Below are 90,752 nucleotides of genomic sequence, written 5' to 3'. Positions count from 1 at the left end.
GGGGACCCTGTGGGAGAGTAGGACGCCGCCGAACTCATTGTAGAGAAAACCCCCGCACCGTATGGTGCGGGGGTTTTCTGCGTTCTGAGGCCTTTTGGGAACGCTTAGGGTCGGGATATGCGATACGACCTGGTCATCTTCGACAATGACGGCGTTCTGGTGGACAGCGAGCCGATCTCCAACACGATCCTGGCCGGTTATCTGACCGAGCTCGGGCACCCCACCTCGTACGAGGACTCCCTGCGCGACTACATGGGGGCCGCCATTCACCGCGTACACGATGTGATTCTTGAGCGGAGCGGGCAGCGGCTTCCCGAGGACTTCGACGACGTCTTTCACGGACGGGTGTTCGCCGCCTTCGAGCGGGAGCTGCAGCCCGTGGACGGAGCCGTGGAAGTGCTGGAGAAGCTGGCCGGTGACGGCGTGGCCTACTGTCTGGCCTCGTCCGGGAGCCATGAGCGGATTCGGGTCGGGCATCGGAAGACCGGGCTTGACGAGTGGTTCGGGGAGGAGCGGGTCTTCAGCTCGCAGGATGTCGGGCGGGGCAAGCCTGCGCCCGATCTCTTCCTGTACGCCGCCGAGCGCATGGGCGTGGCGCCCGAGAAGTGTGTCGTGGTGGAGGACAGTCCGCTCGGTGTGCAGGCCGCGGTCGCCGCCGGGATGGATGTCCTCGGGTTCACCGCCATGACGCCCGCCGAGCGGCTCGTGGGGGCCAATGAACTCTTCGGTGATCTGCGGGACTTGGTTGACCTGCTCGTATGACGTCGACCGGGTGGTCGGGCTGACATTTGTCATGGCCAGGTGCGGACGATCGTTTCTGTCGGCGGGTGGGCCCCGGGGGCGAAGCTGAGGTTGTCGCGGAGGAAGTGAAGCCGGACGTACGCAGCCCGACGGAGGAAACCGATCATGAGTCAGCTCGCCACCGACGCCCTCGTAGAGGTCCGCCCCGTCGCCGTCACCACGGCCGACGCCCCCGACGACGCACGCAAGGCGCGTGTCGAGTCCCTGAAGCCGCTGGTGCTGGACGCGCTGGTGCCGACCGCCTCGTACTACCTGCTCAGCAAGGGGTTCGGGATGGGCACCATGGCCGCGCTGGCCTGGAGCAGTGTGGTGCCGGCCGCGCGGACGCTGTGGAGCCTGGTCAAGGAGCGGCGGGTCAACGGGCTCGCGGCGCTCATCCTGACCGCCAACGTCGTCGGGCTGCTGGTGAGCCTCGTCGCCGGGGATCCGCGGCTGATGCTCGCCAAGGACAGCGCCATCACCGCCACCGTGGGGATCGCGATCCTGCTGTCGGTGGTGGCCGGGCGGCCGCTGATGACCGCCGGTCTCAAGCCCTGGGTGACCAAGGGGAACGCGGCGAGGACCGCGGCCTGGGACCGTTTGAGCGCCGAGCGCGGGCGGTTCGCGCGGCTGGAGCGGATGTTCTCGGTCGTATGGGGTCTGGCGCTCTTCGGGGAGGCGCTGCTGCGGGTCGTGGGGGCCTACACGCTGCCCGTCGACACCATGGTGTGGCTGGGCGGGGCGATCGCGGCCGGCACGATCACGCTGACCATGTTCGTCAGTGGCGGCCTGGTCGTCGGGCCGATGGAGAAGATGGTCGAGGCGGACGTGGCGGGTGTGGCTGATGGGGCGGACGTGGCCGGGCGCTGAAGGCGCCGAAATTGGTTGAGTGATCCATCTACCCACTGGTAGCCGTGGGCCCTACGCTCTGCAGCCATGACCGAAGTGCTGCGGCGCGGCAGGGCCTCGCTGGCGTTCGCCTTCCTGGTGCAGGGAGTGACCTTCGCCCTGCTCGTGACGCGGATCCCGGCGATCCAGGACCGGTACGGGATATCCGACGGGCTGCTGCCCGTCTTCCTCGCTGCGGTGCCGATCCTGGCGGGAGTCGGGAGCGTGGGCACCGAGCAGCTCGTCAAGAAGGTGCCGCCGAGCGCGGTGCTGAGGTGGTCGCAGCCCGCCGTGCTGCTGGCGCTGCTGGGGGTGGGCGCGGGCGACGAGCTGTGGCAGGTCGCCGTGGCGCTCGGCGGGTTCGGGCTCGCGGTGGGTGCGCTCGACGCGTCCATGAACATGCTCGGGGTCAGTCTTCAACGGGCGTACGGGCGCAGCATCATGCTCGGTTTTCACGCCGCGTACAGCCTGGGCGGGATCGTGGGGGCGTCGCTGGCCTGGGCCGGGGCGCACTGGGATCTGTCGCTCTTCGTCTCCTATCTGCCGGTCGTGGCCGTGCTGTTGCCTGCCGCGTTGGTCGGGAGCCGGTGGTACGTCGATGCCGCGAAGGCCGAGAGCGGGGGTGCGGAGGACGGCGGGGGTGCCGTCGTCTTCAAGGTGCTGCTGCCGCTCTGTCTGGTGATGACGTTCGCGTACATCGGCGACTCGACCGTCTCCAACTGGAGCGCCAAGTACCTGCAGGACGTGCTGGGGAGTTCGGAGGAGGTCTCGACCGTCCCGTACAACGTCTACATGGTCATGACGCTGGTGGGGCGCGGGCTCGGGGATCTGGGGGTGCGGCGGTTCGGGGCCGTGGCGGTGGTGCGGGCCGGGTCGGTGGTGGCGGCGCTGGGGTTCGCGGTCGTGGCGGTGGCGCCGGGGGCGTGGGTCGGGATCGCCGGATTCACGGTGCTCGGGCTGGGGTTGTGCGTGATTGTTCCGCAGACGTTCGCCGCGGCGGGGAGGTTGTTCCCGGGGGCTTCGGATGCGGCCGTGGCGCGACTGAACATCTTCAACTATGTGGGGTTCCTGATCGGTTCGCCGCTGGTGGGCGGGCTCGGGGATGCCTGGAACTACCGGGGGGCGATGGTCGTTCCCATGGTGTTGGTGCTCTTGACCCTGCTGTACGCCCGTTCCTTCGCCCCAGGACCGGACCGGTACGGTGACGGGCATGAGCGGCCGCGCACAGCTGATGTGGGACGAGGCAGTAACGGGCTATGACTTCGGCCCGGGTCACCCGATGGACCCGGTCAGGCTCGGGCTGACCCGAAGTCTGGTCGACGCCTTCGGGCTCGACCGGGAGCTGGACGTGGTCGCGGCCAAGCGTGCCGGTGATTCGACGCTGCGTCTCGTGCACCGCGGGGACTACGTGGACGCGGTGAAGGCCGCCTCCCTCGACCCCGCGTCCGCCCGGGGGGAGTACGGCCTCGGCACGGAGGACGACCCGGCCTTCGCCGGGATGCACGACGCCTCGGCGCTGATCGCCGGTCAGTCCGTCGGCGCGGCCGAGGCCGTGTGGCGCGGGGACGCGCTGCACGCGGTGAACTTCGCGGGCGGGCTGCACCACGCGATGCCCGGGGGCGCCTCCGGGTTCTGTATCTACAACGACGCCGCGCTGGCCATCGCCCGGCTCCTGGAGCTGGGCGCGGAGCGCGTGGCGTACGTGGATGTGGACGTGCACCACGGCGACGGCGTCCAGGCCGCCTTCTGGGAGGACCCGCGGGTCCTCACGATCTCGCTCCACGAACATCCGCGGACGCTGTTCCCGCAGACCGGCTGGCCCGAGGAGACGGGTGCGGACGGTGCCGCGGAGGGGACCGCGGCGAACATCGCGCTACCCGCGGGGACCGGGGACGCCGGGTGGCTGCGGGCCTTCCACGCCGTGGTGCCCGAGCTGCTCGCCGAGTTCCGGCCGCAGGTCCTCGTGACGCAGCACGGCGCGGACACGCACTTCGAGGATCCGCTGGCGCACCTCGCCGTTTCGCTGGACGCCCAGCGGTCCGTGCAGGTCGCCTGCCACGACCTTGCCCATGAGTACGCCGACGGGCGGTGGGTCTCACTGGGCGGTGGGGGATATGCGGTGGTGGACGTGGTGCCGCGGTCCTGGACGCATCTCGTCGCCATCGCCGCGGGGCGGCCGGTCGAGCCCACGGCGCAGATCCCCGAAGCCTGGCGGCAGGAAGTCTTCGCGCGGACCCGGCAGTTGGCGCCCGGGCGGATGACGGACGGACGGTGGCCGGTGGAGTGGAAGGGCTGGGAGTCGGGATACGACCCCGCCGACCGGCTCGACCAGGCCGTGCTCGCGGCCCGGCGGGCGGTGTTTCCGCTGCGGGGGCTGCTCGCGTAGCGGTACCGAGGGGCTCGGGAGCCTCGGGTCGGCCGATCGGATCGGATAGCGGATCGGATAGCGGATTGGATTATGCCCGCGTTAGCCCAACTGTGCGTGGTTTCCGGGGTTTTGTGGTCCGGGCGTGCGCGGATGCGCCAGCATCGGCAGCGTGTTGAGCACCGGCGCCCTGCGTGCGCATCTGTTGGCGGCTCGGTTGGCCGGGCCCGTGGCCACCTCACGGGAAGAGAGCCTGCGGAGCTATCGGCTCTTCGCGGCCCGGGATCCGCGGATACTTCTCGGGCTCGACCCCGAATGGAGCTGGGGCTCCGGTGATCTGCTGCGCCTGATGTCCGACAAGTGCGGAGTGTCCGCAGACCCGGGGCACACTTCGGGGGTCGACGTCATCGATCCGGAGCGGACGCTGGCGGCGCTCGACGCGTTCGCGGAACGGCTCGCGGCCGCGGCCCGGTGGCGGGTCCCCGTGCTCTTCGGGACCGGTCATCCGCACCGGCTGCTCGGCTTCTACGCCGCGTTGGCGGACGCCTTGTCGGCGGCCGGATGCACCGTCCTCACCCCCGCGCAGGGCAACAGTGTCGACATAACGACCCGGTTTGGCCTACGTACGTACAACCTTGACTACGTACAAGGAGTCGCGCTGGTGCGCGAACCCGGCGCGCGTCCCACCGGGAGTGAGACCGGCGCACACACCCACTCACCCCTCCCGGTTCGAGCCGCTCTGGATGCCGCAGCGGAGGCCGGTGGGCCGCTTCCAGGGTTGGTCATCGGGGACCACGGATGGGTCTGCGGAGCAGGTCAGCTGGGGTTTGAGGCGATCGGTCTGGCGGATACGGACGATCCGGCGCTGTTCGTCGGGGAGGCCGAGGGGCAGGTGTCCGTCGTCGTTCCGCTTGATGACGCTGTGCGGTCTGATTACTACCGACCGCTTACTCGCTATGTACTCAATCGAGCGTGTCTGTCACAGTAGGCGGCCGATGGCTGCTCCTCTTCCCCACTCGCATCATCCGCCCCTAGTCTGGGGAGTGAGCGCGCAGCGACGAAGAGTCACCGGAAGGGGAAGCCGGTGCCCGTCATGTGCGGAAGGTTCAGGTGGGGTGTCATGGCTGCAGACCAGAGGCCGCTGAACGAGGTTCAGTTTCTGACCGTGGCGGAAGTCGCCTCGGTGATGCGAGTGTCCAAGATGACCGTGTACCGGCTGGTGCACAGCGGTCATCTGCCCGCCATCCGGGTCGGAAGGTCCTTCCGGGTTCCGGAGCAGGCGGTTCACGAGTACCTCCGCGAGTCCTATGTGGGGGTCGAAGCAGGTTGAGCGAGGGGTCCCCCGGGGCCCTTCGGGCAGGGGTCATTGCCCCTCGATTACGTCCCTCACGCGGGGACGGGTAGGCTAGGGCCGACGTAGGTCGTGTGGGCCCAGACAGCTGCCCCGCACCGAGTGATGAGAAGTGAGCGAGGGTAGTCGTGGGCTCTGTTATCAAGAAGCGGCGTAAGCGGATGGCCAAGAAGAAGCACCGCAAGCTGCTGAAGCGCACTCGCGTTCAGCGTCGCAACAAGAAGTAAGCGACCGCTGTAACAGCGTGTTCCGAAGCCCTCCCGTCATCCGACGGGAGGGCTTCGGTGTTTTCGGCCGTCTCTGGGCTCACGGACATCACACCGCAACGTCCACCAGATAGCGTGGTCCGGGACACCGCCGACGGTGGCGCGGCGAGGGGTTTGGGGAAAGGCAGGCGCTGATCTTGGGCAAGGTCGTGCTCGTGACCGGAGTGGCCCGACAGTTGGGCGGACGGTTCGTCCGGCGCATCCAGCGTGACCCCGACGTCGACCGGGTGGTCGCCGTCGACGCGGTCCCACCGGAGCACCATCTGGGCGGCGCCGACTTCGTCAGGGCCGACATCCGGCAGCCCACCATCGCCCGGGTGCTCGCCGAGCACAGCGTGGACACGGTCGTGCACATGGACGTCACGGCGACCGCGCTCGGGGGCAGGGGCGGCCGGGGCGGCCGGGGCTCGGTCAAGGAGACCAACGTCATCGGCACCATGCAGCTGCTCGGCGCCTGCCAGAAGTCGCCGACGGTCCAGCGGCTCGTGGTGAAGTCGAGCACCAGCGTGTACGGGTCGGCGCCCAAGGACCCCGCGGTCTTCACGGAGACGACGCCGCCCAAATCACTGCCCAGTGGTGGCTTCGCCAAGGACGCCGTCGAGGTCGAGGGCTATGTGCGCGGCTTCGCGCGGCGCCGCCCGGACGTCGCGGTGTGCGTGCTGCGCTTCGCGAACATCCTCGGGCCCGCCGCGGACTCCCCGCTCGCCGAGTACTTCTCGCTGCCGGTCCTGCCGACCGTGTTCGGCTACGACCCGCGCCTGCAGTTCGTCCACGAGGACGACGCGGTCGAGGTGCTGCGGCTCGCCTCGCACGACCCGCAGCGCGGCACGCTCAACAGCGGCACGTTCAACATCGCAGGCGACGGCCAGCTGCTCCTGTCCCAGTGCTCGCGGCGGCTCGGCCGCCCCACCGTGCCGGTGCTGCTGCCTGCCGTCACCTGGGTCGGCTCGGCGCTGCGCACGGTCGGCATGTCGGACTTCTCGCCCGAGCAGATCAGGCTGCTCACCCACGGCCGGGTCGTGGCCACCCGGCAGATGCGCGAGACACTGGGGTTCAGGCCGAAGTACACGACCGCGGAGACCTTCGCGGACTTCGTACGCAGCCGGGGCCCCGGGCTGCTGCCACCAGGTGCCCTCGCGGGGGCAGTCGACCGGATCGCCGCGCTGCCCCTCGCGGGTGGCCACCAGAGCGCCAACTGAGGAGAGCGTCAACGATGGCGGACGCCAAGGTCATTCCGTTCGACGACGACCGGTCGCGCGGGAGCGCGCAGCGCACCTCGCGCCGCAGGTCCGCGCCCCGGCGCAAGGGCGACCCCGTGGCCGGGGTCAAGGCGCTGCCCGGGCAGCAGGAGGGGCAGCAGGACGTGCAGCAGCTCGCGGCTCCGCAGCCGGCGCCCGCGGAGCCGCAGGGGAAGGTGCCGGAGCCGCGGGGCGGTGGCGGCTGGGACCGGCGCATCGCTGGCGGCCTCTCGTTCCTGCGGCGGCGGCTCACGGGTGAGTACGAGGTCGACGACTTCGGCTACGACGAGGAGCTCACCGACCAGGTCCTGATGTCGATGCTCCGGCCGTTCTACGACAAGTACTTCCGGGTGGAGGTGAAGGGCATCGAGAACATCCCCGCCGACGGCGGGGCGCTGATCGTCGCCAACCACTCCGGGACGCTGCCGCTGGACGGCCTGATGATGCAGGTCGCGGTGCACGACAACCATCCCCAGGGCCGCCATCTCCGGCTGCTCGCCGCCGATCTCGTCTTCATGCTGCCGGTGATCAACGAACTGGCCCGCAAGGCCGGGCACACGCTGGCCTGTGCGGAGGACGCCGAGCGGCTCCTTGAGCGGGGCGAGCTGGTGGGCGTGATGCCGGAGGGCTTCAAGGGCATCGGGAAGCCGTTCAGCGACCGCTACAAGCTGCAGCGGTTCGGCCGCGGCGGCTTCGTCTCGACGGCGCTGCGCACGGGCTCACCGATCGTGCCGTGCTCGATCGTCGGGGCGGAGGAGATCTACCCCATGATCGGCAACGCCAAGACCCTGGCGCGGGTCCTCGGCATTCCGTACTTCCCGATCACGCCCACGTTCCCGTGGCTCGGTCCGCTGGGCGCGGTGCCGTTGCCGACGAAGTGGACGATCCAGTTCGGCGAGCCGATCCCGACGGACGGGTACCCGCCGGAGGCGGCGGAGGACCCGATGCTGATGTTCAACCTGACGGATCAGGTGCGGGAACAGATCCAGCATTCGCTGTACAAGCTGCTGGTGCAGCGGCGGTCGGTGTTCTTCTAGGGGCGTGTACGCAGTCGGGGGCGCCCTCCTGGTGAGGAGGGCGCCCCCGACTGCGTACGGACAGGGACTAGTTCGCGTCCTCGCCCTTGATGCCGAGCTCCGGGAGTTGCAGGCCGGGCAGGAGCGGGGGCAGCGTGACGTCCGGGTCGACCGGGGAGCTGTGCTGACCGGGTTTGCTCTTGCCGTCCGAGGGCTGCGGGCTGGTCTCCTTCTCGTCCGGTGGGTCGAGCAGGCCGCCGGTGGTGCCACCGAGGAGGCCGTCGTCGTGGCGGTCCGACGTGGAGGGCTTCGGCTTGCTGTCGCTGCCCGTCCCGCCGCCGTGCGAGCTGCCGCCGCCCGAGGGATGGGAGGGGCGACCGTCGGAGCTGTCGGAGCCGCTGGGGCTCTGGGACGTCCGACCGGTGGAGCCGCCCTTCTCCGGTGCGCGGGGCAGCAGGGAGCGCAGCGGGTCGACCTCTTCGTCTATGGCGTCGAAGACGGAGTTCACCTGCTCTCCCACGTCGCCCAGCTGGACGGGGAGGCGGCCCTGGAGGTCGCTCCACGCTTCCCGGTGCGACTGGGAGAACGCGGACAGCGCCTGGATGGGGCCCAGGGAGCCGTCGCGCTCGTACGCCTCGAGGAGCAGGCGGTGGCCCTCCGTGGCGTCGTGCCGCATGCCGGAGAGGGCTCGCCTGACCTCGCCGAGCGACTCGTGGTCCAGGGCGCCGGAGCGGCCCCGCTCCATGAGCCTGCGGGCCTCGTTCAGCCGCGTCGAGGCATGGTCGAGATAGATCTGGCCACGATCGGTGTCGCCGTCGGCCAGGCCCAGCTTGAAGTCCTCCATGCCGCGCTTGAGGCCGTACAACGAATCGCCGGGCAGTGCGTCGGAGCTGGCCGCGGCCACTCCGCCGAACGCGCCCGCGGCGACGCCGACGGTGAGGCCGCCCGCCGCGATGCCCTTGGACAGACGGGAACGCGGCCGCAACTTCCCCAGGGCACCCGCGCGGTGGGCACCCTTGCGGGACCGCTGCTCGGGCACCGAGGGACTGCCGCCCTCGAGGAACATGGCTTCCATCGCGGCCACGAGCTGGGCGCGCTGGACGACCTTGACCTCGGGGTCCAGGACGGGCTTGGGCAGCGCGTCGAGACCGTCCGTCAGGGCCAGCATGTGGCTCTGCTCGGTCGGTTCGGCGCGGCCGGTGGTTTCGGGGGACTCCACGGATGCGGCCGCTGGCACGGGCGCTGAGTCCTCGGACTGCTCGGCCGCCGGACCCTGGTCGGAATACTCCTCCAGGGCCTGGGCGAAGGCGTTCGCCCGCCGGTGGGCCGATACGTTCGCGATCACTGGCGGCACCTCCTCTCGTCAAGACGGTCGACTCCCCAGGGGGTCCTGAGGGTTGCATGTCCTGACCATTTCCACACGATCGAGTGAGCGGAGCCAGCCAGGTAGCGACCACAGGGAGCCTGCATCCCGCACAACGAGCGTCGCGGCACTTGGGTTACGGACGAAAGATGATCGGACCGCGACAATTCCGTGGCACCCATCCACCGGCCACGGAAGGTGAGTTGGGCACCACGAAGCGCTATCGGACGTCGTCGGGCAGGAGCCGTGCGAGCGTGCGCACCGCGCGGTACTGGAGGGTCTTGATCGCGCCCTCGTTCTTTCCCATGACCCGCGCGGTCTCGGCGACGGAGAGCCCCTGGAGGAAGCGCAGGGTCACGCACTCCTGCTGCTGGGGGTTGAGGCGGCGGACGGCTTCGAGGAGGGCCGCGTTCGAGAGGGACTCCAGGACGGAGTCCTCGGGGCTGCGCTCGACCTCATTGGCGTCGAGCATCTCGCCGGTGGTCACTTCGAGGCGGAATCGGCTTGATTTGAAGTGGTCGGCGACCAGGTTGCGCGCGATCGTGACCAGCCAGGCGCCGAAGTCACGGCCCTGCCAGGTGAACGTGCCGATGCGGCGGAGGGCGCGCAGAAAGGTCTCACTGGTGAGATCCTCGGCGGTCGCCTTGCCGCCCACGCGGTAGTAGATGTAGCGGTAGACCGTGTCGCTGTACTGGTCGTAGAGGCGTCCGAAGGCGTCGGACTCACCGGCCTGAGCGCGTTCGACGAGATCCATCATGCGCGCGCTGTCGCTGTCCGCTGCGGGACGGCGAGGGGTGGGGGCCGAGGTGGCGGCAGCGGAGCCGGAACGGGCCCGTCTGCTGACAGCCGCCCCGCTGTTGGCCAGGGCATAGCAGGGCCCGGCGGGTGCGGGGACGGCGAGTGCGGGGACGGCGGGGACGGCGTACGCGGTGGGGACGAAGCCGCGCAAGCGGTCGATGACCGTTGCGCGCAGCGTAGCCAGGCCCGAGGCGTCAACCCCGACGTGTGGGTACACGGGACTCCCAGAGGCAGAGCTTCCATCACGTGCAGTGCGGGACCGTTCACCCGTCGTAGCGACGTGCGGGGTCCTTTATGCGTCTGAGGAGAATAACGCTTCGTACAGGCAGCGCTACACCCAGTTGCTCAAATCATCGATTACGTCGCTTCTGTAACCGATTGCCGCCCGTTCAAGCACCGGAGAGTGAGCACTTGTTGATCGAATCAGTTCACATTCCGTGTCGGCCTGAGGCGTGTTGTGGCCGAGTGCTACCGGCGTGACTGGCGGGAGGCGTGGCGGGGTAGGACCGACGGAATGCTCGGGGCGGGGCGCACGGGCAGGGCCGGAACGTGCCTTCAGTGACGGCGGCGGTGCAGGGCCACGGCCGCGGCGGCGCCGCCCGCGAGCGCGCCGACACCGGCGGCGGCCGGGATGCCGACCTTCGCGGCCTTGCGGCCCGTGCGGTAGTCCCGCAGCCGCCAGTCCCGCTCGCGCGCGTGCTTGCGCAGCTTGGCGTCGGGGTTGATCGCGTACGGATGCCCGACGAGGGAGAGCATCGGGATGTCGTTGTGCGAGTCGCTGTACGCGGCGCAGCGGCCCAGGTCCAGGCCCTCGGCGGCGGCCAGGGCGCGGACGGCCTCGGCCTTCGCGGGGCCGTGCAGGGGTTCGCCGACGAGCTTGCCGGTGTAGACGCCGCCGATGGACTCGGCGACGGTGCCCAGGGCCCCGGTCAGGCCGAGGCGGCGGGTGATCACCGTGGCGATCTCCACCGGGGCGGCCGTGACCAGCCAGACCTTCTGGCCCGCGTCGAGGTGGGCCTGGGCGAGGGCGCGGGTGCCCGGCCAGATGCGCTCGGCCATGTACTCGTCGTAGATCTCCTCGCCGATGGACATCAGCTCGGCGACCCGGTGGCCCTTGACGATGGACAGGGCGCTGTCGCGGGCGTCCTGCATGTGCTCGGGGTCCTCGACGCCCGCGAGCCTGAACCAGGCCTGCTGCCAGGCGAATCGGAACAGTTCCTGGCGCTCGAAGAACTTCCGCTTGTAGAGCCCGCGGCCGAAGTGGAAGATCGCGGCGCCCTGCATCACGGTGTTGTCGAGGTCGAAGAAGGCGGCGGCCTTGTCGTCGCCGACGACGGGGAACTCCGGTTCCTGCGGTCCTTCGTCGGGCGTGGTCTGCGCGGCGAGGGCGTCGAGTTCCTCCAGCTCCTGGGAGGACTTGCGCGCTGCCTCAGCCGAGGCCTCGCCTGCCAACACGCTCCGCGCCGTGGCGGAGCGCCTACGGGGGGTGAGCCATCCGAGAGCGGCCATGTCGTGAGCATAGCCAGTTTGTTCGGAGGTTCCGGAGTCGGGAGGATTCGGGCCTGTGAACTCTCCGTGTCCTGGCGGTTGGGCGACCGGGCGAGAATGACGGTATGAGCCCGATTTTTCGACGTACGAAGCGGAAACCGCAGGAGCGGCTGGTCACCCTGATCGGGAAGCCGGGGTGCCATTTGTGCGATGACGCACAGTCGGTGATCGAGAAGGTCTGCGGGGAGCTCGGCACTCCCTGGGAGAAGAAGGACATCACCCAGGACGAGGAGCTGCACCGGGCCTACTGGGAACAGATCCCGGTCGTTCTGGTGGACGGGGAGCAGCACACCTTCTGGCGCGTGGACGAGGCGCGGCTGCGGCGCGAGCTCGACGGGTAGGGCCATCCGGCACTGACCGGTCAGTCCAAAGTGCCCGCAAAGTCGATTACGCTTTGGGGCGGTTTTGGTCTCGGGGGCGACGATCGTGAGGAGAGTGTGCGGTTTTGCCCCCATCAAATGAGCGACGATGTCGTCCGTGCGCCGGTTCCACGGTCGTGCGCCGGGAGTGCGTGACCCCGGTCACGTTGGCCGGGCAAATCGGACACCATCTTTGTGCACGCGTTCACAAAGACATAGCCTGCATTCGACGGGGCGGTCTGGGGACGAGTGACCGCCTGCAGCCCCGCTCTACCCGCAGGAGCACCGTGGCAACTGGCCGAACTCACCGACCGGCGACCCGCAGCCGAGGAATTCCCGAGGCCACCGTCGCCAGGCTTCCGCTGTACCTCCGAGCCCTCACCGCACTGTCGGAGCGCTCGGTACCCACGGTCTCCTCCGAGGAGCTCGCGGCCGCCGCGGGGGTCAACTCCGCGAAGCTGCGCAAGGACTTCTCGTATCTGGGCTCCTACGGGACGCGCGGCGTGGGCTACGACGTCGAGTATCTCGTCTACCAGATCTCCCGTGAACTCGGGCTGACCCAGGACTGGCCGGTTGTCATCGTCGGCATCGGTAACCTCGGCGCCGCGCTCGCCAATTACGGCGGGTTCGCCTCGCGCGGGTTCCGGGTCGCCGCACTGATCGACGCCGATCCCGCGATGGCGGGCACCCCCGTCGCGGGCATGCCGGTGCAGCACACCGACGAGCTCGAAAAGATCATCAGCGACAACGGCGTCTCCATCGGCGTGATCTCGACCCCCGCCGGGGCGGCCCAGCAGGTCTGCGAGCGGCTCGTCGCCGCCGGTGTGACCTCCATCCTGAACTTCGCGCCGACGGTCCTCTCCGTGCCGGAGGGTGTCGACGTGCGCAAGGTCGACCTCTCCATCGAGCTGCAGATCCTCGCCTTCCACGAGCAGCGCAAGGCCGGCGAGGACGCCGCCCACGAGGGCCCCGTCCCGCCCGTCTCCGCCAAGCAGCAGCGCAAGGGACCCGACGGGGACGTCCCCGCCGTGATGCCGGCATGAGTCTCCTGGTCGTGGGGCTGAGTCACCGCAGCGCCCCGGTGAGCGTCCTGGAGCGCGCCGCGCTGTCCGTGGACGCGCAGGCCAAGCTCCTGCAGGACACCCTGGCCGCCGAGCCCGCCGCCGAGGCGGCCGTGCTCGCCACCTGCAACCGCATCGAGCTCTACGCCGACGTGGACAAGTTCCACGCGGGCGTGGCCGAGCTGTCCACGCTGCTCGCGCAGCACAGCGGCGTCGGCCTGGAGGAGCTCACTCCTTATCTGTACGTCCACTACGAGGACCGCGCCGTCCACCACTTCTTCTCGGTGGCGTGCGGGCTCGACTCGATGGTCGTCGGCGAGGGGCAGATCCTCGGGCAGATCAAGGACGCCCTGGCGCGCTCGCAGGAGCTGCACACCGCGGGCAAGCTCCTCAACGACCTGTTCCAGCAGGCCCTGCGGGTCGGCAAGCGCGCGCACTCCGAGACCGGCATCGACCGGGCCGGGCAGTCGCTCGTGACCTTCGGCCTCGAACAGCTCGCCGCGGGCGGGTCCGTGGAGACCTGGGCCGAGGGCAAGCGCGCCCTGGTGATCGGCGCGGGCTCGATGTCCTCGCTGGCCGCGGCGACGCTCGCGCGCGCCGGTGTCCGGGAGCTCGTCGTCGCCAACCGCACGCTGGAGCGGGCCCGGCGCCTCGCGGAGATCCTCGCGGACTCCGGCACCGAAGCGACCGCGCGCGCCGTCCCCATGGCCGACGTGGCCGACGAACTGACACGTGCCGACGTGGTGGTCTCCTGCACCGGTGCGACCGGTCTGGTCCTGACGGCCGAGGCCGTCGCCGCCGCCGTGGGCCGCACGACCCCGCCGCCCGCCGTGCGTGACACCCTCGCGCCGTCCGCGGACCCGGCCGGGACCGACGGGACCACCGGAGGCGACGCCACCGGCTTCGAACAGCACGCCGCATGGCTGGAGAAGGCACAGGGCGAAGGCCCGGCACTGGTGGCCGCGCGGGACGGCGACGCCTCCGACGGGCGTACGACGTCGCTCGCACTCCTCGACCTCGCCATGCCGCGCGACATCGACGCGGCCGTGCACCGCATCGACGGGGTGCGCCTCGTCGACATCGAGTCGCTCGCCGAGGCGTCCGCGGACGCCCCGATGGCCGACGACGTGGAGAAGGTCCGCGGCATCGTCTCCGACGAGGTCGCCGCCTTCGGCGCCGCCCAGCGGGCCGCGCACATCACGCCGACCGTGGTCGCCCTGCGCACCATGGCCGCCGACGTGGTGGCCGGTGAAATGGCCCGCCTCGAAGGACGTCTGCCGGGCCTGGAGGACAAGCAACGCGCGGAGATCACACAGACCGTGCGCCGCGTCGTCGACAAGCTGCTGCACGCGCCCACGGTGCGGATCAAGCAGCTGGCGAGCGAGCCCGGCGGCGCCGGATACGCGGACGCGCTGCGCACGCTCTTCGACCTCGACCCGCAGACGGTCGCGGCGGTCAGCAGGGCTGACCACATGAACAACGAGAACGACGACCCGAATAGAGGCCGGGCATGACGGAGAGGGCTCTCAGGCTCGGGACCAGGCGCAGCAGGCTGGCCATGGCCCAGTCCGGCCAAGTGGCCGAGGCAGTCAAGGAGTTGACGGGGCGTCCCGTCGAGCTGGTGGAGATCACGACGTACGGCGACACCTCGCGCGAGCACCTTGCGCAGATCGGTGGCACCGGCGTCTTCGTCGCCGCGCTGCGCGAGGCGCTGGCCCGCGACGAGGTCGACTTCGCCGTGCACTCGCTCAAGGACCTGCCCACCGCACAGCCCGCCGAGCTCACCCTCGCCGCCGTGCCGGTGCGCGAGGACCCGCGCGACGCCCTGGTGGCGCGCGACGGCCTGACCTTCGCGGAGCTGGTTGCGCAGTCCCCTGACGGGGGAGCCCGCGTGGGCACCGGTTCGCCGCGCCGCATGGCGCAGCTGAACGCCTACGCGCGCAGCCACGGCATGACCATCCGGACCGTGCCGATCCGCGGGAACGTCGACACCCGCATCGGATACGTGCACAAGGGGGAGCTCGACGCCGTCGTGCTCGCCGCCGCCGGACTCAACCGCGTCGGCAGGGCCGACGAGGTGACCGACCTCCTGTCGGTCGACACGATTCTGCCCGCCCCCGGCCAGGGGGCACTGGCGATCGAGTGTGCCGCGCACAACGCGTCACTCGCCGCCGCGCTCGCCGAGCTCGACGACCCGCACACCCGGGCCGCCGTGACCGCCGAGCGATCCCTGCTCGCCGCCCTGGAAGCCGGTTGTAGCGCCCCCGTGGGTGCGCTGGCCGACTTTCCCCAAGCTCTCGACTTCGCTCGAGCAGGGGAGACCCCCATGGCCGACGGGCAGATTGTCAAGGAGATGCGCCTGCGCGGCGTCGTCGGTACGACCGACGGCTCGTCGCTGGTGCAGCTGTCCACCACCGGTCCCGTGCCCGAGACGGAGACCCAGGCCATGGCGCTGGGCCGCGAACTCGCAGCCGAGATGCTCGCCAAGGGCGCGGCCGGTCTGATGGGGGAGCGAGCACTTTGAGCCCCACCTCGAACCTTCCCGGCATTCCCGCACACGGGCACGTCACCTTTCTCGGTGCCGGTCCCGGAGATCCGGGACTGCTGACCCTGCGCGCCGTCGAGGCGCTGGCCCGAGCGGATGTGCTGATCGCCGAGCCTGATGTGCTCGACGTCGTCCGCGTGCATGCCAGGGGAGGTGTGGACACACCCCAGCCGACAGCTGACGACACGTCAATGACCGCCGACGCGACGCCGTTCCGAGCTGCCGCCAATCTTGTCATGGAGGCGGCCAAGGGCGGCAGGCGGGTCGTGCGTGCGGTGAGCGGCGACCCGGGCCTCGACACCAACGCGGCCGACGAGATGCTGGCCTGCGCCGCCGCGGGCATCCCCTTCGAAGTGGTGCCCGGCATCGCGGCCGCCGTCGGTGTGCCCGCGTACGCGGGTGTGCCGCTGCGGGACGCACAGGGTGCGGACGTCCGCTTCGTCGACGCCCGTACCGCGTCCGACCGCTGCTGGAGCGAGGTCGGCGCGTCCGACGGGACCGTCGTCGTCTCGACGGCCCTCGACTCGGTGGCCGCGGCCGCCGGTGAGCTGGTGGCCGCGGGCCGCAAGCCCGACACCCCGATGACCGTGACCGTCGCCGGTACGACGACGCGCCAGCGCACCTGGACCGCGACGCTCGGCACCGTCGCGCAGGTACTCAAGCAGGCGAAGGTGCTGCCCTCGCCCGACGGTGGTCGGCCCGTCATAGCCGTGGTCGGCGAGTGTTCGGCCCCCGCCCAGCGCGACCAGTTGTCGTGGTTCGAGTCGAAGCCGCTCTTCGGGTGGCGCGTCCTCGTGCCGCGCACGAAGGAGCAGGCGGCCTCGCTCTCCGACCAGCTGCGTTCCTACGGCGCCGTGCCGCACGAGGTCCCGACCATCGCGGTCGAGCCGCCGCGCACGCCCCAGCAGATGGAGCGCGCGGTCAAGGGCCTGGTCACAGGACGGTACGAGTGGATCGCCTTCACCTCGGTCAACGCCGTCAAGGCGGTGCGGGAGAAGTTCGAGGAGTACGGGCTCGACGCGCGTGCCTTCGCCGGGATCAAGGTCGCGGCCGTCGGCGAGCAGACCGCCGCCGCGCTGGTCGCCTTCGGCGTCAAGCCGGACCTGGTGCCGAGCGGTGAGCAGTCGGCCGCCGGTCTCCTGGAGGACTGGCCGCCGTACGACCCGGTCTTCGACCCGATCGACCGGGTGTTCCTGCCGCGCGCGGACATCGCCACGGAGACGCTGGTCGCCGGGCTCATCGACCTCGGGTGGGAGGTCGACGACGTCACCGCCTACCGGACGGTGCGCGCGTCGCCGCCCCCGGCGGACACCCGCGAGGCGATCAAGGGCGGCGGCTTCGACGCGGTCCTCTTCACCTCGTCGTCCACGGTGCGCAACCTCGTCGGCATCGCGGGCAAGCCGCACAACGTGACCGTGATCGCGTGCATCGGCCCGGCCACCGCGAAGACCGCGGAGGAGCACGGGCTGCGGGTGGACGTGATGGCTCCGGAGCCGTCGGTGCACAAGCTCGCCGAGGCGTTGGCGGAGTTCGGTGCGGCTCGGCGTGCCGCCGCGCTGGACGCGGGGGATCCCGTTACGCGGCCCAGTGAACGTCGGCCGGGGTCCCGTCGGCGGCGTACGGCACCCTGAGAGTCCGGCACCGTTGATCACCGGCTTCGCCGAGTTCGTCCTCGAACGCCGGACGGGCTGAATATTTTCCCGGCCCCGGCTGAGTTCCTTCGCCGGGGCCGGAACATTTCGTGAGGTGAGAGAGACAGTGACCAAGTACGGATCCTTTCCCGGAGCGCGGCCGCGGCGGCTGCGGACCACTCCCGCGATGCGGCGCATGGTCGCCGAGACGCGGCTGCATCCGGCCGATCTGATCCTGCCCGCGTTCGTGCGCGAGGGGATCAGTGACCCCGTGGAGATCGGGGCCATGCCCGGCGTCTTCCAGCACACCCGCGACAGCCTGAAGAAGGCGGCCGTCGAGGCGATGGAGGCCGGGGTCGCCGGGATCATGCTCTTCGGAGTTCCCGAGGAGTCGAAGAAGGACGCAGTCGGCACGGCGGGCACGGACCCGGACGGGATCCTCCAGGTCGCGCTCCGCGACGTGCGCGCCGAGGTCGGCGACGACCTCATCGTCATGTCGGACCTGTGCCTCGACGAGACCACCGACCACGGGCACTGCGGTGTGCTGGACGCCCAGGGCCGGGTCGACAACGACGCGACGCTTGAGCGGTACGCCGAGATGGCGCAGGTCCAGGCCGACGCGGGCGCCCACGTGGTGGGCCCGAGCGGCATGATGGACGGTCAGATCGGCGTCATCCGCGACGCGTTGGACCAGGTCGGCCACGAGGACGTGTCCATCCTCGCGTACTCCGTGAAGTATTCGTCGGCGTTCTTCGGCCCGTTCCGCGAGGCCGTCGGCTCGTCGCTCAAGGGCGACCGCAAGACGTACCAGCAGGACCCGGCCAACAGCCGTGAGTCCCTGCGGGAGCTCGCCCTGGACCTGGAGGAGGGCGCCGACATGGTCATGGTCAAGCCCGCGGGTCCCTACCTCGACATCCTGGCGAAGGTCGCCGACGCGGTGGACGTGCCGGTGGCGGCGTACCAGATCAGTGGCGAGTACTCGATGATCGAGGCCGCCGCCGCGCGGGGCTGGATCGACCGGGACGCGGCGATCATGGAGTCCCTGACGGGGATCAGGCGCGCGGGCGCGAACATGATCCTGACGTACTGGGCGACCGAGGTCGCGCGGCAGCTCTGAAGCCCCTCGCGGGCGGCCCTTGACCTCAACCTTGGTTGAGGTCGGAGGGTGGTGTGCATCGACGTTCGTTCCCACGTTCCGAGGAGCACACCATGCGCGCTGTCGTCCTGCACGAGTTCGGTCCCGCCGAGAACCTCCGCAACGAGACCCTGCCCGACCCCGTCGCGGGGCCGGGCCAGGTGCGGATCGCCGTACGGGCGGCGGGAGTTCACTTCGTGGAGACCGTGATGCGCCGGGGCGAGGCGTCCGACATGGCGCCACCCCTGCCCGAACTGCCCGCGGTCTTCGGCGGTGAGGTCGCGGGGACCGTGGAGGCCGTGGGCCCCGGTGTCGACGCCGCGTGGCTCGGGCGTTCCGTGGTGGTCCCGCGCTCGGTCCCCGGCGGGTACGCCGAACTGGCGGTCGCCGAAATCGCGGAGGCGCACGTCGTCCCTGACGGCCTCGGCTTCGAGGCCGCGGTGACCATGGTGATGACCGGGGCCACCACCATGGGGCTGCTCGGTGCGGCCCAACTCCGGTCCGACGACGTGGTGTTGGTGACCTCCGCCGCGGGTGGCGTGGGGCGGCTCGTCGTCCAGTACGCACACGCCCTCGGGGCGACGGTGATCGGCGCGGCGGGCGGGCCCGCCAAGGTCGACGCCGTGCGTGCGCTCGGCGCCGACATCGCCGTCGACTACAACCGGCCCGGCTGGGAGCGCGAGGTCGCCGAGCAACTCGGCGGCGGGCGGCGCGTCACCGCCGTACTCGACGGGGTGAGCGGCGAGAAGGGCGCGGCGGCCTTCGAACTGCTCGCCGACGGCGGACGGTACGTCGTGATCGGCTGGTCGTCGCAGGACGCCTTCGAGCCCCGCCCCGAGGTGCTCGCGGAGCGGGACATCACCTTCACCAACGCGCTGCTGCGGCTGATCGAGAACCCCGGCGACGGCCCCGCGCGCGAACGCGAGGCCCTGGAGGCCGCTGCCAAGGGGCAGTTGGTGCCCGCGGTCCAGACGTTCCCGCTGGAGCGGGCGGCCGAGGCGCACGCCGCCATCGAGCGGCGGGAGACCACCGGGAAGGTCGTGCTGGTCCCGTAGTCAGTCCTTCCTGAGCAGCAGCGCCAGGCGGGAGAAGCCGTCGGCGCCGTGGCCCTCATCGACCGCGCGGTCCAGGAGGTCCTGGAAGGGGTCGAACAGGTCGGTGCGCAGGCCCTGTTCGGTGAACGCGCTGGTGAAGTTGGGGAACGCCGCGCGGTTCATGGCGAGGTTCGAGACGTCCGTGAGGTGCTGGTCGGTGGCGAGGCCCTCGGCCATGCCGGGGATGGTTCCGTGCGCCATCGCGACCACCCAGTCCCTGAGCAGCGGAGCGAAGTCGCGGGCCGGAATGGACTCGCTGCCGATCAGCGCGAACGCCTGGGCGACGCCCGCCGCCATGCCGTACATGCCGGTGAGCAGGGAGAGGTCGTAGAGCGCCGCGAGGCCCGGGTCGGTGCCGACCCACTTCGTGTCGGCGAGCGCGGCCAGGGTCGGCCGGTGCGTCTCGAAGGCCGCCTCGTCGGTGCCGCTGTAGAGGATGTACGCGCCCGGGGTCGCGATCATCTGCGGGACGGCCATGATGCCGCCGTCGATGTACGTGATGCCGTGGGCCGCCGCCCAGTCAGCCAGCTCCCGCGCCTGGCCCGGCGTGCCGTTGGTGAGGTTGACGACGGTGCGTCCCGCGAGGGCCTCGGCCTCCGGCTCCAGGAGGGCGCGTACGTTGTCGTTGGTCGTGAGGCAGACGATGACCGGGCCGCCCGCGGTGACGGCGTCCCGCGCGGTGGCGGCGGGGATGGCGCCCTGGGCCACCAGCGGGCCGGTCTTCGACTCCGTCCTGTTCCATACGGTCGTCCGGTGCCCGGCCTTGATCAAGGCGGCGGCGAGGGCGCTGCCCATCAGGCCGAGACCGAGGACGGAGACAGGGGTGTTGGGCACGGGGAACTCCTTCGAGGCGTCCCGTCGGACCGTTCCTTCGGGTACGTGTTCGATCCTCGTGGGGCTCCGTGGGGCGGACAAGTACCGACTTTTTTGTGCGGTACTCACCAAAAGGTGCGTGAGCCGGTCGGAGCTCCCCGTGCCGGGCCGGGTCAGCCGAACTGGCCGGGCTGGTAGTCGCCCGCGGGCTGCTGCAGGATCACGTTCAGGCGGTTGTAGCTGTTGATGAGGGCGATCAGCATCGTCAGGCCGGTGAGCTGCTCCTCGTCGAAGTGCTTGGCGGCGTTGCCCCAGACCTCGTCCGACACCCCGCCCGCCGCGTCGGCGATGCGAGTGCCCTCCTCCGTCAGCTCCAGGGCGGCACGCTCCGCGTCGGTGAAGACCGTGGCCTCGCGCCACGCGGCGACCAGGTGGAGGCGCGTGCTGTTCTCACCGGCGGCGATCGCTTCCTTGGTGTGCATGTCGAGGCAGAAGCCGCAGCCGTTGATCTGGCTCGCGCGGATCTTCACCAGTTCCTGCGTGGCGGCGGGCAGCCCCGTGTCCGAGACGACCTTGCCGACCGCGGTCAGGTGCTTCATGGCCTTGCCTGCGGACGGGCTTGCGAAGACGTTCAAACGGGCTTCCATGGTGTGCTCCTGTGCCGTTGGCTGGTGGTTCACAGTTAGGACGGACGGACCTCGCGAGATGTGACACCAACGGATGTGACCTGCGTCTCCTGGATATCGCGTCACCGGATGAGGGCGTCCCGCGGCGACTGCTGCCAGTACGTGGTGCGCGCCGAGCCGTCCGTATGCATGCCGTTCGCGCCGCTCGAAGGCAGCGGGACGGTCGCCTCCGGGCCGACGCCGCCGTCCATGGACCGGTTGGCGAACAGGACGCCCAGGCGGTGGGCGGTGTGGCCGTCCTTCCCTTCACCCTCCGCGCCGTCCGTCGCCGAAAGCACCACGCCCGCGTACGCCGACTCGCCGGGCTCCAGGGTGACGACCGCCTGCGGTACGGAGTCCGGGTCGGTGTCTGCGGAGGCCTGGGCGTCGTCGAAGCGGAGATAGGGGGCGTTGTACGCGTCACATGGCCTGGTGCCGATGTTCGTGGCGGTGATGAGGAGGTGGTGCACGGGGCGGGAGACCTCGGTGACGGCCACCTCGGTGTTCGCGCCGGTGCAGGGGACCGGCTTCCGTGCGGTGCGCCGGTTGGAAGCGGGTTGCGGAACCGTGCTGTGCTTGTCCGTCGCCTGTGCCACGAGCGTCGCCGCGCCCTCGTCCCGAGTGCCGGTTCCGCTGGCGCAGCCCGTCAGGGAGAGGGTGCCGAGTGCGATGGCGGTGGCCGCAGAGATACGGACTGCGGCGGTCGTCCGGGAACCGGTGCGGGGCATGGCTGGTCCTTAATGTGTGCCGGAGGCGGCGTGCTTGGATGGCCTGGATGGGCACAGCTTGTGCCGTGACGGGTCCCAGTCGCCACGGGTGCCGGGGAGTTGGGGACGCTGGAATGGTCGCACCGGCTCTGAACTGGGGGAATGATCTCCCCTTGGAACGCGTGAATGGAATGGTGGAGGGTGGAGATGGCGACTCTCGCGGAGCTGCTGCGGGAGCTCAAGGAGCGGTCGGGACTCAGTTACGGAGTGCTGGCCAAGAGGCTCCACATGAGCACGTCGACGTTGCACCGGTACTGCAACGGGGACGCGGTTCCCACCGAGTTCGCTCCAGTGGAGCGGTTCGCCCGCCTCTGCAAGGCGTCGCCGGAGGAGCTCGTCGAAGTCCACCGGCGGTGGATCCTGGCGGACGCGACGCGGGGCAGGAAGGCGGATTCGGAACGCGCCGCCGCTGAACCGGAACGCCCCGCCCCGGCCCCCGAACGCCCCGCCCCCGCCGCGGAACAGGCCGCCCCCGAACCGGCACGCTCCGGCGCCGGGCCGGAAAACCCCGACTCCGAGCCCGAGTTGGTCACCAACCGCCCGCAGCGCACCCTGTCGCGCAAGAGGCGCCCCCTCATCCTCGCGGCCGCCGTCGTCGCCGCGGTCGTCGGGATCGGTTCCGTCGCCCTCGCCATGAACGGCAACGGCAGCGACGGCCACAAGAAGGACACGGGCGCGGTATCCTCGCCCCGCCCCGGCGACTCGCCGGACGACGCCCCCACAGGCAAGGGCAAGGCCAAGAGCGACGACGCCAAGAAGAAGGCCGACGGCAAGAAGAAGGACGGCGCCTCCGCGTCGCCCTCCGAGAGCGACGGTCCCGGATCCAAGGCCTCCCGAGGCCCCGGCAAGGGCCCGGCCTCCGCAGGCGGCAACGGTGGCGGCACCTTCGACGTACCGGTGACGGTGCGCACCAGGCCGTACGCCATGGACGACCCCTGCTTGCAGGACTTCCTGGTGAACCGCAAGGCCTCCGAGGTGCCGGAGCAGCCCGCGGCGCAGGACGCGGCGGGCTGGGTCGGCGACCTCGGCGCCGTCCCCGCGGGCCGACAGCTCATCGAGGTCACCGTGCAGGGCACGGGCGACGAAACCGTCGTCCTGCAGGACATGAACGTCCGGGTGCAGAGCACCAGTGCGCCGCTGGCCTGGAACAACTTCCAGATGGCGACCGGCTGCGGCGGCGACGTCGACCCCAAGTCCTTCTCCATCGATCTCGACGGCGGGTCGCCCCAGGTCAAACCCCAGTCGGGCCAGCGCGACTTCCCGTACAAGGTCAGCGAGAACGACCCCGAGGTCTTCTTCATCATCGCCAACACCGATCTGCACGACGTGCGGTGGTACCTGGAGCTGGAGTGGTCCAGCGGCAAGCGGCACGACGCCCTGCGCATCGACGACCAGGGCAAGCCGTTCCGCACCAGCGGCAAGAAGGGGCGGCCCACGTACGGCTGGCCGCCCGGCTACGACAAGTGGATCAAGCAGCCGCAGAACGGCTGACCCGGTACCTCCGCGTCCGCATCCCGGAACGGCGTGTGGGGCCCGCACCTGCGTGCTTAGGGTGCGGGCACAGCCGCCAGCGCCGAAGGAGCCGTCGCCGTGACCGTCACCGAGCCCTCCCCAGCAGCCGCCCCCCTGCCGCCGCTCGCCGCGCGCGCCACGGCCGTCGGGGGCTCGCCGGTACGGGACATCCTCGCGGTCACCGCGCGGCCCGAGGTCATCAACTTCGCGGGCGGGCTGCCCGCCCCCGGCCTCTTCGACGGCGACGGCATCGCGGCCGCCTTCCGCGCGGTGCTCGAAGAGACGCCCGAGCGTGCCCTGCAGTACTCGACGACCGAGGGCGAGCCCGCGCTGCGTACCGCGATAGCGGCCCGCGCGACCGTCCGCGGACTGCCGACCGACCCCGACGACGTGCTCGTCACCACCGGCTCGCAGCAGGCCCTCTCGCTCCTCGCCACCGCGCTCATCGAGCCCGGCGACACCGTCCTCGTCGAGAACCCCTGCTACCTCGCGGCCCTCCAGGCCTTCGCCTTCGCGGGCGCCCGCGTGGTGCCCGTGCCCTGCGACGAGTCCGGCATCGACCCGGCGGCCCTCGACACCCTCGTCGCCCTGCACCGCCCCAAGCTGCTGTACACCGTCCCCACCTTCCAGAACCCGACCGGACGCACCCTGCCCGCCGACCGGCGCGCGGCGATCGCCCGGGTCGCCCAGCGGCTCGGACTGTGGATCATCGAGGACGACCCGTACGGCGAACTGCGCTTCGAGGGCGAGCGCGCGCCCTGGATCGCCACGTACCCCGGAGCCGAGGACCGGACCGTCCTCCTCTCCAGCTTCTCCAAGGTCATGGCGCCCGGCCTGCGCCTCGGCTGGCTGCGCGCGCCCGCCGCGCTGCTGCGCGCCTGCGCCGTCGCCAAGCAAGCCGCTGACCTGCACACGCCCACCGTCAACCAGCTGGCCGCGGCACGCTACTTGGCCGACAGGGACCTGGACGCGCACGTCGCCCATGTCGCGGGCGTCTACCGCGAGCGGCGGGACGCGATGCTCGCGGGCCTCCCGGACGCCCTCCCCGAAGGCTCCGCCTGGATCCGTCCGGAGGGCGGCATGTTCGTGTGGGCCAGGCTCCCCGAAGGACACGACACGACAGAGCTGCTGCGGACCGTCATCGCGCACCAGGTGGCGTACGTCCCCGGGGCCCCGTTCTTCGCGGGCGAGCCGGACCGGGCGACCCTGCGGATGTGCTTCGTGACGCAGACGCCGGAGGAGATCGCGGAAGGGCTGCGGCGGCTCGGCCGGGCGTTCGCGGTTGCTTCCGGTGAAAGCTGAGCGAACTCGCTTTATTTCGGAGGTAGTTGTCAGTACCTGCGCCTAGGGTGACCGCTGTTGAGAGTTCATCCGCCTGGGGAGTGCGGATGCTTCACACAGAGGGGATCATCCATGCGCAGTACAGCTCTGCCTGCCAATCGGCCTGCCAAGAGATTCGGACAGGCCCTCGTCGGCGTCGCGGTGGCCGGCGGCCTGATCACCGTCGCCGCGCCCGCGCGGGCCGCCGCGGGCGACCCGGTCGCCGTCAGCTCGTACGCGTACACGAGCGCCGAGGGCGACTACATCGGCCAGGGCAAGTCCGGCACGTACAAGGACCCGCAGAGCCCGATGCGGATCAGCGGCACCGCGGAGTCCCTGACGGTGTCGCTGCCCGACGCGGAGTGGAGCATCGACATCGCGGCGCCCAGGGGCGAAAAGCTGCGCCCCGGCGTCTACCGCGGCGCCGAGCGCGCGGCCTTCCGCACCGGCCGCTCGCCCGGCCTCGACGTCAGCGGCGGCAGCCGCGGCTGCAACGAGGTGTACGGATCGTTCGCGGTCAACCAGATCGAGACGGACGCGGACGGCAACGTCACCCTCCTGGACGCGTCGTTCACCCAGAACTGCGAGAGCGCCACGGCCCCCGCACTCAAGGGCGCCGTCAAATTCCACGCCTACCCGCTCTCGTACCGCTTCCAGAGCGACCCCGAGGACTACATCGGCGCTGGACGCACCGTCGGCTACACCGGCTCCACCAGCACCTTCAAGGCGTCCGGCGACGCGTCCCGGGTGCACTACTCGGCCTCAGGGAAGCGCGACGACTGGTCCGCCGACATCGGCGCGCCCAAGGGGCAGACCCTGGAGGTCGGCAAGACCTACCAGGCCAACCGGTTCGGCGACGACGGCCTCGGAGAGCTCGACGTCTACGGCAACGGCCGCGGCTGCAACACCACGTCCGGAGAGTTCAAGGTGACCAAGCTCGCCCTGGACGAAGCCGGTGAACTGAAGGCGTTCGCCGCGACGTTCAAGCAGATCTGCGGCAGTGGTGGCACCGCCGCGCTGAACGGCACCATCCACTACTACGCCTGACCCACTGTCAGGACCGCCCGGGCGTCAGAGGCGCTCGGGCGTCCTGATGCCGAGCAGCGCCATGCCCTTGTGCAGCGTCCGCGCCGTGATGTCGCACAGGAACAGACGGTTCTCGACCTGGGCCGGGCTTTCGGCCTTCAGGACCGGGCACTGGTCGTAGAACGTCGTGTACAGCGACGCCAGCTGGTACAGGTACGCGGCCAGCTTGTGCGGCGCGTACTCCGCCGTCGCGTCCGCGATCAGCTCGCCGAACGCGTCCAGGTGCAGGCCGAGGGCCCGCTCCGCCGGGGCGAGATCGAGCTCCGGGTGCGCGGTGGGGCGCGCGCTGTCGCCCGCCCTGCGCAGGATCGACTTGATGCGCGCGTACGCGTACTGGAGGTAGACCGACGTGTCGCCGTTCAGGGAGACCATCTGGTCGAGGTCGAACTTGTAGTCACGGTTCGCCGACGTCGACAGGTCCGCGTACTTCACGGCGCCGATGCCCACGTACCGCCCGTTCTCGACGATCTCGTCTTCCGTCAGGCCGATCTTCTCGGCCTTCTCACGGACGACCGCCGTGGCCCGCTCGACGGCCTCGTCGAGGAGGTCCTCCAGCTTCACCGTCTCGCCCTCACGCGTCTTGAACGGCTTGCCGTCCGCGCCGAGCACCGTGCCGTAGCCCATGTTGTGCGCGGTGACGTCGTCGCTCAGCCAGCCCATCCTGCGGGCCGCCTCGAAGACCATCTTGAAGTGCAGCGACTGCCGCACGTCCACCACGTACAGCAGCGTCGAGGCGTGCAGGTCCAGGACGCGGTCGCGGATCGCGGAGAGGTCGGACGCCGCGTACCCGAAGCCGCCGTCCGCCTTCTGCACGATCAGCGGGACCGGCTGGTCGTCCTTGCCGCGGATCTCGTCGAAGAAGACGACGAGGGCCCCCTCGGAGCGGACGGCCACGCCCGACTCCTCAAGCAGACGGGCGGTCTCCGGCATCATGTCGTTGTACGCGGACTCGCCGACGATCTCGTCGTCGCGGACCTCCATGTCCAGCTTCTCGAAGACCGAGTAGAAGTAGACCTTCGACTCGTCGACGAAGCGCTGCCACAGGTCGAGCGTCTCCTTGTCGCCGGACTGCAGGGCGACGACCCGCTTGCGCGCCCGCTCCTTGAAGCCCTCGTCCGTGTCGAAGACGGCACGCGACGCCTTGTAGACACGGTTCAGATTGCTCATCGCCTGCTCGCCGTCGACGTCCGCGGCCGGGGCCAGCTGGTCGGGGTTCTCGATCAGGTACTGGATGAGCATGCCGAACTGCGTGCCCCAGTCGCCGATGTGGTGGCGGCCGATCGTCTTCTCGCCGGTGAAGTCCAGCATGTGGCGCAGCGCGTCGCCGATGACGGCGGAGCGCAGGTGGCCCACGTGCATTTCCTTCGCCACGTTCGGCTGCGCGTAGTCGATGACCGTCGTGCCCGCGGCCGGGTTCAACGGCACGCCGAGCCGGTCGCCGTCGGCCGCCCGGGCCTCCAGCGTCTCGATGATCGCCTTGTCGGTGACCGTGACGTTCAGGAACCCGGGGCCCGACACCTCCACATCGGCCAGCAGATCGCCCTTGGTGATCCGCTCGACGACCTGGGTGGCCAGCTCGCGCGGGTTGGCCTTGGCCTTCTTCGCGAGCGCCAGGATGCCGTTGGCCTGGAAATCGGCCCGGTCGCTACGTCGCAGCAGCGGGTCCGCGGAACCGGCCTCCGGCAGGGCAGCCGAGAGGGCGTCCGCGAGGCGCTGGTGGACGGAGGCGGTGAGGGACGTGACCGAGGCCATGAATGGGTGCCGTTCTGCTCGGGTGCCTGGGTTTGCTGCAGCTACAGAAACCGAGTATCCCACGCGGTGAAAAGCGGTTTTCGCGGTTAGGGGGCGACCTGGGAGAATGGCTCCGTCAAGCCGTACTCACGTAGAGAAGAAAGGCGTGTCGATCGTGGCTCAGAGCACCGATACCACCGACTGGGTCTCCCGCTATGCGGACGAGGTCATCGCCGAGTCGGAGCGTCGTGCCCCGGGCAAACCGGTCGTCGTCGCCTCCGGACTCTCGCCCTCGGGCCCGATCCACCTGGGCAACCTCCGCGAGGTCATGACCCCGCACCTGGTCGCGGACGAGGTCCGCCGCCGTGGTTACGAGGTCCGCCACCTGATCTCCTGGGACGACTACGACCGGTACCGCAAGGTCCCGGCCGGTGTCCCCGGCATCGACGAGTCCTGGGCCGAGCACATCGGCAAGCCGCTGACCTCCGTCCCGGCCCCGGCCGGTTCCGCGTACGCGAACTGGGCCGAGCACTTCAAGGCCGCGATGACCGCGTCCCTGGACGAGCTCGGCGTCGAGTACGACGGGATCAGCCAGACCGAGCAGTACACCTCCGGTGTCTACCGCGAGCAGGTCCTGCACGCGATGAAGCACCGCGGCGACATCGACGCGATCCTCGACCAGTACCGCACCAAGAAGGACCCGGCCAAGGGCGGCAAGGGCGGCAAGCAGCAGAAGCCCGTCGACGAGGCCGAGCTGGAGGCCGCCGAAGGATCGGGCGCGGCCGCCGAGGACGACGGCAGCGGCGGCACCGGCGGGTACTTCCCGTACAAGCCGTACTGCGGGCAGTGCGAGAAGGACCTGACGACCGTCGTCTCCTACGACGACGAGACCACCGAGCTCGTCTACACCTGCACGGCGTGCGGCTTCGGCGAGACCGTCCGGCTCAGCGAGTTCAACCGCGGCAAGCTGGTCTGGAAGGTCGACTGGCCGATGCGCTGGGCGTACGAGGGCGTCATCTTCGAGCCGTCCGGCGTCGACCACTCCTCGCCCGGCTCGTCCTTCGTCGTCGGCGGCCAGATCGTGCGCCAGATCTTCGACGGCGTACAGCCGATCGGCCCGATGTACGCCTTCGTGGGCATCTCCGGCATGGCGAAGATGTCGTCCTCCAAGGGCGGCGTGCCCACTCCGGCCGACGCCCTGAAGATCATGGAGGCGCCGCTCCTGCGCTGGCTGTACGCGCGCCGCAGGCCCAACCAGTCCTTCAAGATCGCCTTCGACCAGGAGATCCAGCGGCTCTACGACGAGTGGGACAAGCTGGAGTCCAAGGTCGCCGACGGGTCTGCGCTGCCCGCGGACGTCGCCGCCCACTCCCGGGCGGTCCGCACGGCGGCGGGTGAGCTGCCGCGCACCCCGCGTCCGCTGCCGTACCGCACGCTGGCCTCCGTCGCCGACATCACCGCGGGCGCCGAGGACCAGACGCTGCGGATCCTGCGCGACCTGGACCCGTCCGACCCGATCACGTCCCTCGACGAGACCCGTCCGCGCCTCGACCGCGCCGAGAACTGGATCACCACCCAGGTCCCGGCCGAGGCCCGCACCATCGTCCGCTCCGAGCCCGACACGGAACTCCTGTCCACGCTGGACGACGCGGGCCGCGAGTCGCTGCGACTGCTCCTGGAGGGCCTCGACTCGCACTGGTCCCTGGACGGCCTCACCCACCTCGTCTACGGCGTGCCGAAGGTGCAGGCGGGCTTCTCCGCGGACGCGACGGCGAAGGAACTGCCCGCGGAGATCAAGGTGGCCCAGCGCTCGTTCTTCGCGCTGCTCTACCGCCTCCTGGTCACCCGGGAGACCGGCCCGCGACTGCCCACGCTGCTCCTCGCGGTCGGCGCGGACCGGGTGCGCAAGCTCCTGGCGGCCTAGTACCCCGGATGCACACGGGCCGGCCCGGCCCGTGTGCATCCTTCGGACTACCGCTGATTCGGCCGGAGGCAGGACGAGACCGGCCGATCCGGGGCCGATGGTGGACGTATGAAAGAAATCATCGGCATCGTCGGTTGGATCGTCGGCATTCAGGGCGCGCTCGGCATCGTCGGACGCATGTCCGGCGACGAGCCCTGGGGCGCACTGAAGATCTGGTGGGACGTGCCCACGCCCCTCTACGCCGCGCTCGCCGTGGTGGGCGCGGCGCTCGCGGCCTATGGCGAGGCCGCGAAGAAGCGCCGGAAGGAACACGCCTGACCCCGCAAGCCGCGGGGGTGGCTACGCGATGTGGTCTTCCATGAGCTCGTTGTCCAGGCGGGCCGTGAACCGGTCCATGTAGTTGTTCAGCTCGCGGGACTGGAGGCGCAGCCCGAAGGCCGCCTCCGCGTTCGCCGCGAACGCACCCGGGGTCGGCATGCCCTCACCCTCTATCGAGTGCCGGAACACCTGGTACAGGTCCTCGTCGGAGGGGGCGGGGGCGTGTGCGGGGCCCGGAACGGGGGCGGACTCCTGCTGAGGGGTGCCCTCTATGCCGTCGCCGAGCGGGCGGGTGCCGCCTGCGCCGTTCGGGACGGGGAACTGCTCGTGCTGTTGCTGTTGCGGCTGCGGCTGCTGTTGCGCGTACGCCTGCTGCTCCTGTTCCGCGTACCACTCGTCGTACGGGGCCACGGGCTCGTACGACGCGTTGTGCGCCGAGAACCAGGGGCTCGCGTGGTTGTCCACCGGGAGGGTCCCTTCCGGCGTCGGGGCGGGGGCCGGGGCCGGAGCAGGCGCCGCGGCTGTGGGGGCCGGGTCCTGGACGGGGGCGGGCTCGGGTGCAGGCTCGGGCTCAGGCTCGGGACCCGCCGTCAGCTGCGGCTGGGGCGGCTGGGACGGCTGGTCGACCGTCTTCGTCATCGGGATCGCCGGGGCGGGCGGAAGCAGCACCGGCTCGATGCCCGCGGCCGCGAGGCCCGCCGGGGCCGTCTCGGCGAGCGGGACGCCGAAGCGGGCCAGGCGCAGCGGCATCAGCGACTCCACCGGTGCCTTGCGGCGCCAGCCGCGGCCGAACCGGGCCTGCAGGCGGGCCTGGTAGACGAGACGTTCCTGTTCGAGCTTGATGACCTGCTCGTAGGAGCGCAGCTCCCACAGCTTCATGCGGCGCCACAGCTTGAACGTCGGGATGGGGGAGAGCAGCCAGCGGGTGAGGCGCACGCCCTCCATGTGCTTGTCGGCGGTGATGTCCGCGATGCGGCCCACCGCGTGCCGTGCCGCCTCGACGGCGACGACGAAGAGCACCGGGATCACCGCGTGCATGCCCACGCCCAGCGGGTCGGGCCAGGCCGCCGCGGCGTTGAACGCGATGGTCGCCGCCGTGAGCAGCCACGCCGTCTGGCGCAGCAGCGGGAAGGGGATGCGGAGCCAGGTCAGCAGGAGGTCCAGGGCGAGCAGTACGCAGATGCCCGCGTCGACGCCGATGGGGAAGACCACCGAGAAGCCGCCGAACCCCTTCTCCTCGGCGAGTTCACGCACGGCCGCGTAGGACCCGGCGAAGCCGATCCCGGCGATGACGACCGCTCCGGCGACGACCACTCCGATGAGTATCCGGTGCGTGCGTGTCAGCTGCATCGCGGCCACCCGCGAACCCCTCCCTGTGCAAGGCCTGTGTCGGCTTGTAGCGGCTTGTGGCGACTTGCGGTGGCTGTGATGCCGACCTGACGCCGTATTGCGAGCGACAGCCTGGCACATGCGTGCGGAAGGCTGTGTGCCGGTACGCCAGGAGCCCGGCCCGTGAGGGGCCGGGCTCCTTCAACTTGCCTGGTGAGGGCGCGAGTTGACCGACGAGCGTCAGGACTTGCTGCTGTCGCTCTTCTTCTTGTCGTCGGCCTTGGCGTCGTCCGACTTGGTGTCAGCCGCCTTCTTGTCCTCGGACTTGGCGCCGTCGGACTTCTTGTCCTCGGCCTTGTCGTCGGACTTCGGCTTGTCGCTCGCGTCGGACGGTGCCTTGCCGCCGCCCTTGTTGGCCGCGACGACCGCGTCGGCGGCCTCCTTCGCGGCCTTCTGGGCGTCCTTGCCCAGCTTGCCCGCGTCCGGGGCCTTGTCGCCCGCGAGGCCCGCGCCGTTGAGGTCGACGGTGATGACCGCGTTCTCCACGCGCGTCACGAACGTCTGCTGCTTGAAGGTGTCCTTGTCCTTCTTCAGGTCGTACCGCACAAGCGTCGCCTGCTGGCCGACGCCCTGCACCGGCTCCACCTTGACGCTCTTCGCGTCCTTCGTCGCCTGGGCGTCGGCGACCTGCTTGGCGAAGCTGTCCTGTGCGCGCTTGGCACCGCTGCCGAGCGAGGCGTCCGACTCGAAGCGCATCAGCGAGACGCGCAGCCAGCGGAACTGCGAGCCGTCCACGCCGTTGTTGTCGAGGCTGTCCCAGGAGCAGCTGCCGCGCAGCGTCGTGTCGCTGGACGTGCCGGCCTTGCCGGACTTGTCCTTCGCCTTCGGCACGAGCTCCTCGAGCGTCTTCTTCGACAGGACGTCGCAGGGCTCGGGAAGCTTGGCGTACGCGGCCTTCTCCACGCTCGCGGCCTTGTCGCCGGACTTGGCCGACGCGGAGGCCTTGGCGCCCGAGTCCTTCTTCGCGCCGTCGGATCCGGAGTCGGAGGAGCAGCCGGCGACGAGGATCACCGGTACGGCGGCCGCGCAGACGAGGAGGCGGCTGCGGAGCTGTCGCTTTCGCTGTGCAGGTCGGTGCATGGTTCCTTCACTCACTCTGTTCGTCTCGTGACGTCCAGTACGTCTCGTGACGTCGTCGGGTCCGGGGGGCCACGGTACGCGCATGGGACGGCGGGCGACTCCGCTTCATGGCACCGGGGCCCCCGCCCCGGCCCGCTCAGGCCACCCGCTACTCGTTGAACTCCCCGGCCAGCATGTCGGCCAGTTCCTGCGCTTTGTCCTGCATTTCCTTGCTGTCGGGGACGTCCGTGCGACGGCCGGGCTGCTCGTCGTACTCGATGGTCACGATGACGTTCGACGTGCGGAACACCACAGTCACGGTGCGGTGACGGGAGGCCGATGCGGCGGTGGTGAGGGCGTCGTCGAGGAAGGCCTCGTCGCCGAGGTCGGGGAGGGTGCGGGGCTCCAGGCCGGGGGGCGGGGTGACGGGCTCGTCGTCGGCGCCGTCCGGCTCCGCCCCGGCGTCCTTCGTCCCTTCCTCCGCCCTCCCCTTCTCGTCCTTGTCGCTGCCCTTGCGGCTGCCCTTGTCGTCGTCGGCCCTGGCGTTCTTGCCGCCCTGAGGCTTGTCCCCGGCCGGGGAGGCACCGCCCTTGCCGTCGCTGCCCTTGTCCGTGCCCTCTTCCTCACCCTTGTCCCCGCCCTTGTCCTCGCCCCCGTCCTCGCTCTCCGTGGGCGAGCCGGACGGGCGGGAGAGGCCCGCTTCCCGCAGCTTCGTCGCGTAGACCTCGGCGGCGCGGGCGTCGTCGCTGACCGTGCCGTCGTACGACACGACGCGCTCGAAGTCGACGAGCAGGTGGTGGGAGGCGCCGGTCGACTCGACCTTCCAGTTGCAGCCCACGCGGCGGTCGGTGTCGTAGGTCACCGTAGGCGTGCCCTCGTACGCCTTCTCGCGCTGCTCGACGTCCTCCATCTCCGGGATGCCGGGCAGCATGGCGTCGAGGGTGTCCTCGTCGACCTCGCCGCAGGGCTCCGGGAGCGTGCGGTACTTGCCGGGCTCCGCGGGAGCGTTCGAACTGCCGCTGCCGCCCGGCTTGGAGTCGTCGCTCTCGTCGCCGATGCCCGACGCGCCGGAGCAGCCGGTCAGCAGCGCCGCGAGGAGTGCGGCGACGCCCGGTACGCAGGCCTTGGCCCTCAGCTGCACCGTGATGGCTCCTCTCGCCTGGCTCTGCCTGGATATTGGGTTGCCGCTGGTGGGCGGCCGGTGGAGACAATGTGTATCGCACGCGCTGCCGTGGACGCCGGTCCGTCACCCCTTTCGTTGACCTTGGCGCCGGTATTTGCGCTTCTAGGCTTGTAGTTGATTACGGGGGAATGAGGACGATATGTCGTATATAGAGGTTCCCGGTGCAAAGGTACCGATCCGGATGTGGGCGGACCCTGCCTCGGTCGAGGAAGCGGCGATGCGCCAGCTCCAGAACGTGGCGACGCTGCCGTGGGTGGAGGGCCTGGCCGTCATGCCGGACGTCCACTTCGGCAAGGGCGCGACGGTCGGCTCGGTGATCGCCATGCGCGGCGCGGTCTGCCCGGCGGCGGTCGGTGTCGACATCGGCTGCGGCATGTCGGCGGTCAAGACGTCACTGACCGCGAATGACCTTCCGGGTGACCTCTCCCGGCTGCGGTCGCGGATCGAGCAGGTGATTCCGGTGGGGCGGGGCATGCATGACGACCCCGTCGAGCCGGGGCGCTTCCACGGGATGGCGACGGCGGGGTGGGACGACTTCTGGGGGCGGTTCGAGGGGATCGCTGAAACGGTCAAGTTCCGTCATGAACGCGCCTCAAAGCAGATGGGAACGCTCGGCGGGGGCAACCACTTCGTCGAGTTCTGTCTCGATGAGTCAGGTTCGGTCTGGCTGATGCTGCACTCCGGCTCCCGCAACATCGGCAAGGAGCTGGCCGACCACCACATGGGCGTGGCCCAGCAGCTCGCGCACAACCAGGGCCTGGTCGATCGCGACCTCGCCGTCTTCATCGCGGACACCCCGCAGATGGCGGCGTACCGGAACGACCTCTTCTGGGCCCAGGAGTACGCGAAGAAGAACCGCGCGATCATGATGGCGCTCTTCAAGGACGTGGTCCGCAAGGAGTTCAAGAAGGCCAAGCCGACGTTCGAGCAGGAGATCTCCTGCCACCACAACTACGTCAGCGAGGAGCGTTACGACGGGGTGGACCTGCTGGTCACCCGGAAGGGCGCGATCCGGGCCGGTAGTGGCGACTACGGCATCATCCCGGGCTCGATGGGCACGGGGTCGTACATAGTGAAGGGCCTCGGCAACGAGGCGTCCTTCAACTCGGCCTCCCACGGCGCCGGTCGGCGGATGAGCCGGGGCGCGGCGAAGCGTCGCTTCTCGACGAAGGACCTGGAGGAGCAGACGCGGGGCGTCGAGTGCCGCAAGGACTCGGGCGTCGTGGACGAGATCCCCGGCGCGTACAAGCCGATCGAGCAGGTCATCGACCAGCAGCGGGACCTCGTCCAGGTAGTGGCGAAGCTGAAGCAGGTCGTCTGCGTGAAGGGCTGAGGGGCCCAGCCGCTGAAGGGCTGAGCCCGTCCTCACTTCGCGTGCTTCACCGCGTAGATCATGATGAACGCGACGATGTGGATGCCGAAGAGGAAGTACGCCAGGTACCACCACACCAGGCGTTCGTTCTTCGCCTCTTCGGCCAGGGCGCGGGCCTCGTGTTCGTGGGTGAGGCGCTCCAGGGGGTCGGGGGAGTCGGCGGAGTACGCGGGGCGGCCGGGGTCGTCGCCGGGGAGTCTCATCGTCACGACTCCCTGTGGACCTTGCTGTTGGAGGCCTGGGCGCGCGGGCGGACCACCAGGAGGTCGATGTTGACGTGCGGCGGGCGCGTGACCGCCCAGGTGATCGTGTCCGCCACGTCGTCCGCGGTGAGCGGCTCGGCGACGCCCGCGTAGACCTTCGCGGCCTTGTCGGTGTCGCCGCCGAAGCGGGTCAGGGCGAACTCGTCCGTCTTGACCATGCCGGGGGCGACCTCGATGACGCGGACCGGGGTGCCGACGATCTCCAGGCGGAGGGTCTCGGCGAGGACGTGCTCGGCGTGCTTGGCGGCCACGTAACCGCCGCCTCCCTCGTACGTGCCGTGCCCGGCGGTCGAGGAGAGGACGACCACCGTGCCGTCGCCGCTCGCGGTGAGCGCGGGCAGTAGGGCCTGCGTGACGTTCAGCGTGCCGATGACGTTCGTCTCGTACATCTGGCGCCACTGGGCCGGGTCGCTGGTGGCGACGGGGTCCGCGCCCAGCGCGCCGCCCGCGTTGTTCACCAGGACGGCGATCCTGCGGAAGGCGGTGGCGAACTCGTCCACGGCCGCACGGTCGGTGACGTCCAGCGCGTACGCGACGGCGTCGTGCCCGGCGTCGGTGAGCTCGGCGGCGAGCGCCTCGATGCGGTCCTTGCGGCGCGCGGTGAGGACGACGCGGTAACCGGCGGCGGCGAGGCCGCGGGCGGTGGCGGCTCCGATGCCGCTGCTCGCGCCGGTGATGATCGCGATGCGGGTGGTGGCTGCGGCGGTCATGGGGCGCTCCTCGGGCAGGGGTTCGGGGGGTCCGTGGGGGTTCGGTGGTCTGTGGGGCCTGTGGGTCGGTCCGCTCGCCAGGATATGCGGGGCGTTCAGCGGCCTCGCGGCGCGTACATGATCACGGCCATTCCCATGAGGCAGATCAGCGCTCCTGCGACGTCCCACCGGTCGGGCCGGTAGCCGTCCGCGACCATGCCCCAGGCGATCGATCCCGCGACGAAGATCCCGCCGTACGCGGCGAGGATGCGGCCGAACTCGGCGTCGGGCTGGAGCGTGGCCACGAAGCCGTAGATGCCGAGCGCGATCACGCCCGCGCCGATCCAGGCCCAGCCCTTGTGCTCACGCACGCCCTGCCAGACCAGCCACGCGCCGCCGATCTCGAAGAGTGCGGCGAGGACGAAGAGTGCGGCGGAGCGGGCGATGAGCATGGTCAACAGGGTGGCATGCGGTGATCTTGCGGGGGCGCAGTGGCATGTATCGGGGCAATAGGTGTGGTTCCGGTCGGTGTGGTGTGGTGGTGGAGGTTGCTGTGCGGGTTCCTCGGCTGGCTGTGGTGGTGGCTGCTGTGGTGGGTGTGGTGGGCAGTGCGGGGGCCGCGGTGGGCGGTGCGGGGGGCGTCGTCGCCGGGTCCGGTGGGCGTGAGGTCGACCTTGCCTTTCACGGGGACGTGACCCTGCACGCGGGCGTCGTGCGGGTGCGGTTCGTGCCGCGGAACCACGGGCCTTCCGACCTCGCCGACGCCACCGTGCGGCTGCGCTGGTCACTGCCGCTCGCGGACGTGCGGCGGCTGCCCGTGGGGTGTCTGCGGCCGGGCGGGGGCGGGGTGCTGTGCCGCACCGGCGCGCTGGACGCGGGGAGCGTGGGGGAGCCCGTCGAGATCGCGGCGCGGGTGGCGGGGAAGCCCTCCGAGGTACGGGTGCTGATCGGTACGGAGTGGAGCGGCGGGGCCGTGGACCGCAATCCGCGGAACAACGAGCAGTCGGTGCTGGCCCTCGATACGGGGGACGTCTATTACTTCTGATGGCTTACGGCCTACTTCTGAACGCCGTGAATGTGTGCGTCGTACGTTTGCTGTTCGACGCAGATGTATGCCTCCTGGAGGAGCGTTTCCGTCATGGCGAAGAGCGAGAGGGTGGCGAGGGAGGACACGTCCGGGGGGGCGCGGGCTGCTGATGAGTGAGCTGTCCGTCGAGTCCCGGCGCTACATGGCCTCGTACGCCCTCTTCAACCAGCCCGTCGCCGACCATCTCGCACCGCACCCCACCGACGTGCAGTGCCTGAACCTGCTCGGCCTGGAGGGCGGCCCGGTCACCACCGGCCGGGTCGCGGAGCTGACCGGCCTGACGACGGGCTAGGCGACGCGGCTCGTCGACCGCCTGGAGAAGGCGGGCTACGTCGTACGCGAACGGGACACCGCCGACCGGCGGCGGGTGCTCGTCGCGACGGTGCCGGAGAAGGTCGCCGAGTTCGGGCGGATGCCCTGCTCATCGGCCATATGAGGCGCACGGTGGAGTTCAGCGGGGCGCAGGTGGAGCGGATCAGGGGCGGGGAGCTGGACGGCTGACCGCTGGTGGTGCGGTTGCCGGACTGTCAAGGCGATTCGCGGGCCCGCAGGTCGGCTTGTGGGCTCGCGGGTCAGCTCGGGTCGAGCGTGACCCGCCAGTCGTTGCAGGCGTGCCAGTTGCCCTTGGGGTACTCGACGGTCGATTCGCCGCGCAGCGTGAAGCCCGCCTTGCGGCACACCCCGTTCGACGCGCCGTGGTCCGTCGCGGGGAACGCGTGCAGGTGGGCGTGGCGGCCTGCCGCCCGCGCCTTCTCGATCACGAGCCGCGCCGCGCCCGCCGCGACGCCCAGGCCCTGGAACTCGGGCAGGACGCCCCAGCCGGTCTCCCAGACGGGCTCGCCCTGCCAGGTCGTCTCCCAGAACCCGATCGAGCCCGCGGTGCGGCCGTCCAACGTGATGCGGAACATCTGGCCCTTGCCGTCGAGCGCGAGATAGCGGTGGTGGCGGTCCGCGACCTTCTCCTCGGGCTCGGGGCCGCCCAGGTGTGCGGTCATCTCGGGGGTGTTGAGCCGCAGGAGCAGCGCAAGGCCGTCGTCCTCGGACCAGGGTTCAAGACGCATTTCCGGTGCCCGTGATGCCTGTGATCGCTCCATGGCCCCACGGTAGGCGGAGGGTCTGACAAGGGGCCGTGCGGGAACGGGCCGTGCGGGAGTGGGCCGCGCGTGGCCAGACCCCGCGGGAATACGTCGGGCGGCGCCCCCGTTCTGCAGGTATAGTTGAACCGTAAACAACCTGCGGAACCGCGGAGAGTGAGCCAGCCATGCAGTTCGGGATCTTCAGCGTCGGCGACGTGACCGCCGACCCGACCACCGGCCGCACCCCCACGGAGCGCGAGCGCATCAAGGCGATGGTCGCCATCGCCCTCAAGGCCGAAGAGGTCGGCCTCGACGTCTTCGCGACCGGCGAGCACCACAACCCGCCCTTCGTGCCCTCGTCCCCGACCACGATGCTCGGCTACATCGCCGCCCGCACCGAACGGCTCGTCCTCTCCACCTCCACCACGCTCATCACCACCAACGACCCGGTGAAGATCGCCGAGGACTTCGCGATGCTCCAGCACCTCGCGGACGGCCGCGTCGACCTGATGATGGGCCGCGGCAACACGGGCCCCGTCTATCCGTGGTTCGGTAAAGACATCCGCCAGGGCATCAACCTCGCCGTCGAGAACTACGCGCTCCTGCGCCGTCTCTGGGACGAGGACGTCGTCACCTGGGAGGGCAAGTTCCGTACGCCGCTGCAGTCGTTCACCTCGACGCCCCGGCCGCTCGACGGCGTCGCGCCCTTCGTCTGGCACGGGTCGATCAGGTCCCCGGAGATCGCCGAGCAGGCCGCGTACTACGGAGACGGCTTCTTCCACAACAACATCTTCTGGCCCGCCGACCACACCAGGAAGATGGTCGAGCTGTACCGGTCGCGGTACGCGCACTACGGGCACGGCACGCCGGAGCAGGCGATCGTCGGGCTCGGGGGGCAGGTGTTCATGCGCAAGAACTCCCAGGACGCGGTGCGCGAGTTCCGCCCCTACTTCGACAACGCGCCCGTCTACGGACACGGGCCCTCGCTGGAGGAGTTCACCTCGCAGACCCCGCTCACCGTGGGCTCCCCGCAGCAGGTCATCGAGCGGACCCTGTCCTTCCGTGACGGCGTCGGGGACTACCAGCGGCAGCTGTTTCTGATGGACCACGCCGGGCTGCCCCTGAAGACCGTCCTGGAGCAGCTCGACATCCTCGGCGAGGAGGTCGTCCCCGTGCTGCGCGAGGAGTTCGCGAAGAACCGCCCCGCCGACGTCCCGGACGCGCCCACACACGCGGCACGCACCGCCACCACACAGGAAAACGCCACCACACAGGAAAACGCCACCACACAGGAAAACGCCACCGCCCAGGAAGGGGCCACGGCATGAAGCTCGTCGTCGTATCGGCAGGCCTGAGCGTGCCCTCGTCCACGCGGCTGCTCGCCGACCGGCTCGCGTCGGCGGTCGTCGGACACCACTCCGAGGTGACCGTCGAAGTGGTGGAACTGCGCGACCTCGCCGTCGAGATAGCCCAGAGCCTCACCACCGGGTTCCCCGGTCCCGCCCTGGGCGCCGCGGTCGACGCGGTGCGCGACGCCGACGGCCTGATCGCCGTCACACCCGTCTTCTCCGCCTCCTACAGCGGCCTGTTCAAGTCCTTCTTCGACGCGGTCAGCGGGTTCGACAAGGACGCGCTGGCGGGGACGCCGGTCCTCGTCGCGGCGACGGGCGGCACGGCGCGGCACTCCCTCGTCCTGGACCACGCGCTGCGGCCCCTGTTCGCGTATCTGCGGGCCGTCGTCGTGCCCACCGGGGTGTACGCGGCGTCCGAGGACTGGGGCGCGGAAGGGCTCGCGGAGCGGGTGGAGCGGGCGGGCGCGGAGCTCGCGCGGCTCATGAGGCCGGTGCCGGGCGGCCGGACCGCCCCCGACGCCCTCGGGCCCGTCGTCCCCTTCGCGGAGCAACTCGCCGCGCTCGGCAGGGGCTGAGAAGGGAGAGAGCGACGCTCAGGGCCACACCAGGCAGTACGCCTGGTGGCCCGCGTCGTGCAGGCGGTGGCTGAAGTCCTGCCACTCGTTCAGGAGTTGGTACACGTTGAAGGCGTCGCGCGGGCCGCCGCGGTCGGGGACCGTGGACCAGATGAAGGCCGCGGCGCCCACCGACTCCTCGCCGATGCCGCGCAGCGGGTCGACGACGGTCATGGGGAGCTTCACCACGGCGTAGTCCGGGTGGAGGACGACCAGTTCGAGTGGCGGGACCTTGTGCAGGGGTATGCCCTCGATGCCGGTCAGGACCATCGCGGCCATCGTCTCCGGCTTGATCTTCGTGAACATCCCGCCCATGCCGAGCTCGTCACCGCCGAGCTCCTCGGGCCGCATCGAGATCGGCACGCGGGCCGCGGTCGCGCCGTCCGGGGCACCGAAGTACTTGTAGGTCACCCCCACCCCGCCACTCCTGCTGCTCACCCGGTCCCGCCGTGACTCACCCATCCCGTCGGACCCGCCGCGCGCCTGGTCGGGCGCCTGTGCCGGTTCCGCTTCCGCCTCGCGTCGGTGCTTGCCCCGCCGGGCACGCCGGGGGCCCAGGCCGTCGGTCCCCTCGCCCAGTCCGCCACCGCGATGCATATCTCCACCCGACTGCTTTGCCAGGGCGGCACGGCCCTGTCTTTTCTAGGCCTCGCGGCCCCCGCCACGCAACCCGATCATCGTGTCAGTGACCTCCCCCACGTTCACCCGCTAAAACGTGGAGTGAAACACCTGTCCGCAGGATGTCCGGACCCTCTGACACCATGGCTCGTGTGAGCTTCCCGTATAGCGCCCCAGTTTCGCAGACTCTTTTCGACCGTGCGGCGGCCGTGACGCCCGGCGGTGTGAACTCTCCCGTGCGCGCGTTCCGCGCTGTGGGTGGTACGCCCCGTTTCATGGTGTCCGGTGCCGGTCCGTACCTGACTGATGCCGACGGCCGTGAGTACGTCGACCTCGTGTGCTCGTGGGGTCCGATGATCCTCGGGCACAGCCACCCCGAGGTGACCGCCGCCGTGCAGGAGGCCGTCTCGCGCGGCACCTCCTTCGGCACGCCCGGTGAGGGTGAGGTCGCGCTCGCCGAGGAGATCGTGGCCCGCATCGAGCCCGTCGAGCAGGTGCGGCTCGTCTCCAGCGGCACCGAGGCGACCATGTCCGCCATCCGTCTCGCGCGCGGCTTCACCGGCCGCGCCAAGGTGATCAAGTTCGCCGGGTGCTACCACGGGCACGTCGACGCGCTGCTCGCCGCGGCGGGCTCGGGCGTGGCGACGTTCGGGCTTCCGGACACCCCCGGGGTCACCGGTGCCCAGGCGGGCGACACCATCGTCGTCCCGTACAACGACATCGAGGCCGTGCACGAGGCCTTCCACAAGTACCCCGGTGAGATCGCCTGCGTCATCACCGAGGCGTCGCCGGGCAACATGGGCGTGGTGCCGCCGCGCCCCGGCTTCAACGAGGGCCTCAAGGCCGCCTGCGCCAAGAACGGCGCGCTGTACATCTCGGACGAGGTGATGACCGGCTTCCGTACGTCGAAGGCGGGCTGGTTCGGCGTGGACGGCGTGACGCCCGACCTGATGACCTTCGGCAAGGTCATGGGCGGCGGCTTCCCGGCCGCGGCCTTCGGCGGCCGCGCGGACGTCATGGCGCACCTCGCCCCGGCGGGCCCCGTCTATCAGGCGGGCACGCTGTCCGGTAACCCGGTCGCGACGGCCGCGGGCCTCGCGCAGCTGCGGCTCCTGGACGACGCGGCGTACGAGAAGGTGGACGCGGTCTCCGCGGAGCTCCGCTCGCTCGTGACGGAGGCGCTGGCCAAGGAGGGCGTCGCCCACCGGGTGCAGAACGCGTCGAACATGTTCTCCGTCTTCTTCGCCGACCGCGAGGTCCGCAACTACGAGGACGCGAAGGCGCAGGACTCCTTCCGCTTCACCGCGTTCTTCCACTCGATGCTGTCGCAGGGCGTCTATCTGCCGCCGTCGGCCTTCGAGTCCTGGTTCGTGTCCACCGCTCACGACGAGCGGGCCGTCGAGCGGATCGCCGCCGCCCTGCCGGGTGCCGCGCGCGCGGCCGCGGAAGCCACGGAGGTCTCCGCATGACCGCCACCCCGGCGGGCGACGAGCTGACCGTCGTCCATGTGATGCGCCACGGCGAGGTGCACAACCCGGAAGGGATCCTGTACGGGCGGCTGCCCGACTACCACCTCTCCGAGCTGGGCCGGCAGATGGCCGACCGCGTCGCCGAGCACCTCTCCCAGCGCGACGTCACGCATGTCGTCGCCTCGCCGCTGGACCGCGCCCAGGAGACGGCCACGCCGATCGCCAAGGCGCACGGTCTGGACCTCGCCACCGACGGGCGGCTCATCGAGGCGGGCAACGTCTTCGAGGGCAAGACCTTCGGGGTGGGCGACGGCGCGCTGAAGAACCCCGACAACTGGAAGCACCTCGTCAACCCCTTCAAGCCGTCCTGGGGTGAGCCGTACATCGAGCAGGTCGTACGGATGATGGGCGCCCTGGACGCGGCGAAGGACGCGGCCCGCGGGCACGAGGCGGTGTGCGTCAGCCACCAGCTGCCGATCTGGATCGTGCGCAGCTTCGTGGAGAAGCGGCGGCTGTGGCACGACCCGCGCAAGCGGCAGTGCACGCTCGCCTCGCTGACGACGTTCACCTACCGCGGCGACAAGATCGTCTCGGTCGGATATACCGAGCCCGCAAGGGATCTCGTGCCCGCGCATCTGCTCGCGGGTGCCAAGCCGGTGAAGGGTAAGGGCAAGGCATTCGGCGCTTGAGGGCACCCGCTTTCCCTTTCGGCCCCCCGGATTATCGACGTCGCGTAATCGCGCAGCGACTGTATGTCCCGTTCCGGTAAAACAACATAAATAACTGCGACTTACCGGAACCCCCCTGATCGTCGCGCCCTCTAAGTAGTCGTCCGTCTTGCAGGCAGATAGAGCAGGGCCGGACCCAAGGGCGCGACGAATGGGGATGGAATGCGCGACATCAGCCGCAGGGGAATGCTCGGAATCGGAGCCGGCACGGCGGCCGCTTTCGGGCTCGCTGCATGCGGCTCCGGCGGCGGCGATTCGTCGGGGTCCGCGGGAAAGGCCGGGGACGAGCAGGGCGGCGCGGGCAAGCAGCCCGCCAAGCCGATCGGTGACGGGTCGACCGCCTACACCGGCAAGCAGCCCCACCAGCCGGGCAAGCCCGTTCCACTGAAGCCGGGCGAGACGCCGCCGCAGTTCGTGATCTTCTCCTGGGACGGTGCGGGCGAAGTGGGGAACGGTCTGTTCCCGCGCTTTCTGAAGCTCGCCAAGGAGCACGACGCGCACATGACGTTCTTCCTCTCCGGGCTTTATCTGCTCCCGGAATCGAAGAAGCGCATGTACCGTCCGCCGAACAACGGCGTCGGCGCATCCGACATCGGATATCTCACCGACGGTCACATCAAGGACACACTGAAGTACGTCCGCGAGGCCTGGCTCGACGGCCATGAAATCGGCACGCACTTCAACGGGCACTTCTGCGCGGGCTCGGGTTCGGTCGCCAACTGGACGTCCGCACAGTGGCAGGACGAGATCGACCAGGCCAAGTCCTTTGTGAAGAAGTGGCGTACGAACACGGGCTGGACCGACCTGCCTTCGCTGCCCTTCGACTACGACAAGGAACTCGTCGGCGGCCGCACGCCCTGTCTGCTCGGCCAGGACAACCTGCTGCCGACGGCGAAGAAGCTCGGCTGGCGCTACGACGCGTCCTCGCCCGGCGGCCGCCAGCGCTGGCCCCAGAAGAAGATGGGCATCTGGGACCTGCCGCTGCAGGCCATGCCCTTCCCCGGGCACTCCTTCGAGGTCCTGTCGATGGACTACAACATCCTCGCCAACCAGTCGAAGAACTCGACGAAGGCTCCCTCGTACAACTACCCGGGCTGGCGCAAGCAGGCCACGGAGGCGTACATATCCGGGTTCAAGCGGGCCTACGAGAGCAACCGGGCGCCGTTCTTCGTCGGCAACCACTTCGAGGAGTGGAACGGCGGCATCTACATGGATGCCGTGGAGGAGGCCCTGAAGCACATCGCGGGCAAGAAGGACGTGCGCCTCGTCTCGTTCCGCCAGTTCGTGGACTGGCTCGACGTGCAGGACCCCAAGGTCCTCGCCAAGCTCCAGGGCCTTGAGGTCGGCCAGCAGCCCGCGGGCGGCTGGAAGAGCCTCTGAGGCTGCTCCCGGCCGCTCTGAAGAGCGGACTTCGTTCGGTGGAGGGGGCGCGGAAGATCCGCGAAATGGACATGCGAAACTTTTCACATGAGTGTTGCCTGCCGTGCCCCACACCGCATCGATAGCAGCAGTCACCGTCGCAGTCGTGCCGCCCTGCTCACCGCAGGTGCCGCCGTCGCCGCGCTGACACTGTCCGCCTGCAGCTCCGGCGGCACGTCCGGCGGTTCCGGGAACACCAACTTCGTCGCCGGGTCCGACGGCATCGCGACCGTCAAGAAGGCGGACCGCAAGGCGAACCCGTCGCTCGACGGCGAGACCCTCGACGGCAAGAAGCTGAACATCGCCGAGGACTACAAGGGCAAGATCGTAGTCATCAACGTCTGGGGCTCCTGGTGCGCGCCGTGCCGGGCCGAGGCGCCGAACTTCGTGAAGGTCGCCGCGGACACGAAGGCCAAGGGCGTCGAGTTCGTCGGGATCAACACGCGTGACCCCGAGCGGGGCCCCGCGATCCAGTTCGAGAAGGAACACAAGGTTCCGTACCCGAGCCTGCACGACCCGAGCGGGAAGCTGATGCTGCGCTTCCCCAAGGGCTCGCTCAACCCGAACTTCATCCCCTCCACGCTCGTCGTCGACCGGGACGGGAAGATCGCGGCCCGTTCGCAGCAGCCGCTGGACGAAGAGAAGCTGCGGAAGATGATCGACCCCGTGCTCGCGGAGAAGTGATGTCGACGCTCGCGGCCATCAGCGGCCCGAACCAGACCGTTCTGAGCGGGGCCCTGCTCCTCGCGATCCCGGTCGCGGTGCTCGGCGGGCTCGTCTCCTTCTTCTCACCGTGCGTCCTGCCGCTGGTGCCCGGCTACCTGTCGTACGTCACCGGGGTCAGCGGCCAGGACCTCGGCGAGGCGCGTCGGGGCCGGATGGTCGCGGGTGCCGGTCTCTTCGTGGCCGGGTTCACCGTGGTGTTCGTCTCGGCCACCGTCTTCTTCGGTGCCCTGGGGCGCACGCTCAGGGAGCACCAGAGCACCATCAACACGACGCTCGGCGTGGTCATGATCGCGCTCGGGCTCTTCTTCATGGGGCTCATGCCGTGGCTCACCCAGCGCGAGTTCCGCTTCCACAAGCGGCCCGCCGTCGGGCTGGCCGGAGCACCGATAGTGGGCGCTCTCTTCGCCGTCGGCTGGACGCCGTGCATCGGCCCGACCCTCGCCTCGGTCGTCGCCCTCTCCGCGGACGGCGCCAACCCGCAGCGGGGTGCCATCCTCGGTGTCGCGTACTCTCTGGGGCTCGGTATTCCGTTCATCCTCGCGGCGGTGGCCTTCCGCAAGACGCTCGGCGCGTTCGGCTGGGTGAAGCGGCACTACGTCTGGGTGATGCGCATCGGCGGCATCATGATGATCGCGACCGGCCTGCTCCTCGTCACCGGCGCATGGGACAGCATCGTGCAGGAGATGCAGGTCTGGACCAACGGCTACACGGTGGGGATCTGATCCATGAGCAAGACCGAAGCTCCCGAGGGAACGCCCGAAGCTCCCGAGGGCACGACCGAGACCCGTGAGGACAGCGACCTCGGTGCCGCGGGCGCCAAGCTGTCGACCGCCCCACGGGAGCGCGACGAGCCGCCCAACATGCCACGCCTCGGCCCCATCGGCTGGGTGCGCTGGTTCTGGCGGCAGCTCACCTCGATGCGGGTCGCGCTGATCCTGCTCCTGATGCTCTCCCTCGGCGCCATCCCGGGCTCGCTGATCCCGCAGAACAACGTCGACGAGCTCAAGGTCCAGGACTTCATGGACCGGCACACCACGCTCGCTCCGCTCTACGACAAGCTGCAGCTCTTCGACGTCTACAGCTCGGTGTGGTTCTCCGCGATCTACATCCTGCTGTTCATCTCCCTCATCGGCTGCATCGTGCCCCGCACCTGGCAGTTCGTCGGCCAGCTCCGCGGCCGCCCGCCGGGCGCCCCCAAGAAGCTGACCCGGCTGCCCGCGTACACGACGTGGCGCACCGACGCCGAGCCCGAGCAGGTGCACGAGGCCGCGCTCGCGATGCTCAAGCAGCGCCGCTTCCGCGCCCACACCGCGGGCTCCGGCGCGGGCAGCTCCGTCGCCGCGGAGAAGGGCTACCTGCGCGAGGCGGGCAACCTGCTCTTCCACATCGCGCTGATCGTGATGCTGATCGCGTTCGCCGCCGGACAGCTCTTCAAGTCCGAGGGCGGCAAGCTGGTGATGGAGGGCGACGGCTTCGCCAACACCCTCAGCCAGTACGACGACTTCAAGTCCGGCAGCCTCTACGACACCGACGACCTGGCGCCCTTCAGCTTCAAGCTCGACAATTTCGTCGGTACGTACCAGGAGAAGGGCCCCAACCGCGGCACGGCCCGCACCTACCGCGCGGACGTCACCTACAGCGAGGGCCCCGACGGCGCCGAGAAGAAGAAGTCCATCGAGGTCAACGAGCCGCTGGACGTCGACGGCTCGAAGGTCTACCTGATCGGCCACGGCTTCGCGCCCGCCGTCACCGTCCGCGACGGCAAGGGCAAGGTCGTCTACCGGGCGTCCGTGCCGGTGCTGCCCATCGACCAGAACGGCACCGCGACCGGCGCCATCAAGGTCATGGACGGCTACCGCGACAAGAACGGCAAGTCCGACCAGCTCGGCTTCAACGCCTTCTTCGTGCCGACCTTCGCGGGCGTCGGCAAGGGCCAGATGTTCTCGCAGTTCCCCGCCGCGAACTACCCGGTCCTCGCCCTGTCCGCGTACCACGGCAGCCTGGGCGTCAACTCCGGTGTCCCGCAGAACGTGTACCAGCTCGACACCCGCAAGATGACGAAGTTCAAGGACGCCAAGGGCGAGCTGCTCAAGCAGCGGCTGCGCCCCGGCGAGACCATGAAGCTCCCCGACGGGGCCGGCTCGATCACCTTCGAGAAGGACCTCAAGGAGTGGGCGACCTTCCAGATCTCCCAGCAGCCCGGCACCAAGTGGGCGCTGGGCGGCGCGATCGGCGCCGTCCTGGGTCTCGCGGGATCCCTGTTCATCTCGCGCCGCCGCGTGTGGGTGCGGGCGGTCAGGGGCGCCGACGGCGTCACCGTCGTCGAGATGGCGGGCCTCGGCCGCAGCGAGTCCGCGAAGGTTCCCGAGGAGCTCTCCCAGCTCGCCGCCCAGCTGCACGACACGGCGCCGACCGCATCCGAGCCCGACCCGGACGCGGCAGCCGCATCCGATGCCGACCACGACTCCGACGTTGTTCCTGCCGAAGGGGCTGAGAAGTGAATCTCGCCACCACCCTGGCCGCCGAGCCCAATGAGAACCTCGCGCACATCAGCAATGTGCTGATCTACTCCGCGATGGCCGTCTACCTCCTGGCGTTCTTCGCGCACATGGCGGAGTGGCTCTTCGGCAGCCGCAGCAAGGTCGCCCGCACGGCGGCGGCGCTCACGCAGAGCAAGACCGCCGCGGCCGCGGCCGCGCCCGCCGTCACCGCCCAGGCCAAGGGCGGCACGGCGACGCTTGAGCGGCCCAAGGTCGTCACCCGGTCCGTGGCCGGTACGCGCGACGTGCCGGACGGGCCCGGCGCCTCTGCGGGCGACGAGAAGGGGGACCTCTACGGCCGCATCGCCGTGTCCCTCACCGTCCTCGCCTTCCTGCTCGAGTTCGGCGGCGTGCTCACCCGCGCCCTGTCGGTGCAGCGCGCGCCGTGGGGCAACATGTACGAATTCAACATCACCTTCTCCACCGTCGCCGTCGGTGTGTACCTGGTGCTGCTGACGCTGAAGAAGCCGATCGCCTGGCTCGGCCTCCCCCTGGTCACCTCGGTCCTCCTGGACCTCGGTCTCGCCGTCACCGTCCTGTACACCGACAGCGACCAGCTGGTGCCCGCCCTCCACTCGTACTGGCTGTGGATCCACGTCTCCACCGCGATCTTCTGCGGTGCGGTCTTCTACGTCGGGTTCGTCTCGACGATGCTCTACCTCTTCCGGGACAGCTACGAGTCGAAGCTGTCGAGCGGCGGACAGCCCGGCAAGTTCGCCACCTCCGTCCTGGAGCGGCTCCCCTCGGCGGCCTCGCTCGACAAGTTCTCGTACCGCCTGAACGCCGCGATCTTCCCGCTCTGGACGTTCACGATCATCGCGGGCGCGATCTGGGCGGGCGACGCGTGGGGCCGCTACTGGGGCTGGGACCCCAAGGAGGTCTGGTCCTTCATCACGTGGGTCGCGTACGCCGGTTACCTGCACGCCCGCGCCACCGCGGGCTGGAAGGGCCGCAAGGCCGCCTACCTGGCCCTGATCGCCTTCGGCTGCTGGCTGTTCAACTACTACGGCGTGAACATCTTCGTCACCGGCAAGCACTCGTACGCGGGGGTCTGACCCTCCCGTAGCGCCGTTGCCGTTCGAAGCCGGTTCCCGTGACCCAGGTCACGGGAACCGGCTTCTTGCGTACGGACAGGTAGGGGGCGTGGAGACGAATCAGGGGGAACTTCAAGAGCAGCGGGAACGGCGGGAACGGCAGCAGGTGCTGCGCACGCGGATCAGGGACGGTGACGCGGACGCCTTCGGCGAGCTCTTCGACGCCTGCGCCCGCTCCGTCTACAACCACGCCTACCGCCTCACCGGGGACTGGGCGCAGGCCGAGGACATCGTGTCCCTGACCTTCCTCGACGCCTGGCGGCTGCGCGGCAGGATCGACGCGGACGGCGGCTCGCTGCGGCCCTGGCTGCTCGGCGTCGCCACCAACGTCACCCGCAACACGCGCAGGGCCGCACGCAGGCACGCCGCCGCCGTCGCGCGGCTGCCGCGGGACGAGGTGGTCGCCGACTTCGCGGACGAGCTCGCGGGGCGCATCGACGACGAGGAGCAGCTCGCCCTCGTCCGCACGGCACTGGCCGAACTGCGCCGCGCCGAGCGCGAGGTGCTCGCGCTGTGCGTCTGGTCGGGGCTCGACTACGTCTCCGCGGCGGCCGCGCTCGGCATCCCGGTCGGCACGGTGCGCTCCCGGCTCTCCCGGGCCCGGGCGAAACTCGCAAAAGCCTTGGAACCACCCAAGAGGCGCGGACAGGTAAGAGGTGACCGCACCACCGCGGTCAGGCCCATCGAGGAGGGAAACCGATGACCGAATTTCCCGAGCGCGACCTTCCGCCGGGCCGTCATCACCTGCTCAAGGAGCACCTGTTGACCGAGATCCGGCAGAACGCGGCCCCTGCGGCCGTGCCGAAGAAGAACGCCAAGATCTGGTTCCGGCCCGCGCTCCTCGCGGGCGCGGTCGCCGCGACCGTCGCGGCGGGCCTGCTGGTCGCCTCGCCGTTCGGCGACCAGGCGGCGCAGGCGGGGCCGCCGTCCAAGGAGACCGTGCGGATGCTGGAACAGATCGCGGCGGCGGCGGAGAAGCAGCCCACCCCCAAGGGACTGCGCGACGACCAGTTCGTCTACATCAGGACCAAAGAGCGGTACATGGAGACGGGCAGCGACGAGACGGCCCGCATCCAGCCCCTGCACGTACGGGAGTTCTGGGAGTCCGTGGACGGCAGGCACACGGAGGTGGTGGACGACCGCGTCGACGGCTTCGACCACGAGCGCATGCCGCCGGACCTGCCCCTGGGGGAGGGCGACTCGCACTACCGCAGCCTGCAGAAGCTGCCGTCCGACCCGGTCAACATGCGGGACTGGCTGTATCGGGTGGCCTCGGGCGGCGAGAGCAAGGACCAGAACGCGTTCGTGCTCGTCGGCGACCTCGTCGGCGGTCTGATGCCCCCGAAGCAGGCCGCGGCGCTCTACCTCGCCGCGTCGAAGATCCCCGGCGTTGAGGTGCGCCAGGACGCGGTGGACGCGGCGGGCAGGCATGGTGTGGCCATCACCAGGGAGAACGACGGCGAGCGGCAGGAGCTGATCTTCGACAAGGAGACCAAGCAGTTCCTGGGTGAGCGGCAGGTGGCGGCCGAGGACCTGCCGATGGGCTTCAAGGAGGGCACGGTCATCGGTCACAGCGCCGTCCTGGAGCGCGTCGTCGTCGACAAGGCGGGCCGACGCCCCTGAACGCGCCCGTGTCGCGCGTGCGGAACCGCCCCCTCCGGGCCAGGCTTGTGCCATGACCGCGACGATCGGACAGGGCACGAGCCGGACCGGGGCCGGGGGTACCGCCCAGCACCTGCACTTCGAGCTGCGCCTTCCCCACCCTGTGGACAAGGTCTGGGCGGCGGTGGCCACCCCCGGCGGACTGCCGGGCTGGCTCGCCGCCGCCGACGTGTTCGAGCCCCGGCTCGGCGGCGCGGTCACGCTGCGCTGGCTCAACGGGGAGGCGGACGCCACCCACTCCGGGCACGTCACCGCCTGGGACCCGGACGTCGTCGCCGAGTACACGATCGACCTGCACGGCCGGTGCCGGTTCCACCTCGAACCCGCGGGGGAGTCCGGCACCACGCTGCGCTTCACCAACGAGTTCGACGGCGACGACGCGCTGCGCCTCGACTGCCTCGCCGGCTGGCACGACCACTTCGAGCTCCTCGTGGCGGCGCTGGAGGGCCGTCCCGAGGACTGGTCGACGTGGCGCCCGGACCGCTGGCAGGAGCTCCGCGCCGCGTACGAGACGGCTACTCCGGCCGCTCCACGGTGATCGCGTCCAACTGCCCCCGCAGATACACGTGCGAGTCGACGCCCTGGACGTCCGTGCCCGGGTCGCACTCGTAGAAGTACACCAGCGACATCAGCTCCTCCGCGGGCAGCTCCGCGGGCGGCGGCAGCACGCGATGGCGGCCCGACTGCCAGCGGCCGCCGGTCCAACGCGCCATCAGGTCACCGATGTTGACCGTGAACGCCGCCGGGTCGAACGGCGCGTCCTGCCAGCCGCCCTCCTCCGTGAACACCTGCAGCCCGCCCCGGCCCGCCTGCCGGTCGAGGACCGTGACCGTGCCGAAGTCGGTGTGCGGGCCGATGCGGAACTGGCCCGGCTCCGGCTCGCCCACGGTCTCCCGCCCCGGATACCAGTTGATGTTGAAGCCCCAGGTGGGGTGCGCCGTGTGGCGGGTGAAGAAGTCCTCGTCCTCGCCGAGCGCCACGGCGAGGAGTTCGAGGAGGCGGTCCGAGAGCGACCGCATCTCCCGCAGATACGTCTGCACGAGGGCCCGCAGCTCCGGCGCCTCCTCCGGCCAGGTGTTCGCCGCGAACCACTCCGCGTCCACCGCCGCGTCCCCGGTCGGCTCGTCCGCCGCGAAGGACAGCGACTCCTTGAGGTCGGGGGGAGCGGCCGTGCCCTCCGCGTAGCTGTTGGCCTCGGCGCCGGGCCCCAGCCAGCCGCGGTCGCCGACCTTCACCGCGTACGGCCGCTTCGCCTGCTCCGGGAGCCGGAAGAAGCCGCGCGCCGAGGACCGGATCGCCGTGCGCAGGGCCGGGTCGACGCCGTGCCCGGTCACCAGGAGGAACCCGGCCGTCCGCAGGGCCTCGTCGACGGTCCGGGCCGTCCGCGCACGGGCCTCGGGGTCGCTGGAGAGCCACGGCCGCAGATCGACCGTCGGGATGCGCGATGCGTTGCTCATGCCTCCCATCGTGCCCACCCGGGCCCCCGGTCAGGCCTCATCGACAGCGCCGATGGACCCATCGGGAGGACGCCCCACTGGCGCGTGGACCAGCACATACGCCCGCTCGTAGCTTCATCGGCATGACAACCGCCAAGCCTTCGGAGCGCACGGGCACAGCCCAGCTCACCGCCGCCATGATGCTGTCGGGCACCCTCGGGATCTTCGTCGTCGAGTCCGGCGCTTCCGCCTTCAACGTCGTCTTCTTCCGCGTCCTGTTCGGCGCCCTCGCCCTCGGCACGTACGCCTTCGCCCGCGGCTACTTCCGCAACCACGGCCTCACCCTCAAGAAGTTCGGACTCGCCGCGCTCGGCGGGGTGTTCATCGTCTTCAACTGGGTGTTCCTCTTCAAGGCGTACGAGGCCACCTCGATCTCACTGGCCACCGTCGTCTACCACACACAGCCGTTCTTCCTCGTGCTGCTCAGCGCCCTCGTCCTGCGCGAGCGTCTGACCCGCTCCCAACTGGGCTGGCTGACGGCCGCGTTCGCGGGACTCGTGCTGGTCTCCGGGGTGCGTCCTGGCGACGCGGGCTCACTCGCCGGAATCGGCCTCGCGCTCCTCGCGGCCGTCCTCTACGCCCTGTCCACGCTCGTCACCAAGCGCGTCACCGGCGTCCGGCCGCACCTGATCGCCCTGATCCAGGTCGTCGTCGGCATCCCGCTGCTGCTGCCCTTCACCGACTTCGGCGCGATGAGCGGCACCGGCGCGGGCTGGGCCTGGCTCGCCGGACTCGGCGTGATCCACACAGGCCTGATGTACGTCCTGATGTACGCGGCGTACGCCAAGCTGCCCACCGCCAAGATCGCCGTGCTCGCCTTCACCTACCCGGCGGTCGCGATGGTCGCCGACTGGGCGGTCTACGGCCACCACATCGGGCTCGTCCAGGCGCTCGGCGTCCCGCTGATCGTCCTTGCCAGCCTCAAGGTGACGCTGGCCCGGGCGACGAACTCTGCTCCCGCACGAGCCGCACGGCCTGCTCCACGAACAGCCGCACCTGCGGAGCGAGACGCTTCCCCGACCGCCACGCGAGCTGCGTCCACAGTGTGAACGGCGGCTCCCAGTCCAGCCGGACCAGCGTGCCCTCCGCAAGCTCCCGGGCCACCGCCACGGCAGGCAGCAGCGCGACCCCCAGACCGCCCGCCACCCCCTGCTTCGTCGCCTCGATGGTGCCGAACTCCATGAAGGGGGGTGGCGCGCCGGTCCGTTCGCGCAGCTCGTCCTCGAAGAGGTCCCGGTACGGGCAGCCGGGCTCGGTGCCCACCAGCTGCGCCGAGGCCAGGTCGCCCGTGGTGAGCGGATCCGCGCCGCGCGCCGCCAGCGGATGGCCGGGGGCGCAGACCAGGACCAGCGGCTCCCGCGCGAGGACCTCGGTCTCCAGGCCCTGGTGCTCGGTCTCCGGCTCCATCAGGAAGCCCACGTCGTACGTCCCCTGCCGCAGCGCCTGCCGGGTCTCGTCGCCCAGCGTGGGGCGCAGCGAGAGCCGCACCTTCGGGTAGCGGTGGTGGAAGAGCTCAAGGAGCGGCGGCAGCCGGTAGGACGTCAGTGACTCCATCGTGCCCACCGCGATCGCGCCGGAGGGCTCCTCGGCGCCGACGACGGCGGCCCGCGCCTCGTCGGAGAGCTCGATGAGCTGCCGGGCGTAGGGCAGCAGCCGCTCGCCCGCCTCGGTGAGCCGGATGCGGCTGCCGAGCCGGTCGAAGAGCTCCGTGCCGAGGGAGGTCTCCAGGGCGCGGATCTGGCTGGTGACGCTGGACTGCGCGTACTTCAGCTCGGTGGCGGCGCGGGTGAAGCTGAGGACGGTGGCGACCTTCTCGAAGGTCACGAGCAGCCGCAGTTCCACGGTCCGTCAGCCCTCGTTGCCCTTGTCGCGCCGGTTCTCGTCCGGGTCCTCTTCCTTTTCCTTCAGGGACTTCAGGAACTCCGGGTTGTCGTCGGGGGCCACCCAGCCGCCGCGGCCGCGCCCGCCGCTGCCGGGGGAGTGGCGCTTCTTGCCGGTGACGAACCAGGCGATGGGGCCGAGGAGGACCTCTCCGAAGAGCAGCACGATGATGACCCACACCACCTTGGGCAGATGCCTGACCTCCTTCTCCGGAGTGTTCAGGACATCGATGAAGGCATAGATCCACACCGCCAGGACCAGCAGGAACGGCAGATACCTGAGCATGGTGGCGCGATCCCCCAAGCGGTTGCGGCGGGCGGCGTGCGAGCCCCCGGTGACGGGGCCAGGGTAACCGGTGCCGGATACTGGAACGCATGGCTTACGACGATCTTCGCTCCCTGCTCCGGGCACTGGACCGCGAGGGCGATCTCAAGCGCATCAAGGCCGAGGTCGACCCGTACCTGGAGGTCGGCGAGATCACCGACCGCGTCCAGAAGGCCGGTGGCCCCGCGCTCCTCTTCGAGAACGTCAAGGGCTCCGCGATGCCCCTGGCGATGAACGTGTACGGGACGGACCGCCGCCTCCTGAAGGCGCTCGGCCTGAAGTCGTACGACAAGATCAGCGAGAAGATCGGCGGACTGCTCAAGCCGGAGCTGCCGCACGGCTTCGTCGGTGTGCGCGAGGCCTTCGGGAAGCTCGGCGCGATGGCGCACGTACCTCCGAAGAAGGTGAAGGCGGACAGCGCGCCCGTCCAGGAGACCGTCCTCACGGGCGACGACGTGGACCTTGAGCAGCTGCCCGCGCTCTTCACCTGGCCCGAGGACGGCGGCTCCTTCTTCAACCTCGGCCTGACCCACACCAAGGACCCGGACACCGGGGTGCGCAACCTCGGTCTGTACCGCCTGCAGCGCCACGACAAGCGCACCATCGGCATGCACTGGCAGATCCACAAGGACAGCCGCAACCACTACCAGGTGGCCGCGCGGCGCGGCGAGAAGCTGCCCGTCGCCATCGCCTTCGGCTGCCCGCCCGCCGTGACGTACGCCTCTACCGCGCCGCTGCCCGGCGACATGGACGAGTACATGCTGGCCGGGTTCATCCAGGGCAAGCGCGTCGAGATGGTCGACTGCAAGACGGTCCCGCTCCAGGTCCCCGCGCACGCCGAGGTCGTCATCGAGGGCTGGCTGGAGCCGGGCGAGATGCTGCCGGAGGGTCCCTTCGGCGACCACACGGGCTTCTACACGCCGCAGGAACCGTTCCCCGCGCTGAAGATCGACTGTGTGACGATGCGGAAGCGTCCGCTGCTCCAGTCGATCGTGGTCGGCCGCCCGCCGACGGAGGACGGCCCGCTCGGCCGCGCGACGGAGAGGTTCTTCCTCCCTCTCCTCAAGGTGATCGTCCCGGACATCGTGGACTACCACCTGCCGGAGTCGGGCGGCTTCCACAACTGCGCGATCGTCTCGATCGACAAGAAGTACCCGAAGCACGCGCAGAAGGTGATGCACGCCATCTGGGGCGCGCACATGATGTCCCTTACGAAGCTGATCATCGTGGTGGACAAGGACTGCGACGTGCACAACCTGCACGAGGTGTCCTGGCGCGCGCTCGGCAACACGGACTACGCCCGTGACCTCACGGTCGTCGAGGGTCCCGTCGACCACCTCGACCACGCCTCCTACCAGCAGTTCTGGGGCGGCAAGGCGGGCATCGACGCGACGAAGAAGCTGCCCGAAGAGGGCTACGTACGGGACGGGGGCTGGCCGAACATGGTCGAGTCCGACCCGTCCATCGCGGCGAAGGTCGACCGCCGCTGGAAGGAGTACGGACTCTCGTGAGTTCAGCATCAGCCGCGATCCCGCAGCCGGGGCGCACCAAGGCATTTCTTCGGCTCGTGATGATTGAGCACTCGGTGTTCGCGCTGCCGTTCGCCTACATCGCGGCGCTGACCGCGATGTTCCAGCTGGACGAGAACATCCACTGGGGGCGGCTGCTCCTGGTGACCGTGTGCATGGTGGGGCTGCGGACGTTCGCCATGGCGGCGAACCGGATCATCGACCGCGAGATCGACGCCAGGAACCCGCGCACCGCCCACCGCGAGCTCGTCACGGGCGCGGTGTCGGTGAAGTCGGCGTGGACGGGCGCACTGATCGCGCTCGTCGTGTTCCTTGCGTCGGCCGCGCTGCTCAACCCGCTGTGCCTGGCGCTCGCGCCCGTCGCGGTGATCCCGATGGTCGTCTATCCGTACGGGAAGCGGTTCACGAACTTCCCGCAGGCGATCCTCGGCCTGGCCCAGGCGATGGGCCCGGTCGGCGCCTGGATCGCGATCACCGGTGAGTGGTCGGGCCAGGCGGTGATCCTCGGGCTCGCGGTCGGCATCTGGATCGGCGGCTTCGACCTGATCTACGCCTGTCAGGACGTGGAGACGGACCGCGAGGTCGGCGTGAAGTCGGTGCCCGCGAGGTTCGGCATTCCGGCCGCGATCCGGGGCGCCCGCGCCTGTCACCTGGTGACCACGGCACTCTTCGTCTGGTACGCGGCGTCCACCGACGCGGGCGCGTTCTTCTGGCTCGGCCTCGCGGTCGTGGCCGGTGCCTTCGTCTACGAGCACTCGATCGTGAAGCCGCACGACCTGTCCCGGCTGAACCGTGCCTTCTTCCAGGTGAACGGGTTCATCGGAATCGCCCTGTTCGCGTGCGCGCTGCTCGATCTGCTCGTACGCGGGCTCACCGTCTGAACAGCCCGGGGATAGGCTTCACAGCGTGAACCCAGGAGATACGCAGCGTAGGCCTTGGATCGTGGGGGTGTCGGGTGCCTCGGGTACGCCGTACGCCGCCGCTGTGCTGCGTGCGCTGCTCGCGGCGGGGGAGAGCGTCGACCTCGTCGTGTCGCGGGCCTCGCGGCTGACGCTGCTCGACGAGACGGGCATCGCCTTCCGGGACGCGCACTGGCGCGACGACCTGTGGCACTGGCTGGGGCGCGGCGCGGACGGCAAGCCGGCGGTGTTCGACCCCGATGTGTCCGACGTGCGGTACTGGGCCGCAGGTGACCTGGCGGCGGGGCCGTCCTCGGGTTCGTACGCGACGAAGGGGATGCTGATCGTCCCGGCGTCCACGGCGTGCGTGGCCGGGGTGTCGCTCGGGCTCTCGAAGGACCTGCTGCAGCGGTCGGCGAGCGTGACGCTCAAGGAAGGCCGACGGCTCGTGGTCTGTGTGCGCGAGACGCCGCTGAACGGACAGACGTTGAAGCACCTGGTGAGCCTGGACGAGGCGGGCGCGATCGTGCTGCCCGCCTCTCCGGCGTTCTACGCGGGGGCGACGCACATCCAGGATCTGGTGGACTTCGTCGCCGGGCGGGTGCTGGACGCGGCACGGGTGCCGCACAGCTTGTACCGCCGGTGGGAGGGAGAGCTGGGCTCCGGCTCCCAGGGGGGTTAGCGCTTCTTGGCGGCGCGCTTCGCGCGGGCCTTGGGCGCGGCGGTCTGGTGGGCACGCGAGCGGTTGGCCATGTCCTGGAGCTCGCGCATGCGGGCGTAGGCCATCTCGATCGAGTACACGGGTGACTCACTCCTGAAGGATCGTCGTTGATCGGCTGAGATTGAGAAAGATTCACAGGGGCTAGACCCTGTTACGCCTTAGATTCTACACATAGACTCGCCGTATCGCTGAATAATGAAAGGCATCGGACCTATGGACGCCGTGGACAGGCAGCTCATCCAGGCTTTGCGCGAGAACGGCCGTGCTTCGTACGCCGAACTCGGGCGGCTCGTCGGCCTCTCCGGGCCCAGCGTCACGGACCGGATCAACCGCCTCGAGGCGGCCGGTGTCATCACGGGCTACCGCGCCACCGTCGACTCCGCCTCACTCGGTCTCGGCGTCATCGCCCTCATCGGCATCTCGCTCTCCGACGCGGCCGACCACGAGGACGTGGCGCGGCGGCTGAAGGACCTGCACGAGATCGAGGACTGCTGGTTCATCGCGGGCGACGACTCGTACATGCTCAAGGTCAGGGCCAGCGACGTGGACGGCCTGGAGAAGACGATCCGCAGGCTCAGCGGCACGCGGGGCGTGTCCCGGACGCGGACGACCATCGTGCTCTCCACCAAGTGGGAGAACCGGGTCGGAGAGCTTCCGGAAGAGCCGTAGGGGGCACCTCCCGCCAGGAGGGTGGGGGAGTACCGTTGCCGGGAGTTTGTCGCAGGTCGCCGTCGGCGATGGCGGGTCGCAGGGAGAGGTAAGGGCGAGGCATGGACGCAGGACTCAAGCGCGATCTAGAGGACAAGGTCCGGGCCGGGGAGCGGTTGTCCCGCGAGGACGGCATCGCGCTCTACGAGTCGGACGACCTGGCCTGGCTCGGCGGGCTCGCCCACGAGGTGCGCACCCGCAAGAACGGCGACGTCGTGCACTTCAACGTCAACCGCCACCTCAACATGACGAACGTGTGCACCGCGTCCTGCGCGTACTGCTCGTTCCAGCGCAAGCCGGGCGAGAAGGACGCGTACACGATGCGCATCGAGGAGGCCGTCCGCCTCGCCAAGGCGATGGAGGGCGAGAACCTCACCGAGCTGCACATCGTCAACGGCCTGCACCCGAACCTGCCGTGGCGCTACTACCCGCGTTCGCTGAGCGAGCTCAAGAAGGCGCTCCCGAACGTCTCCCTGAAGGCCTTCACCGCCACGGAGATCCACCACTTCGAGACGATCTCCGGCATGTCGGCCTCCGACATCCTGGACGAGCTCATCGAGGCGGGCCTGGAGTCGCTGACCGGCGGCGGCGCGGAGATCTTCGACTGGGAGGTCCGCCAGCACATCGTCGACCACCGCACCCACTGGGAGGACTGGTCGCGCATCCACCGCCTCGCGCACGAGAAGGGTTTGAAGACCCCGAGCACGATGCTGTACGGCCACATCGAGGAGCGGCGCCACCGCGTCGACCACGTCCTTCGCCTGCGTGAGCTGCAGGACGAGACCGGCGGCTTCCAGGTCTTCATCCCGCTGCGCTACCAGCACGACTTCGTGGACATGAAGGACGGCAAGGTCCGCAACAAGCTCCAGGCGCGCACGACCATGGCGTCCGGCGCGGAGGCCCTGAAGACCTTCGCGGTCTCGCGGCTCCTCTTCGACAACGTGCCGCACGTCAAGGTCTTCTGGGTCATGCACGGCCTGCAGACCACGCAGCTCGCCCTGCAGCACGGCGCGGACGACATGGACGGCTCGGTCGTCGAGTACAAGATCACGCACGACGCGGACAACTTCGGTACGCCGAACAAGCTGACCCGCGAGGACCTCCTCGACCTGATCCGCGAGGCGGGCTTCCGCCCGGTCGAGCGGAACACGCGCTACGAGGCGATCCGGGAGTACGAGGGGGCCGACCCGCTGCTGCGGGAGACGCCCCAGGCGATGCGGGTCTGAGGGCGCGCTGCCCATGTCGCTCACGTTCCGCCTCGACCCGCCGGTCGACCCCGCGCTGCGCGACGGCGTCCTCGCCCTGTGGGCCGACGTCACCAACGCGGGCGGGGCCGTCGGCTTCGTGCCGCCCACGACGGCCGAGGAGATACGCCCCGAGTTCGTCCGGCACCTCGCCGCGATGGCCGAGGGCCGCACACGGCTCCTCGTGGGGTACGACGAGGAGGGCGCCGTCGCCGCGACGGCGTTCCTCACCCACAACACCCACCGCCTCATGAAGCACTGGGTGTGGCTCTACACGGTCATGGTCCACCCCCGGCACCAGGGCAAGGGCTACGGCCGCGATCTGATGAAGGCCGTCGAGGACGCGGCCCGCTCGCTGGAGGGCACGGACGCCGTCCGGCTCACCTGCCGCGGCGGCACCGGCCTCGAACACTTCTACACGTCCTGCGGATACAAGGAGGTCGGGCGGGTGCCCGGCGCCATACGTGTCGCGCCGGGCGACGACCGCGACGACATCGTGCTCCTGCTGCAGCTTCGATAGGGCCTGCCTTTGCCCTGCCCCCCTTGCCGGGGGCGGAGTTCTCCGTGCTTCACTGGAGAGGCTCGTCCTACTCGGGCCCATTTCGGAACGGAAGAGTGGATTGACATGCTCCGCTACACGCTGATGCGCCTCGGGATCTTCGTGGGTTGCTTCTTGGTCGTCTGGGGCCTGGTCTACTCCGAGATCCTGCCGCGCGGCCTCGGCGAATCGAACCTGCTCTGGGTGCTGCTGCTCGCGCTGGTCATCTCCGCGCCGATCAGCTTCGTGGTCCTCCGCAAGGAGCGGGACCGCGCCTCGGTCGAGGTCGTGGCGCGCGTGGACCGCGCCAAGGCCAACCTGGAGGCGAACCGCACGCAGGAGGACGAGGCGGACGACGCGGCACGCGCGCAGTCGACGGACGGCGTGCGCGCGAGCGGCGGTACGCGGGCGAGCGGTGGCGCTCAGGCGCAGGGCTCGTAAGCTTCGTCACACACTTCTGGGGACCCCGGTTCCGGAGCGCATCGCTCCGGGGCCGGGGTTCCGTGCGTTGTGGGGGAGTTGGGGTGGGCGGGGCATGCCCTATGCGGGGGTAACCCTTCCGTTTACCTCAAACAAGACCTTTGATGTTCTCAAAGCATGAGTGTTAACGTGTTCGACATGAAGACAGCAGCAGCGCACCGCCACGCCATGAGCGTCCCGCTCGTGGCGCGCCTGCATGTCGACCTCTGCCGCTGCATGTCCGCGGCCTGTCACATCTGAACGTGACCCCCGCCGCAGCGGCCCTGCTGACCCTTCGCGGTCGCCGCTCCCGTACGTCCCCCTCCCCCTGACTTTCCTCACCGGAGTGTGTCCGTGTCCGCGAATTCCGCGACGTCCGCCGACAAGGCCGACCAGCCCGAGAAGCCCCAGTCCGGCTTCCGGATACCCAAGTTCCTCCAGATCCCCTTCTGGGCGCAGATACTCGGCGGCCTGGTGCTGGGCGTCCTGCTCGGCTGGCTCGCCCGCAGCCAGGACATCTCCTGGCTCGTCACCACCCTCTCCAAGGTCGGCGACACCTTCATCGGACTCCTGAAGCTCGCGGTCGCCCCGCTCGTCTTCTTCGCGATCCTGGTGTCCATCACCAACCTGCGGAAGGTCAACAACGCCGCCCGGCTGGCCACCCGCACGCTGCTGTGGTTCATGATCACGTCGCTGATCGCGGTCGCCATCGGCCTCACCATCGGCCTGATCACCAACCCGGGCTCCGGCACCGGCCTGACCCCGAAGGACGGCAAGGCCCCCGACCACGCGGGCTCCTGGATCGACTTCCTGACCGGGATCATCCCGACGGACGTCATCACGCCCTTCACCCAGCTCAACGTCCTGCAGATCGTCTTCATGGCCGCCGTCGCCGGTATCGCCGTGCTGAAGATCGGCGACAAGGCCCAGCCGATCCTGGAGCTGAGCGAGTCCGTCCTCGCCCTCCTCCAGAAGGCCCTGTGGTGGGTCATCAAGCTCTCCCCGATCGGCACCGTCGGCCTCATCGGCTTCGCCATCGCGGACTACGGCTGGAACCTCATCAGCAAGTACGCGACGTTCACCGCGGACATCTACATCGGCTGCGCCCTGGTGATGTTCGGCGTCTACCCGCTGCTGCTCGCGTTCGTCGCCAAGGTCAACCCGCTCCAGTTCTTCAAGGGCGCCTGGCCCGCGATCCAGCTGGCCTTCGTCTCCCGCTCCTCGGTCGGCACCATGCCGATCACCCAGAAGGTCACCGAGCGCCTCGGCGTCCCGAAGGAGTACACGTCCTTCGCGGTGCCCTTCGGCGCCACGACCAAGATGGACGGCTGCGCCGCGATCTACCCGTCGATCGCCGCGATCTTCGTCGCGCAGATCTTCGACGTGAACCTGGGCATCAAGGAGTACCTGCTCATCGCGTTCGTGTCGGTCGTCGGCTCGGCCGCGACGGCGGGTCTCACCGGCGCCACGGTCATGCTGACCCTGACCCTGTCGACGCTCGGCCTCCCGATGGAGGGCGTGGGCCTGCTCCTCGCCATCGACCCGGTCCTCGACATGATGCGCACCGCGACGAACGTCGCCGGACAGGCGCTGGTCCCCGTGATCGTCGCGGCCCGCGAGAAGATCCTCGACCGCGAGGCGTACGAGAGTGCGTCGGCGTCTCCGCTCGACGACTTCGGCTTCGACTCGGTCGAGGACGCGCCTTCGTCGCGTGGGGTGCCTGCGGCCGCTTGAGGTTGCCTGCGGCCGCTTGAGTCCGGGTTCTCCTTCTGGCCTCTCGCGGTAACCCGCGGCCTCCCGAGCCCCGTTCCGGAACTGTTCCGGGACGGGGCTCGGTCGTTTCTGTGCACGGCCTTGACGGTTTCCTGGGCAGCCTTAATATGACCGGCCTGAACGGACAGCAGAAGGCGGCTGTTCCACACGGATTTCCGCGCCGCGGACGAGTTCATCGGCGGCGCACAGGTGCTGCACCTCAACGAGGACGTGTACGGGCCGCTGCGGGACGGGATCGCCGAGAAGCTCGGAGCCAGGGTGGAGGTGCTGATCGCCCCGGTGGGCGGGGTGAGCGGCGTGCCGTGAGGGTGGCCGTGGGGTGGTGGCCGGTCCGCTTCCGGTAATCGTGACCCGGTCTCCGTTGACCGTACGCTGACGTGTGAATGGACAGCGTGGGAAGGCGGGGGCCGGGGTGGGCGTGGGCGAGAAGCGGCGGCAGAAGCAGACGAGGATGCCGCGGGCCGTACGTGAGCGGCAGATGCTGGACGCGGCGGTGCGGACTTTTGGGCAGCGGGGGTATCGGGCCGCGTCCATGGACGAGATCGCGGAGCTCGCCGGTGTCTCCAAGCCGCTCGTGTACCTGTATCTGAACTCCAAGGAAGAGCTCTTCAGCGCGTGCATCCGGCGGGAGGCGGCGGCGCTGGTTGCCGCGGTGCGGGACGGGGCCAGCGGTGGGGACCCTGCTGTGTCGACCGCGGACCGTCAACTGTGGGACGGGCTGCGGGCGTTCTTCACGCACACCGCTGAGCGGCCCGACGGGTGGGCCGTGCTGCACAGCCAGGCGCGGACCCAGGGGGAACCGTTCGCGGCCGAGGTCGCCGCGATGCGGGAGGAGATCGTCTCCTTCGTCACGTCGCTGATCGCGGAGGCGGCGCGGTCCGCGCACGGTGACCCGTCCCTTCCCGACCGGGAGGTGGCGGGGCTCGCCCAGGCGCTGGTGGGCGCGGCGGAGTCGCTGGCCGGGTGGGCCAACGTGGAGGGGACCGTCTCCGCGAAGGAGGCTGCGGCGACGCTCATGAACTTTGCTTGGGCGGGGCTCGGGGGGCTTATGGAAGGGCGTCGCTGGGTGCCGTCGTCGCCCCTGTGAGGTGCAGTCTCCCTTGTGCGCTGCGCAGTTCGAAGGTCGTGGGTTGACTGCTGCTCCGAGGTGCGCTGGAGCTGGAGTACGTCACCGTGGAGGGGAGCGGTACGGGCGCCCTGAACTCCACGCGGGCGTGGGTGGGGGTGCCTTGCTCCGCCAGGCAGCGGGCCGCGGTCCACATGCCGTGGGCGATGGCTCGGGGGAAGCCGAAGGGGCGGGCGGTGAGGGCGTGCAGGTGGATGGGGTTGCGGTCGCCGCTGACGGCGGCGTAGCGGCGGCCGAGGTCGGCGGGCAGCTGCCAGGTCTTGCCGGGGGCAGGGGCAGGGGCAGGGGCGGAGGCAGGGGCGGGGCTGGTGGCTGTCGGGGTTTTGTGGCGGGCCAGATAGGTGCTGTGGGACTGCCAGAGGAGTTCGCCGTGGGGGGTGGTGGCCTCGGTGAGGAGGGTCGCTTCGGTGCCGCGGCGGTGGGGGGCGAGTTGGGTCGTGCGAACGGAGAGGTGGAGCTCCTGGGTGGGGCTCAGGGGTTGGTACTGGGCGATCTCGATGGAGGTGTGCACCAGGCCCAGCAGGGGGAGCGGGAAGTCTCGTGCGGTCATGAGGCGCATGGCGAGCGGGAAGGCCAGGACGTGGGGGTACGTGAGGGGGAGGGCGTTGCCGGGGTCCGTGCCGAAGCCGCAGATGCGGTTGTAGGCGGCGAGGTGGGCGGGGTCCGGGGTCCTGGTGGTGGAGAGGCGGGTGGCTGGGGCGACGTCGGGCCGGTGGTGGCTGGGGCGCTTGAAGGCGGCTCGGAGGAGGGCTAGGGCGGGCATTGCGTCCTCTCGTGGGCGGGTGCGGGGGTGCGGGGGGCGTGTACGTACAGGGTTGGCTTGGTGCTCGGTGTGCTCGTGTCTCGCTTGTGCCTGGGCTCGTGGGTGGGTGCGGGGTCGCGGGGGCGTGTACGTACAGGGTTGGGTTGGTGCTTGGTGCTTGGTGCTTGGTGCTCCGTGCGCTCGCGTCTCGTTTGCGCCTGGGCTCGTCTGTGGGTGCGGGGCCGCGGGGGTATGTACGTACTCGCTATCCCTGCGCCGCGTCGGATGTCTCTGGGCGTGACGGGTGTGCTCGGTGCTCCGTGCGCACATACCCCCGCGTCCCCTCCCGTCTCGTTCGCGGCTGCGGCCCGGCGGGGCTGGCCGATTCTCCGGCCGATGGGCTTGCGGCTGCGGCTCGGTGGGGTGATTTCCCGGGCCGCTGAGCTTGCTGGCGGCTGAGGGGCCCTGTCCCCATGTGCCAGCCCACTTGCGTCGCCCTTCGTCATGGCCGCTGCGGGGGAGGTTCAAGGCGCCGTCCTACGGCTACGCGCCGAGGAGGCTTTGGGCGCAGACGCGGATGGTTTGGGCGTTGAGGCCTCCCTGGGAGAGCCAGGAGGTCGCCTCGGCGACGTCGACGGGGAGCCCTCCCTGGGAGAGGGAGTTCATACGGCGGCCCGCTTCGCGGATGAGGAGAGGTACCGCTGCTGTCATCTTCGTCTCGATGAAGCCGGGGGCCACCGCGTTCACGGTGACGCCGTGCTCCGTGAGCGCCCGGGGGCCGAGCGAGCGGACGAGCCCGATGATGCCCGCCTTGCTCGCCGCATAGTTCGTCTGGCCCGCGTTGCCCGCGATTCCCGCGATCGACGCCGTGGCGACGACGCGTCCGCCGCGGTGGATCGTGCCGGTCTTGAGGAGTGTGTCGGTGACGGCCAGGACCGAGGTGAGGTTGACGTCGAGGACCGAGGTCCAGCGGTCCCGCGCCATGTTGGCCAGCTTGCGGTCCCGGGTGATGCCCGCGTTGTGGACGAGGATGTCGAGGCCGTCGGGCAGCGCCGCGGCGATCTGTTCGCCCGCGTCGGGCGCCGTGATGTCGAGGGGCAGCGCCGTGCCGCCGAGGCGGTCGGCGAGGTGGGTCAGGTCCGGGAGGGCGGAGGGTACGTCGAGGACCGTGACGTGGGCGCCGTCGCGGGTGAGGACCTCCGCGACCGCCGCGCCGATGCCGCGGGCCGCGCCCGTGACGAGGGCGGTGCGGCCCGCCAGGGGGCGGTCCCGGTCGGCGGGGGCGGCCAGCGTTTCGGCGGGGCCGGTCTCGATCAGCTGGCCGGTGACGTAGGCGGACTTGGGAGAGAGCAGGAAGCGCAGGGTCGATTCCGCGGTGGCGATCGGGCCGGAGACGCGGACGAGGTTGGCGGTGCGGCCGCGGCCCAGTTCCTTCGCGAGGGAACGTATGAACCCTTCCAGGGCCTGCTGCGCCGCCGCCTGGTGGTGGTCCGCCGGGTCGGGCGGGGAGCCGAGGACCAGGACGCGGCCGTTGGGCGCCACGGTGCGCACCACGGGGTGCAGCGCCGCGTACACCTCGGTGAGGGTCCGGGTGTCCGTCACCCCTGTGGCGTCCAGGACAACTGCCGTGGGGTGGGCGGTGGTTGGGGTGAGCTTGAGGGGGGTTGTGGTCAGGAGGGCCGGGAGGTCCTGGGTGTAGGGGGAGGGTGCGGGGGTGGTGAGCAGGAGCAAGTCGCCTGTCAGGGACGGGTGTTCCGGGGTCCAGCGGCGCAGGGGCGTCGGCTGGGGGAGGCCCAGGCGGCGGGTGAGGAAGCGGCCGGGGCCCGTGGCGGTGAAGGTCAGGTAGCGGTCGGCCATTGTCCAACTCCCAGCTCGGTCGTAAATTTACTTCGGAGTAAGGTTACTCAAGGGTCAGGAGTTGGTCGAGACATGAGTCTTCCCTCTGTACGCCGCGTCGCGGTTCTTGGTGGCAGCCGCATTCCTTTCGCCCGGTCCGACGGGCCGTACGCCACCTCGTCGAATCAGGACATGCTGACCGCTGTCGTCGACGGGCTCGTAGAGGCGTACGGGCTCCGAGGGGAGGGAGTGGTCGGGGAGTTCGTCGCGGGGGCCGTGCTCAAGCACAGCCGGGACTTCAACCTCGCCCGCGAGGTCGCCCTCGGATCCGCTCTCGACTCCCGTACGCCCGCCTATGACCTGCAACAGGCCTGCGGGACCGGGTTGCAGGCCATCATTTCCGTGGCCAACAAGGTCATGCTCGGGCAGGTGGAGTCGGGGATCGCCGGTGGGGCCGACACGGCGAGCGACGCGCCGCTGGGGGTGAACGACGAGCTCAGGAAGGTGTTGCTGGCCGCTCGGCGGGCGCGGTCCGTGAGGGGGCGGCTGCGGGCTCTGGGGCGGGTGCGGCCCCGGCATCTCGTGCCCGACATTCCGCGCAACGCCGAGCCGCGGACCGGCCTCTCCATGGGCGAGCACGCCGCCGTGACCGCGCGCGAGTGGGGGATCACGCGTGCGGCTCAGGACGAGTTGGCGGCGCTCAGTCATCAGCGGCTCGCCGCGGCGTACGAGCGGGGGTTCCTGGAGGATCTCGTCGTGCCGCACAAGGGGCTCTCGCGGGATCAGAATCTGCGGCCCGGGTCGACGGTGGAGCAACTGGCCCGGCTCAAGCCCGTGTTCGGGGTGGAGGGGGGAGGGGCGACCATGACCGCGGGGAACTCCACGCCGCTGACCGATGGCGCGGCCGTCGTGCTGCTCGGGAGCGACGCGTGGGCCGCGGGGCGGGGGATCGAGCCGCTGGCGCACCTCGTCGCCTGCGAGACCGCCGCGGTCGACTTCGTCCACGGGGATGTCGCAGGGGGCGAGGACGGACTCCTGATGGCACCCGCGTACGCCGTGCCCCGGATGCTGGAGCGCGCCGGGCTCGAACTGGGGGACTTCGACTTCGTGGAGGTGCACGAGGCCTTCGCCTCGCAGGTGCTCGCCACGCTCGCCGCCTGGGAGAAGCGGGGCCTCGGCACCGTGGACCGGGCGCGGCTCAACGTCGCCGGGTCCTCGCTCGCCACGGGGCACCCCTTCGCGGCTACCGGGGCGCGGATCGTCGCCACCCTCGCCAAGCTGCTCGCCGAGCGGGGGCGGCCGGGGAGGGGGCTCATCTCCATCTGTGCGGCGGGCGGGCAGGGCGTCACCGCGATCCTGGAGCGGCAGTGACGGAGGGTGAGGGGCGTTGCGGAGGGTGAGCGTGCGCTGAACGGGCGGGGGGAGTGGCCCCCGCTTAGGGTGAGCGAGGGGCACACCCTGGGAGGTTGCCGTGCGCGGAGCTTGTGCAGTCGCCGGCGTCACCGTGCTGGTCGTCGTGGGAGCGGGCATGGCAGCCGCCGACGACGGCAGCGGGCGGCCCGATCTGGCGCGCTATTACACGCAGAAGATCAAATGGGGCACCTGCAAGGGCGACACCGAGGCCGTGGCGGAGGCCGCGGGCGGCGCCAAGGACATCCGGTGCGGGCACGTGAGCGTCCCGCTCGACTACGCGGACCCCGCCGCCGGGGACGCCGACGTCGCGATGATCCGGATGAAGTCCAGCACGAGCGGCAAGCCGCGCGGCTCCCTGCTGCTGAACTTCGGCGGGCCCGGCGGCCCCGGCGTCTCCGCGCTCGCGGGGGCGCAGAAGGACTTCGGCTTTCTCAGCAAGGACTACGACGTCGTTTCCTTCGACCCGCGCGGGGTCGGCCAGAGCGAGCCGGTCAGCTGCGGCGACGCCGAGGAGAGCACCGATCCCTCGTCCGGCGGAACGGACGACGCGGCCGCCGTGCTCGCGGAGCTGCGCAAGGTCGCCGCGGAGTGCGCGAAGAAGTCGGGGCCCGTCCTGCCGCACATGGGGACCGTCAACGTCTCCCGCGACCTGGACGTCATGCGCCAGGCCCTCGGCGACAAGAAGCTCAACTACCTGGGGTTCTCCTACGGCACGCGGCTGGGCGCGGTGTACGCCGCCCAGTTCCCCAAGAACGTCGGGCGGATGGTGCTCGACGGCGTCGACACGCTGACCGAACCCGTCGCCGAGCAGTCCCTCGCGACGGCCGAGGGCCGCCAGACCGCCCTCGACAACTTCCTCACCTGGTGCACCAAGAACGCCGGATGCGTCTTCGGCACGGACTCGCGCAGCGCACGGCAGGGCATGGTCAGGCTCATCAAGGACATGGACCAGATGCCCCTGCAGTCCATGGACGGCGGCCAGTTCACCGGGCAGGACGTCGTCGGCGTACTCAGTCAGGCCCTCTACAGCAGGGCGGCGTGGCCCGCGCTCTCGCAGGCCCTGGGGGCGCTGCTCGCGGACGGCGATCCGCGGGCGCTGATCCGGATGAGCGGAGGGCTCGGGCACGGGCTCGGGGTGTCGGAGGTGGGAGAGGGCATGCCTGCCGACAATATGGCTGCCGCCCTCATGGCCGTGAACTGCGCCGACGACCCCGACCGGCCCGATGCCGCCCGCATAGAGAAGGAAGTGGGCAGGCTCCAGGAGGAGTTCGACGAGGCGTCGCCCGTCTTCGGCAAGTCGATGCTGATGCCCGTCCTGCTGTGCTTCGGGCGACCGGCAGGGACCAGTTACATCCGTGAGGACGTACGTGACGTGAAGACGCCCAAGCTGCTGCTCGTCGGCACGCGCGGCGACCCGGCGACGCCCTACCGGTGGACGGAGGAGACCGCGCGGCGGCTCGGCTCGCAGGCCGTCGTCCTCGACAACAAGGGCGACGGGCACACCGGCTACCTGGGCTCCACGTGCGTGCAGGACAAGGTGAACGGGTTCCTGCTGTACGGCGAGACGCCCAAGACCGGGAGCTCCTGCGCGGCCGACGCCGAGTGAACGGGTGCCTGCTCAGGCCGGATCGGTCAGCTTCAGCATCGCCTTCTCGTCCGGGGTGTCCCGCGGGGCCTGGTAGACCACCATGCGCTGGCCGCCCGTCCTCGCCAGCGTCATCACCTCGTACGTGAGCGTCATCAGGCCGACCTTCGGGTGGTCGAACGACTTCGTGCCGCCGCCGCGCTCGCACACGTCGTACCGCTCCCAGATGCGGGCGAAGTCCGGTGACTTGAGCAGCAGTTCACCGACCAGGTTGGTCAGCTGGGGCGAGTCGGTGTCGGTGCCGCCGATCGCGCGCAGGTGCGAAACCGACTTGGCGACCGTCTCCTCCCACGGCCGGTACAGCACGCGGCCCACGGGGTGCAGGAACAGATAGCGGAGTACGTTGCGCTGCTCGGCAGGCCACTCCCACAGGCCCGGCATCAGGGCCTTGCCGGGGGCGTTGGCGGCCAGCAGGTAGCTGTGCCTGCTCACCACGTACGCGGGCAGCGGGGCCAGCGCGTCCAGGGTGCGCAGCGTGGAGTCGCGGACCGTGTCGTCCGTGGTGGGGTGCGGCTCCGTGAGGCGGCCCGAGGCCAGCTCCGCGAGGTCGCGCAGCCGGTCGTGGCTGTCGCCCGCGAGGCGCAGGGCGCGGGCCAGGGCGTCGATCACGGCGGGGGAGGGGTTCGTCTCGCGGCCGCGCTCCAGGCGCGTGTAGTAGTCGACGCTCACCCCTGCGAGGGTCGCCAGCTCCTCGCGGCGCAGGCCCGGTGTGCGGCGGATCCCCGCGCCTGCGGGGAGGCCCGCCTCTGCCGGGGTGACCCTTGCCCGGCGGGCGCGGAGGTAGCGGCCCAGTTCTGTGCCCGTGGCTGGGGTGCCGGGGGCGGCTGGTGTGCCGGGCTCTGTGCTGTCCTTCATTCGGCCATTGTCCCTGGTGGTCATCGGGTCTGGGGGGCCGTGTCAGGGCCAGGAACGTGGCGCCCCCGGTTGAGCGCGGCCTGCCACTGTGCGGGGGCGGGGCGCAGAGTGGATGTTGTTGCGGAGGGCCTGGTCTTCCTCGGCCCAGGGGGTGCGTGGCGCCGGGCCGCGGCCTTGGGGGGCCTTGCCTTCCGCACGTTGCCGTTGCACTTGGCCTGAACCGTTGTGCCCTGCCCTGCCGCTCCGCGGCGGTCTCCCGTCGCTCCGCGACGTGTCTCCGTCGCTCCGCGACGGGCCTTCCCCACCCGCCCGCCCGTTGCTCCGCGATTCGCGGGGCTCGAACTCTCCGTCGCTCCGCGACGGGGCCGCTCTCGTCTCAGCGTAGGAGCCTCATGTCCGCCGCCACCGTCGTCACCGCCACCGCCACCGCCACCGCTGTTCGCGGGGTCAGGCCCGTGCAGCCTGGTACTCGTCCCTCCCTCGCCCTCGTCGCCGCCCTCCTCGGGTTCACCGTCATCACCATCGACGTCACCGCCGTGAACATCGCGCTGCCCGACATTCGAGCCAGCCTGCACGGGGGCATGGCGGGGCTGCAGTGGGTCGTGGATGCGTACACGTTGATGTTCGCCGCGCTGATGCTGTCCGCCGGGGCGCTCGCCGACCGGGCGGGGGCGCGGCGGGCCTACGTCCTGGGTGTGGGGCTCTTCACCGTCGCCTCGCTGGCCTGCGCCCTCGCGCCCGGCATCGGCACGCTGATCGCGGCCCGCGTCGCGCAGGGCGCGGGTGCCGCCGTCGTGATGCCCGCCTCGCTCGCGCTGATCCGGCAGGCCTACGACGACCCGCGTCGCCGGGCCCGTGCCATCGCGCTGTGGACGGTGGGCGGTTCCGTGTCCGTCGCGGTGGGGCCCGTCCTCGGCGGTGTGCTGACGGAGGCCGCCGGGTGGCGTTCCGTTTTCCTGCTCAACCTGCCCGTCGGTGCCGTCATTCTGTTCCTGCTCGCCCGCGTCGACCGCTCCCCGCGTCGGCCCGCTCCGCTCGACCTCGCCGGGCAGGCGACCGCCGTACTCGCCCTGGCCGGGCTCGCGTTCGCGGTCATCGAGGGCGGGCACCTGGGGTGGACGAGCGTGCCCGTGCTCGCCGCCTTCGCCGTCGCCCTCGCCGCCGGGCTCGCCTTCCACCGCGCCGAGAAGCGGCACCCCGCGCCCATGGTCCCGCTCGCACTGCTGCGCCAGCGGCAGGTCGGCGTCGCCCTCGCGGTCGGCTTCGCGGTGAACGCCGGTTTCTACGGCGTGACCTTCCTCCTCGGCCTCTACTACCAGCAGTTGCGCGGCATGTCGGGCGTCGAGGCCGGGCTCATGTTCGTGCCCCTCGCGGCGATCATCACCAGCACCAACCTCATCTCGCCCCGCGCCGCCGAACGGCTCGGGCGGCGCACGGTCATCGTGCTCGGGCAGGCCATCCTCGCCCTCGCCATGTTCGCGCTCGTGCCGCTCGGCGCGGACACGCCCCTGTGGCTCGTCCTCGTGCTGCTCGTCCCCACCGGCCTCGGCGGCGCCTTCGCCGTCCCCGCACTGACCGCCCAGCTCCTCGACAGCGTCCCCGGCGAACGTGCCGGTACCGCGTCCGGGCTCCTCAACTCCCTTCGCCAGACGGGCGGCGCGATGTCCGTGGCCCTGTTCGGGGCGCTGCTCGCGGGTGGGGGTGAAGGGGGTGACGGTGGTGCGGCCTCCGGTTTCTCGCTCTCCGGGATGCACACGGGGCTCGTCGTCGCGGGCCTGACGCTCTGCGCGACGACCGCTCTCGCGGCGTGGCTCCTTCCGCGGGACTGAGTGCCTGTGTCATCACCCCTGCCCCGGGCGCGTTAACTTCGAGGCGTCGGGCATGACATGGCAGGGCGTTGCAGCGCACGGGAGTGAGGGGTGTGGCGTGGCGGTACTGGGCGGGGGGCGTCGGCGGGGCTTGGTGTGGGGCGTCGCGGTGGTCGGTGCCGTTGCCGCGGTGGGGCTGACGCTGGTGGCCGTCCTGGTGGATCTGGACACGGCCGACCGCGTGGCGAGCCTGGTGGGGGCGGTCGCCGGTCTTGCCGGTCTCGGGTTCTCCGCCTATGCGTTGGCGCAGCCGGGCGGGAACGGGAGTGGGGCGGCCGGTCGTGTCGTGCGGGCTCGGGGGCGCGGTGCCGTCGCGGCCGGTGGGGACGTGACGGGGAACGCGTTCGGCGCGAACAGCAAGACGTTCAACGGGCGCGCGAGGGCAAGAACGCAGCCGCAGTCGCCGACGCCGGCGCCCAGTAACCCCGGAGGGCACGTCTCCGCCCGCGGTGACGGCGCCGTCGCCGCCGAAGGCGACGTACGCGGGAACGCCTTCGGGGACGGGAGCGAGGCCGATTCGCGGTGAGTTCCACGGGGAGCGGGAGCGGGAGCGGGAGCGGGAGTGGGAGAGAGGGAGAGGGCCGGATGCCCTCCCGGCAGCGCGTCGGCGTGCGTGGCGACGGGGCCATCGGCGCCGGGGGCGCCATCACCGGCAACGCCATCGGCGAGAACAGCAGCGTCACGCACACGCACACCCATACGTACACCCACATCGAGCAGCAGCTCCTCGTGCAGCGGACCGACCTACCGCACGCCTCCCCGCCGCACGCCTCCCCCGAAGAGGTCGACGCCGCCCTGTGCCAGTACGCCACCCGCGTCCGCGAGTGCTACGGCCGACTCGACCTGGACGTCCTCATCCCCACGGAAGAGGGCGACCATCCGCCGGTCGAGCTCGACGCGGTGTTCGTGCCGCCGCTCGTCCGTGCCGATCCGCCCCCGGTCGAGCTGCCGCGCGATCTCCTCAACCGGCTCCTCGAGTCCGGCGAATGGCCCGACGATCTGCTGCCGCCGGACCTGGAGCTCGATCCGCAGGTGCTGGAGCGGGCGCGCCAGGTGTATCTGGAGCGGCCCGTGCGGGAAGTGCTCGATGTTCTCGCCGATCCCGGTCCCGGGGCGGACCGGACGGTGCTGCTCGGGGATCCGGGCGCGGGCAAGTCGACGCTGGCGCACCACGTGGCGCTGGCCCTGACGGGCTCCGTGCCGCCCGGCCCGTTGGAGGCCCTTTCGGGTCGCGTGCCGCTCGTCGTGGAGCTCCGCGAGTACGCCGCCGCGCCCTGGCGGGACCGTACCTTCGAAGATTTCCTCGACCATCTGCACACCACGAAGGGGCTGGCGCCGCCCCGCCCGGTGCTCGACCTGCTCCTCGCCGAGGGGCGCGTGATCGTCGTCTTCGACGGACTCGACGAGCTCTTCGACCCCGCCGCGCGCGAGCAGGTCGGCCACCGCATCGCCGACTTCGCGAGCCGCTACCGGGCGGCTGGGACGCGGGTGGTCGTCACCTCTCGCGTCATCGGCTACCAGCGCGGCGTGCTCGAACGCGCCGACTTCGCCCACCACATGATCCAGGACCTGAGCGTCGAGCAGATCGGCCGCTTCGCGCGTCAGTGGTACGCGACCGCGTGCCCGCACGACACGGAGCGCGCCGGACGCCTGTCCCGCCGCCTCCAGGAGGCGGTGAGCGACTCCCGGCCCATACGTGAACTCGCGCGCAACCCGCTCCTGTTGACCATCCTGGCCATCATCGGGCGCCGCCGGGAGCTCCCCCGTGACCGGCAGGGCGTCTACCGCCACGCGGTCGCGGTCCTGGTCGCCCACTGGGACGAGCACGCCAAGCACCTGCGGGACCCGGCAGGGGCCGACGCCGTGGCGTACCTGGGCGACGAGGACCGGCACGAGCTCCTCCGCCTCGTGGCGCGCCGCATGCAGGACGGCCGCGGCGGCATCGCGGGCAACCACATCCACGCCGACGAACTCCTCGCCACGTTCAAGCAGTACCTGTGCGAGCAGTACGAACTGCCCGTCGTACAGGCGGTGGCGACGGCCCGGACGATGGTCCGGCAGTTCCGGGAGCGGAACTTCATCCTGAGCCACTACGGGGGCGGGGTGTACGGGTTCGTGCACCGGGCGTTCCTGGAGTACCTGGCGGCGGAGGACATCGACCGGCGGTACACGCGCTACCGGGAGTGGAGCAGGGAGGAGTTCGTCGAGGAGGTCTTCGCCGGGCACGCGGCGGACCCTGCCTGGCACGAGGTGCTGCTGCTCCTGGTCGGGCAGATCGGGGAGCCGGAGGCCGCGGCGGTGATCGACCGGCTGCTGGCGCTGCACCGGTCGCGGACCAGCGAGTACGACACGCGGTTCGTCGTGCTGGCCGTCCGTGCGCTGGCGGAGGTGCGCAGGGTCGGGCCACTGGCGGCACAGAGCCGGGCGGTCGTCGACGCGGTGATCGCTCTGCTGGAGTCGGTGGACTCCGACAACCACGTGCTGCCCGAACTCACCGACGCCCTACCCGCGTTCGGGGCCTTCGCGCCGCACTGGAGCGGCCGGGCCCGGCTGCTGCGCTGGTTTCATCTGCGGGGGCAGTACGCGCGTGCGGCGGGGCTGTCCGTACGGATCGCCTGCGCGCTGTATCAGGGGGCGGCACCGCACCGGATCATGGCGGTGCACGGCCATACCCCGGAGTTGCAGGGCGAGGCCATGTCGCAGCTGGTTCGCAAGTGGGGCGGCGAGAGTGCGACCTGGGACGTGATCCGCGGGCGCATGGTCGCCGACCGGGCCTCCGAGGCCCGCAAGGCCGCCCTGTTGCTCCTGCGCGAACACCGGTGGGACGAGGTGGCCACGCGGGAGCTGGTGAGGGAGCGGGCGGTCGCCGACCCGAGCGAATGGGTGCGCAAGGCCGCGCTGCACGCGCTCGCCACGGCGCCGTCGGGCGAGGAGGCGGATGTGGTCGCCCAGGCCCGGGACCGTGTGACGGCCGACCCTCATCCGCTGGTCCGTGGTGAGGCGCTGCGGTCCCTGGCCCGCTTGCGGGGCGGCGAGGAGGAGACGCTGCGGCTGATCCGGACCGCGGTGACGTCCGCCGCGGAGCCGGTCGTGCGCGCCGCGGCTCTGGAGGTCCTGTATCTGCAGTGGAAGTCGGACCCCGGCACGCGCGACCTGGTCGCCGAGGTCGCTGTCCGGGATTCCGCGGTCCGTGTCCGGCATTTGGCGTTGGCGGTGCTGCCGCACGGTTGGCGGGACGAGGCCGCAACCCTGCGTCTCCTCTGCGAGCGCGCCGTCGACGACCCCGATGAGCTCGTCCGCGGTGCCGTGGTGGATTCGATGATGACCGATTGGCCAGAGCACCGCCGGGTCCGGGAGCTGGTGGGCGACCGCTTGCGGCACGACCCCTCCGAATACGTCCGCTACAGGGCTCTGGATGCGTGGCGCCGGGGGCCGGACGACGATGATGCCGCGTGGGAACCGCTGCGTCATTGCGCACGGCACGACGAGCGGTTCACGATGCGCAGTCTCGCTCTGCACAAGCTGAGTGACCTCGCGGGGGACGACGACGCCACCGCGGAACTGCTGCGCGACCGCCTGCTCGGCGACCCCGACGGCGGCACCCGCGCCAACGCCCTGCACCTGCTCACGAAGGTGCGCCCCGCCGACGAGGACGTCTGGCGACTGGCCCGGGAACTGGCGGTCGACGCCCCGGACGGGGCCACCCGTGCGGGCACCCTGAGTCGGCTGGCCGTGGGCCGGGGCGAGGATCCCGGCACGTGGCAACTCGTCCGGGGCCGCGCCGTCACCGACCCCGACCAGCGCGTCCGGCTGGAGGCCGCCCAGCAGTTGGGTGCCCGGGACGACACGGGGGACCTCCTCCGCTCCCTGGCGGTGGGCGACCCCGCCCCGTCGGTCCGCCGCACCGCCTTGCAGGCCCTGGGGCGGCGTCCGGACGGCGTGGTCGGCGGCTGGCGGGCCATCGCCGGTCTCGCCGCCACCGACCCCGACGACCGCACCCGCCTCGTCGCCCTCCAACTGCTCGGCGTCCTGCGGGCGTCGGACCCGGATACGGGTGATGTCCTGCGCGAGCGTGCGCGCTCCGACGACGACCCCAAGGTCCGCCGCTCGGCGCTGCGTTGGCTGGCCGTCGTCGACCCGGGCGACTCCGGCGCCGAGGCGGCCCGCGACCGCGCCGTCGCCGACCCGGCCGCCGACGTCCGCATCGCCGCCCTGCGCGTCCTGGCGTTCGGCTGGCCGACGCGCCCGGACACGCTGCCGCTGCTCAGGGAGCGGACCGGCGCCGACGCGGACGCGGAGGTCCGTGAGGAGGCCGTACGCGCCCTCGCCGCGGCGGAGGCACTGGCGCCGCTCGACGGGGAGCAGCCGTGACGCGCGGGGCGGGCAGGGGCGGACCGTCAGGCGGCCCCGCAGCCCCGGGCGACCGTGAAGGCGACCTCGTGGACGGAGTTCCGGGAGCCCGGCGGAGGCTGGACGCGGCCCGCCGCGTCCGTCGCGCGTGAGCGGACCGTGTGCGGGCCCGGCGCGAGCGCGCGGCGCAGGGAGAAGCCCTGCCAGGCCGGGTCGGCGCCGAGGACGTCGAGGGTGGCCGGTTCCCACGGGCCGCCGTCGAAGGAGAGGTCGAGGCGGGTGACCTCCGTCGTGCTCCAGGTGCGGCCCCTGAACGCCCAGGTTCCGTAGGGGAGTTCGGCGCCGCCCGCCGGGGAGAGGATCTTGCTGTTGACGTCCACCGCGCGCACCGGCTGCGGGGTGTCGTGACCCGGGAGCGTCCGCGTGTAGAAGGTCGTCGTGAACATGAGCTCCGGGCGCTCGTCCGTCAGGACGATCCGGGTCAGCCACTTCACCGAGTTGGTGCCGAACATGCGCGGGACCACGGCCCGCAGCGGGGACCCGTGCCGGGCGGGCAGGGGCCCGCCGTTCATGCCGTGGGCGAGGAACACGTCGCGGCGGGCGGTCTCCAGGGGGAGGTCCTTCACGTACGCGACGCCGTCCTCGCCGTGGAAGGAGCCGGTGTCCGCACCCTCGAAGAGCACGTGCCGGGCGGCGGGCAGCGGGCCCGCGCGGTCCAGGAGCTCGGCCAGCCGCAGGCCCGTCCACTCGATGTTCGTCACCGCGCGCGTGGGCGTGTCGGGCCGGAGCGGGCTGCCGAAGCACTCGTGGACGGCGATGAGCTGGTCGGACGGCAGGGCGCGGAGCGCCGCCAGGTCCAGGCGCAGGGGGCGCTCCACCAGGCCCTCGACCGTCAGCGTCCAGGCCGCCGGGTCGATGTCGGGGAAGCCGAGGTGGGCGCGTACGAAGACGTTGTCCACCGGGGTGACGAAGTCGGGGCCCGGCGCGGGGTCCGCGTGCGAGGGGTCTTCCGGCGGGGGCGTGAGGGGCGGCGTGAGCGGCGTGGCGGGCGGCGTGGTGGGTGCGGTCATCTGGCGGCTCCCTTTCCGGGGCTGCCGGGGCTTCCCGGGCCCTCCGGTTCCGCGCCCGGCTCCGTTCCGCCGCGGTGCGGCGCCGCGTCCGACCCCTTCATCGCCAGGACGAACAGGGCCAGCATGGCCAGGGACAGAGCTGTGGGCGCTATGAGCATGACGAGAAATCCCCCCGGTTCCCGAAGTCGTGCAAACCTCAAGATCCTAGGGGGACGACGCGCCGCGGCCCACTCCTTTTTGCCGTGCACCGGCGTGCACCGCCGTGCGCCGCCCTGCACCGGCCCGCAACGGGGTACGGCCCCGCCTCGGAGCCGTACCCCAACACCTGCGGAACCAACACCGGCCGCCCGCTCAGCAGTTGCCCCGCGCCTCCTTCCCCGCGAACCGCTCCGCCAGCCACTGCGTGGCGAACGGCGACTGGGTGATCACGCCGCTGACGTGCTCGCCGACCGGCACCGTGTGCCACTCCACGTTCGCGCCCCGTGCGCACCAGTCCGCGCGGACCTGCTTGCCCACGGCGTACGGAATGAGCTCGTCCGCGAGCGCGTGGTACTGGTAGACGGGCGCGTCCGGCTTGACCGTGCCGACCCGCGACTCGTTCAGGCGCTGCTTCCAGTCGGGCTGTTCCAGGGGGTTCTTCGTCGTCATCGACGCGATCGTCCTGAACGAGCCGAGCACCGAGCCGTCCGCGACGCAGGAGTTCCGCAGCGCGCCGATCAGCTTCTTGCCCTCCGGGTTGAGGTAGGAGTCGAGCTTCAGCTCGGGGAAGGCCGCGTTCTGGCCGATCGCCGCCATGAAGATCAGGCCCGACCCGTACAGGCCGTCGTTGGACTTCGCGACCTTCAGCAGGTCCCCGGGGATGCCGCCGGTCGCCGTGCCCTTGACGTCGAGGTCGGGTGCGTACGAACCGTGCAGTTCCGCCGCCCACGACGAGGCCTGGCCGCCCTGCGAGTAGCCCATGATGCCGACCGGCGTGTCCTTGCCGAGGCCCGCCTCGGGCAGGCGGATCGCGGCGCGGGCCGCGTCCAGCATGGCCTGGCCCTCGGCGCGGCCCACCGTGTACGTGTGGTCCCCGGGGGTGCCGAGGCCCTCGTAGTCGGTGACGGCCACCGCCCAGCCGCGCAGGGTGAGCTGCTGGATGAGGTTGGCCTCCAGCGTGGTGCCCTTGGGGAAGCCCGCGCTGGGGGCGCAGTGGTCGCCGACGCCGACGGTCCCCACGGCGTACGTGATCAGGGGGCGCGGGCCCTTCCTGCCGTCCTGCGGCACGATGACCGTGCCCGAGACGGTGTTCGGCTCGCCCTTGGCCGTGGTCGAGCGGTAGTGGATCTTCCAGGCCCTGGTGTTCGTCGGCTGGCCCGGCAGCGGGTGGAAGCTGCTGGGCTCGGAGGCCACGATGTCGCCGGGGGAAACGGCGGCCGGGGCTGCTCCGACGGAGTCTCCGGTGGGGCTTCCGATGGGCCTTTCGGTAGGCCGTTCGGTGGGGGTTCCGGCAGTGGGCCCGGTGCCTTCCGCGTGTGCCGTGGTGAGCGGGGTGACGGCCGACAGGCCGAGCGCGGCCACCACGGCCCACGCTCTGACGCTGGTACGTGTGTGCATGCGGCTCTCCCAACTGTCCTCAGGGGCGGGGGTGTTCGGGGGGGTTCTGGCAACGACCGTAGTGACCTGCGGGTAATCGCCGGGATGACCGGGACGCTCACCTTCGTTGACTCCGTCTCGCAGGTATCCAGGGGGCCGTCACGGCGCTACGTTCCCAGAGGGGGAGCCGCGGGGCTCGGAACGACTGGGGGTGTGGCGATGCTCGACGACGCCATGACAGCGCTGGCGGCCGAGGGGTCGGCCGCCGTCGTGCAGGCCGCGGGGACGGACGCCTGGGGCGGTGTGCGGGGACCGGTGGCCCGGTGGTTCGGCCGGGGCGACCCGGCGCGCGAGCGGGCCGAGCTGGCCCGTCTGGACCGCACGGACACGCAGCTCACGGGGGTGGACGGCGATCTGGGGCGGCGGCTGCGCGGGGACGAGCAGATCTCCTGGCGCACCCGCTTCGAGATCGCTCTGGACGACCTGGACGACGGCGTGCGCCGGGCCCTGGGCGACGGACTGCGGGAGCTGGTGAAGGAGCTGCGGGCCACCATCGCGCGCAGCGGGCCCACCGTCGGGCACCTGACGGCCTCCGGGCCCGGCGGGCAGGCCACCCTGGGCCCCGTCGTGAACTACGGCAGCCCGGTCAACATCGGCGAGATGCACGGGGACCTGCGGCTAGACCGCCCTTCCCCGCCGGATCCGGCCGAGGGCTGAGCGGACCGGCGGGTGTCAGGCCGTTCACACGGCACAGCCCCCACATCGTCGGAGTACTGCCCCAGGAGGCGCACTGTTTCCAGGACCGAGGCGTCGGCAGACGGCTCGCGCACGAGATGGCCGACGGCGGCACCGCCGTGCTCGGCCAGGTCCTCTCCGGCACCGGCGGGGTCGGCAAGACCCAGCTGGCCGCCCGCTATGCCCGCGACCTGCTGCACAGCGGCGAGGTCGACCTGCTCCTGTGGGTGACCGCGGTCAAGCGTGAGGCCGTCGTCGCGGCGTACGCGCAGGCCGCCGAGGACGTTCTCGGCATCACCTTCGCCGACTCGGAGCAGGCCGCCGCCCGCTTCCTGGCCTGGCTGGAGCCGCGGCCGCCCGGCGACGACGGGGAGCAGGGGCCCGGCTGGATGGTGGTGCTCGACGACCTCACCGACCCGGTCGACCTGCTCGCCGACCCCGTCACGCCCCGCATCGCCCTGTGGCCGCCCGCGGGCCCGCACGGCAGGACCCTGGTCACCACGCGGCGCCGCGACGCCGTGCTGACCGGGCACGGGCACCGCTGCATCGACGTCGGCCTGTTCGACAGGGAGGAGTCGGTCGCGTACCTCACGCAGGTGCTCGCGGGGGAGCGCAGGGACACGGGCAACGGCTCGGACCCGGCCGTGGCACAGTCGCCCGACTGCATCGCGCTGCTCGCCGAGGACCTCGGGGACCTGCCGCTCGCGCTGTCGCAGGCCGCGGCGTACCTCCTGGAGACCGGCCTCGACTGCCCCCGCTACCGCACCCTCCTCGCGGGCCGCACGCGTGACCTGGCCCGGCTGGTGCCCGAGCCCGGCTCGCTGCCCGACGCGCAGACCGTCACCCTCGCCGCGACCTGGTCGCTCTCCGTCGACCGCGCCGACCGGATGCGGCCGCGGGGCCTGGCGAGCCCGCTGCTCGTCCTCATCGCCCTCCTCGACCCCAGCGGCATCCCCGCGGCGGTGCTCACCGGCGCGGCGGCCCGCGGCTACCTCGCCCGGCACCGCGCCGGACCCGGACCGGGCGAGCGGCCCGAGCGGCCCGAGCGGCCCGAAGAGCCCGAGCGGTCCGAAGACCCCGATGAACCTGAAGAGCCCGTGGAGGCCTTCGACGCCGTCGACGCCCTGCGCGCCCTGCACCGCATGCACCTCATCGACTACACGCCCGGCGTCCCCCACCAGGCCGTCCGCGTCCACCAGCTGGTCCAGCGCAGCATCCGCGAGACCCTCACCCGGGACCGCACCGACGAGGCCGCGGTGGCCGTCGCCGACGCGCTGGTCGAGGCCTGGCCCGAGGTCGAGAAGGACGCCGCGCTCGGCCGGGCGCTGCGGGCGAACGCCGACGCGCTGCGGAGCGTCGCCGACGGGCCGCTGTGGGCGGAGGAGGCGCACGACGTGGTCTTCCGGTCGGTGTCCAGCGTGGCGGCGGCCGGGCACTACACGCGCGCCCTGGAGCAGTTCAAGACCCTGGTGCGGCAGGCCGAGCTGCGCCTGGGGCCCGACCACCGCGACACCCTCAGGGCCCGGCTCAACCTGGCCGAGATGTGGGCGATGTCGGGCCACCCGCTGGTGGCGGTCGGTGAACTCCGGGAGGTGGCCGCCGACACCGAGCGGGTCTGCGGGCCCGACGACCCCGAGACCCTGCGGACCCGGCACTCCCTCGCCCATGCGCGGGCGCTCGCCGAGGACGTGCCCGGCGCCCTCGTGGCGTTCGAGCAGGTCCTGTGCGACTTCCAGCGCGAGCTGGGGGACGAGGCGCCCGAGACGCTGAGCGCCCGCAGCTTCCTCGCCCTGTGGTGGGGCGAGGCGGGCGACACGGCCGGGGCGATCGCCGCCCTCGAACAGCTCATCGCCGACCGCGAGGGGCTCCTCGGCCGCGACCACTCCGAGCTGTTCTGGGCCCGGCACAACCTCGCCGGTTACCGGGGGCGCGCGGGGGACACGGACGGCGCCGTGACGGCGTACGAGGAACTGCTCGCCGACCGGGAGCGGGTGCTCGGCCCCGATCACACCGACACCCTGGCCAGCCGCGCCGAACACGCCTACTGGCTGCGGGAGTCGGGCCGCAACACGGTGGCGCTGCTGGCCCTGGAGCGGCTCGTCGTCGACATGGAGCGGGTCCTCGGGTCCTGTCACATCGAGCTGTACGGCGTGCTGCGCAGCCTCGCCTTCTGCTGGGAGGAGGCGGGCGACATCGCGGGCTCCGTCCTCGCCCACCGGCAGCAACTGGAAGAGCTGCGCGACGTCTTCGGACCCGACCACGCCACGACGGCGGAGGCCGCCGTCACCCTGACCCGCGCGCTGATCCACCGCGGACGGGAGCTGCGCGACGACAGCAGGACCGCACCATCCGACTCCGAACGGAGAACCGCCATGCCGGAAGAGACCAGCCAGTCGCGGCCCGCCCGCCTGGAGCAGGCCCTCGCCTGCTTCTACGAGGCGCGCGGCCTGACCGACCCCGAGGAGTCCCCGGGCGTCTACGGCATCATCCTGCACGACATCGCCGACACCTACCGCGACGCCCGTGACCTCAAGGAGGCCGTCGAGTACTTCCGGCAGGCGGTCTCGTACAAGCAGCAGGCGGACAATCCGAGCGACCTCGCCACGACGATGACCGCGCTCGCCAACACGCTGGTCGCGATGGGCGAGCGGACCGAGGCGCGGGACGTCCTTGAGCGGCTCACCGTGGAGGTCCCGAAGATCGGGGACACGGAGCGGCGGGCGGCCGTCCTGCACAACATGGCCTTGACTCATGAGGAGTTGGGCCGCATGGGCGTCGAGGGTGCCTACGCCGACGCGGTGGCCGCCTGCCAGGCCGTGCTCGCCCTGGTCGACGGCGAATCCGACCCCGGCTGGTACGCGTCCGTGCTCAAGGACATGGGGGACGTGTACGACGCGCAGGAGATGCTGCCGCAGGCGCACGCGGCGTACGAGGAGGCCGTGCGGTACACCCGCCGCATCGAGGGCACGTCCACGTCACTGATCACCGTGCTGATCGCCCTCGGTCGCACCAGCAGGCGGCTCGGCAAGCAGGAGGGCGATACGACGGTGTCCGGCGACGGCGCGGCGGTCAACGGCGCGCGCTTCGACCACGCGAGGTCTCAGCCGCGCGACGCCCCCTCGGCGACTCCGGCGGACGCCGCACCGCCGTCCGACGGTCCGCCGCCCCCGCCGGGCGGCCCGGCACCGGGCGGCCCTTCGGACGGCGAGGAGTCGTAGGGACCCGCTCCGGACGGGCGTTCCGTCTCCGTGCGGTAGGAGCCGGGCGTCGTGCCCGTCCAGCGACGGAACGCCCGGTGGAACGCCGTGTCCTCGGAGAAGCCGAGTCGGGCCGCGAGCTCCGCGATCGGCTCGTGGCCCTCCACGAGCCCCGCGATCGCGGCGTCGCGCCGCACCGCGTCCTTCAACTGCTGGTACGACGTGGACTCCTGGGCGAGCCTGCGGCGCAGCGTCGCCGGGCTCACCGCGAGCCGCGCCGCGATCTCGCCGAGGGAGGGCAGCCGCGGCGAGGAGCGCAGGGCGCGGGCGAGGACGCGGCGCACCTGCTCGGCGACCGTCGTGCCGTACTCGCGCCGGGAGAGGAGCTCGAAGGGCGCCCGGCGCAGCATCTCGTCCAGCGCGTCCTCGTCCCTGATGAGCGGCGCGTCGAGCCAGTGCGCATCGAAGCCCGCGCCGGTCCGCTCGGCGCCGAACCGCACGGGGCACCCGAAGAGCAGCTCGTACTCGTCCTTGTGCGGCGGCGGGGGATGCCCGAACTCGGCCCAGTTCAGCGGGATGCGGCGCCCGATCAGCCAGCTGCACAGCCGGTGCCAGATGATGACGAGGCACTCGGCGAGGAAGTAGTCCTGTTCGAGGTCGTTGCGGACGCCGAACACCGCCTCGCCGCCGCGCCGTTCGAGGACGAGGTCGGGGCCGCCGGGAAAGAGCCCGTAGAACGTGGCGCCCCGCTGCACGGCGGCGCCGAGATCGCGGCAGCCCAGCGCGGCCTGGCACATCATCGCGAACGTCCCCGGCCTGCTGAGGGCGGAGCCGAGGCCGAGGAACTCGTCCTGCGTCGCCCGGTACAGCTCCCGGAAGAGCCGGGCGAACTGCGGCGCGGTGACCCGGGCCCGGTCGTCCCCGAGGAGCAGCGGCGGAATCTGCGCTCCCCGCAGCAGCGGCACCGTGTCCACACCGTGCCGCTCGGCGCCGCGCAGCACGGCCCGTACGTGGTGCACGGTGATCGTCCGCCTGGCCATGTCACGACGTTAGCGCCGGGAAGGCCGACGCACCTACCTCCTCGCCGACAACGACAGCGACGGTCCGCGGTCCGCCCTGAGCGGCCCGGCCAGTGGTGCTGACGTTTCCCGTCAGCCCCGGGGCCGGGCGGGCTCCTTAGCGTCGTAGGCATGCAGCTGACGCGGAAGGACCCCGAGAAGCCGTCCGAACTGCCCGGCACCCTCGCCCTCCTGTCGGAGTGGGCGGCCGCCCGCCATGCGGAGCTGCCCGCCCTGCGTTTCCGGCGGGGCGGGGAGTGGGCCGAGATGTCGTACGCGGAACTCCGGGACGCCGCACGCCGGGTGGGCCGGGCGCTGCTCGCGCTCGGTGTGCGGGCGGGCGACCGGGTCGCGGTCCTCGCCGAGACCCGCCCCGAGTGGACCTGCACCCACTTCGGTGTCTTCGCGGCGGGCGCCGTCGTGGTCCCGGTCTATCCGACGGCCGGGGACGACGAGGTCGTGTGGGTCCTGTCGGACTCGGGCGCCGAGGTGGTGATCTGCGAGGACGAGGCGCAGGCCGCGAAGGTCGAGCGGCTGCGGGAACGGCTGCCCGGGGTGCGGCACGTGGTCCTCATGACGGTGGAACCCGAAGAACTCGGGCCGCTGAAAGCGCTGTTGGAGCGTGCGGACGCCTGCCGCGCCACGGACCTGGCCACCGTCATCTACACCTCCGGCACCACGGGACCGCCCAAGGGCTGTCTGCTCACGCACGGCAACCTGCTGGCCGTGCAGGCCGCCACACTCCCGCTCGTGGACGGCGGGCCCGGCGAGTCCACGTACCTCTATCTGCCGCTCGCCCATCTCCTGGCCCAGCTCATCGAGTTCACGACGCTCATCGCGGGCGGCACGCTCACCTTCTTCGGCGGCCGCGTCGAGGACGTCGTCGCCGAGCTCGCCGAGGCGCGGCCGACGCATCTGCCGTCCGTGCCGCGGCTGTTCGAGAAGGTGCGGTCCGTGGTGCTGTCCCTCGCCGAGGCGCAGGAGGGCGGGCGCGAGCGGTTCGACGAGGCCGTCCGTATCGGGGTGCTGGCCGCGGACGGCGTGCTGCCCGACGAGCTGCGGGACGCGTACGAGGCCGCCGACAAGGCGCTCTACGGCCTGGTCAGGGAGGCGCTCGGCGGGCGCGTCCGGTGGGCGCTGACCGGCGGGGCACCCATCGCGCCGGACACCGTCGACTTCCTGCGGGCCTGCGGGATCGCGGTCTACGAGGGGTACGGGATGACGGAGTCGGCGGGCGTCCTCACCCTCAACCACCCGGGTGCGGTCCGCTACGGGACGGTCGGCCGTCCCGTCGACGGCGTGGAGATCCGCATCGCCGACGACGGGGAGGTCCTGGCCCGGGGCGCCATGGTGTTCCCCGGCTACCACAACGACCCCCGGGCCACGGCCGACGTCCTCGACGGCGAAGGGTGGCTGCACACGGGGGATCTGGGCGCGCTCGACGAGGACGGGTTCCTCACGATCACGGGCCGCAAGAAGGACCTCATCATCACCTCCGGCGGCAAGAACCTCACCCCGTCGCTGAGTGAACTCGCCATCCAGGCATCGCGGTTCGTGTCCCGTGCCGTGATGGTCGGCGACCACCGGCCTTATCCGGTCGCCCTCGTCACGCTGGACGCGGAGGAGGTCGCGGGGTGGGCGGCGCGGGAAGGGGTGACGCTGACCGGACCCGCCGCCCGCGACCCGCGCGTCCGCGCCCTGGTCCAGGAGGCGGTGGACGCCGCCAACGCCACGGTCTCGCGGCCCGCCCGCATCCGTGACTTCACCGTCCTGGACGAGGACTTCACGGTGGAGGACGGCCTGCTCACGCCGAGCCTGAAGGTGCGCAGGAAGGCCGTGACGGAGCGGTACGCGCGGACGGTGGACGAGCTGTACGAGCGGGGGGCCGCTGCCGGGGCCCGGTAGCCGCGGGCCGCTACTGGACTCCGGCCAGCCGCAGCAGCGCCGTGGTCGCCGCCGCGCCCACCACGACCACGGCGAACGGCGCCCTGCGCCAGGCGAGCACGCCGCCCGCCAGCACCCCGGCGGGCCTCGCCCACCCCGCGAAGCCCTGCCCCTCGGTGAGCGCCCCGGTGGCGAGCAGTGCGACGAGCAGCACGGTGGCGCCCACGCCCAGCAACTCCTGCACGCGGACGGGGAGTTCGACGCGGCCGTGCAGGACGGGCCCGGCCAGGCGGAAGACGTACGTTCCCGCGGCCAGCGCGAGGATGCAGGCGAGTGTGGCGTTCATGAGGCGCTCCTCGAAGAGGCGGGGCGGGGGCGGCGGGGTCCGCGGCGGGCCGCGAGCAGGCCGAGGAGTGCGAGGAGCACCGGGACGCCCGCGGGCAGCAGCGGCGCCGCGACGACCGCGATGACGGCACCGGCCGCCGAGGCCCGCCGGGCCGCGCTGTCGGCGCGCAGGGCGGGCAGCACCAGGGCGAGCAGCACCGCGGGGAACGCGGCATCGAGCCCGAACCGGGCGGTGTCGCCGATCGCGGACCCGGCGAGGGCGCCCGCGAGCACGCTGAGGTTCCAGGCGGCGAACAGGCCGATGCCGGATATCCAGAAGGCGGCCCTGCGCTGCCTGCGGCCCTCCTGCGCGAGGACGAACGCGGCGGTCTCGTCGGTGACGAGGTGCGCGCCGATCAGCCGCGCGGTCCAGGACCGGCCGAGGTCGTCGGCGAGGGCCAGACTGAACGCCGCCGTGCGGGAGTTGAGCAGCAGCCCGGTCGCCGCGGCCGCCACCGGGCCGCCGCCCGCGGTGAGCACGCCGACCGCGCTGAACTGGGCGGAGCCCGCGTACACGAGCAGCGACATGAGCACCGGCACCCACACGGGAAGCCCGCCCCCGACGGCGATGGCGCCGAAGGAGATGCCGACGACGGCGTCGGCGAGCCAGACGAGCGCGATGTCGCGCAGCACGCCGGGCGGCAGGTCGGAGAGGCGGACGAGGCCGGTGGACCCCTCGTCCGTTCGGCAGGACGGATCGTCTGTTCGGTGTGGCGAACGCATGCGTCGTAGGATGGGCGGAGAGGATCGCGTTCGTCAAGCCGAACGATCGGTCCCCTGTAGCGAACGGACGGGGAAGAGGGCTAGGAGTAGCAGTGATGACCGACGCGTCCCGCATGCCGCGCGAGTGGGTGGCCGCGGCCCTGCGCCGCGAGCGCACCAGGGCTGGGCTCTCCCTCTCCGAGCTGGCCAAACGCGCGGGCATCGCGAAGTCCACGCTGTCCCAGCTGGAGGCGGCCACCGGCAACCCCGGCATCGAGACGCTCTGGGCGCTGGCCGTCGCGCTCGGCGTCCCGTTCAGCGTGCTCGTGGAGTCACCCGCCCCCGCCGTGACGGTGATCCGCGCGGGCGAGGGCCCGACCATGCACGCGGAGAACTCCTCCTACGCGGGCACGCTGCTCTCCCCGGGGCCGACGGGCGTGCGGCGCGACATCTACCACGGGGCGCTGGAGCCGGGCGCGGCCCGCGAGTCCGACCCGCACATCCCGGGCTCGATGGAGCATCTGGTCATCAGCACGGGCCGACTGCTCGCGGGACCGGTGGGCGAGACGGTGGAGCTGTCCGTCGGCGACTACATGTCGTACCGCGGGGACGTGCCGCACTCGTACCAGGCCCTGGAGCCGGGCACGACGTTCGTGATGATCATGCAGCACACCTAGGGCCCTTCTGACGGATCTCCGGTGGGCGTCAGTTCTTGCGCGGCTTCGGGGTCAGCAACTGCTCGCGCAGCGCGGTCAGTTGGTGCGAGGTGTCGACCGCCCGCGCCTCGTCGAGCGTGGTCAGCGCGAGCAGCAGCGCGTCCGCGACCAGCAGCGCGGTCAGCGCCTCCGTGGTGATGCCCGTGGGGGTGTGCGGGGCGGTTAGGACGGCGTCCACCCGTGGCCCGTACAGCTCGGCCAGCTCGTCCGTGACCAGGACGATCCGGGCGCCGACCGCCCGCGCCCGCTCGATCAGGACGGACAGCTCGGTCAGCGCGCGGCCGGGCTGGAAGATCACCACCGCGTCGCCCTGCCGGATGCCGAGCAGCGCGTCGGCGAGGGCGAAGCCGGTCGCGCCCAGGTGGCGGGAGCGGCGGCCGATGCGGCCGAGCGCCAGCGCCATGTGCCGGGCGGCGGGTTCGGACGCGGCGACGCCGTAGCAGTGGATCTCGGCGGCCTCCGCGAGCGCCTCCACCGCGGTGCGCAGCGCGTCGTCGGGGGTGAGTCTGCGGGCGTGCTCGATGCGTTCCTGTGCCTCGTCGAACACCTCGTCCCAGATGCCGCCGAGGTCCCGGCCGACGTGGTCGATGCGCTGCTTCAGGCGGACCTCGGGCGCCACCGCGGAGGTGAAGTCCGACGCCAACTCCCTTTTGAGCGCGGGCAGTCCCGCGTACCCGAGGCGCTGCAGGGCGCGCACGACCGTGGCGTTGCTGGTGCCGCTCGCCGTGCCGAGCTCCTGCGCGCTGGCGAAGACCAGGGACTGGGGCGGCGCGCTCGCCAGGTACTGGGCGACCGCGCGCTCCGAGGCGGACAGGGCTTCCCACTGGTCGCGCACGGCGGACCGGAGCCGCTCCACGCCGCGCTCCGCACCCTCTGAAATTTCCATTACAGCTATTGACTCTCGTGTGACGGCGGTTACTCTCCTGGGCAACGCATTCCAAATGGAGAGTTTCTTGTAATCGACGTTACAGGCTCTCCGTCGCTAGGAGAACCATGGCACCCCGCACGCTCCCCGTGATCGAGATCTCCGGTACGCCCGTCGAACGCGGCCGTCAGTACGGCGAGGCCGTCCGCCCCCAGCTCCGCGCCGCGCTCGGCTACTACGAGGAGGCGTTCGGCCAGTCCGCCGGGCTGACCTGGGACCGCGTCACCGCACGGGCCGCCCGCTGGCTGGAGCCCGTCCGCGCCCACGCCCCCCACTACGTCGACGAGATGCAGGGCATCGCCGACGGAGCCGGGGCGACCCTGCTCGACGTGCTCGCCCTGAACGCCCGCGGGGAGGTCATCTACGACAAGTCGTTCGCCGAGATGGCGGCGCCCTCACAGCCTTCGGTGGAAGAACCCGCCGAGGGCTGCACCTCCTTCGCCGCCTACGGAGAGGCCAGCGGCGACGGCCACGTCTACGCGGGCCAGAACTGGGACTGGCGCGCGGGCGTCGCCGACACCGTCGTCATGCTCCGCGTCGTGCAGCCCCCGAAACCCACTCTGATCATGCAGGTCGAGGCGGGCCAGATCGGCCGCCAGGGCGCCAACTCCGCCGGTATCGCGCTCAACGCCAACGGCCTCGGCGGCCGTTTCGACGAGAAGGTCGGCCTGCCGCAGACTGTCGTGCGCCGCAGCGTCCTCGACCAGCCCACCATCACCGACGCCCTCGACGTGCTCTGCCGCACCCGCGCCCACATCGCCAGCAACGCCCTGCTGACCTGCCGCGAAGGCTTCGCGATCGACCTGGAGACCACGCCCGCGGGACACGGCTGGATGTACGCCACCGACGGCCTCCTCGTGCACGGCAACCACTACCAGGCAGGCATCCCCGCCGCCCTCGCCGCCGACTACCGTCCCCTCTCGTCCGACTCCCTGGTCCGCGTCCCCCGCGCCGAACAGGGACTGCGCGCCCTGCGCGCCGCCACCGGCCCCGACGAGTCCCTGAAGCTGATCAAGCAGGCGATGTCCGACCACCTGGGACTGCCCGAGTCGCTGTGCACCCACCCCGACCCGCGCCGCCCCGCCGTCAAGCACTGGACCACGCTCGTCTCCTCCTGCGCGGACCTGACCAGCGGCGACTACCACGTCACCGCGGGCACCCCGTGCGACCGCGACTACCAGCACATGCCCTGGAACCTCTACGACGGCCCGTACGGAGACCACTCATGAGCACGTCGAGAACCGCACGCGCGGCCGCGGCGGGCCTGGCCGCCACCGCCCTGCTCGCCACCGCCTCCTGCAGCGGCGCCGACCTGGCCACGACCGGCGGTGCCCCCGCCGACGCCGCCAAGCTGAAACTGTCCGCCACGACACCCGCCGCCAAGGGCACGCAGGACAAGGCCGACTGGCTCCTGGAGGACGAGCCCGACTCCCTCGACCTCGACACCCAGGGCTCCAGCGCGGGACGGGTCGTCCTCACCAACGTCTGCGAACGGCTCTACCAGCTGCGGCCCGACATGAGCATCGAGCCGCACCTCGCCACCAAGGCCCGCACCCCCGACGACAGGACCCTGGTCCTGACCGTCCGCGACGGCGTCACCTTCCACGACGGCTCGCGGCTCACCGCCGACGACGTTCTGTGGAGCCTGCGCCGCCACGCGGACCCCGACATGGAACAGGCCGACGAGTTCGGCAACGTCCGCTCGATGAAGAAGACCGGCGACCACGAGATCACCATCCGCTTCAAGGCCCCCGACGCCCTCTTCACCAAGGCCCTCGCGGGCGACGCGGGCATCGTCTGGAACAAGAAGCAAGTCACGGCCGCGGGCAAGGAGTTCGGCACCCCCGGCCAGGACGACGCCTGCTCAGGACCGTACGAGCTGACGAAGTGGAAGTCCGGCGACTCCCTCACCATCGAGGAGTACGAGGGGTACTGGGGCAAGAAGCCGCGCACCCGGCAGGTCACCTTCCGCTGGGCTTCCGACAGCGCCCTGGTGAACGCGCTGAAGACGGGCGCCGCCGACGGGACGTACGCCGAATCCCCCAACACCGCATCCGCCCTGCGCGGCGCCGATGGCCTCGACCAGCACTACGGCCCGTCCACCGCCTCGCTCGCCCTCATCCCGACCGGCCGCGGCGGACTCAAGGACCCGCAGATCCGCCGCGCCCTCTCCCTCGCCATCGACCGCACCGGCATCGCCAGATCCGGCTACGGCGGCCTCGTCCAGCCCTGGGCCACCCCCGTCGGCTCCGGGGCGTGGGGCTACGAGAAGCCCCGGTTCGCCGCCGCCCAGCGGAAGTTGGCCGCCGCCGCCCCCGCCTCGCCCACCGCCGACGACCTCGCCGAGGCCAAGCGCCTGGTGAAGTCCGCGGGCGCCCCCACCGACCCCGTCGTCATCGGCACCGACAGCACCCAGGGCCGCACCGTCGTCGCCAACGCCGTACGCGCCGCCCTCCAGCGGATCGGCCTCAAGGGGCAGATCAAGACCGTGCCGACCGCCCAGTTCGAGGAGTTCTACAGCGACCCGCAGGCCCGCGCCGACATCGACGTCCTGGTGGGGGACTGGTACATCTCCAAGGCCGACCCCATGGGCTTCTACGACAACGGCCTCTCCGACTCGCCCAACAACTGGGTCGGCTTCAAGGACGCCACGTACGACAAGCTCGTGCGCCGCGCCCTCGGCACCCTCGACGACACCCGGCGCGCGAAGCTCGCCGTCGACGTGCAGCGCAGGTTCGTCGACGCCGCCGTGTGGATTCCGCTCGCCCAGGTGCCGACCGCGCTCGTCCTGAACGACCGCATGACGGGCCCGCCCGCATCCCAGTCCTACCTCTACTACCCGTGGGCCGCCGAACTCGGCCCGAAGAAGGGCTAGGTGAGCGGCATGACCTCCTTCGTCCCCCGGCTGATCCGCCGCCTCGCGGGGCTGCTCGCCACCCTGTTCGCCGCGTCGTTCGTCATCTTCGCCGCCGTGTACGCGGCGCCCGGCGACCCCGCCGTGTTCCTCGCGGGCGGCCGCGACAAGCTCACCCCGGAACGGCTCGCCACCGTCCGCGCCCAGTACCACCTGGACGAGCCCCTCGTCGTCCAGTACGGACGCTGGCTGTGGGACTGCGTCCACCTCGACCTCGGCCGGTCCTTCAAATACAGCGACCAGGTCTCCGACCTCGTCGCCGCCCGCTTCC

Annotated in this window: 85 protein-coding genes and 2 pseudogenes (1 of these 87 cut by a window edge); 58 read left to right on the top strand and 29 right to left on the bottom strand. The window is 71.0% G+C overall.

What is annotated here, in order from left to right; translation table 11 throughout:
• Positions 1 to 117: 117 nt before the first annotated feature.
• The 9 genes from AC068B_RS36400 to AC068B_RS36360 all read left to right on the top strand — a co-directional run bounded on the left by AC068B_RS36400 (position 118) and on the right by AC068B_RS36360 (position 7,925).
• Positions 118 to 762, top strand: coding sequence for an HAD family hydrolase (locus AC068B_RS36400; RefSeq protein WP_478675772.1), 645 nt, complete (start codon positions 118 to 120; stop codon positions 760 to 762).
• A 144-nt stretch (positions 763 to 906) separates the two neighbouring features.
• Positions 907 to 1,650: a VC0807 family protein gene (locus AC068B_RS36395; protein ID WP_478675771.1), complete on the top strand. Its 744-nt coding sequence runs from the start codon at positions 907 to 909 to the stop codon at positions 1,648 to 1,650.
• A gap of 66 nt (positions 1,651 to 1,716) precedes the next feature.
• Positions 1,717 to 2,928 (top strand): MFS transporter, encoded by a 1,212-nt coding sequence (locus AC068B_RS36390; RefSeq protein ID WP_478675770.1) that lies wholly within the window; start codon positions 1,717 to 1,719, stop codon positions 2,926 to 2,928.
• Entirely contained in the window at positions 2,879 to 4,054 is a 1,176-nt protein-coding gene (locus AC068B_RS36385; RefSeq protein ID WP_468555571.1) for an acetoin utilization protein AcuC, read from the top strand. The genes AC068B_RS36390 and AC068B_RS36385 overlap by 50 nt, the downstream gene beginning before the upstream one ends.
• A 151-nt stretch (positions 4,055 to 4,205) precedes the next feature.
• Positions 4,206 to 5,021 carry a phosphatase gene (locus AC068B_RS36380; protein WP_478675769.1) on the top strand — a complete coding sequence of 272 codons (816 nt, stop codon included), beginning with the start codon at positions 4,206 to 4,208 and terminating at the stop codon, positions 5,019 to 5,021.
• Between the two features lie 132 nt (positions 5,022 to 5,153).
• Complete coding sequence (locus AC068B_RS36375; protein ID WP_157869005.1) at positions 5,154 to 5,363, top strand: helix-turn-helix domain-containing protein; 210 nt, start codon at positions 5,154 to 5,156, stop codon at positions 5,361 to 5,363.
• 149 nt (positions 5,364 to 5,512) lie between these two features.
• The gene (locus tag AC068B_RS36370; RefSeq protein WP_003948845.1) at positions 5,513 to 5,611 is read left to right on the top strand and encodes a 30S ribosomal protein bS22; all 99 of its coding nucleotides are present in this window, start codon (positions 5,513 to 5,515) and stop codon (positions 5,609 to 5,611) included.
• A gap of 176 nt (positions 5,612 to 5,787) precedes the next feature.
• The gene (locus AC068B_RS36365) at positions 5,788 to 6,849 is read left to right on the top strand and encodes an NAD-dependent epimerase/dehydratase family protein (protein WP_478675768.1); all 1,062 of its coding nucleotides are present in this window, start codon (positions 5,788 to 5,790) and stop codon (positions 6,847 to 6,849) included.
• 14 nt (positions 6,850 to 6,863) lie between these two features.
• Complete coding sequence (locus AC068B_RS36360) at positions 6,864 to 7,925, top strand: lysophospholipid acyltransferase family protein (RefSeq protein ID WP_478675767.1); 1,062 nt, start codon at positions 6,864 to 6,866, stop codon at positions 7,923 to 7,925.
• A 67-nt stretch (positions 7,926 to 7,992) separates the two neighbouring features.
• Here the strand turns inward: AC068B_RS36360 and AC068B_RS36355 are convergent, their stop codons facing one another.
• The 3 genes from AC068B_RS36355 to AC068B_RS36345 all read right to left on the bottom strand — a co-directional run bounded on the left by AC068B_RS36355 (position 7,993) and on the right by AC068B_RS36345 (position 11,574).
• Positions 7,993 to 9,249, bottom strand: a complete 1,257-nt coding sequence (locus tag AC068B_RS36355) for a DUF5667 domain-containing protein (protein ID WP_478675766.1) — start codon at positions 9,247 to 9,249, stop codon at positions 7,993 to 7,995.
• A gap of 238 nt (positions 9,250 to 9,487) precedes the next feature.
• Positions 9,488 to 10,282: an ECF subfamily RNA polymerase sigma factor, BldN family gene (locus AC068B_RS36350; protein ID WP_055566626.1), complete on the bottom strand. Its 795-nt coding sequence runs from the start codon at positions 10,280 to 10,282 to the stop codon at positions 9,488 to 9,490.
• 338 nt (positions 10,283 to 10,620) lie between these two features.
• Entirely contained in the window at positions 10,621 to 11,574 is a 954-nt protein-coding gene (locus AC068B_RS36345) for an HAD family hydrolase (protein WP_356252247.1), read from the bottom strand.
• Positions 11,575 to 11,678: 104 nt separating this feature from the next.
• On the opposite strand from AC068B_RS36345, the gene AC068B_RS36340 reads away from it, so the two are divergent.
• The 7 genes from AC068B_RS36340 to AC068B_RS36310 all read left to right on the top strand — a co-directional run bounded on the left by AC068B_RS36340 (position 11,679) and on the right by AC068B_RS36310 (position 19,399).
• Positions 11,679 to 11,954 (top strand): glutaredoxin family protein, encoded by a 276-nt coding sequence (locus AC068B_RS36340; protein WP_478675765.1) that lies wholly within the window; start codon positions 11,679 to 11,681, stop codon positions 11,952 to 11,954.
• Between the two features lie 305 nt (positions 11,955 to 12,259).
• Positions 12,260 to 13,015, top strand: coding sequence for a redox-sensing transcriptional repressor Rex (locus AC068B_RS36335; RefSeq protein WP_356252241.1), 756 nt, complete (start codon positions 12,260 to 12,262; stop codon positions 13,013 to 13,015).
• Complete coding sequence (locus tag AC068B_RS36330) at positions 13,012 to 14,547, top strand: glutamyl-tRNA reductase (protein ID WP_478675764.1); 1,536 nt, start codon at positions 13,012 to 13,014, stop codon at positions 14,545 to 14,547. The genes AC068B_RS36335 and AC068B_RS36330 overlap by 4 nt, the downstream gene beginning before the upstream one ends.
• Positions 14,544 to 15,557: a hydroxymethylbilane synthase gene (gene hemC / locus AC068B_RS36325; protein WP_478675763.1), complete on the top strand. Its 1,014-nt coding sequence runs from the start codon at positions 14,544 to 14,546 to the stop codon at positions 15,555 to 15,557. Before AC068B_RS36330 ends, hemC begins: the two co-directional genes overlap by 4 nt.
• The gene (locus tag AC068B_RS36320) at positions 15,554 to 17,209 is read left to right on the top strand and encodes a bifunctional uroporphyrinogen-III C-methyltransferase/uroporphyrinogen-III synthase (RefSeq protein WP_478675762.1); all 1,656 of its coding nucleotides are present in this window, start codon (positions 15,554 to 15,556) and stop codon (positions 17,207 to 17,209) included. Before hemC ends, AC068B_RS36320 begins: the two co-directional genes overlap by 4 nt.
• A 127-nt stretch (positions 17,210 to 17,336) precedes the next feature.
• Entirely contained in the window at positions 17,337 to 18,326 is a 990-nt protein-coding gene (gene hemB / locus AC068B_RS36315) for a porphobilinogen synthase (protein ID WP_478675778.1), read from the top strand.
• A gap of 92 nt (positions 18,327 to 18,418) precedes the next feature.
• Complete coding sequence (locus AC068B_RS36310; protein WP_478675761.1) at positions 18,419 to 19,399, top strand: zinc-binding dehydrogenase; 981 nt, start codon at positions 18,419 to 18,421, stop codon at positions 19,397 to 19,399.
• Here the strand turns inward: AC068B_RS36310 and AC068B_RS36305 are convergent, their stop codons facing one another.
• The 3 genes from AC068B_RS36305 to AC068B_RS36295 all read right to left on the bottom strand — a co-directional run bounded on the left by AC068B_RS36305 (position 19,400) and on the right by AC068B_RS36295 (position 21,644).
• The gene (locus tag AC068B_RS36305; RefSeq protein WP_478675760.1) at positions 19,400 to 20,272 is read right to left on the bottom strand and encodes an NAD(P)-dependent oxidoreductase; all 873 of its coding nucleotides are present in this window, start codon (positions 20,270 to 20,272) and stop codon (positions 19,400 to 19,402) included. It abuts the gene before it with no gap.
• A gap of 152 nt (positions 20,273 to 20,424) precedes the next feature.
• Positions 20,425 to 20,898: a carboxymuconolactone decarboxylase family protein gene (locus AC068B_RS36300; RefSeq protein ID WP_356252220.1), complete on the bottom strand. Its 474-nt coding sequence runs from the start codon at positions 20,896 to 20,898 to the stop codon at positions 20,425 to 20,427.
• 101 nt (positions 20,899 to 20,999) lie between these two features.
• Positions 21,000 to 21,644 carry a DUF4232 domain-containing protein gene (locus AC068B_RS36295; protein WP_478675759.1) on the bottom strand — a complete coding sequence of 215 codons (645 nt, stop codon included), beginning with the start codon at positions 21,642 to 21,644 and terminating at the stop codon, positions 21,000 to 21,002.
• Between the two features lie 186 nt (positions 21,645 to 21,830).
• On the opposite strand from AC068B_RS36295, the gene AC068B_RS36290 reads away from it, so the two are divergent.
• The 3 genes from AC068B_RS36290 to AC068B_RS36280 all read left to right on the top strand — a co-directional run bounded on the left by AC068B_RS36290 (position 21,831) and on the right by AC068B_RS36280 (position 25,562).
• Positions 21,831 to 23,174, top strand: coding sequence for a helix-turn-helix domain-containing protein (locus tag AC068B_RS36290; protein ID WP_478675758.1), 1,344 nt, complete (start codon positions 21,831 to 21,833; stop codon positions 23,172 to 23,174).
• Positions 23,175 to 23,273: 99 nt separating this feature from the next.
• On the top strand, positions 23,274 to 24,497 hold the full coding sequence (locus tag AC068B_RS36285; protein WP_478675757.1) for an aminotransferase-like domain-containing protein: 1,224 nt from the start codon (positions 23,274 to 23,276) through the stop codon (positions 24,495 to 24,497).
• A 111-nt stretch (positions 24,498 to 24,608) separates the two neighbouring features.
• On the top strand, positions 24,609 to 25,562 hold the full coding sequence (locus tag AC068B_RS36280) for a hypothetical protein (RefSeq protein WP_478675756.1): 954 nt from the start codon (positions 24,609 to 24,611) through the stop codon (positions 25,560 to 25,562).
• Positions 25,563 to 25,586: 24 nt separating this feature from the next.
• Here AC068B_RS36280 and argS read toward each other — a convergent pair whose 3' ends face one another.
• Positions 25,587 to 27,353, bottom strand: a complete 1,767-nt coding sequence (argS, locus tag AC068B_RS36275) for an arginine--tRNA ligase (protein ID WP_478675755.1) — start codon at positions 27,351 to 27,353, stop codon at positions 25,587 to 25,589.
• Positions 27,354 to 27,498: 145 nt separating this feature from the next.
• Here argS and lysS point away from each other — a divergent pair, with 145 nt between their 5' ends.
• A complete protein-coding gene (gene lysS, locus AC068B_RS36270) occupies positions 27,499 to 29,256 on the top strand; it encodes a lysine--tRNA ligase (RefSeq protein ID WP_478675754.1) in 1,758 nt (585 codons plus the stop codon).
• 108 nt (positions 29,257 to 29,364) lie between these two features.
• Positions 29,365 to 29,574, top strand: coding sequence for a hypothetical protein (locus AC068B_RS36265; RefSeq protein ID WP_478675753.1), 210 nt, complete (start codon positions 29,365 to 29,367; stop codon positions 29,572 to 29,574).
• Between the two features lie 21 nt (positions 29,575 to 29,595).
• Here the strand turns inward: AC068B_RS36265 and AC068B_RS36260 are convergent, their stop codons facing one another.
• The 3 genes from AC068B_RS36260 to AC068B_RS36250 all read right to left on the bottom strand — a co-directional run bounded on the left by AC068B_RS36260 (position 29,596) and on the right by AC068B_RS36250 (position 33,163).
• A complete protein-coding gene (locus tag AC068B_RS36260) occupies positions 29,596 to 30,924 on the bottom strand; it encodes a DUF2637 domain-containing protein (RefSeq protein WP_478675752.1) in 1,329 nt (442 codons plus the stop codon).
• Between the two features lie 219 nt (positions 30,925 to 31,143).
• Positions 31,144 to 32,043 (bottom strand): DUF3558 family protein, encoded by a 900-nt coding sequence (locus AC068B_RS36255; protein ID WP_478675751.1) that lies wholly within the window; start codon positions 32,041 to 32,043, stop codon positions 31,144 to 31,146.
• Positions 32,044 to 32,191: 148 nt separating this feature from the next.
• Positions 32,192 to 33,163, bottom strand: a complete 972-nt coding sequence (locus AC068B_RS36250) for a DUF3558 domain-containing protein (RefSeq protein WP_478675750.1) — start codon at positions 33,161 to 33,163, stop codon at positions 32,192 to 32,194.
• Positions 33,164 to 33,344: 181 nt separating this feature from the next.
• Here AC068B_RS36250 and AC068B_RS36245 point away from each other — a divergent pair, with 181 nt between their 5' ends.
• Positions 33,345 to 34,538 carry an RtcB family protein gene (locus AC068B_RS36245; protein ID WP_478675749.1) on the top strand — a complete coding sequence of 398 codons (1,194 nt, stop codon included), beginning with the start codon at positions 33,345 to 33,347 and terminating at the stop codon, positions 34,536 to 34,538.
• A gap of 32 nt (positions 34,539 to 34,570) precedes the next feature.
• Here AC068B_RS36245 and AC068B_RS36240 read toward each other — a convergent pair whose 3' ends face one another.
• The 3 genes from AC068B_RS36240 to AC068B_RS36230 form a co-directional block, all read right to left on the bottom strand.
• Complete coding sequence (locus tag AC068B_RS36240) at positions 34,571 to 34,780, bottom strand: hypothetical protein (protein ID WP_356252426.1); 210 nt, start codon at positions 34,778 to 34,780, stop codon at positions 34,571 to 34,573.
• A 2-nt stretch (positions 34,781 to 34,782) separates the two neighbouring features.
• Positions 34,783 to 35,550, bottom strand: a complete 768-nt coding sequence (locus AC068B_RS36235) for an SDR family NAD(P)-dependent oxidoreductase (protein WP_478675748.1) — start codon at positions 35,548 to 35,550, stop codon at positions 34,783 to 34,785.
• A 95-nt stretch (positions 35,551 to 35,645) separates the two neighbouring features.
• A complete protein-coding gene (locus AC068B_RS36230; RefSeq protein ID WP_478675747.1) occupies positions 35,646 to 35,981 on the bottom strand; it encodes a YnfA family protein in 336 nt (111 codons plus the stop codon).
• A gap of 128 nt (positions 35,982 to 36,109) precedes the next feature.
• Here AC068B_RS36230 and AC068B_RS36225 point away from each other — a divergent pair, with 128 nt between their 5' ends.
• On the top strand, positions 36,110 to 36,574 hold the full coding sequence (locus AC068B_RS36225) for a hypothetical protein (RefSeq protein WP_478675746.1): 465 nt from the start codon (positions 36,110 to 36,112) through the stop codon (positions 36,572 to 36,574).
• A 151-nt stretch (positions 36,575 to 36,725) separates the two neighbouring features.
• Positions 36,726 to 37,117: pseudogene (locus AC068B_RS36220) on the top strand (MarR family winged helix-turn-helix transcriptional regulator).
• 71 nt (positions 37,118 to 37,188) lie between these two features.
• Here AC068B_RS36220 and AC068B_RS36215 read toward each other — a convergent pair.
• Positions 37,189 to 37,677: a GNAT family N-acetyltransferase gene (locus AC068B_RS36215; RefSeq protein WP_478675745.1), complete on the bottom strand. Its 489-nt coding sequence runs from the start codon at positions 37,675 to 37,677 to the stop codon at positions 37,189 to 37,191.
• 200 nt (positions 37,678 to 37,877) lie between these two features.
• On the opposite strand from AC068B_RS36215, the gene AC068B_RS36210 reads away from it, so the two are divergent.
• Positions 37,878 to 39,020, top strand: coding sequence for an LLM class flavin-dependent oxidoreductase (locus tag AC068B_RS36210; RefSeq protein ID WP_478675744.1), 1,143 nt, complete (start codon positions 37,878 to 37,880; stop codon positions 39,018 to 39,020).
• Positions 39,017 to 39,619: an FMN reductase gene (locus AC068B_RS36205; protein WP_478675743.1), complete on the top strand. Its 603-nt coding sequence runs from the start codon at positions 39,017 to 39,019 to the stop codon at positions 39,617 to 39,619. The genes AC068B_RS36210 and AC068B_RS36205 overlap by 4 nt, the downstream gene beginning before the upstream one ends.
• An 18-nt stretch (positions 39,620 to 39,637) precedes the next feature.
• Here AC068B_RS36205 and AC068B_RS36200 read toward each other — a convergent pair whose 3' ends face one another.
• Positions 39,638 to 40,255 carry a hypothetical protein gene (locus AC068B_RS36200; RefSeq protein WP_468555637.1) on the bottom strand — a complete coding sequence of 206 codons (618 nt, stop codon included), beginning with the start codon at positions 40,253 to 40,255 and terminating at the stop codon, positions 39,638 to 39,640.
• Between the two features lie 164 nt (positions 40,256 to 40,419).
• On the opposite strand from AC068B_RS36200, the gene hemL reads away from it, so the two are divergent.
• From hemL to AC068B_RS36150, 10 genes are all read left to right on the top strand, one after another.
• A complete protein-coding gene (gene hemL, locus AC068B_RS36195; protein WP_478675742.1) occupies positions 40,420 to 41,745 on the top strand; it encodes a glutamate-1-semialdehyde 2,1-aminomutase in 1,326 nt (441 codons plus the stop codon).
• The gene (locus AC068B_RS36190; protein WP_478675741.1) at positions 41,742 to 42,434 is read left to right on the top strand and encodes a histidine phosphatase family protein; all 693 of its coding nucleotides are present in this window, start codon (positions 41,742 to 41,744) and stop codon (positions 42,432 to 42,434) included. The genes hemL and AC068B_RS36190 overlap by 4 nt, the downstream gene beginning before the upstream one ends.
• A 201-nt stretch (positions 42,435 to 42,635) precedes the next feature.
• Complete coding sequence (locus AC068B_RS36185; RefSeq protein WP_478675740.1) at positions 42,636 to 43,853, top strand: polysaccharide deacetylase family protein; 1,218 nt, start codon at positions 42,636 to 42,638, stop codon at positions 43,851 to 43,853.
• 87 nt (positions 43,854 to 43,940) lie between these two features.
• Positions 43,941 to 44,576: a TlpA family protein disulfide reductase gene (locus tag AC068B_RS36180; protein WP_356252151.1), complete on the top strand. Its 636-nt coding sequence runs from the start codon at positions 43,941 to 43,943 to the stop codon at positions 44,574 to 44,576.
• Complete coding sequence (locus AC068B_RS36175; protein ID WP_468555644.1) at positions 44,576 to 45,340, top strand: cytochrome c biogenesis CcdA family protein; 765 nt, start codon at positions 44,576 to 44,578, stop codon at positions 45,338 to 45,340. Before AC068B_RS36180 ends, AC068B_RS36175 begins: the two co-directional genes overlap by 1 nt.
• A 3-nt stretch (positions 45,341 to 45,343) precedes the next feature.
• Complete coding sequence (gene resB, locus AC068B_RS36170) at positions 45,344 to 47,119, top strand: cytochrome c biogenesis protein ResB (protein ID WP_478675739.1); 1,776 nt, start codon at positions 45,344 to 45,346, stop codon at positions 47,117 to 47,119.
• Positions 47,116 to 48,213, top strand: a complete 1,098-nt coding sequence (gene ccsB / locus AC068B_RS36165) for a c-type cytochrome biogenesis protein CcsB (RefSeq protein WP_478675738.1) — start codon at positions 47,116 to 47,118, stop codon at positions 48,211 to 48,213. Before resB ends, ccsB begins: the two co-directional genes overlap by 4 nt.
• Positions 48,214 to 48,301: 88 nt before the next feature.
• The gene (locus AC068B_RS36160; protein WP_478675737.1) at positions 48,302 to 48,955 is read left to right on the top strand and encodes an RNA polymerase sigma factor; all 654 of its coding nucleotides are present in this window, start codon (positions 48,302 to 48,304) and stop codon (positions 48,953 to 48,955) included.
• Positions 48,952 to 49,875, top strand: coding sequence for a CU044_5270 family protein (locus AC068B_RS36155; RefSeq protein WP_478675736.1), 924 nt, complete (start codon positions 48,952 to 48,954; stop codon positions 49,873 to 49,875). The genes AC068B_RS36160 and AC068B_RS36155 overlap by 4 nt, the downstream gene beginning before the upstream one ends.
• A gap of 52 nt (positions 49,876 to 49,927) precedes the next feature.
• Positions 49,928 to 50,452 carry an SRPBCC domain-containing protein gene (locus tag AC068B_RS36150; RefSeq protein WP_478675735.1) on the top strand — a complete coding sequence of 175 codons (525 nt, stop codon included), beginning with the start codon at positions 49,928 to 49,930 and terminating at the stop codon, positions 50,450 to 50,452.
• Here the strand turns inward: AC068B_RS36150 and AC068B_RS36145 are convergent.
• Positions 50,430 to 51,371 carry an isopenicillin N synthase family dioxygenase gene (locus tag AC068B_RS36145; protein ID WP_478675734.1) on the bottom strand — a complete coding sequence of 314 codons (942 nt, stop codon included), beginning with the start codon at positions 51,369 to 51,371 and terminating at the stop codon, positions 50,430 to 50,432. The genes AC068B_RS36150 and AC068B_RS36145 overlap by 23 nt on opposite strands.
• A 122-nt stretch (positions 51,372 to 51,493) precedes the next feature.
• Here AC068B_RS36145 and AC068B_RS36140 point away from each other — a divergent pair, with 122 nt between their 5' ends.
• The gene (locus tag AC068B_RS36140) at positions 51,494 to 52,459 is read left to right on the top strand and encodes a DMT family transporter (RefSeq protein ID WP_478675733.1); all 966 of its coding nucleotides are present in this window, start codon (positions 51,494 to 51,496) and stop codon (positions 52,457 to 52,459) included.
• On the opposite strand, the pseudogene AC068B_RS36135 reads toward AC068B_RS36140, so the two are convergent.
• Positions 52,362 to 53,252: pseudogene (locus AC068B_RS36135) on the bottom strand (LysR family transcriptional regulator); the annotation flags it as partial. The gene AC068B_RS36140 and the pseudogene AC068B_RS36135 overlap by 98 nt on opposite strands.
• Positions 53,253 to 53,258: 6 nt before the next feature.
• Positions 53,259 to 53,576 carry a PLD nuclease N-terminal domain-containing protein gene (locus tag AC068B_RS36130; RefSeq protein WP_356252118.1) on the bottom strand — a complete coding sequence of 106 codons (318 nt, stop codon included), beginning with the start codon at positions 53,574 to 53,576 and terminating at the stop codon, positions 53,259 to 53,261.
• Positions 53,577 to 53,665: 89 nt separating this feature from the next.
• On the opposite strand from AC068B_RS36130, the gene AC068B_RS36125 reads away from it, so the two are divergent.
• From AC068B_RS36125 to AC068B_RS36115, 3 genes are read left to right on the top strand one after another with little or no spacing between them, the layout of a single operon-like run.
• The gene (locus tag AC068B_RS36125; protein ID WP_478675732.1) at positions 53,666 to 55,126 is read left to right on the top strand and encodes a menaquinone biosynthesis decarboxylase; all 1,461 of its coding nucleotides are present in this window, start codon (positions 53,666 to 53,668) and stop codon (positions 55,124 to 55,126) included.
• Complete coding sequence (mqnP, locus tag AC068B_RS36120; protein ID WP_478675731.1) at positions 55,123 to 56,025, top strand: menaquinone biosynthesis prenyltransferase MqnP; 903 nt, start codon at positions 55,123 to 55,125, stop codon at positions 56,023 to 56,025. The genes AC068B_RS36125 and mqnP overlap by 4 nt, the downstream gene beginning before the upstream one ends.
• Before the next feature lie 25 nt (positions 56,026 to 56,050).
• Positions 56,051 to 56,725, top strand: coding sequence for a UbiX family flavin prenyltransferase (locus AC068B_RS36115; RefSeq protein WP_478675730.1), 675 nt, complete (start codon positions 56,051 to 56,053; stop codon positions 56,723 to 56,725).
• On the opposite strand, the gene AC068B_RS36110 is transcribed toward AC068B_RS36115, so the two are convergent.
• Positions 56,722 to 56,844 (bottom strand): hypothetical protein, encoded by a 123-nt coding sequence (locus tag AC068B_RS36110; RefSeq protein ID WP_356252105.1) that lies wholly within the window; start codon positions 56,842 to 56,844, stop codon positions 56,722 to 56,724. The two genes, AC068B_RS36115 and AC068B_RS36110, sit on opposite strands and share 4 nt — an antisense overlap.
• 133 nt (positions 56,845 to 56,977) lie before the next feature.
• Between AC068B_RS36110 and AC068B_RS36105 the strand changes: the two genes are divergently transcribed.
• The 6 genes from AC068B_RS36105 to AC068B_RS36080 all read left to right on the top strand — a co-directional run bounded on the left by AC068B_RS36105 (position 56,978) and on the right by AC068B_RS36080 (position 62,573).
• A complete protein-coding gene (locus AC068B_RS36105; RefSeq protein ID WP_478675777.1) occupies positions 56,978 to 57,433 on the top strand; it encodes an Lrp/AsnC family transcriptional regulator in 456 nt (151 codons plus the stop codon).
• A gap of 101 nt (positions 57,434 to 57,534) precedes the next feature.
• Positions 57,535 to 58,698 (top strand): aminofutalosine synthase MqnE, encoded by a 1,164-nt coding sequence (mqnE, locus tag AC068B_RS36100; protein WP_478675729.1) that lies wholly within the window; start codon positions 57,535 to 57,537, stop codon positions 58,696 to 58,698.
• Positions 58,699 to 58,711: 13 nt separating this feature from the next.
• The gene (locus AC068B_RS36095) at positions 58,712 to 59,236 is read left to right on the top strand and encodes an N-acetyltransferase family protein (protein ID WP_478675728.1); all 525 of its coding nucleotides are present in this window, start codon (positions 58,712 to 58,714) and stop codon (positions 59,234 to 59,236) included.
• Positions 59,237 to 59,341: 105 nt separating this feature from the next.
• Positions 59,342 to 59,695, top strand: a complete 354-nt coding sequence (locus AC068B_RS36090) for a DUF4229 domain-containing protein (RefSeq protein ID WP_478675727.1) — start codon at positions 59,342 to 59,344, stop codon at positions 59,693 to 59,695.
• Positions 59,696 to 60,067: 372 nt separating this feature from the next.
• Entirely contained in the window at positions 60,068 to 61,447 is a 1,380-nt protein-coding gene (locus AC068B_RS36085) for a dicarboxylate/amino acid:cation symporter (protein ID WP_478675726.1), read from the top strand.
• 490 nt (positions 61,448 to 61,937) lie between these two features.
• Positions 61,938 to 62,573: a TetR/AcrR family transcriptional regulator gene (locus tag AC068B_RS36080; protein ID WP_478675776.1), complete on the top strand. Its 636-nt coding sequence runs from the start codon at positions 61,938 to 61,940 to the stop codon at positions 62,571 to 62,573.
• Here the strand turns inward: AC068B_RS36080 and AC068B_RS36075 are convergent.
• On the bottom strand, positions 62,533 to 63,375 hold the full coding sequence (locus tag AC068B_RS36075) for a MaoC family dehydratase (protein ID WP_478675725.1): 843 nt from the start codon (positions 63,373 to 63,375) through the stop codon (positions 62,533 to 62,535). The genes AC068B_RS36080 and AC068B_RS36075 overlap by 41 nt on opposite strands.
• Positions 63,376 to 63,897: 522 nt before the next feature.
• A complete protein-coding gene (locus tag AC068B_RS36070; protein WP_478675724.1) occupies positions 63,898 to 65,211 on the bottom strand; it encodes a 3-oxoacyl-ACP reductase in 1,314 nt (437 codons plus the stop codon).
• Positions 65,212 to 65,283: 72 nt separating this feature from the next.
• Between AC068B_RS36070 and AC068B_RS36065 the strand changes: the two genes are divergently transcribed.
• Together AC068B_RS36065 and AC068B_RS36060 are read left to right on the top strand one after the other, a co-directional pair.
• On the top strand, positions 65,284 to 66,561 hold the full coding sequence (locus AC068B_RS36065; protein WP_478675723.1) for an acetyl-CoA C-acetyltransferase: 1,278 nt from the start codon (positions 65,284 to 65,286) through the stop codon (positions 66,559 to 66,561).
• 157 nt (positions 66,562 to 66,718) lie between these two features.
• A complete protein-coding gene (locus AC068B_RS36060) occupies positions 66,719 to 68,209 on the top strand; it encodes an alpha/beta hydrolase (protein WP_478675722.1) in 1,491 nt (496 codons plus the stop codon).
• Between the two features lie 12 nt (positions 68,210 to 68,221).
• Here the strand turns inward: AC068B_RS36060 and AC068B_RS36055 are convergent, their stop codons facing one another.
• A complete protein-coding gene (locus AC068B_RS36055; RefSeq protein ID WP_478675721.1) occupies positions 68,222 to 69,103 on the bottom strand; it encodes a helix-turn-helix transcriptional regulator in 882 nt (293 codons plus the stop codon).
• A 392-nt stretch (positions 69,104 to 69,495) separates the two neighbouring features.
• Here AC068B_RS36055 and AC068B_RS36050 point away from each other — a divergent pair, with 392 nt between their 5' ends.
• From AC068B_RS36050 to AC068B_RS36040, 3 genes are all read left to right on the top strand, one after another.
• The gene (locus tag AC068B_RS36050; RefSeq protein WP_478675720.1) at positions 69,496 to 70,932 is read left to right on the top strand and encodes an MFS transporter; all 1,437 of its coding nucleotides are present in this window, start codon (positions 69,496 to 69,498) and stop codon (positions 70,930 to 70,932) included.
• A gap of 97 nt (positions 70,933 to 71,029) precedes the next feature.
• Entirely contained in the window at positions 71,030 to 71,497 is a 468-nt protein-coding gene (locus AC068B_RS36045; RefSeq protein ID WP_478675719.1) for a hypothetical protein, read from the top strand.
• Positions 71,498 to 71,556: 59 nt separating this feature from the next.
• Entirely contained in the window at positions 71,557 to 75,342 is a 3,786-nt protein-coding gene (locus AC068B_RS36040; RefSeq protein ID WP_478675718.1) for an NACHT domain-containing protein, read from the top strand.
• Between the two features lie 26 nt (positions 75,343 to 75,368).
• Here AC068B_RS36040 and AC068B_RS36035 read toward each other — a convergent pair whose 3' ends face one another.
• The 3 genes from AC068B_RS36035 to AC068B_RS36025 all read right to left on the bottom strand — a co-directional run bounded on the left by AC068B_RS36035 (position 75,369) and on the right by AC068B_RS36025 (position 77,987).
• The gene (locus tag AC068B_RS36035; RefSeq protein WP_478675717.1) at positions 75,369 to 76,391 is read right to left on the bottom strand and encodes a molybdopterin-dependent oxidoreductase; all 1,023 of its coding nucleotides are present in this window, start codon (positions 76,389 to 76,391) and stop codon (positions 75,369 to 75,371) included.
• A complete protein-coding gene (locus AC068B_RS36030) occupies positions 76,388 to 76,549 on the bottom strand; it encodes a hypothetical protein (protein ID WP_478675716.1) in 162 nt (53 codons plus the stop codon). Before AC068B_RS36030 ends, AC068B_RS36035 begins: the two co-directional genes overlap by 4 nt.
• 193 nt (positions 76,550 to 76,742) lie before the next feature.
• Complete coding sequence (locus tag AC068B_RS36025) at positions 76,743 to 77,987, bottom strand: lipase family protein (RefSeq protein ID WP_478675715.1); 1,245 nt, start codon at positions 77,985 to 77,987, stop codon at positions 76,743 to 76,745.
• 198 nt (positions 77,988 to 78,185) lie between these two features.
• Here AC068B_RS36025 and AC068B_RS36020 point away from each other — a divergent pair, with 198 nt between their 5' ends.
• Positions 78,186 to 78,683, top strand: a complete 498-nt coding sequence (locus AC068B_RS36020) for a hypothetical protein (RefSeq protein WP_478675714.1) — start codon at positions 78,186 to 78,188, stop codon at positions 78,681 to 78,683.
• 116 nt (positions 78,684 to 78,799) lie between these two features.
• On the top strand, positions 78,800 to 81,919 hold the full coding sequence (locus tag AC068B_RS36015; RefSeq protein ID WP_478675713.1) for a tetratricopeptide repeat protein: 3,120 nt from the start codon (positions 78,800 to 78,802) through the stop codon (positions 81,917 to 81,919).
• Here AC068B_RS36015 and AC068B_RS36010 read toward each other — a convergent pair.
• Positions 81,802 to 82,938, bottom strand: a complete 1,137-nt coding sequence (locus tag AC068B_RS36010; protein WP_478675712.1) for an AraC family transcriptional regulator — start codon at positions 82,936 to 82,938, stop codon at positions 81,802 to 81,804. The genes AC068B_RS36015 and AC068B_RS36010 overlap by 118 nt on opposite strands.
• A gap of 150 nt (positions 82,939 to 83,088) precedes the next feature.
• Between AC068B_RS36010 and AC068B_RS36005 the strand changes: the two genes are divergently transcribed.
• Complete coding sequence (locus AC068B_RS36005; protein ID WP_478675711.1) at positions 83,089 to 84,861, top strand: AMP-dependent synthetase/ligase; 1,773 nt, start codon at positions 83,089 to 83,091, stop codon at positions 84,859 to 84,861.
• Positions 84,862 to 84,871: 10 nt separating this feature from the next.
• On the opposite strand, the gene AC068B_RS36000 is transcribed toward AC068B_RS36005, so the two are convergent.
• Both AC068B_RS36000 and AC068B_RS35995 read right to left on the bottom strand, forming a co-directional pair.
• Entirely contained in the window at positions 84,872 to 85,186 is a 315-nt protein-coding gene (locus AC068B_RS36000; protein ID WP_478675710.1) for an AzlD domain-containing protein, read from the bottom strand.
• A complete protein-coding gene (locus AC068B_RS35995) occupies positions 85,183 to 85,947 on the bottom strand; it encodes an AzlC family ABC transporter permease (RefSeq protein ID WP_468555709.1) in 765 nt (254 codons plus the stop codon). Before AC068B_RS35995 ends, AC068B_RS36000 begins: the two co-directional genes overlap by 4 nt.
• Before the next feature lie 95 nt (positions 85,948 to 86,042).
• Here AC068B_RS35995 and AC068B_RS35990 point away from each other — a divergent pair, with 95 nt between their 5' ends.
• Positions 86,043 to 86,603, top strand: a complete 561-nt coding sequence (locus AC068B_RS35990) for a helix-turn-helix domain-containing protein (protein ID WP_478675709.1) — start codon at positions 86,043 to 86,045, stop codon at positions 86,601 to 86,603.
• A 28-nt stretch (positions 86,604 to 86,631) separates the two neighbouring features.
• Here the strand turns inward: AC068B_RS35990 and AC068B_RS35985 are convergent, their stop codons facing one another.
• On the bottom strand, positions 86,632 to 87,528 hold the full coding sequence (locus tag AC068B_RS35985) for a MurR/RpiR family transcriptional regulator (RefSeq protein ID WP_478675708.1): 897 nt from the start codon (positions 87,526 to 87,528) through the stop codon (positions 86,632 to 86,634).
• A 107-nt stretch (positions 87,529 to 87,635) separates the two neighbouring features.
• On the opposite strand from AC068B_RS35985, the gene AC068B_RS35980 reads away from it, so the two are divergent.
• The 3 genes in view from AC068B_RS35980 to AC068B_RS35970 are tightly spaced (at most 9 nt apart) and all read left to right on the top strand, a layout consistent with a single transcriptional unit that may run on beyond the window.
• The gene (locus AC068B_RS35980; RefSeq protein WP_478675707.1) at positions 87,636 to 88,796 is read left to right on the top strand and encodes a C45 family autoproteolytic acyltransferase/hydolase; all 1,161 of its coding nucleotides are present in this window, start codon (positions 87,636 to 87,638) and stop codon (positions 88,794 to 88,796) included.
• Positions 88,793 to 90,442, top strand: coding sequence for an ABC transporter substrate-binding protein (locus tag AC068B_RS35975; protein ID WP_478675706.1), 1,650 nt, complete (start codon positions 88,793 to 88,795; stop codon positions 90,440 to 90,442). Before AC068B_RS35980 ends, AC068B_RS35975 begins: the two co-directional genes overlap by 4 nt.
• 9 nt (positions 90,443 to 90,451) lie before the next feature.
• Positions 90,452 to 90,752: the 5' end (the start) of an ABC transporter permease gene (locus AC068B_RS35970; protein ID WP_356252031.1), read on the top strand. It continues 656 nt past the right edge of the window; the window shows 301 of its 957 coding nt (coding positions 1-301); the start codon lies at positions 90,452 to 90,454; its stop codon lies off the right edge, out of view.

This window comes from Streptomyces sp. NPDC042371, from assembly GCF_056437465.1.
Note: the sequence above shows the minus strand (reverse complement) of the source record. Positions and strands in the feature narration are given on the sequence as shown.

Bases quoted from the DNA above. Each gene is read 5' to 3' on its own strand.
- AC068B_RS36125 (WP_478675732.1), top strand. From the start codon at position 53,666: ATGGCTTACGACGATCTTCGCTCCCTGCTCCGGGCACTGGACCGCGAG.
- AC068B_RS36050 (WP_478675720.1), top strand. From the start codon at position 69,496: ATGTCCGCCGCCACCGTCGTCACCGCCACCGCCACCGCCACCGCTGTT.
- AC068B_RS36130 (WP_356252118.1), bottom strand. From the start codon at position 53,576: ATGCTCAGGTATCTGCCGTTCCTGCTGGTCCTGGCGGTGTGGATCTAT.
- AC068B_RS36200 (WP_468555637.1), bottom strand. From the start codon at position 40,255: ATGCATCGCGGTGGCGGACTGGGCGAGGGGACCGACGGCCTGGGCCCC.
- AC068B_RS36375 (WP_157869005.1), top strand. From the start codon at position 5,154: ATGGCTGCAGACCAGAGGCCGCTGAACGAGGTTCAGTTTCTGACCGTG.
- AC068B_RS36150 (WP_478675735.1), top strand. From the start codon at position 49,928: ATGACCGCGACGATCGGACAGGGCACGAGCCGGACCGGGGCCGGGGGT.
- AC068B_RS36235 (WP_478675748.1), bottom strand. From the start codon at position 35,550: ATGACCGCCGCAGCCACCACCCGCATCGCGATCATCACCGGCGCGAGC.
- AC068B_RS36245 (WP_478675749.1), top strand. From the start codon at position 33,345: ATGTCGTATATAGAGGTTCCCGGTGCAAAGGTACCGATCCGGATGTGG.
- AC068B_RS36390 (WP_478675770.1), top strand. From the start codon at position 1,717: ATGACCGAAGTGCTGCGGCGCGGCAGGGCCTCGCTGGCGTTCGCCTTC.
- AC068B_RS36295 (WP_478675759.1), bottom strand. From the start codon at position 21,644: ATGCCCCGCACCGGTTCCCGGACGACCGCCGCAGTCCGTATCTCTGCG.
- AC068B_RS36035 (WP_478675717.1), bottom strand. From the start codon at position 76,391: ATGACCGCACCCACCACGCCGCCCGCCACGCCGCTCACGCCGCCCCTC.
- AC068B_RS36265 (WP_478675753.1), top strand. From the start codon at position 29,365: ATGAAAGAAATCATCGGCATCGTCGGTTGGATCGTCGGCATTCAGGGC.
- AC068B_RS36040 (WP_478675718.1), top strand. From the start codon at position 71,557: ATGCCCTCCCGGCAGCGCGTCGGCGTGCGTGGCGACGGGGCCATCGGC.
- AC068B_RS36000 (WP_478675710.1), bottom strand. From the start codon at position 85,186: ATGAACGCCACACTCGCCTGCATCCTCGCGCTGGCCGCGGGAACGTAC.
- AC068B_RS36290 (WP_478675758.1), top strand. From the start codon at position 21,831: ATGGCGACTCTCGCGGAGCTGCTGCGGGAGCTCAAGGAGCGGTCGGGA.
- AC068B_RS36175 (WP_468555644.1), top strand. From the start codon at position 44,576: ATGTCGACGCTCGCGGCCATCAGCGGCCCGAACCAGACCGTTCTGAGC.
- AC068B_RS36330 (WP_478675764.1), top strand. From the start codon at position 13,012: ATGAGTCTCCTGGTCGTGGGGCTGAGTCACCGCAGCGCCCCGGTGAGC.
- resB (WP_478675739.1), top strand. From the start codon at position 45,344: ATGAGCAAGACCGAAGCTCCCGAGGGAACGCCCGAAGCTCCCGAGGGC.
- AC068B_RS36060 (WP_478675722.1), top strand. From the start codon at position 66,719: ATGGCAGCCGCCGACGACGGCAGCGGGCGGCCCGATCTGGCGCGCTAT.
- AC068B_RS36310 (WP_478675761.1), top strand. From the start codon at position 18,419: ATGCGCGCTGTCGTCCTGCACGAGTTCGGTCCCGCCGAGAACCTCCGC.
- AC068B_RS36140 (WP_478675733.1), top strand. From the start codon at position 51,494: ATGACAACCGCCAAGCCTTCGGAGCGCACGGGCACAGCCCAGCTCACC.
- AC068B_RS35990 (WP_478675709.1), top strand. From the start codon at position 86,043: ATGACCGACGCGTCCCGCATGCCGCGCGAGTGGGTGGCCGCGGCCCTG.
- AC068B_RS36255 (WP_478675751.1), bottom strand. From the start codon at position 32,043: ATGCACCGACCTGCACAGCGAAAGCGACAGCTCCGCAGCCGCCTCCTC.
- AC068B_RS36340 (WP_478675765.1), top strand. From the start codon at position 11,679: ATGAGCCCGATTTTTCGACGTACGAAGCGGAAACCGCAGGAGCGGCTG.
- AC068B_RS36055 (WP_478675721.1), bottom strand. From the start codon at position 69,103: ATGAAGGACAGCACAGAGCCCGGCACACCAGCCGCCCCCGGCACCCCA.
- AC068B_RS36205 (WP_478675743.1), top strand. From the start codon at position 39,017: ATGAAGCTCGTCGTCGTATCGGCAGGCCTGAGCGTGCCCTCGTCCACG.
- AC068B_RS36230 (WP_478675747.1), bottom strand. From the start codon at position 35,981: ATGCTCATCGCCCGCTCCGCCGCACTCTTCGTCCTCGCCGCACTCTTC.
- AC068B_RS36065 (WP_478675723.1), top strand. From the start codon at position 65,284: ATGAGTCTTCCCTCTGTACGCCGCGTCGCGGTTCTTGGTGGCAGCCGC.
- AC068B_RS36005 (WP_478675711.1), top strand. From the start codon at position 83,089: ATGCAGCTGACGCGGAAGGACCCCGAGAAGCCGTCCGAACTGCCCGGC.
- AC068B_RS36395 (WP_478675771.1), top strand. From the start codon at position 907: ATGAGTCAGCTCGCCACCGACGCCCTCGTAGAGGTCCGCCCCGTCGCC.
- argS (WP_478675755.1), bottom strand. From the start codon at position 27,353: ATGGCCTCGGTCACGTCCCTCACCGCCTCCGTCCACCAGCGCCTCGCG.
- AC068B_RS36080 (WP_478675776.1), top strand. From the start codon at position 61,938: ATGCCGCGGGCCGTACGTGAGCGGCAGATGCTGGACGCGGCGGTGCGG.
- AC068B_RS36400 (WP_478675772.1), top strand. From the start codon at position 118: ATGCGATACGACCTGGTCATCTTCGACAATGACGGCGTTCTGGTGGAC.
- AC068B_RS35980 (WP_478675707.1), top strand. From the start codon at position 87,636: ATGGCACCCCGCACGCTCCCCGTGATCGAGATCTCCGGTACGCCCGTC.
- AC068B_RS36180 (WP_356252151.1), top strand. From the start codon at position 43,941: ATGAGTGTTGCCTGCCGTGCCCCACACCGCATCGATAGCAGCAGTCAC.
- AC068B_RS36025 (WP_478675715.1), bottom strand. From the start codon at position 77,987: ATGCACACACGTACCAGCGTCAGAGCGTGGGCCGTGGTGGCCGCGCTC.
- AC068B_RS36030 (WP_478675716.1), bottom strand. From the start codon at position 76,549: ATGCTCATAGCGCCCACAGCTCTGTCCCTGGCCATGCTGGCCCTGTTC.
- AC068B_RS36190 (WP_478675741.1), top strand. From the start codon at position 41,742: ATGACCGCCACCCCGGCGGGCGACGAGCTGACCGTCGTCCATGTGATG.
- AC068B_RS36385 (WP_468555571.1), top strand. From the start codon at position 2,879: ATGAGCGGCCGCGCACAGCTGATGTGGGACGAGGCAGTAACGGGCTAT.
- AC068B_RS36015 (WP_478675713.1), top strand. From the start codon at position 78,800: ATGGCCGACGGCGGCACCGCCGTGCTCGGCCAGGTCCTCTCCGGCACC.
- AC068B_RS36010 (WP_478675712.1), bottom strand. From the start codon at position 82,938: ATGGCCAGGCGGACGATCACCGTGCACCACGTACGGGCCGTGCTGCGC.
- AC068B_RS36300 (WP_356252220.1), bottom strand. From the start codon at position 20,898: ATGGAAGCCCGTTTGAACGTCTTCGCAAGCCCGTCCGCAGGCAAGGCC.
- AC068B_RS36020 (WP_478675714.1), top strand. From the start codon at position 78,186: ATGCTCGACGACGCCATGACAGCGCTGGCGGCCGAGGGGTCGGCCGCC.
- AC068B_RS36280 (WP_478675756.1), top strand. From the start codon at position 24,609: ATGCGCAGTACAGCTCTGCCTGCCAATCGGCCTGCCAAGAGATTCGGA.
- hemL (WP_478675742.1), top strand. From the start codon at position 40,420: ATGGCTCGTGTGAGCTTCCCGTATAGCGCCCCAGTTTCGCAGACTCTT.
- AC068B_RS36210 (WP_478675744.1), top strand. From the start codon at position 37,878: ATGCAGTTCGGGATCTTCAGCGTCGGCGACGTGACCGCCGACCCGACC.
- AC068B_RS35975 (WP_478675706.1), top strand. From the start codon at position 88,793: ATGAGCACGTCGAGAACCGCACGCGCGGCCGCGGCGGGCCTGGCCGCC.
- AC068B_RS36185 (WP_478675740.1), top strand. From the start codon at position 42,636: ATGCGCGACATCAGCCGCAGGGGAATGCTCGGAATCGGAGCCGGCACG.
- AC068B_RS36095 (WP_478675728.1), top strand. From the start codon at position 58,712: ATGTCGCTCACGTTCCGCCTCGACCCGCCGGTCGACCCCGCGCTGCGC.
- AC068B_RS36090 (WP_478675727.1), top strand. From the start codon at position 59,342: ATGCTCCGCTACACGCTGATGCGCCTCGGGATCTTCGTGGGTTGCTTC.
- AC068B_RS36345 (WP_356252247.1), bottom strand. From the start codon at position 11,574: ATGGCCGCTCTCGGATGGCTCACCCCCCGTAGGCGCTCCGCCACGGCG.
- AC068B_RS36215 (WP_478675745.1), bottom strand. From the start codon at position 37,677: ATGCGTCTTGAACCCTGGTCCGAGGACGACGGCCTTGCGCTGCTCCTG.
- AC068B_RS36260 (WP_478675752.1), bottom strand. From the start codon at position 30,924: ATGCAGCTGACACGCACGCACCGGATACTCATCGGAGTGGTCGTCGCC.
- hemC (WP_478675763.1), top strand. From the start codon at position 14,544: ATGACGGAGAGGGCTCTCAGGCTCGGGACCAGGCGCAGCAGGCTGGCC.
- AC068B_RS36360 (WP_478675767.1), top strand. From the start codon at position 6,864: ATGGCGGACGCCAAGGTCATTCCGTTCGACGACGACCGGTCGCGCGGG.
- AC068B_RS36070 (WP_478675724.1), bottom strand. From the start codon at position 65,211: ATGGCCGACCGCTACCTGACCTTCACCGCCACGGGCCCCGGCCGCTTC.
- AC068B_RS36240 (WP_356252426.1), bottom strand. From the start codon at position 34,780: ATGAGACTCCCCGGCGACGACCCCGGCCGCCCCGCGTACTCCGCCGAC.
- AC068B_RS36145 (WP_478675734.1), bottom strand. From the start codon at position 51,371: ATGAGCAACGCATCGCGCATCCCGACGGTCGATCTGCGGCCGTGGCTC.
- AC068B_RS36075 (WP_478675725.1), bottom strand. From the start codon at position 63,375: ATGCCCGCCCTAGCCCTCCTCCGAGCCGCCTTCAAGCGCCCCAGCCAC.
- mqnE (WP_478675729.1), top strand. From the start codon at position 57,535: ATGGACGCAGGACTCAAGCGCGATCTAGAGGACAAGGTCCGGGCCGGG.
- AC068B_RS35985 (WP_478675708.1), bottom strand. From the start codon at position 87,528: ATGGAAATTTCAGAGGGTGCGGAGCGCGGCGTGGAGCGGCTCCGGTCC.
- AC068B_RS36105 (WP_478675777.1), top strand. From the start codon at position 56,978: ATGGACGCCGTGGACAGGCAGCTCATCCAGGCTTTGCGCGAGAACGGC.
- AC068B_RS36155 (WP_478675736.1), top strand. From the start codon at position 48,952: ATGACCGAATTTCCCGAGCGCGACCTTCCGCCGGGCCGTCATCACCTG.
- AC068B_RS35995 (WP_468555709.1), bottom strand. From the start codon at position 85,947: ATGCGTTCGCCACACCGAACAGACGATCCGTCCTGCCGAACGGACGAG.